Annotated in this window: 77 protein-coding genes (1 of these 77 running past the window's edge); 25 read left to right on the top strand and 52 right to left on the bottom strand. The window is 56.9% G+C overall.

Going from position 1 to position 105,309, the window contains the following annotated elements:
* Positions 1-247 precede the first annotated feature (247 nt).
* From RISK_RS21160 to RISK_RS21150, 3 genes are all read right to left on the bottom strand, one after another.
* Positions 248-1,927, bottom strand: coding sequence for a J domain-containing protein (locus tag RISK_RS21160; RefSeq protein WP_047816334.1), 1,680 nt, complete (start codon positions 1,925-1,927; stop codon positions 248-250).
* 108 nt (positions 1,928-2,035) lie between these two features.
* Positions 2,036-2,716 carry a hypothetical protein gene (locus tag RISK_RS21155; protein WP_236696536.1) on the bottom strand — a complete coding sequence of 227 codons (681 nt, stop codon included), beginning with the start codon at positions 2,714-2,716 and terminating at the stop codon, positions 2,036-2,038.
* A 67-nt stretch (positions 2,717-2,783) separates the two neighbouring features.
* The gene (locus tag RISK_RS21150; RefSeq protein WP_047816294.1) at positions 2,784-4,547 is read right to left on the bottom strand and encodes an Hsp70 family protein; all 1,764 of its coding nucleotides are present in this window, start codon (positions 4,545-4,547) and stop codon (positions 2,784-2,786) included.
* Between the two features lie 615 nt (positions 4,548-5,162).
* On the opposite strand from RISK_RS21150, the gene RISK_RS21140 reads away from it, so the two are divergent.
* Complete coding sequence (locus RISK_RS21140; protein WP_236696535.1) at positions 5,163-5,921, top strand: DUF726 domain-containing protein; 759 nt, start codon at positions 5,163-5,165, stop codon at positions 5,919-5,921.
* 73 nt (positions 5,922-5,994) lie between these two features.
* Here RISK_RS21140 and RISK_RS21135 read toward each other — a convergent pair whose 3' ends face one another.
* From RISK_RS21135 to RISK_RS21105, 5 genes are all read right to left on the bottom strand, one after another.
* Entirely contained in the window at positions 5,995-6,258 is a 264-nt protein-coding gene (locus tag RISK_RS21135; protein WP_047816292.1) for an RNA-binding S4 domain-containing protein, read from the bottom strand.
* Positions 6,255-7,301 (bottom strand): endonuclease/exonuclease/phosphatase family protein, encoded by a 1,047-nt coding sequence (locus RISK_RS21130; RefSeq protein ID WP_047816291.1) that lies wholly within the window; start codon positions 7,299-7,301, stop codon positions 6,255-6,257. Before RISK_RS21130 ends, RISK_RS21135 begins: the two co-directional genes overlap by 4 nt.
* 53 nt (positions 7,302-7,354) lie before the next feature.
* Positions 7,355-8,560, bottom strand: a complete 1,206-nt coding sequence (locus RISK_RS21125) for a hypothetical protein (protein WP_047816290.1) — start codon at positions 8,558-8,560, stop codon at positions 7,355-7,357.
* A gap of 706 nt (positions 8,561-9,266) precedes the next feature.
* Positions 9,267-13,034: a DUF4347 domain-containing protein gene (locus RISK_RS21110; protein ID WP_083435096.1), complete on the bottom strand. Its 3,768-nt coding sequence runs from the start codon at positions 13,032-13,034 to the stop codon at positions 9,267-9,269.
* Between the two features lie 517 nt (positions 13,035-13,551).
* A complete protein-coding gene (locus tag RISK_RS21105) occupies positions 13,552-16,623 on the bottom strand; it encodes a dockerin type I domain-containing protein (protein WP_047816287.1) in 3,072 nt (1,023 codons plus the stop codon).
* A 406-nt stretch (positions 16,624-17,029) separates the two neighbouring features.
* Here RISK_RS21105 and RISK_RS21095 point away from each other — a divergent pair, with 406 nt between their 5' ends.
* Together RISK_RS21095 and RISK_RS21090 are read left to right on the top strand one after the other, a co-directional pair.
* On the top strand, positions 17,030-18,817 hold the full coding sequence (locus tag RISK_RS21095) for a hypothetical protein (RefSeq protein ID WP_047816330.1): 1,788 nt from the start codon (positions 17,030-17,032) through the stop codon (positions 18,815-18,817).
* A gap of 291 nt (positions 18,818-19,108) precedes the next feature.
* Positions 19,109-19,693, top strand: a complete 585-nt coding sequence (locus tag RISK_RS21090) for a hypothetical protein (RefSeq protein ID WP_236696533.1) — start codon at positions 19,109-19,111, stop codon at positions 19,691-19,693.
* 412 nt (positions 19,694-20,105) lie between these two features.
* Here RISK_RS21090 and RISK_RS21085 read toward each other — a convergent pair whose 3' ends face one another.
* From RISK_RS21085 to RISK_RS20975, 21 genes are all read right to left on the bottom strand, one after another.
* The gene (locus RISK_RS21085) at positions 20,106-21,584 is read right to left on the bottom strand and encodes a tetratricopeptide repeat protein (RefSeq protein ID WP_047816285.1); all 1,479 of its coding nucleotides are present in this window, start codon (positions 21,582-21,584) and stop codon (positions 20,106-20,108) included.
* Positions 21,581-23,404: an exosortase U gene (gene xrtU / locus RISK_RS21080; RefSeq protein WP_047816284.1), complete on the bottom strand. Its 1,824-nt coding sequence runs from the start codon at positions 23,402-23,404 to the stop codon at positions 21,581-21,583. Before xrtU ends, RISK_RS21085 begins: the two co-directional genes overlap by 4 nt.
* Before the next feature lie 244 nt (positions 23,405-23,648).
* Complete coding sequence (locus RISK_RS21075) at positions 23,649-26,213, bottom strand: polysaccharide biosynthesis tyrosine autokinase (RefSeq protein WP_047816283.1); 2,565 nt, start codon at positions 26,211-26,213, stop codon at positions 23,649-23,651.
* Between the two features lie 571 nt (positions 26,214-26,784).
* Entirely contained in the window at positions 26,785-27,534 is a 750-nt protein-coding gene (locus tag RISK_RS21070) for a glycosyltransferase family 2 protein (protein WP_047816282.1), read from the bottom strand.
* Positions 27,531-28,064 carry a WcaF family extracellular polysaccharide biosynthesis acetyltransferase gene (locus RISK_RS21065; RefSeq protein ID WP_047816281.1) on the bottom strand — a complete coding sequence of 178 codons (534 nt, stop codon included), beginning with the start codon at positions 28,062-28,064 and terminating at the stop codon, positions 27,531-27,533. Before RISK_RS21065 ends, RISK_RS21070 begins: the two co-directional genes overlap by 4 nt.
* A gap of 111 nt (positions 28,065-28,175) precedes the next feature.
* On the bottom strand, positions 28,176-28,955 hold the full coding sequence (locus tag RISK_RS21060) for a glycosyltransferase family 2 protein (protein WP_047816280.1): 780 nt from the start codon (positions 28,953-28,955) through the stop codon (positions 28,176-28,178).
* On the bottom strand, positions 28,952-30,175 hold the full coding sequence (locus RISK_RS21055; protein ID WP_083435089.1) for a glycosyltransferase: 1,224 nt from the start codon (positions 30,173-30,175) through the stop codon (positions 28,952-28,954). Before RISK_RS21055 ends, RISK_RS21060 begins: the two co-directional genes overlap by 4 nt.
* Positions 30,176-30,234: 59 nt before the next feature.
* Entirely contained in the window at positions 30,235-31,440 is a 1,206-nt protein-coding gene (locus tag RISK_RS33410) for a glycosyltransferase family 4 protein (protein WP_083435088.1), read from the bottom strand.
* 109 nt (positions 31,441-31,549) lie between these two features.
* A complete protein-coding gene (locus tag RISK_RS21045; RefSeq protein ID WP_047816278.1) occupies positions 31,550-32,590 on the bottom strand; it encodes a polysaccharide pyruvyl transferase family protein in 1,041 nt (346 codons plus the stop codon).
* The gene (locus tag RISK_RS33685; RefSeq protein WP_053061255.1) at positions 32,587-33,174 is read right to left on the bottom strand and encodes an acyltransferase; all 588 of its coding nucleotides are present in this window, start codon (positions 33,172-33,174) and stop codon (positions 32,587-32,589) included. Before RISK_RS33685 ends, RISK_RS21045 begins: the two co-directional genes overlap by 4 nt.
* Positions 33,168-34,634 (bottom strand): hypothetical protein, encoded by a 1,467-nt coding sequence (locus RISK_RS21035; protein ID WP_047816277.1) that lies wholly within the window; start codon positions 34,632-34,634, stop codon positions 33,168-33,170. The genes RISK_RS33685 and RISK_RS21035 overlap by 7 nt, the downstream gene beginning before the upstream one ends.
* Positions 34,631-35,314 carry a phosphoadenylyl-sulfate reductase gene (locus tag RISK_RS33680; protein WP_390173958.1) on the bottom strand — a complete coding sequence of 228 codons (684 nt, stop codon included), beginning with the start codon at positions 35,312-35,314 and terminating at the stop codon, positions 34,631-34,633. Before RISK_RS33680 ends, RISK_RS21035 begins: the two co-directional genes overlap by 4 nt.
* Before the next feature lie 47 nt (positions 35,315-35,361).
* Positions 35,362-36,876, bottom strand: coding sequence for a lipopolysaccharide biosynthesis protein (locus tag RISK_RS21025; RefSeq protein ID WP_047816276.1), 1,515 nt, complete (start codon positions 36,874-36,876; stop codon positions 35,362-35,364).
* A gap of 465 nt (positions 36,877-37,341) precedes the next feature.
* On the bottom strand, positions 37,342-38,307 hold the full coding sequence (locus RISK_RS21015; RefSeq protein WP_083435087.1) for a glycosyltransferase family 2 protein: 966 nt from the start codon (positions 38,305-38,307) through the stop codon (positions 37,342-37,344).
* 96 nt (positions 38,308-38,403) lie between these two features.
* On the bottom strand, positions 38,404-39,837 hold the full coding sequence (locus RISK_RS21005; RefSeq protein WP_047816272.1) for a hypothetical protein: 1,434 nt from the start codon (positions 39,835-39,837) through the stop codon (positions 38,404-38,406).
* 393 nt (positions 39,838-40,230) lie between these two features.
* Complete coding sequence (locus tag RISK_RS21000; RefSeq protein ID WP_053061253.1) at positions 40,231-41,058, bottom strand: FkbM family methyltransferase; 828 nt, start codon at positions 41,056-41,058, stop codon at positions 40,231-40,233.
* A gap of 505 nt (positions 41,059-41,563) precedes the next feature.
* Positions 41,564-42,757 (bottom strand): glycosyltransferase, encoded by a 1,194-nt coding sequence (locus RISK_RS20995; protein ID WP_083435086.1) that lies wholly within the window; start codon positions 42,755-42,757, stop codon positions 41,564-41,566.
* Positions 42,758-42,898: 141 nt separating this feature from the next.
* Positions 42,899-43,957, bottom strand: a complete 1,059-nt coding sequence (gene rfbB / locus RISK_RS20990) for a dTDP-glucose 4,6-dehydratase (protein WP_047816325.1) — start codon at positions 43,955-43,957, stop codon at positions 42,899-42,901.
* A 249-nt stretch (positions 43,958-44,206) separates the two neighbouring features.
* Positions 44,207-45,202, bottom strand: a complete 996-nt coding sequence (locus RISK_RS20985; RefSeq protein WP_047816270.1) for a GDP-mannose 4,6-dehydratase — start codon at positions 45,200-45,202, stop codon at positions 44,207-44,209.
* 201 nt (positions 45,203-45,403) lie between these two features.
* Complete coding sequence (locus RISK_RS20980) at positions 45,404-46,729, bottom strand: nucleotide sugar dehydrogenase (RefSeq protein ID WP_173442711.1); 1,326 nt, start codon at positions 46,727-46,729, stop codon at positions 45,404-45,406.
* A 519-nt stretch (positions 46,730-47,248) separates the two neighbouring features.
* Positions 47,249-48,193 carry a GDP-L-fucose synthase family protein gene (locus RISK_RS20975; protein WP_047816323.1) on the bottom strand — a complete coding sequence of 315 codons (945 nt, stop codon included), beginning with the start codon at positions 48,191-48,193 and terminating at the stop codon, positions 47,249-47,251.
* Positions 48,194-49,023: 830 nt separating this feature from the next.
* Here RISK_RS20975 and RISK_RS20965 point away from each other — a divergent pair.
* From RISK_RS20965 to RISK_RS20950, 5 genes are all read left to right on the top strand, one after another.
* Positions 49,024-49,887, top strand: coding sequence for a hypothetical protein (locus tag RISK_RS20965; protein WP_236696532.1), 864 nt, complete (start codon positions 49,024-49,026; stop codon positions 49,885-49,887).
* Between the two features lie 148 nt (positions 49,888-50,035).
* Complete coding sequence (locus tag RISK_RS20960) at positions 50,036-51,394, top strand: HD domain-containing protein (protein WP_390173957.1); 1,359 nt, start codon at positions 50,036-50,038, stop codon at positions 51,392-51,394.
* 161 nt (positions 51,395-51,555) lie between these two features.
* Complete coding sequence (locus tag RISK_RS31810; RefSeq protein WP_150122653.1) at positions 51,556-51,774, top strand: hypothetical protein; 219 nt, start codon at positions 51,556-51,558, stop codon at positions 51,772-51,774.
* A gap of 171 nt (positions 51,775-51,945) precedes the next feature.
* Entirely contained in the window at positions 51,946-52,686 is a 741-nt protein-coding gene (nagB, locus tag RISK_RS20955) for a glucosamine-6-phosphate deaminase (RefSeq protein ID WP_047816268.1), read from the top strand.
* Positions 52,683-54,191 (top strand): DUF389 domain-containing protein, encoded by a 1,509-nt coding sequence (locus RISK_RS20950; protein ID WP_047816267.1) that lies wholly within the window; start codon positions 52,683-52,685, stop codon positions 54,189-54,191. Before nagB ends, RISK_RS20950 begins: the two co-directional genes overlap by 4 nt.
* A 228-nt stretch (positions 54,192-54,419) precedes the next feature.
* Here the strand turns inward: RISK_RS20950 and RISK_RS20945 are convergent, their stop codons facing one another.
* Positions 54,420-55,439, bottom strand: a complete 1,020-nt coding sequence (locus RISK_RS20945; protein ID WP_047816266.1) for a LacI family DNA-binding transcriptional regulator — start codon at positions 55,437-55,439, stop codon at positions 54,420-54,422.
* Between the two features lie 273 nt (positions 55,440-55,712).
* On the bottom strand, positions 55,713-55,973 hold the full coding sequence (locus RISK_RS20940; RefSeq protein ID WP_047816265.1) for a hypothetical protein: 261 nt from the start codon (positions 55,971-55,973) through the stop codon (positions 55,713-55,715).
* Positions 55,974-56,310: 337 nt separating this feature from the next.
* Between RISK_RS20940 and RISK_RS20935 the strand changes: the two genes are divergently transcribed.
* The 6 genes from RISK_RS20935 to RISK_RS20910 all read left to right on the top strand — a co-directional run bounded on the left by RISK_RS20935 (position 56,311) and on the right by RISK_RS20910 (position 64,799).
* The gene (locus tag RISK_RS20935) at positions 56,311-58,107 is read left to right on the top strand and encodes a 30S ribosomal protein S1 (protein WP_047816320.1); all 1,797 of its coding nucleotides are present in this window, start codon (positions 56,311-56,313) and stop codon (positions 58,105-58,107) included.
* Between the two features lie 306 nt (positions 58,108-58,413).
* Positions 58,414-59,697, top strand: a complete 1,284-nt coding sequence (locus RISK_RS20930; protein WP_047816264.1) for an ABC transporter substrate-binding protein — start codon at positions 58,414-58,416, stop codon at positions 59,695-59,697.
* 2 nt (positions 59,698-59,699) lie between these two features.
* Positions 59,700-61,625: a sensor histidine kinase gene (locus RISK_RS20925; protein ID WP_236696530.1), complete on the top strand. Its 1,926-nt coding sequence runs from the start codon at positions 59,700-59,702 to the stop codon at positions 61,623-61,625.
* A complete protein-coding gene (locus RISK_RS20920; RefSeq protein WP_047816262.1) occupies positions 61,622-62,086 on the top strand; it encodes a response regulator in 465 nt (154 codons plus the stop codon). The genes RISK_RS20925 and RISK_RS20920 overlap by 4 nt, the downstream gene beginning before the upstream one ends.
* A gap of 109 nt (positions 62,087-62,195) precedes the next feature.
* The gene (argC, locus tag RISK_RS20915; protein WP_047816319.1) at positions 62,196-63,236 is read left to right on the top strand and encodes an N-acetyl-gamma-glutamyl-phosphate reductase; all 1,041 of its coding nucleotides are present in this window, start codon (positions 62,196-62,198) and stop codon (positions 63,234-63,236) included.
* Positions 63,237-63,449: 213 nt separating this feature from the next.
* Positions 63,450-64,799: a DUF1015 domain-containing protein gene (locus RISK_RS20910; protein ID WP_047816318.1), complete on the top strand. Its 1,350-nt coding sequence runs from the start codon at positions 63,450-63,452 to the stop codon at positions 64,797-64,799.
* Between the two features lie 622 nt (positions 64,800-65,421).
* Here RISK_RS20910 and RISK_RS20905 read toward each other — a convergent pair.
* The 13 genes from RISK_RS20905 to RISK_RS20845 all read right to left on the bottom strand — a co-directional run bounded on the left by RISK_RS20905 (position 65,422) and on the right by RISK_RS20845 (position 75,049).
* Positions 65,422-66,357: a lactate/malate dehydrogenase family protein gene (locus RISK_RS20905; protein WP_047816261.1), complete on the bottom strand. Its 936-nt coding sequence runs from the start codon at positions 66,355-66,357 to the stop codon at positions 65,422-65,424.
* A 136-nt stretch (positions 66,358-66,493) separates the two neighbouring features.
* Positions 66,494-67,357: a class II aldolase/adducin family protein gene (locus tag RISK_RS20900; RefSeq protein WP_047816260.1), complete on the bottom strand. Its 864-nt coding sequence runs from the start codon at positions 67,355-67,357 to the stop codon at positions 66,494-66,496.
* An 87-nt stretch (positions 67,358-67,444) separates the two neighbouring features.
* Positions 67,445-67,747, bottom strand: coding sequence for a EutN/CcmL family microcompartment protein (locus RISK_RS20895; protein ID WP_047816259.1), 303 nt, complete (start codon positions 67,745-67,747; stop codon positions 67,445-67,447).
* Positions 67,744-68,478, bottom strand: a complete 735-nt coding sequence (locus RISK_RS20890; RefSeq protein ID WP_236696529.1) for a hypothetical protein — start codon at positions 68,476-68,478, stop codon at positions 67,744-67,746. The genes RISK_RS20895 and RISK_RS20890 overlap by 4 nt, the downstream gene beginning before the upstream one ends.
* 22 nt (positions 68,479-68,500) lie before the next feature.
* Entirely contained in the window at positions 68,501-68,788 is a 288-nt protein-coding gene (locus tag RISK_RS20885; protein WP_047816258.1) for a EutN/CcmL family microcompartment protein, read from the bottom strand.
* 2 nt (positions 68,789-68,790) lie between these two features.
* A complete protein-coding gene (locus RISK_RS20880) occupies positions 68,791-70,215 on the bottom strand; it encodes an aldehyde dehydrogenase family protein (protein WP_047816257.1) in 1,425 nt (474 codons plus the stop codon).
* A 53-nt stretch (positions 70,216-70,268) separates the two neighbouring features.
* On the bottom strand, positions 70,269-70,577 hold the full coding sequence (locus RISK_RS20875) for a EutN/CcmL family microcompartment protein (RefSeq protein ID WP_047816256.1): 309 nt from the start codon (positions 70,575-70,577) through the stop codon (positions 70,269-70,271).
* Between the two features lie 57 nt (positions 70,578-70,634).
* On the bottom strand, positions 70,635-71,870 hold the full coding sequence (locus RISK_RS20870) for an acetate/propionate family kinase (RefSeq protein WP_047816255.1): 1,236 nt from the start codon (positions 71,868-71,870) through the stop codon (positions 70,635-70,637).
* A gap of 84 nt (positions 71,871-71,954) precedes the next feature.
* Positions 71,955-72,224, bottom strand: a complete 270-nt coding sequence (locus RISK_RS20865; RefSeq protein ID WP_007324357.1) for a BMC domain-containing protein — start codon at positions 72,222-72,224, stop codon at positions 71,955-71,957.
* A gap of 70 nt (positions 72,225-72,294) precedes the next feature.
* The gene (locus tag RISK_RS20860) at positions 72,295-72,591 is read right to left on the bottom strand and encodes a BMC domain-containing protein (RefSeq protein ID WP_047816254.1); all 297 of its coding nucleotides are present in this window, start codon (positions 72,589-72,591) and stop codon (positions 72,295-72,297) included.
* 121 nt (positions 72,592-72,712) lie between these two features.
* Entirely contained in the window at positions 72,713-73,438 is a 726-nt protein-coding gene (pduL, locus tag RISK_RS20855) for a phosphate propanoyltransferase (protein WP_047816253.1), read from the bottom strand.
* Positions 73,435-74,295: a DeoR/GlpR family DNA-binding transcription regulator gene (locus tag RISK_RS20850; protein WP_047816316.1), complete on the bottom strand. Its 861-nt coding sequence runs from the start codon at positions 74,293-74,295 to the stop codon at positions 73,435-73,437. Before RISK_RS20850 ends, pduL begins: the two co-directional genes overlap by 4 nt.
* Before the next feature lie 172 nt (positions 74,296-74,467).
* Entirely contained in the window at positions 74,468-75,049 is a 582-nt protein-coding gene (locus tag RISK_RS20845) for a hypothetical protein (RefSeq protein WP_047816252.1), read from the bottom strand.
* Positions 75,050-75,127: 78 nt separating this feature from the next.
* Here RISK_RS20845 and RISK_RS20840 point away from each other — a divergent pair, with 78 nt between their 5' ends.
* Together RISK_RS20840 and RISK_RS20835 are read left to right on the top strand one after the other, a co-directional pair.
* A complete protein-coding gene (locus RISK_RS20840; protein ID WP_047816251.1) occupies positions 75,128-76,216 on the top strand; it encodes a DMT family transporter in 1,089 nt (362 codons plus the stop codon).
* Positions 76,217-76,325: 109 nt separating this feature from the next.
* Complete coding sequence (locus RISK_RS20835) at positions 76,326-79,055, top strand: GTPase-activating protein (protein WP_236696528.1); 2,730 nt, start codon at positions 76,326-76,328, stop codon at positions 79,053-79,055.
* Positions 79,056-79,498: 443 nt separating this feature from the next.
* Here RISK_RS20835 and RISK_RS20825 read toward each other — a convergent pair whose 3' ends face one another.
* Both RISK_RS20825 and RISK_RS20820 read right to left on the bottom strand, forming a co-directional pair.
* Entirely contained in the window at positions 79,499-84,244 is a 4,746-nt protein-coding gene (locus RISK_RS20825; RefSeq protein ID WP_236696527.1) for a PVC-type heme-binding CxxCH protein, read from the bottom strand.
* A 266-nt stretch (positions 84,245-84,510) separates the two neighbouring features.
* Positions 84,511-86,430 (bottom strand): sulfatase family protein, encoded by a 1,920-nt coding sequence (locus RISK_RS20820; protein ID WP_047816315.1) that lies wholly within the window; start codon positions 86,428-86,430, stop codon positions 84,511-84,513.
* Positions 86,431-86,862: 432 nt separating this feature from the next.
* Here RISK_RS20820 and RISK_RS20810 point away from each other — a divergent pair, with 432 nt between their 5' ends.
* From RISK_RS20810 to RISK_RS20795, 3 genes are all read left to right on the top strand, one after another.
* Positions 86,863-87,639, top strand: coding sequence for a TatD family hydrolase (locus RISK_RS20810; protein WP_047816246.1), 777 nt, complete (start codon positions 86,863-86,865; stop codon positions 87,637-87,639).
* 213 nt (positions 87,640-87,852) lie between these two features.
* A complete protein-coding gene (locus RISK_RS20800; RefSeq protein ID WP_047816244.1) occupies positions 87,853-88,542 on the top strand; it encodes a response regulator transcription factor in 690 nt (229 codons plus the stop codon).
* A 234-nt stretch (positions 88,543-88,776) separates the two neighbouring features.
* Positions 88,777-89,439 carry a PEP-CTERM sorting domain-containing protein gene (locus RISK_RS20795; RefSeq protein WP_047816243.1) on the top strand — a complete coding sequence of 221 codons (663 nt, stop codon included), beginning with the start codon at positions 88,777-88,779 and terminating at the stop codon, positions 89,437-89,439.
* Here the strand turns inward: RISK_RS20795 and RISK_RS20790 are convergent.
* On the bottom strand, positions 89,436-90,428 hold the full coding sequence (locus tag RISK_RS20790; RefSeq protein ID WP_047816242.1) for a class I SAM-dependent methyltransferase: 993 nt from the start codon (positions 90,426-90,428) through the stop codon (positions 89,436-89,438). The genes RISK_RS20795 and RISK_RS20790 overlap by 4 nt on opposite strands.
* 149 nt (positions 90,429-90,577) lie before the next feature.
* Between RISK_RS20790 and gap the strand changes: the two genes are divergently transcribed.
* From gap to glgB, 5 genes are all read left to right on the top strand, one after another.
* Complete coding sequence (gap, locus tag RISK_RS20785) at positions 90,578-91,606, top strand: type I glyceraldehyde-3-phosphate dehydrogenase (protein WP_047816241.1); 1,029 nt, start codon at positions 90,578-90,580, stop codon at positions 91,604-91,606.
* A gap of 150 nt (positions 91,607-91,756) precedes the next feature.
* The gene (gene obgE / locus RISK_RS20780; protein WP_047816240.1) at positions 91,757-92,980 is read left to right on the top strand and encodes a GTPase ObgE; all 1,224 of its coding nucleotides are present in this window, start codon (positions 91,757-91,759) and stop codon (positions 92,978-92,980) included.
* A 16-nt stretch (positions 92,981-92,996) separates the two neighbouring features.
* Positions 92,997-93,887: a type III pantothenate kinase gene (locus tag RISK_RS20775; RefSeq protein ID WP_047816239.1), complete on the top strand. Its 891-nt coding sequence runs from the start codon at positions 92,997-92,999 to the stop codon at positions 93,885-93,887.
* Positions 93,888-94,807: 920 nt separating this feature from the next.
* On the top strand, positions 94,808-95,530 hold the full coding sequence (locus tag RISK_RS20765; protein WP_047816237.1) for a ribonuclease H family protein: 723 nt from the start codon (positions 94,808-94,810) through the stop codon (positions 95,528-95,530).
* A gap of 61 nt (positions 95,531-95,591) precedes the next feature.
* On the top strand, positions 95,592-97,802 hold the full coding sequence (gene glgB, locus RISK_RS20760; RefSeq protein ID WP_047816236.1) for a 1,4-alpha-glucan branching protein GlgB: 2,211 nt from the start codon (positions 95,592-95,594) through the stop codon (positions 97,800-97,802).
* A gap of 164 nt (positions 97,803-97,966) precedes the next feature.
* Here glgB and RISK_RS20755 read toward each other — a convergent pair whose 3' ends face one another.
* Positions 97,967-98,974, bottom strand: coding sequence for a sugar phosphate isomerase/epimerase family protein (locus RISK_RS20755; protein ID WP_047816235.1), 1,008 nt, complete (start codon positions 98,972-98,974; stop codon positions 97,967-97,969).
* A 90-nt stretch (positions 98,975-99,064) separates the two neighbouring features.
* Positions 99,065-99,430 (bottom strand): preQ(1) synthase, encoded by a 366-nt coding sequence (queF, locus tag RISK_RS20750; protein ID WP_047816234.1) that lies wholly within the window; start codon positions 99,428-99,430, stop codon positions 99,065-99,067.
* Between queF and RISK_RS20745 the strand changes: the two genes are divergently transcribed.
* The gene (locus RISK_RS20745; protein ID WP_047816233.1) at positions 99,420-100,238 is read left to right on the top strand and encodes a 7-carboxy-7-deazaguanine synthase QueE; all 819 of its coding nucleotides are present in this window, start codon (positions 99,420-99,422) and stop codon (positions 100,236-100,238) included. The two genes, queF and RISK_RS20745, sit on opposite strands and share 11 nt — an antisense overlap.
* A 504-nt stretch (positions 100,239-100,742) precedes the next feature.
* On the opposite strand, the gene RISK_RS20735 is transcribed toward RISK_RS20745, so the two are convergent.
* From RISK_RS20735 to RISK_RS20725, 3 genes are all read right to left on the bottom strand, one after another.
* Positions 100,743-101,519 (bottom strand): methylamine utilization protein, encoded by a 777-nt coding sequence (locus RISK_RS20735; RefSeq protein ID WP_047816231.1) that lies wholly within the window; start codon positions 101,517-101,519, stop codon positions 100,743-100,745.
* Between the two features lie 159 nt (positions 101,520-101,678).
* Positions 101,679-103,994, bottom strand: coding sequence for a biotin/lipoyl-binding protein (locus RISK_RS20730; RefSeq protein ID WP_047816230.1), 2,316 nt, complete (start codon positions 103,992-103,994; stop codon positions 101,679-101,681).
* A protein-coding gene (locus tag RISK_RS20725) for an efflux RND transporter periplasmic adaptor subunit (RefSeq protein WP_047816229.1) crosses the window boundary here: on the bottom strand, positions 103,991-105,309 show its 3' portion. Its footprint extends 850 nt past the window's final position; the window shows 1,319 of its 2,169 coding nt (coding positions 851-2,169); the start codon falls outside the window, past its right edge; its stop codon occupies positions 103,991-103,993. The genes RISK_RS20730 and RISK_RS20725 overlap by 4 nt, the downstream gene beginning before the upstream one ends.

The raw sequence follows: 105,309 nt of genomic DNA, 5'->3' as shown, positions 1-105,309 counted from the left end.
CACATACCCGATGACACCTGCGTACCTGCTTAATGGTTCTTGGGCAAGGGATGTTTGGCTTCAAAACGCCTGTATTTACAACGCAAACGGCTCCCAGAAGATGTGGGGTACAAAAAGGCAAGAGTGCCCATCCTACATTCGTTCTAGACTCGTTGACGACTAATCGACGGACCGCCAAGCGTCGGGTTTTCGTGTCGACGGGCGTCTTCTCCTGTGGTTCTGTGGCCCTGAGTCCCTTTCACACTTCCTACCCCACAAACAACTGAGCGCGGGCGAAGATCAGCAGTCCCAGGTCACCGTGGCAAAAGCTGAGCACCAAGTTCATCCACTCAGAGTCACCGTGGAACGCGGCCGCTTCATTCAGCCGTGTCAGGGATCCGCTCGGTGATTCACCGCAGGATTGGACGTAGCGAAACAGGCGGCTTCGCCATCGCTTTTCATAGCAGGTGGCAAAGTATTTCTGGCGGGCGTTCTCGGTGCGATTGGCAAGGTACCGAGGGAAGAACCACCAGAAGTAGAACACGGGAAAAACCAGCAGGCCACCGATCAGCAAGATCACGGCGACGGCGCTCGCGCCTGGCGAAGCACCGGCTTGGTCGAACGCCATCAACAGGAGCACCCACAGCAACGAGAAAACGATTCCGAAGATCAGGTACATCCCCGCAAACGGGATCCATTTGTATTTGGATTCGATCCATGACACACGATTGACGATGTCTTGCAGCGTGCTCTTGAGGTCTCGCAAACACGAAACCGCCTGCCGGTTGTTCTTGGCATCGTCGGGGGCGGGCGCGATCATGCCGGTGGTTTCGGCCAGGTCCGATGTGGCCATCATCATCAACAGAAACAGCGAGTGATCGTCGCGATCTTGTTGGGTAGGAAACGCGTCGCGGACACCGTGGGCGTCACGCGCGATTTCGTCCAAGCAGCGAGCCATTTCTGCGGTCGCGGCAGGGCCATCGCCGGTGCAGTACGTGCGGATGAAAGACTCCATCGTCGCACGAGCTGGCAACGTCGCAACAGACGATTTGCCAGAGGACAAATAGCTGTGCAACAGCTCAATGAATTCCAGGTCGTTGTGCATGCTCTCGTCCAAGTCCGCGGCTTGGCGAGAGATCGTTTCGATGTGGGCCTGTGTCCAGTCCAGAGGAGCCTTCCAGATCGCGGTTCTGAGAATGCGAAGGAAGAACGCGAGACGAGCGCGAGGGTCACCTTTGGGAAGGTGGCTCTCGCATTCCTGGATCAGGCTTTCGAACGTTTCAAACGGATGGTCATTCAGCAGGCGTTCCCAGAGTGGTTCCGTCAACCGATAGAACAAGGGCGAACGGATCTTCGCGGCGATTTCTGGAAGCAGCGTTTCGATTTGCTGGTCAGGGACGTCACTGCGAAGGGTGCCGGCGACCAAGGACACCAGGCCCGGTTCGAGTGGATGTTCCTGCAACCCATCGAGCAGCCACTTCAGAAACTGAGTGCGTCGCTGGGGGGCGGTTTTGTCGGGTTTTTCGAGCAGGTCGCTGAGCACCGCGAGAATGTAGTACTCCAGGGGCGAACGCGACTGTTTTTGCGAGAGTCGGAGGTAGGACTCACGCGGGTTGGCGATCGCTTCGTCCACGGGCGAGAGCGCCGCGGGCGGACGTTCCTTGGTTGGCTTCGGATCGACGGTGGAGCTTGGGCCGGGAGAGTCGGTGGGTTTCCAAGCCTCCGCTGCGGATTGACTTGCCGCTTGGTTGCGTCCGTATCGTTCTGCGTTTTCGAGTTGTTCGTAGGCCGCCCGGATCCGCTGGAATTCTTGCGGGTGCGTTTCCGGCTTGAACTGCCGGATCAGTTTGCCATAAGCACGCTTCAGATCACGACGATCGAATGCCTCGGGCAATTCGAAGAACGATCGCGGGTCTTGCGGAAGATGATGCCACGCGGGGTAAGACATGAACGATGGTCGGCGAGGGGGGCGGCGGATTGCGATCGGGAATGGAGTCTTGCGGGCACCGAGCCACGCTGTGCGACCGCCATCGTTCACGAGGTCGGGCGGGCGAGATCAGTCCATCAGAAAGATCTTGACGATTTGATACGTGATCAAGGTGCCAAAGAACAGCACTCGAAAATTGAACAACGAGGATTCACCGGCGATCATCGGTCCGGAGGCCTTGGTGTTCTGCAGCGTGGTCAACCAGTCGCGTTCCAACGCGAACAGATTGGGATATGATTTTTGGATCTTCAGCGATGTGTCACGGGCTCGTTTGCGACTGTTCTTCGTCGTCAGGTTCTGGATGAATTTTTCTCGCACGTAGCCAGCGTCGGACTGCGGCAGCACGACTGATTTGCCGAGTGCGATCACAAGTTCGCGATCAAAGCGTTGATCGTCCAACATCGCAACGAAGGAGTTGCGTTCTCTCGCTGCGGTTTGCAAGCGACGAATCGTGGGTGCCAGTTCAGGGACTTCTGTTGCATTCAAACTGGTGATGCCCGATTCCAATTCCTCATCGGACAAGTGAAAGAACTGCTTTTGAAGATGGGCAACCGTCTCGCGTGCTTGAGCGCGACGTTGGTGCTTGGCAACCATGTCATCCACGGAGTCGGCGTCGACGTCGGTTTGCCGAGGGGCATGATTCGGCAATTGCAATGTCTTGCGACGCAGTTGCAACGCGGACCCGGATTGCCAGACCGGATTGATTTCCAGCATCGATCGCAAATACGTTTGGGCGGCTGATTCGGACACGTTCCGCGGTGGGGTTGGTGAGGAAAGAAATCGAGCGGAAGCCTTGGGCGCATTCCACGCCGTGGATCTATTGGTCTTCGTGATCAAGGCCGAGGGAAGAAAGAACGATCAACAACGTGTCCTTCGCCGCAGCGAAGTGTTCGCGATCGGCGCGGGCCATCGCGTCTTCGTAGATGTCCAGGGCGTCGTCGAGTTGCTGGCGTTGAGAAGGATGCAGTTCGCCCAGCATGCGTTCGGCAAAACGGGCCAGCTTTTGATTCTCGAGATCATCGCGGGGATAGAACTTCAGGGCATCGATGCGTCGTTTGGCTTCCTCGATTTGCGCCGGCGACAGTTGGTGCACGTGATTGGTGAGGACGGTCCGGAACCGCTCCCCGCCCGGTGCATAGGCTTCGACTTCCAACACACCGGACAAATCGTAGGTGAAGCGAACGTAGATGGGACTGCCGGCGGGACCGGGAGGCAGACCCTTGACCTCCAATTGACCCAGAGCGGTGTTGTCCGCCACTTTGCGGGCGTCGCCCTGGAAGACTTTCAGGGTCACGTTGGATTGGTTGGCCGCAACGGTGCTGAAGATCTCTTCGCGAGAAATCGGGATCGTGCAGTTCCGATGCAGCACGGGCTTGAAGTACCCGTCTTGCATGTGACCACCGAATTCTTTGACGACCTCCACGCCCAGCGTGAACGGGCAGACATCAGTCATCACCATGTCGTCCACGGCCGCGTCTTGCCCAATCAATGCGGCTTGGACTGCCGCGCCAAGGGCCACGACTTCATCAGGATCGTGATCCGTGATCGGTGGCTTGCCAAAGTAGTCGATCACAAAATCTCTCAGGACCGGCATCCGCGTTGACCCGCCGACCAGGATCACATCGTCGATGTCTTGGGGCGTCAGTTCCGCGTCTCGGAGGGATCGGGCAATCGGTCCCGCGATGCGTTGCATCAGGGGATCGCACAACCGTGAGAAATCGGCTCGGGTGAGTCGGAAGGTCTTGGGCGATTCGGGGAAGTTTCCATCGCGATCGGGCAGTCGGATTTTGCAGGTGTCTTCTTGGGAGAGCAGACGCTTTGCCTTTTCACATTCGCCGCGGAGCCGCGACACTCGCAAGGGTTGCTGCAGTTCGGCCAGTTCGAGCTGGGTGTCTTCACTGGCCAGCACCGCGGACACCATTCGGTCCGTGAAGTCTTCTCCGCCCAGCATGCTTTCGCCGGCAGTGGATCGGATTTCGAGCGTGCCTTCGAAGACTTCCATGACGGTCACGTCGAACGTGCCACCGCCAAGATCGATGACGCACAGATTCTTTTCATCTTCGCGAGCGTGAAAGCCGTAGACCAGAGCGGCCGCGGTGGGCTCATTGATCATCCGGCGGACTTTCAGGCCCGCCATCTCGCCAGCCAACCGGGTGGCTTGGCGTTGATGATCGTTGAAGTACGCGGGGACGGTGATCACGGCGTCGGTGATCTCGATGTTCAGGTGAGCGGCGGCGTCGTCACGCAGCGATTGCAGCACCAAACTGCTCAGCTCGTGCGGCGTGAACTCTTTGTCGCCCAGTTTGAGTTTGCGTTCTTGCCCCATGTAGCGTTTGAAAACCCAAGCACATCGTTCTGGCGCGGTGACCCGAAGTTCTCGGGCGGCGGAACCGACCACGATCTGGCCGTCTTCCAAGACGCCGATGATGGACGGCGTGAGCGTTTCACCGTGGGCGTTCGCAATCAGTTCGGGTTTGCCATTCCGGAACACGCTGACCAGCGAGTGGGTGGTTCCCAAATCGATTCCGATGCACACCGGTTCTTCGGTTGGGAAGGACGATTCGGATCCAAATTCAGGCATGAATCGAAGTGGGTGTTCGAGAGAGTGTGAGCACGGCAGTCAGAGGCGTTTCGAAGCGGTGATAGTCTAGTGAGTTTGCCGCTCGACGTGCATCCGTTGGAAGCTTCGGATTTAGCGGGAGAAGGCGGCCCGCGAAAGAGCAACCGATTGGGATCAATGAAGTTAGGAACGGTTGGGGATCAGGTCAGGTCCCTTTTGCCGGAACTGGCCGTGGAGGGAATCGCAGAAAAGGTCCCGGACACAGACCTTTCCCGCTCATCGATCACGGAGCTGATTGACAGGTTTGAATGGCAAGAGGATCGGCCGGCGACTGAGGTCGTGCAGTTTTTAAGTCTTGGATTGCCAGGCGATTGTCATCACCCTCCCCTTGGGAGGGTCGAGCGAAGCGAGGGGAGGGCTCCGCATTGGATCCAGCGCGTGACCCTGCCTGGCCCGAAGCGGTCCGACCTTCCCAAAGGGAGGGGGGAGTAGAACTGCACGACCTCGACGGAGGGGGGAGAATCGCTTTGCGTTCAGGGCCGCTGATCGGGTATTTTAGAGGGGCTGAGTTCGCGGCGAATGCGATTCCGCGATTTCATTTTCTCGTTTCAAGAGTCCTGCATGCCAGAATCCCGCGTGCCAAAACCCCGCGTCACTGTACGCATCGATGCGATCGACGAGTCGAGTCGGGGGCCGATCCATGTGGTGGTCGCAGGCTACCGTGCTCGTCCCAACGCTGATCTGATTCGTGCGGCTGATTTGAGAGGATCCACGTATCGTGTCCGCTGGGCAGCGGGATCTTGGGCCGAAGCTGGTGCGTCGGTGGGCGTGATGGCTCGCGGTGCGCGAGTCGCCTTGCCGGCTTTGCATGGCGGTCGGGCTTTGGTGGGCGTTGGAAGCTTGGCGGGGGGCTTTGGGACCGCTGCGGTGATCGGTGCAGCGAGTTTTCGGCATCGATACTACTGTGCTCGACGGGACGGCATTCGGTTGGCCGATCAAATTCTGAATCTGCCGGGCGTCGGCAAACGCCCGTTGCACTTGATTGGGCATTCGTTGGGAACCGTGGTGCTTCGATCGGCTCTTGAAAAACTGGCCGAACGAGATTGCCGCGTCGACGATCTGCTGTTGATGGGCGGGATGACGTCGCGGTTGAACTGGAATCTGCAAGCGGACGCGTTTCGCGGGCGATTGATCAACTTGTATTCCCCACGAGATCGAATCCTGAACGTGGCACCGGTGATCGACCGCGTCGTTGGAACGGGAGCAATCGTGTGTGAAAAGCTGAGCGATCGCTTGATGAATCACGATTTGTGCCGCGAATTGCCCAATCAGTTCAATTTCTTGGGCCACCACAGCGGGTATTGGAACCGGTTCGGACAATACGCAATCGGGTAGGCAACCTGGGTGCGTCACACAAAAATGCACCCGGCACATCTTGTCCGCTCATTGCGAAGGTTGCCCGCGCAAATCACATCGGCGGATCGCCGAGCGATTCGACATCGACTGGGAAGTCTTCGCCGTTGAAGGTGACCACATCGCCGTTGTGCAGTTGTTTGCGACGACGCGTGTCGACTTCGCCGTTGACGATGACTTCGCCGGCTTGGATCAGCACCTTGGCTTCGCCTCCGGTTCCGACCAATCCTTCTCGTTTGAGAAAGTCATCCAGTCGGACCATGGGAATGGGTGTGCTGGAAGGGACCGGTGCGTCGGGCTGGGGAGATGAATCGCTCATTGAATTTGAAACCTTGCGAGGACGGGATTGTGGTCGCTGATGTCACGCTGGTCATCAGGAATGTTCCAGTAGTTGTCCCAGTGTTCTTCTTGGGTGTCTTGGTCGCCGCCGAAGTTCAAATCGTTTCGAACGGTCACATCGCGAAGGGAGAGGTCAACCGCACCGGGATTGTCGATCGCCAGGTCTCGCGAAACCAAGATGCGATCGAACTGGCGACCGGGCAACAGGTGCGTCGTTCGTTTTCCGGATGGGATGTGATCGTGCAGATCGATCAAGTCGTCTGATGGATCGTCGGTGCCTCGTGACATCAGAATGCCAAGGTCCGAGTCCGCTGCGATTTGGCCCGCCAGTTCTTCGGTGTTGAAATCCCCAGTGACCAAGACATGAACCGGTTGATCGGGATCTTCTTGCGATGCCTTCACGCCAGTGACCAACCGTTCCAGCCACAAACTCAATGTCCGTGCTTGGCGTGCTCGCAGTTCTCCCTTCTCGGCCATGGCACGCAGGTGACAGTTTGCGATCACCAGCAGTTCGATTTTTCCATGAACGGGAACTTCAACGACGGCAAAAAGGTGTTTGGATACCGATGCGTAACCGCGAGACTTCATCGAGGGAGTCACGACGCCTCGGGAGATGGATCGCACACCGGTTGTTTTGGTCGCCAGCAAGGCGACGTCTTGTTCGGTGTAAAAGTCATCGCCTTTGATCACGTAGTCGTCGTACTTCCGGTTGTGATTGCGATCGATCGCGCGAGTCAGGAAGTACATCACGTTTTGACTTTCGACTTCTTGCAACGCAACGATCGTCGGTTGCACTTTCGCGATTGCAGCGGCCACCCGGTCGCGACGCCAATCCCACTGCTCGCGGCTGGGAGCACTTTTTTCGCGGCCCAGTTCACTCGGGTTGTCCGCGGTCTGATTGTCGAAGAACCATTCCAGGTTCCACGTCATGACGCTGAATTCTGTCGGTTCGGCTGAGTTCGCGGGCGAAGCGATCACAGCCAAACAGAGCACGGCCAAGGGGCACAGGAAGATCAAACGCATGCGGACTCCGCCAGAAATGAATGGATGGCTTGGGAAAGCATCATGTGCAAGGCTCAGGATTTTTCAGCCGCAATCGCCGCGACGGCGAGCAAGTCATTTCGCCCGAAGGAGAACTTTTCCAGGGCATCCAGCCCGGAGGTGTCGCCGGCTTGTTTGGCGCGTCGTGCCATCGCCAGCAATTCTGGAAGGACACGCTGGACGGGCACGTCATCCGGGAACAACTCGATCGCGGCGCGGAGTGCTTCGGCGGGACGGCCAACTCGATCGAGCAAGTCGATGTAAGTTTCGATGGCTCCTGCGCCAGCGACGTTGACGTCCACTGTGCGAGCTTTCTGTTCGAACATTCGAAGCGCTGTGTCGACACCTTGGCCGAGCAGTGCCGAGAAGAACGCGGCGTGAGCGGGGTAAAAATCAACAAACGGTTCATCGCCGGGGTACTGGAAGTCGGCGGGCAAGCGTCGGCCGTACTGGCAAAGCTGCAACGCACGATCGATCATTTCACGATCATCGATCACCGTCGCGAAACGGACTGTGGATGATAGGTGAGTTGTGTCGAGGTGATAGCCACCACCACCGAGAATCCATTTGTACTTGGCGATCAGTTCGCCGAGGTTCAGCTTCACGGAATCTTCTTCAATCGCTTCGGGTGTGACTCCGTTGTCGGGGCCGCGATTGCGAAAGTCATCGCGGACGAGCGACAGCAATTCGTTGTAGAACGAGGTCAGCAAACATTCTGCCGCGATTTGCCGATCGGTTCGTGAACGTGTCGCAATGGCTTGGTCGTAAAGAGTGATGCTGTTGCAGGTGCCTTGGTGCTGCAGCACCGCGTTGTAGCCGCGGCGAAGGTCAACGCTCTCGTGCAACAGCACTTGAGTCATCTCATCGTAGTTGTCGTCATCGATTTCGACGTCTTCGAGCAAACGCCGGGCGAGTTCCGTGTCACCGGTGGGACGCAGGTACATCCAGCCTTCCGCGATGCGGCCGTCTTGGATCAGCATCGCACCGGCTTGGCGACAGGCGTCCAGCAGATCTTCCTCAAGGCCACGCTCCCGTTGTTTTTCAGCGTCCGTCGTGCCTTGCAACAACGGTTCGTCTGGATCCGCGATCATGGGCAGCCCGTGCGCCAGGCGGCTTTTCATCTTGAGTGCTTCGAACAATTCGACTGGTTGGCGTTCACGCCGGTAGTGGGCGATGACTTCGTCAATGCGTGTGGCAGGGTCGGTGCTGAGACGAGCGAGCAGTTGAGGATCGAGAGACACGGGAAATGGGCTTTGAGGCGGGGATTTGCGAGTGTTTCGTGTCCCCGAACGTGACGCAGCAGGCCTCAAATGTCAACGGCAAGGATTTTTGAACGGCGTGTTGGACGATTGGTGAAGGACCGAGCGAATCAATTGGTACGTTGCAATCGATCTGCCGCCACAACCTTGTAGGCCAGGTGCCACCTGGCCTGACGAATCGGTGGCAAGCGGTCCAATCAAGGTGGTCGCATTTTGCTCGGGTTTCCCAGGGGCTCGCGTTCGCGAGTGAGGCCACGAAGTGGTCACAGACGGTAGCCGGTGGTCGAGCAAAGCGAAAACCACCGGACAGCGACAAAAGATCGCGGCGTCGGCCCCGAAGGGTGTCGTAGAAAACTCGGCCGTAAAAGTCTGCGACCCCTTCGGGGTCAACCGTGTGATCGGGGGGCTTCCCGGCGGTGTTCGCGTCGCTCGACCGCCGGCTACGCTCTGCATTCCCTCCGGGAAAGAAGTCGCGCAGTCGCAATCCCCACCATCCCAACTGTTTCCAGCCCAATGCTGCGAGCACCAGTGTAGAACAATTGTCTCAACTGTTCCGTCGGGCTGCCCTCAACCGCCAAACCTCCTCGCAACCAAGTCCGCTCCCAAACATTCGCGTCACGCTGCTCAACGACATCCACCAACCACGCAAACATTTGGGACAAATGTTCTACTCTGGCAGGATTGTTGTTCAGACGATTTCCCAGCGTCCGACCAGGCCATCGTCGAGGTCGACGTAGTACAGGGCTCCATCGGGGCCTTGGCTGATCGCGACCACGGCACCCGCACCGGTGGTGAAGGTTTGCACGTTGGTGATCGCTCCGCTGGCGTCGACGTCCCCGTGCCGAACGATGCCCTGGCCCAAATCGTTGAAGAACACATCGCCGGTGTAGGCGTCCCCGTACAGGCTGCCTCGATAGACGTCGCCCATCACGATCGCGTTGATTCCATCGGCTTGATGATTGAGCGCGTATTGCGACGCGGTCACGGTGATGTCTTGTGCAAAGAAGGCGATTCCTTCGGGAGTGCTCGCGTAACGGGAATTCACGAGGCTGGTTCCGCTGCCGCCTTCATAGAACGGCCATCCAAAGTTCGCACCGGCTCCGGCGGAGTTGATCTCTTCCCACTGCGTCCAACCAACGTCCCCCACGAACAGTCGCCCAGTGACGGGATCGACCGTCATTCGGAATGGGTTGCGCAGTCCCAGTTGATAAACCTTCGAACGGTTTGCCTCGGGATCGCCATTGTAGAACGGGTTGTCAGTCAGGCCTTCGCCGGTGATCGGATCGATTCGCAAGACCTTGCCTGACAAACTGTCGATGTCCTGCACACGGTCACCTCGCACATCGACTCGGTTGTAGCTGGCACCGTCGCCAATCGAAACGAACAGTTCGCCGTCCAGGCCGAACGCGAGCGAGCCGATCGTATGCGATTCGCTGTCGCTGTTGATGAAGTCGTTGATGTAAGTCCCGTCGGGATTTTCGCCGGCGGGGGCTTCGGTGAAGTTGAAGGTGCTGTTGGCAAACCCATTGAAGTTTTCCCAGGTGCTGTTCTTGCCCAGCAACACGACTTCGCTGCCCGCGACGGCCGTTTGATAGTTGTTGGCGGCATCGGCGGTGACTCGAATCAGACGACCGGCGCGGTTGCCTTTGCCGTCGGGACCTGCCAGCGTGCCAGCGGCCTGGTCGTTGACCTCTGGCGGGTCATAGGTGAACAGCAGGTAGACGTACGGGTTGTTTGCAAAGTCGGGATGGACCGCGATGTCCAGCAACCCGCGATCGCGAGTTCCGTTGACAATTCCCGAGATGTCGACGAACGGATCACCGGAGACCGCTCCATCTCGCACCGTCTTCACCATGCCGCCTTGTTCCGAAACCAGCATCGTTCCATCGGGCAACCAGTCGATTGCGGTCGGCAGGTGGAGCTGCGATGCGATCGTCGTGCTGAGAATTTCGTCGCCACCGACAACCGGCGGGTCCAGTGGCGGAGCAGTTTGATCGACCGACCAGTTCAAAATGCGATGTGAATTGTCCAACCCGCCTGTGCCCGCGGTGAAGCCCACGAATCCTGCGTCACCGACTTGCGTTTGCAGATCGACGGTGGCTTTCATCAACGCTTGCGTGGGTTTGGTCGGGTCGGCAGAAAGGTACACGGCGAGAACCTTGCTGGTGCCGTTGTACTCCACCCAGGCATAGCGTTCGCTTCCGTTGTTCAGATCGATTTCTGGGACCGCCGTGCGAAGGTTCGAGTACACCGAACCGGTGAGGATCGAAACATGGTTGTCGTTGATGTCCAAGCTGTTTCGATACGTGTCAAACTCAACTGCGACGGAATGGGTGATGTCTTGATAACCGAGTTGTTCTCCCGTCCCACCGATCGCGGTTGAGCCACGCGGGTCATTTTGGATCGTGAATGTCAGTCCATCGGCTCCGTCTGTTCCCGCACCGTTGATGGCTTCGAACGCGAACGCCGTTCGGAAGGAACCATCCTCAGCCAAGTTGACGGCAGTGGAATAGAACGCACTGCCAGCCTGATTCTTTTCGGCTTGGGTGAGCTCTAGCGTGTTGCCGGTTTGTTGTGCGGAACCATTGAGCGTCAGCCCAGAGACATCTGCGAAATTGGCGTAGTCAGGCAGGCTGACTTCGTTGTCCACGATCGAAACGGTCGCCGTTCGCGGAACGAGCAGATTGGCACCGCCTTGAACGTTGTCGATCGTGATGTTGAAGGTCTCGTTGGTTTCCAGCAAGGCGTCGTCGAGGATGGGGACGACGATCGTTTGCTCGGTGACTCCATCGGCGAATGTCAATGTTCCGGTTTGCCGCGTGTAGTCGATGCCTTCGGTAGCGGTTCCCGCGAAGGTGTCGTAGTCGACGGTCGCGATGCCGTCGCTGCCGCCGGTTCGAAGCACACGAACCAAGGCGGTCCCCGCGTCTTCGTCGATCGTGACATTGCTGGTTTCCAGCGAGATCGTGCCGGGGTTCGTGGTCGTGGTTCCGTATTGGAAGTGACCGTTCGTGTGCAGCCACTCGGATTGCTTGAACCCGGGTGTCAATCCATCCGCTTGCCAGGTGCCGGTGGAGTAAACATCTTCGGCTTCGGTCTGATACGAGGTGCCGTCCAGTTCGACCCGGTCGATTCGCACATTGCGGTCGATGACGCCATCGGCGTCATACAAATCGTTGGTGAAGCGGATCTGGATTTGAGAGATGTCAACGGTGGTGTCCGCGTCAAAGTCCAGTTGCACAAATTCGCCCGTGTCGACGTCGCCGCCGATGTTTTGCCACGTCTGGGCTCGTTCGCCAGCGATCCAAAGTTCGATCGTTTCGGTGTTCTCAGCTCCTGCCGCGAAGATTGAAATCGAACTGGTCGTTGAAGGGGCGGTGTATTGGAAGTAGCCGTTGCTGTGGATCCACTCGCTGCGGCGGAACCCTGGGGCAACGCCGTCCTCTTCTTGCCACGTTCCCGTTCCAAACGTGTTCGCATTTTCGGACTCGATCGTCACCCCGTTGGCCGTGATGGAGTCGACGACCAAATTTCGGTCGATGCCTTGCTCGGGTTGATACAAGTCGTTGGTGAAGGCGACTCGCACTTCATCGATTGCCAAATCAACTGCACCGTTGTAGGTGAAGGTTTGGAATTGTCGCGTGTCAGCGTTGCCGCCGATGTTGTTCCATGTCTGAACGACATCGCCGTTGATCTGCAACTGCATCTGTTCATCGCCCGTTGTGCCTGCCGCGCGAACGGAAATCGGCAACACCATCTCGACATGTTGCAACCGGTCAACGCTGGCCAACAGAGCACTCTCAATGTCTCCGGTTCGGACCTCCAGGTCCCAGTCACCACCCAGAGCAGCGTGCCCGGTGGCATCATTCGACGCGGCCACATCCGCAGAGGTCAAACGCGCCAGCGTCGTGATCAAGTTTTGACCCTCGGTCTTGGATGCGGCGTCGCATCCGTACAACAGAATGTCGGCGTTGTCGGTGAGTGCATGACGCCATTGATCGAGCTGAGCGGAATGCTGCTGTAGCGTCTCGGCGTCGATGCGTTGACCACTCAATTGCAGAACGCCAGCCTCGGCGTGCGAAACGACGTGAATGGTCCGGACGCTCGTGCGACTTGCCAAGACCGACGTCATTTGATCGATCGCGGGCGAGGCCTGGTCCAGCAACACGATCTCAACGCCGCTGCGCATCCACTGTGTGAGTTGTTCTGTTTCTTCCACCGCGGAGTCGATGAACGCGATTTCTGTGAACGAATCGGCTGCTTGCTCGGAACGCGAGCCCGTGTCGGTTGAATCGCGGTCCGTGGTGGCTTCGCCGGGATCGGTGGAGTTGGAAGCGGCTGCGGCGGCAACTTCGGCCCCCGCATCGCCGGCCAGCATCAGGCGGGGCTCAAGTGGTTCGACGGACCATTGAGTTTGCGCGAAAGTGGGTTTGCGTTTGGATTGAAAGCGAGTCATTGAATTGAGCCCAGGCACATTGGTTGACCAGCAACTCTCGTGCATGAACGATCGCCAGGGCGGCCCTGCAGAGGGGTGCTCTCCCAAGCATAGCTACTGGCTCAATCGATACAATCCGCGCATTGTGAAATTTGGCGGATGCCCGAATCCTTGCCGAATCCGGCTACTTGGTCGCGTGTCGTTGAATTCGCCAAGAATTCAGACGCGCGCAACGTGGTCGTCCGATCACAACCCGAACGCGTCAGCGAGGGACCACGCAGTCGCTGAATTCGCCTGGATTCAGATCTTCGAGTTGGTGGATGTCCGAATTCTGGCGAATCCGGCTACTTGGTCGCGTGTCGCTGAATTCGCGAAGAATTCAGACGCGCGCAATGTGGTCGTCCGATCACAACCCGAACGCGTCAGCGAGGGACCACGCAGCCGCTGGATTCAGATGTTCGAGTTGGTGGATGACCGAATTCTGGCGAATCCGGCTACGTTGCGTTTGGCCGTTGGCCAATATGCAACGGTGAGCCGACTACTCGTCTGCTTCGTCGGACAGCAGTTTGAGTGCCGAGTCATGATGGTTGTCATCCAGATCGCTGACACGCGAGAGCACATCGACCAATTGCTCGGTCGAAACCGCGAATGGATCGTCGGTGCTGCTGTCGATCAGCTTGCTAAGGTCGGTCAGCACCGCATCACGAGCCTGGCGTCTCAGCGTCGATTGAGCAAACCCGCGAGGTTCCAACGGGCCACTGACGTTTTGGTTGCCGGGCGCCAAGGATTCGTTGGAACCAGTTTCGCTGTTCTGGGCCAGTTGGTCGTCGGCGATTGGCTCGCCTTCGCCGGAACCTTCCGATTCTTCTTCGCCGTTGTTGACCGTGCCCGTTGGCCGAGTGATTTGATTGAGATGGTTGATCACCAGCAAGGCGTCGAGCGCGGTGACAAAGCCATCGGCGTTGACGTCGTATCCAAATCCGGGGTCGCCGAAACCGACTGGACCCGGACCGTAGATGTTCAGGTAGTTGATGATCGTCAACGCATCGAGCGCGGTGACTTCTTCATCACTGTTCACATCATGCGGTTCGATGTCGTTGTGGTACGGCGTGTCGTTCTCGATCACTTGGACCAAAAAGGTTTCGGTGACCGGTGCGACACCGGCGGATTGCGACGTGGCGGTGATGTCGATTTCAATTTCTTGTTGGTCGATCAGCGAAACGGACACGCCTTCCGCCAGCTTCAGTGTCGACCCGTCGAAGACAAAACGAGAATCGTTGACGGTGAGCGAGTGATTGTTCGCGGCAGGATTGCCAGCGATACGAAGTTCGCCCACGATCGCACCAGGCGTTTGCTCTTCGACGGTCGCCGGCGTCAAAACAAAATTGCTTGGCGATTCCGGCTGGTCGATCACTTGCAGCGTGATCGCTTTTTCGAACGAATCATCCAGGTGCGACACCGTGACATTGACCACGATGGTATCAGACTCTTCGAAATCGACTGCGATGCCCGGTTTCAGTCGCAGACTTCCGTTGACAATCAGGAAGCGGTCGTCGTCAACGAGGAAGTCATAGAACTGGTCATCGTCTTCGTCGACGACTGTGATCTCGGTGACCACGTCGCCTTCAAAATTTTCACGAACGGTGGCGTTCCCGGGCAACACGTCCTCGATCGGATCGTCTTCATCCAAGATCTGCAGCGTCGCGGTGTGAACCAGTGGTTCTTCAAAGTCAGGGTCGTGGACCGTGATGATCAATGGGATCGCCCATTCGTCTTCCCAGTTCAGGTTGTCTGGACCGACGAAGATCAGATTGCCGTTTTGGTCGACGATGAATCGATCGTCATCAATGTCGATGACGAGGTTGCCTTGCCCGTCGCCATCGATGACTTCGATTTGGCCGATTGCTGCGTTCAGCGGAATGTTTTCAGGCACCGAATCGATGTGCGGGATGACTTCGGTCGGTGCGTCCGGGACGTTTTCGACCGTGATGTTCAGCACATGTTCGGTGAAGTCACGGCCGTCATGCAGCCACACGGTGAATTGGTCGACACCAGCGAAATCTTCAATGGGAACGTAGGACAGCGACCCAGCGAGGGTCACGGTGGACACGCCGGCGCTGGTGCCTTGGATCGGCAGCAGTACAAAATCGTCTTCGTCCGCATCTGATGAATCGCCATACACCGCAGGAGCCGCGTTGGTCAGCACGGTGTCCTCGTCCATCACCCAGCTCGGCGGGGTGTCATAGTTGGGAGCGGTGTTGGCGCCGATCAACCGCATCCCAAATTCAATGGGCGAGGGATCTTCGTTGTTGGTGATTTGCACACGATGAGGGGCAGGTGTGCGAAGGCTCATCTCCGCCATCCCCGCGGCGCCCACCAAGGCGACACGACGCAATTCAGGATCCAGCGAAATGCCTTGTGCACCGGAGGTCGCTGGCAGATTCAGAGTGGAGAGGTCGATCGCCAGGTCGACAACCAAATCGCCGGAGTCCGCGTCAATCAATCGCAGTCCAGCCTCGACGGGGTCGACCGAGTCCGGAGTCAGGGTGACGATCAACCCGCGAGCCGCATCGATCGCGACAGGAGCATCCGTTGGCAGGCTGTACAGAGTTGCCAAGTCGTTTGTTTCAAGATCGTGGACCGTCAAACCGTCCGATTGCCGAACGACCAACAGGCCAGCTTCATCGCTGAAGCCCACCACTTCGACGCCGCCATCGACGATGATTGGATCGTTGGTCAGCAACGAGTGGTCGGCGTTGCTCCAAACGTGAATCTCAAGGCCGTCGCTGGTGCCGCCTTGTCCATCGTCGATTTGTGTCGCGCGAGCCAGGATGGATCGCGTGGGACCGTCAGTCGAACGCGGGCTCGAGTCGCCAATCAGTTCGGTGCCTTCAGGAACCAAGGCGCCCGTCGCATCGGCGCTCATGCTGGCTGTGTCGACTGTCCAGAGCTGGGATGAGCCGTTGTCGGCCGCTTGCAGCAACAAACCGCGGCCCACATCATCGATCGCATGACCGACGAATTGCGGTGCCAAGTCGCTGTCGGTGAAAGGTGTGGCGCTCGAAAGTGTAGCGTCCACAATGAAGGCTTTGTGCCCGACGGTGTTGTCGCCCAGCACGACCAATTCGCCTGCCGGTGAACGCCAGAGGGCTTGAATGCCGATGCCCAGATCCAACGTCGAGGCGACGGTGCCGCTGCTGGACAACGTGTGCAGCGACGTGCCCTTGGCGAAAACCGCCGGCAAGATGGCTTCGTTTTCGGTGCCCGCATCGAGAACGAAGGCGGGGGTGACGGCCGTGATCTCGGATTCCAAAAGGAACGGATTCGCGGTGATTGTCGTCGGGGTCGTCTGAATTTGAGACTGGGTGCCGTTGAAGACGCGGACGACATGCGTGCCGTCGCCGAGTCCATCCAGCGAGAATTGGCCGGACTCGTCCGTCAAACCGTATCGTTCGCCTTGGTCCAACGAGCCGTTGTCATTTTGATCGACGAACACCAAGCGGTTGGCCAAAGTTGATTCTTCGGCTTCCTTTTGCATGGAATCGTTGGCGTCGTGAAAGACGGAACCAACGATCGCGGCCAGCACGCGGCGATCATCCAGTGTTTGCATCGCCAAACGACGGCGGGTTCCGCGCGTTCGATCTCTCTTGGAGCGGCTTCGAAGGCTCGTCAGGGAAACACGCGGCATCGTGACGATTTCTCACAAGGCGGGACGGAAAGGTTGGACCGACGTTTCAACATGGACGGTGCGGGTGGGGAGAAAGTTCCCTGGTCGAGCCCGGTTCGCATCAAATTCATTCGGATTTTGACGCGACTGTTTGAAGGCTTTTCAAAAATCCGTTCCCCGACCTCCGTCGTCGTCGCTTATTATAGACGACTGTCGTTTGGCTCCGAGTAGCCATTTTCCAGTATTTTTGACGGATTCTGCCGCGATCCCGACGACGTTCCCAACAAGCTGTTTCGGTTTGGAGCCTGATCGCATGTCTGCCTTGCCCCTCTTCCGCTCGATTCTTCCAATGCTGACGAAGTCTGCTGATTTGTCGCCGCGTTTATCTTCCCCCTTGGCCGGATGGAAGCTCTGTTTGACGGCGTTTTGTTTGACCGCTGGCGTGACAACGTTTTCGTCGGTCGCGCTCGCGCAAGGTCAACAGGCTGCGATGGAGGCGGCTGAGCGGGCGGCGATGGAAGCCCAGGCGAGAGGAGACGATGTTTCTCCTGGTTATGGTGGGCCTCCCGGTTCCGGCGGACCTCCTGGCTACGGAGGAATGGAACCAGGCTACGAGGGCATGGACAGTTACGAGATGGAAATGGGGTCGGGATACGGCATGGATGACCCCTATGGAGGTTCCGGTTACGGCGGGCAATCCAATTCCGGGCGGGGAGCGAACATGCAGCCTTCGCCGATGGTGATGCTGGAGTTGTTCAACCCTGATTGGTCGCCCCTGACCGAACGGGTGCAGCAGATCTTCGCTTCCGCTGCGGCTCCGAAAACCCCTGTCGCCTTGGGCCCGGTGCTCCGCAATGAGGCTCACGTGGCCTATCGCTACGGCAACCTGCCATTGGCACTGCAGTTGTTCCACGGCTTCATCGCCCGGGGCAGTGACGCGGCCGAGCGACAAATGGATCAAATCAAGTTCAGCAAGCACTTCCGGAAACCGCTTTGGCACCTCCGGATTGGGACCAGCCTGGCTGTTCACGGCGACTCCTCCACTGCCGACCCTTCGCCCATCACAGAATCGGGATCCTCGGGCGGCATGGGCCGCGGTGGGATGAGTCCCGATGGCATGGGAATGGATTCCGGAATGATGGAAATGGCAATGGGCAGCGGCATGGACCCAGGCATGATGGGCCCCGGGATGGGCGGCCCCGGCCCGGGAGGCCCCAACGGGATGGGCATGGGGGGTGAAATGCCCATGGGCGACATGGGAATGTACGAGGGCGACATGGGAATGGGTGGCCCAGGAATGGGGATGCCGGGCATGGGCATGCCAGGAAGAGGCGGACGAAACCCTGCCGCCGGGATGGCGGTTCCTAAAGCCGAGATGACGGACGAGGAAGTCGACGCCCGCATGGAAACTTTCTTGGGGCTGGTCGCTGAAACGGTGAAGTCGGGGCTGTCCAAGCGAATCACCGAAGGCAAGTTTGGGCACGCCCTGACCGATGTGGAACCAGAGTCCACCACCCAAGGGCACACGGTCAACGGGGACTCGGTCGACCAAGCGGCCAAGTCCATGTGGATTCCCAGTGTTTTGTTCGTTGGTGAAGGCAATTCCCGCGAAACGGTCAAGACCGCTCACGAACATGGCCTCGATCTGCTGGTCCATTTCGACGTTGGTTTGAAAGAAAACCGAGTCGGTGCGGTCAGCAACATCAGTCGCGTGAAGGTCCTGGACGCTCGGACGGGAAAGACCCTGGTCAGCTCTGGCCCCATGGACAACACCGAAGTCGAACGCATGACTCGTGTTGGGCGAGGCTCGCCGTCCGCTTACGTCGACGAGCAACTGAAATCGCTATGGGCCGTGGTCGACGAGCGTTTGACGTTGTCGGACCTGCCCACGCTCAGCCCCGAAGTGGCTCGCAAACGTGTTGCCCAAGTCTTGGGGGACAGTTCCATGACGCCGCTGCGAAAACTCGCCGAGATTCGTTACTACGGCTATCGGGGATGGTTGACGACCGAAGAGGTTGAACAAGCCTTTGAGATCACGGGCGGCGTGGACGCCATGAAGGTGTTGCATGGAAGTGACACGCAGGCCATCGAGGCCATCCACAAGCTGGTCGTCCAGACAACCGCGGACGAATCCTGAGCAAACGCTGCGTGACGTAACCGGATTCGCCAGAATTCGGATGGCAGCCAGCTCAATGATCTGAATTCTGGCGAATCCAGCTACAGCGAACAAGGCTCTGCGCAACGCTAACGCTTGCAACGACTTTGTCGACCACGCAAACCGGGGACCCTGCCTCCCGTCGGTCCAAAGCAGGAGCGGGAAAACGCCGAATGAGACAAAGTATCAAGGCTCCCGTTTCGCATTTCGCGTTTGGGATCCAACGCACTGCGACTCACTTACATTCGGCCCTGCAAAAGGATTTGCCCGACCATGGCGACCACGTTCCCAACACAACGCATGTTGCTCTTCGCCGCAATCCTCGCCGCGATGGCATTGGGCGGCATTCGCACACCAACGGCTTCGGCGGACTGGGGTTCGTTGGTTCATCAAATGCACGTCGGCTATCACCGCAACGTGGCTTGGCCCGACCCGTTCAACGAAGTTGACGCGGTGCAGGTTGTGATGCCCTTCGAAGCCATGAAACGCAACGGCTGGCGGATGCACAACACCATCGGGCACGAGCTGTTCCGGGGTGGTGACGGAGCCTTGTTGGCGGCCGGCCAAAATCGAGTTCGCTGGATCGCGACGCAGGCTCCCGAAGGACGCCGCGAGATCCACGTCCTGCGTGGTGGCACCCAAGCTGAAACCGAATCCCGCCTGAAAGCGGTTCGGGAAGCCGTCACGAGCTACGTCTTGGACGGGCAGTCCCAACCTCAAGTCTTCGTGACCACGATCGAACCAGCCACCTCGCCGGGTGTTGTGGCCACCAAGATCAACCGAGAACGACTCGAGCAAATGGCCGCTCCAAAGTTGCCGACCACCAGTGCAGCCGGAACGACTGGCAACACCCAATGATCTGAGCGATCGCCAGTTCCAAACTGAAAACGAAAAAAGGCGACCGAGAGAATGGCTCTCGGTCGCCTTTTTTTCGTTGGGGTGTCAAACGTCTGGGCTCAACGCCGTGCGATCTGGTCTTCGAATCGCAACCCGAACGCGTGAGCGAGGGACCATGCTGTCGCTGGATTCGCCAGAATTCAGACGCGCGCGATTGCCGGTCGTCCAATCACAACCCGAACGCGTCAGCGAGGGATCCTGCTGTAGCTGGATTCGCCAGAATTCAGATGTTCGAGTTGGTGGATGTCCGAATTCTTGGCGAATCCGGCTACTTGGCGGAGACCGACGCGTTGATCTGCGTGGTCCCTCGCTAACGCGTTCGGGTTGTGATGGTGGGCCCAGGCGTCCGAATTCTTGGCGAATCCGGCTACGTTCACTCGTCCGTGATGGCGGCTCGGTGTTCTTCCGCCAATTCCTCTTCGCCCAAGGCCTCAAAGCAAACCGCAAGGGACTCGTGAGCCGTGTTGGCCAGGGACTCTTCCGCGAGCGCCCGCTCCAGGTCAGGGATGGCTTCCAAGTGCTTGCCAAGTTTCGTCAGGATCTGCCCGCGAGTCTCGTAGAAAAACGGATTCGGTTGGGAGACACTTTCGATCGCCTTCTCGCTGATCTGCAGTGCCTGTTCCAAATCACCATCTTCTTTCTCGGCCATGGCAACGGCCAAGTTATTCAGAATTGCTGAACTATGAGGCAGGTGTTCCGCTGCCAGTTTCAGGTGCAGCGTGGCACGATCCGGATCGCCCTTGAGAAGTGCTGCCGTGCCTCGAATGAAGTTTGCGATCCCAGGGGAGGATCCCTTGACCAGGGCGGAACGGATTTTGGAAAGTTCCTTGTCGTCGGACTCCAGCGTCTTGAGCACTTGGTCGGCCACCAAACTCAACACGCGTGGGTTGTTGGGAGCGTATTGCAACGCCACCTGCAGCATCTTGAGGACTCGCAGTCGTTCGGCGACCGTTTCGTTGGGTTCGGCTTCGATCTTGTTGATCCAGACCACAATGGTCTCACCCATGGCTTGTTGCAGCCCCGCCTGGTGCTCTTTGGTCTTCATCCGTCCGATGGATTCGTTGAGCAGCCGCACGGCGTCCGCGTGCTTTTCCAGGAACAGCAACGCCTGGACATTCGCCATCGCCAATTGTGGGCTGGCAGGTTCTTCAGCAAAGAGTTGTTGCACCTTTTCGAGCGTGGTTTCGGCGTAGCGAGTCGCGGCGTCGTCTTCGCCAGCCTGGCGAGAAATCATCGCCGCTTGCAGCCCACGCATGGGTTGCACCGACGCCAGCTGGACCAGGTAGGGGATCGCTTGGTTCTGTCGATTGGTGCGAACCAGGTAGTCCGCGTAGGCTTGCTTGATTCCCAGATCGTCTGGGGTTTCTTCGCTGAGGAACTGAAGCAATTGTCCGAACTCGCGTTGTTCAGCATCCTCCAGATCCGTCCACTTCTTTTGGTCATAGAGTTCCTGCAACAACCACCGCGCCGCCCGCGGATCACGCTGCTGTGCCACCAGACCACGCATCAACGCGAAGGCTTCCTCTGTCTCATCCTGCTGATGCCGAGCAACGGCCAAGCGATACAAAGTCTCCGCGGACTCATCACCCTCTTCAATCTGTCGCCGAATCAACAGATCGGCAGTTTTGTAGTCGTCTCTCTCAAAGGCAGACGCGAGTTGTTCCCGAATCAATTGGTTTCGCCAGGAGACACTCTCTCCCGTTGAAACAAACAGCAGAATTGCCAATGCAACCGTCAGCATCAACGCCGGAACCGCGGTTGATGCACGCTTCCACGGGATTGTGCGGAACCAAGCAACCAACCATTGCCCAAACCACTTGAACCACTGCAGAGGATTGAAGTAGCGAATCATGGCGATACCTCCGTTGAGAGCGCTTCCATCTCAGCGGCTGACTCCCCGCGACTAGCGGCCTTTACCGCCAACGCAACTTTATGCCGAAGTCCATCGAACATTTCATCAATTTGATCGATGGTGGAGGTGTCCAACTTTTTAGGGGCAACGATCCAAAGCTGCAGCATCATCATCGGCTCGATCACTTCGTTCATGTTTTCGGAGGCAGCCGCAAGTCGTCCGCCGATTTGGCCGGGACGTTCGGGTGGATAAACGAAATCTCCCGATTGAGTGATTGCGGAATACCAAAGATGACCTCGAGCCTCTGTATCACCACCGAAGAGTGCGTAGGCGAAAGGTTGGGATTCTAAAGTGTCCAAATCTAGTTGGGAGACATCGCCCTGCCCCAAAACTCGATTCAACAAACGCCAGTCTTGATTCTCGTAGCAAAGGCAGAGTTCATGCCAATCCGCATAGGTCTGGCTGATTACAAATTGACCGCGGACCTGGTTGCCACCTACTAGTGAATCGAACATCCAAGAATCTGCATTCTGACCCAAAATCGGGTTTTCACCTCCTCGAGCCAGCTGATGTTCGTTCAGCTCGAATCCATCGTTTCCCGTTTCAATCATTTCGATTGGTGGACTGAATATCAGCCCATCAAAGAAGGTGCCTTGGGCACCTTCTTCCACTCCAACCACGGCAACTTTCATCGCTGATGATGAACTCACGGAGATCAAAACAACTCCCAACACAGCCATTGCGATCGCAAAGGGTTTAGCCTGCATTCGCCCCATCCATCTTGCCAATTGCAACTGCATTCCAAGTTGCTTCGGATCAGCGATCGGTTGATTGTTTCGGTAGTACTCACCCACCGCGTCAACATTCTGACCATCGTCGACAAACCAATTCCAGAGGTGCAGAATTGGGTTGTCAGGTTGTTCGTCGGACGTCGTTCCGGTCACATGCATGAACGTCATGATCAAGCCGTCAAACGACCATAGGAAGAATGCGGAAATCGCTAGGGTTGTGTAGCCAAGAATGTCGTGTGCCCATCCCGATGCCAAGTCCAGTAACATCCATTGGTCCGCAACACCAACCATCGTCACTCGCAAAACATTGCCGGCGACTGCAAGAATTAACGCGATCACCAAGTACAACGGGGCAAGCCAAAGTTTCCTGCGATTGACAGAGACAAGCAGGGTGCTCAGAAATGCCATCGTGAACACGGATTGGATTCCGCTGCAGGCCTCGGCAACAAACAGCTCGCGACTGGGGAGTTCAATCACATTGTGGGTCACTGCGTGGGGGATGGAGAGAACATCCAGCAGCAAACTCGACATCATCGTCGTGAGGTGTTGCAGCTCGATCACCAGCAATTGGTCGTAACCAAGTGGCAATCGAATTAACAACAACAATGGCAAAGCCAAGACGAGTAGGCTTTTGTCGTTTGGGCCTCGCATGACAGCCAGGCAAGCGGCCGAAAAACAGACGAACGCGATCGACATTACCCAGGGAGATCGAAGGCTCCAGCTGCTCAGCATCGCCACCGCGCCAATCACTACCAGTGCGAGCGATGTCAGTCGGGCAGGAGCATAGAAGTAGCGGTCGCTACGTGTCCAAGCGAGCCAGGCCACAGCGCCGATGGCAAACGGAAAGTACTGGTAGTGATCCAGACGCCACATTCTCGAGAAATAGACCGCCAGCATGGGAATTCCAGCGGTCAGCAAGGCCACCCAGAACCAAGTCCAGACGGATTGCAGCACGGGGGTTCGAACGGCAGTCGGCGAAGGTGTCGCCTTCGTCCGCATCGGCGCGATGGAGGGAGAGTCTTCGGTCATGTCAATCGTTTCGGTGGGCGGGGGGGAGGGCACCCATGATAAGGTGCGTCCGAGCACAACGCCAGAAATTGCTGGTCAAAAGTGATCGCAATTCCACAGTTCGAAGTGGAATTTACCGGCGTTATCGGTCGGACGACAGTCCCGCCCTTGTCGTAGCTGGAACTGCCAGATCTCACACCGTAGCTGGATTCGCCAGAATTCAGATCATTGAGCTGGCTGCCGTCCGAATTCTTGGCGAATCCGGCTACACGTCCGACGAGCGTTCTTGCTCGACCGGCGGCATGGCCGTTGGTGGCACGGCAATCGGCCGCGCACTTCGCGGTGCGGGCCCTCGCCCCGAGACAACCACGGGCGTCCGTCGGGTGCCAGCCTTGGAACCGTTGTTGGCGGTCTTGCGGTAGTACCGGCTGGTGTGTCGGCCGTATCGGTAATAACCGTAGCCTTTGTAGCCGTCGTTGTTGCCGGCTTCGTCCGACGCGTTGATCACCACACCCAGCAACTTCGCGCCCACGTTGGCCAGGATGGAAGCGGCTTCTTTGGCGTTGGGTTTGCTCTTCCGCCGAACCTTGAGTGCCATCACGACACCATCGGTCATGCTGGCAGTGATGCTGGGGTCCGTCACTACCAGCAACGGCGGCGTGTCCAGAATGATGTAGTCGTACTCTTCCCGAAGAACGTCCAGTAATTCGCTCATTTCCGGCAACGTCAGCGCTTCTGCTGGGTTTGCTGGAATCGGTCCCGAAGGCATCATTTTCAACGTACTGAGAGGAGTGTCATGAGCCGCGTCAACATGTTCGCATTTGCCGCTCAACACATCGACCAAACCAAGTTGATCCGCTTTTGCAAAGTTGTCCGTGACCTGAGGCCGGCGAAGGTCACAGTCAATGATCAAAGTTCGTTTGCCTGACTGAGCGATGCTGCACGCCAAGTTGCCAGCGATGGTCGACTTCCCGTCACCAGGAAGCGGGCTGGTGACCTGGATGATTTTCCCACCGTGGATGCCAGCCATTTCAAAAAGAACCGAGGTTCGGCAAGACCGGATCGCCTCGGAAGCCACCGAAGAAGGAGCGTGTACCACCGCCAAGTGGGCATCCAACTGTTCAAACGGATTGCTTGTCTCACCCTTGGCCCGACGAACACGTCCTTTGAAGAATGGAACATGGGTCAAGATCGGTGCCCCAACCGCAGCCACAATTTCTTCCGGATCGCGGAAGGTGTTTGCATTTTTCTCCAGCAGCAGTGCCAGACCACATCCTATTATGAGTCCGGCTATTGTACCAATCCCTAGTGTTTTGATAATGCTCGGGCCGATAACATAGGCAGTACTCGGTGCCACTAGCTCCGTGACGCGGATACCACCTTCCTCTTCCACCAATTCGACTCGAGCCATTTGTTCCTCGAGATGATTGATTAGTTCTCTATTACGATCAATTTCGCGAAGCAAAGCCGTGTTTTCTTGTTCAAACTGAGCGAGCTTGATTGCTTCCTTCCGTTCACTTGCAATCTGCAGGTCGATTTCCCCAATTTGCTGCTCAAGGAGGTTGACTTCGGCCCTGGAGGCGATGAGGACGACATTGACCGCCTCTTCAGCTCTCTTAGCAGGGTCAATTCCCTCCACCTTGTTCTGCTCCATCAGTTCAACAATGCGTTCGGATTGCTCGGTGATCAAACGTTTTAGTTCCCTCTTCATCATCGTCAGTTCTGCGTCGAGTGCTTTTACGGTTGGGTGCTGCTCTCCGAATTCTGCGGCGAATTTATTGCGTTCAATCATCAACGGTACCAGTTGTTGGTCCAATTCAATCTGAGCAAGTTCCACGTCCCCGTCTCGCATGTCCTGGCTAATCCGTTTGGAATCCGGTATTTCAAAGTTCTTCCCGATTAGTTGCCCGATGATAGAGAGCCGAACCAAAGGATCTTTCGCCTCATTTGAAATGCTATCGATAGCAGTAAGTTCGATGGCTTTCTTCCGAAGCTCCTCAAAAAGTTCACTGCGTCGTGCAGTAAGATACAGTTGCCTTTCGCGGTGTGGATTGATCGCCTGCCCGTTTTCATCCCATACCAACGGAGCGTCTTGCCGGAACTCTCGGTATCGCGACTCAAGTTCGGCCATTTTAGGCTGCATCTGATTGGTCGCAATTGAGATGAGCTTCAACAGCTCACTGCGCGAACTTTTGTGTTTGTCCGCAAATAGCTTTTGCAGTGCAGCGCTGTACGCCTTGATGGCAGCTTCGCACAGTTCTGGGTCCGTGTTCTCGAAGGTCATCTGCGCAACCAACGAGGACGCGGAACGCTCGTCCTTCAAATCCGTCTCGAACTCCAGCATCTTGGATGCGAGAGCTGCCAGTTCAACTGGTGAACCGTGGAATTGCTCCCGAAACACATTCATGTTCCCGTCGGATAGGGCACTCCGATTGACTTCATCACTAAACAATTGTGCGCGGATTATTTCTATGGATGGGACTCCACCAATCCGATCTCCTGTCATCGTGTCAATGACCGCAGGCCGATCCGATTCAAACATCAAAAGGGTTGCGGACTGAAAGGTCTCTGGCGTTTTGATAAATACGAGGAAACCAATCATCGCACCTAGGATCGTGGGACCCATTGCGGCCCAGCGATAACGCCAGATAGCACCGAGCAAATCAGAAGCGTCGCCCTGGTCTGCGCTCCCCCAGCCCTCATTCATGGCAGGGTAGGATCCGGTCGCCGCCAATCCCATCGTTCCCGCATTCTGAGAGGGATACGACGCGAATGAATTCGGTCCGCGTTTTCCGGCGGTCGGGTCAGTTGAATTCGAGTTCGGGGTCATCCGAAATCCGTGTTGATTAGCTAAGTAGTGGGGGGGCGACGCCGCAAAGCTGCCAAGTGCGTTTGCTCGAGGAAGCAGTCAAGTGTACGGAGCGACCGGCCGTTGGGCTAGGAAATCTATTCTTGGAAAAGCAATTCCGGGGGACAGGCCACGGGCATCCGGTACTTTCGGATCGCCCGCCGGAATCGTCAAAATCGATGGAATCGACTCGAGTAGAACAGTTGTCCCCAGCTGTTCCGCATGGCTGGTTGAGGTGCCAACACCACCTGTCACCGAGAGGGGGGCTAGGGCTTCCAACCTGTGAATGAATCACGAAGGACAATATCCCCAGCACTTCGCCCCTCCACAGTGCAGAACCGACGCTCGCAACGGTTCCGCAATTCCGATCGAATCACTCTCCCAAGCGTCCCAATAGAACGCATGCGAAAACCGGATCGCCAGGGCAGACGTCCCGTCAGGCGTTCAATCGCGACGGCGTGTGGACATTGCTATTCGTTGCCTGTGAATGTGTCCCGCTTCCTTCACAGCCTGGAAGCCGATGTCACAGCTGCCGAGACCAGAAAGATGCTTTTCACCGGCGTAAGAATTGAGGCAATTTCCGAAGCGGTTTCGTGAACCGAAGCCCCATTGGTGGTCGCAGATGGTTGGTCAGCCAAGCTTGGCGATCATCGCGATTGGCGTTCAGACGGTTGGTCAAGCTGGCATTGCTCGCCCCACCGACTCGCATCTTCACGGTCACGCGAGGCAGGTATGCCATGTTCGCGCCGTGACGAACCATCATCCGGACCAGCAATTCGTAGTCCGCAGCCGTACGAAAGTCCTCGTTGAATAAGCCAAACTGTTCGTAGAATTCACGGCGGAAGTACACGGTCGGATGTGGCGGCATCCAGCCCCGTCGGAACTTTCGGACGTCGTAGACACCTGAAACCCAACGTCGATGGACGCGGTCTCGATCGCTTGCATCGACATATTCCAGGTCTGCATAAACACCATCCAGATTTGGATCAGCCATCGCTGCCGCGACATCGGCCAGCACATTCTCGTCGGCCAACCAATCGTCTGCGTGCAAGAAGCCAACGACATCTCCGGTGGCGGCACGCAGGCCCTTGTTCAAAGCGTTGTAGATCCCCGTATCGGGCTCGCGAATCGAACACGACACTTGATCGCCAAACTGAGAGATAACGTCGGTGGTGCCATCATTCGAGTTCCCATCGACGACGACCGTTTCCAGGTTCACATTTCGCTGCGAGAGCACCGAACCAAGTGCATCGCCGATCGTCTCGCGGCGATTTTGGACCGCGGTGATCACGGAGATCTTCATGATTGGACTTTGATGCGAGCCGGATTGCCGATCACGGTCGTGTTAGGAGGCACGTCCTTCAAGATGACGCTGCCTGCAGCGCACATGCTGTTCGGCCCGATCGTCACCCCCGGAGCAACGAAGCACCTCGCAGTCACCCAACAACCTTCGCGGATGACGATGGGCTTGGTGACCAAGTCAAAGGTTGGCAAGTCGAATCGGTGTGAACCAGTGCACAGATAGGCTTGCTGCGAGATGCATGTGTTCGATTCGATTTGGACGCTTGCAAGAGAAAGTATTTGCACTCCCTCACCGATCCAGACATGATCGCCTACTGTAAGCCTCCAAGGGAAACTGATTGAGACACCCGATCGAATGATCACACCTGAGCCAATCTTTGCCCCAAAGCATCTGAGGATTGTGCAGCGAATGCGCGAGGGAAAAGGAACTGGCAACAGAAATGCAACTAGCCTCGTCAGAAGCCACAACGTCTCAACGCTGCGAGAAACGCCTCGGTCCAAATTGGCACGGTAGCCTTTGAGCTGAATCATTTGGCAATACCATTGACGACACCGAATCGAAGTCGCGGTGATGCTGCTTCCGCCATCGAAGTGTTCGCAGGATCTGTCGAAAGGCAGTGTGACCGACTCGCGATTTTTGTATCACTCATTCAGCCCAATCCATTGGCGAAGTTTTCGATCGAGTAAAACAAGGGACAAAATTAACTCGGCAAAAAATCGTTGAGTCGAGTAAAATATTCCGGCCCATCCGTCAAGAATCAGGCGTTTCGCAAACAGGCAATAAAAGAGGTTGAGGAATGGTGCAAACAGGATTTTACTTCGAAGGCGGTCTTTCCAACTCAGGTTGCAGTTGGATTTGATTTTGTCTGCCTCTAAAAACGCATATTTGATCTGAGCGTTGAACCAATGTGAAAGTGGCTTGTGGTCATCATGGTCAATGACGATACCAGACGACACTACAGAGCCGTCAACAAGGGCTCGTTGTGTATGGCCGTCCTGAACGTAGTGAGCTGCTTGGCGACGGTAAAGCAAGGTCCTCGATGGATACAACGTTGCTCTCAGCGGGCGGCCGTAGACGCAATAGCGGAATGTAGCGGAGTAACCGGTGGCCTCGTCTAGGTCAGCTAGCTTTTGTTCGATGTCGAGGGGGACAAGGTAGTCTGCGTCCAGGGACAACACCCATTCTGTTCTTGCTTGTTCAAGCCCATAGTTGGCTTGATTGGAATGGCAATCAAATTTTCTCTGGACAACTTCGACATTGGGAAACCCGTTGGCGATGTCAAGCGTTGAATCGGTGCTGAAGCTATCCAGCACGACCACGCGTGGCGCCCAGCGAAGGCGTTCCAGCGTCGCTTGGATGTTCGACCCTTCATTGTACGTTAGTACGATGGGAGTAACTGACGAAGCGAGGATTCCCGTCATTGATTTAGAATCGAGAGGTAGAAGTCGGAGAGTTTGCGGGCAGTTTCCTTCCACGAAAAATGGGTCATCGCGTATTGTGACCCACGACGCCCCATTTCGCTAAGCTCCGCAGGAGATTTTGATATCGCGTTCCGAAACGCTGATGTCAACATCTCCGGAGTTGGGTCTACCCACCATCCCATGCGATGCTCTTGCAGGCACTTCCAGGGAGCCCCCGTCGTCGTTAGTACGGGGAGTCCTGACGCCATCGCTTCTGCAATCACGATCCCAAAATTTTCGCTGAATGTTGGGAGCACGAACAGGTCCGCGGCGACGTATTCTTGCCACTTTTCCGTATCGTTCCGTTCCCCTGAAATTTCGATTTCGTCTTCCAGTCCAGCCTTTCTGATCGTTGCCTCCACCTCAGCTGCATGGCCTGCTTCGTCGGGGCCGATGATCCTCATCTTCCATCCGCTCGGCTGGACCTGCTTCCAGACGTCAATCCATTGCAGCAAGCCCTTTTTGGGATGAATTCTGGAAAGGAAGAGTGCGGTCTTGGCGGCGCCGGGGTTTTGAGGGTCGGGGGCTCCGCGGGAGAGCGTTGAATTTCTCAACGTTTGGAGAGTCTCTTCTTTTATACTGAGCCCGTTGGGGGCGACGCAGACTGGTTGCTTGAAGCCGAGGCGGGCAATGTCGTCCGCCTCTGCCTCGCATGTCGCGTGGAAACCCGCTGCGGAAGTCAAATCGCGGCGTTGAAAAAGCGGCCATGCAATCTTCTTTTTCCAAGCAGAAAAATTCATCGACCATGGACTGAGCATCCCTCGTGGACTAACAATTCGCGGCACGCTCCGGCGCTGGCACAAATCCGCAACGAAATGGTTGGAGGGTAGCCAGACTCCATGGTCGTGCACGAGCCATCGTTTAGCCGAAGGCTGCGCTAGCAACGTCTTGAGCTGCCGCTTCATAGCCTTCGCTCCGTCGAGCCGCATTCGATTAGGTTTCTCTGGTGCGAGAAACCAACGCTCGCCATCTTTCGGGAGACCGCTAGGCGTTTCATGGCCGGCGGGACATGTAGAGACCAGGTACCAGTCCACACCAATCCTGCCTAAAGATTGTGCTAGCGCCGGGACACTCCGGGATGTGCCGCCATGATCAAGTCGCGTGGAGGCAACTGTTTGAACGATTGAATAGTCACTCACCCGAATGATCTCCTGCGCTCTTGATTGCTCCAGGTGCGTCATTGGTTTGACTGTGATCGCAATCTTGTCGGAACCGATTGGTTTTCAAAATTGTTTCCACGCTATGGAATGAGAAGTTCTTCGTAAAGAGAAAGGAATTTGGCTGCTGATTGTTCCCAGGAAAACAAGTTGGCGATTTCTTTCCCCTTCTTTTGGAGTGTTGAGCGTAGAACATCGTCAGCCAAGACTTTCTCGATCGCGTCCGCAATTTCCGTATTGTCAGTGCTGTCAAACAGAACTGCAGCATCACCGGCGATCTCTGTTAATGAGGAGTTCCGACTGCAGGCAACCGGTGTTCCTGCGTGAAACGCCTCGACAACCGGTATGCCAAAGCCTTCGAAATGGGAGGGGAACACCAACGCTTTCGCATGAGCATACAAGGCTTGGATTTGGTCCTGATTGATAAAGCCAAGGCAGGAAATTTGACCTGCAAGTCCCAGTTGTTCGATTTTGGGAGCAATCGTATCGTGAAAATAATCGGTCTGAGGACCAGTGAAAACTGTGTTGAACCGAATTCCTCGCGAATTCAAAATGCTCACTGCCTCAAGCAAACCAAGGTGGTTTTTGTGGGGGTAGGTTTTGGCAGGAAAAAAGATGTATGGGCGTCTGACACCGAGTCGTTCCAATTCACGCTTCTGAGAGATTGTGTCCAGGTTCGTTGTGCGCCGGAATGCACCGTTGTAGATTAGAGCAGTCTGCTCCAGTTCCACTCCTGTGTACCTGAGAGTGTCTTGCTGGCAAGATTGCGAGATGCAAATGACCCTGTCGGCGCCGCGGCAGAGTCGACGATACAGGTTTCTTCTAGCGCTGAGCTCCCGTTTGCTGAAGTAGTGCGGGAGATGTTCATGTTGGAAATCGTGAGGGGTGTAGAGGTACTTGCAATTTGTGGCAAAGGCATGCTGATGAACGAAGTGAACCAAATCGGGCGAGTATTCCTTTGCCTCAGTCGGTTCTTTCGGCACACGGACGCTTAGAGGACCTAGCAGATGACCGAGGTGGGATCGCAGAATAGCTCGCGTGGTCTGTCTGCGTGGTTGGACATTGCCGTTGTCTTTGGCCCGAACCGTCTTGATTTTGGCCCAGTTTGGGAGATGGTCTAGGATCCATTCTGTGTGCCCCTCAATGCAAAGAAAGCAGATCTCAAAGTTTGGCTCTGGGTGTTGCCGAAGGCCACTTGCAATTCCGGCAACGACCTGTTGGATACCGCCTGATCGACCGTCGATGAGCCTTGCATCAATGAGGACTCGTTTCTTTCTGGTTGCGAGCATCAAGTGGAGTGGAGTGAGCGGCGTGGGGTGGCTATGCGGGCCAATTGTTGATCTCTGTTGAGTCTAGTTATGGAGGTGGTCAGGATTTGTTCGCAAGGAGGGCCAGCGATTATAGGTTGGATAGCAACCATTCCCGCGTTTCCTTGCCTACTTGCCGAATTCTTTGCGTCACAGAGCTGTAGTTTGGGGAGAAAAGGTGGACGGCGCCTTCCTTGTCTAATTCAAGTTCATGTGCAATTCCGAAAGTGTCGAGCAATGAGGCAACACGATTGTGTGTTTTGTTGCTTGAAACGAAAAGAAACGGGCGACCAGATTTGAGTGAAAAAACAACTCCATGGAATGTGCTCGTCAGTACGGTGTGGGCCTTGGAAAACTCTTGGATGAATTCAAAAGGGCCACATGTCATATCCACGATGTCGCAATACTTCTTGGCTCGCAACGGAGGTGGATATCCGATGCACTTGATTTGCAATTGATGTGCGCTAGCGTAATCTTTGGCCAGCTGATTTGTCTCGTGTGACTGTAGAAACGAATAGACGAGCAGGGTGTTCTCTGTTCTCGCGTTTGAGACGTCGCAGTCGATGGTGAAATCGTACATCAGCGCGGGGTCCAGCGTGACCGTTGCATCAATGCTCGCAACTTCTTTTACGATCTGGAGCGTGTTTTGATCTCGGACGGAGATGGCGTCGAATTGAGTGAGGTCTTTCTGCATTTCTGGTGGGTGTTGGTCACGGGGGGTTACTGACCCGGCACTAGCTGAGAATGCGATCCGTCTTTTAGCGTTCACTCGACCGAAGAACACCGGGTCGTAGCCGAATAGCTGGTAGTTCCACACGACGTCGCTCCCTATGACGACCGTGTTATAGTGGATCTCGTCGATTTGACTGGGGGAGCAAATTTGTGGACCGAGGTTGAAGCGTCTTTGATCGCGAGCAAATGCCATTGTCTTTTGCCAGGAGCGGAACATGTTGATGGGGTTCCGCAGGCTTTTGGCTTTGAACGGCCTCTCCATTTGTTGGTGTTCAGGGTTTTTGTAGTTGATGATATGAGCGTCGTGTCCAGCACTTCGCAATGTCTGGAGCGTTGACCATGCTTGCAGGAACGCGCCATGATTTGGTCCGTCGTGGAATGTGAGGATACCAATTGTCATGTGTCTACCGAACGAATGGGTTTTGCAGGAACTCCTGCCGCAATAGTCATCTCAGGTATCGACTTGGTTACAACACTTCCGGCGCAAATGACCGAGCCTTTTCCGATTTGAACACCTTTTAGCACGACGACGCGCGGGCCTATCCAAACGTTTTCACAGATCGTAATGGGTTTTGAATCAACCACCGTCCAGTCCTTGAAATTGTTCCATCGGTTGGGGATGTCCTTTGCCCGTACCGCAGGTGAAAGCGAGTGTCCGTCCGTGTCTGTAATGTAACAGTCATGGGCAATGAGTACGTCGTTTCCAATTGAGACGTGAGATGTTGATACGATGGTAGAGCGGACCCCGACAAAACTCCGCTCGCCGATTGCGAAACCTGACTCTTGTTTCTGGCAACTGATTGTCCCGAGACAGATCGAAAAATCCCCAAAGACTAGTTGGTTTTGTCCGCTTGCGTGGATGTTCTTCCAGTTGATCTTAACGGGGTTTCCAATTTGCACAGTGTTTTCGCGACAAAGTCGACGCAGGCAGATGGTGCGTTGAACCTTTTCTTTCGTCGTATGAAAGATTTGGCGTACTAGCATTTTGTGGCCCTGTCAGCCAACCGGTAGACCAGCGTCAAATCGCGAGGGTCAGTGTCTTCTATCAGGTGTTTTGTGCTGGATGTAAGGACGCAAATCGGACTGGCACCTTTGTCTCCAGTAAATGCGGCGTGATTTACTGATCGTAGAGATTTTGGGACATCACCGTAGTTTGGGTTCTCAGCAATCAATTTTGAGACAGTCTCATCGAAAAAGATTCCTTCGCTATTCTGGAATTTTATATCGGGCAGACGGACTGATTCTGGGCCGGAGAAATGCCGTCTGTATGCGGTCGCCAAAAGGCCCTTGCGTTCTGACGTATCCAGTTGGTTGAACGTGCGGACAATTTCGTCTACTAGGCTGGGAAGTTCATTGTCATCTACCGGGCCAGAGAAACGTTGTCGGTCATTGATGAATATCCCTGGAATATAGGTGCTTCCAAATGCCAGTGTCTTCTTCCAGTCGGTGTTGGATAGGAGTGTACGCGCGGTTGGGAGTTTGCTGAGTACTTTTCCGGTGGCGGAACCGAGGCGAAGGGTGTGTTTTAGTTTGCGCAACGCATTGAGGGTTGCGCTGGTTTTCTTTGTCTGGAGGTAGTTGTGGTCTTTTAGGAAGTGCGAGATGTTCGCTCGGTACTTGTGAGGGGCGTTCCCATGATCCGCGGTGATAATGAAGTGTTCAGGATTCAGTTCCGTGTAGAGACGCTCAATTTGTTTGTCGAGCATGTAGAAGTGCTCTTGCAGTTTTTTGTGAATCCAGCTCATTTCATAGCGCGTACCCGTTGTTTCTTCGGTTGTGGGAAGCGTTGTGTAGCTTTCAATTTCGCTTCGAGCAAGGTATTCAATAATCGTTGTACCTCTATTGCAGAGGAATCCGGCAGCAAGATCGCGTTCTTTGCATATTTGTAGAAAGCAATTGGTTCTGCGTTCTTCCATGACAACGAGGTCGTCCAGCATGTCGGCTGTGTTCTCGTAATCTGCGTTTGGGATTCGTATGTCAACGATGTAGTCGTTGGCCTCTAATATCGGTATGACTGAAGGGTCTGAAACAAGTTCCGGCGGAATTCCATTGATCTTGTTCAGTCCACCGCCTGCGCTACCGATGACGATTCCGTGTTTCACAGGCGGTACCGGTGTCGTCGTCGGGACGTTCATGATCAGGTAAGGAAGTTTTCGTTCTTCGAAAATTGTCCACAGCGGACGTATGTCGTCTCGGTCCGATAGTTGTGACATTCGGAAACTTGTCGAGCAACGGTGGGTGCCATCGAGCAACGGGGCCATGTAGAAGCCTCCGGTTTCGTCGCCGGGCTTTCCAGTAAGAATTTCGACCCAGCCACGATTGATCAGATCGGAAGTCAGTTCGATGCTGTTGTTCTCCTTCAGGAACCTATGAAGGAATGGCATTTCGAATTTCTTCATAATGGCGAGATCACCGCCGTCGATTCCATAGATCAATAGTTTCATGAGTTTTCCGATCTGGAGTGAATGGGTGGCTTGGGGTCGAGGTGCAAGCCACATTCTGTTTTGGAGGTGCCTGCCCATCGGCCTGAACGAGCGTCGTTTGTGGATGGGAGCGCGGTGCACGGAGCACAGCCAATGCTAGCAAAACCTGCTTCGTGAAGCGGGTGCCTCGGGAGCGAGTGTTTCGCGATGTACGTTTCGATGTCCTCTTTCGACCAGTTCAACATCGGGCAAATTTTGACTGTTCCATTGTTCTGGGTGGATACAACTTTTGACTTGCTTCGTTGGCTCGTTTGGTCGCGGCGTATTCCGGTGATCCAAGCGTCAAAGTTTTTGAGCTCATTTTGGAGTGGTTCGACTTTGTTCAGGTGGCAGCACAGGTTTGGGTCGGAGGATGGCAACTGTTGGTTTTTGCTTTGCCCTTCGGCTTGTCCCGAAAGTGGTTTTAGGTCGACGATGTTGAGTCCGAGAACCTCTTGGATTTCGGATTTAAACGCCAATGTTTCGGCGAAATGAAAACCGGTGTCGAGGAATAGGACGGGTGTGGTGGGGCAAATCTGGCTGACCAGATGGAGTAGCGGAATGCTTTGTGTTTGAAATGAACTGGTGAGTGCCAGTCTCTCGTGGTGCCTTTTTGCCGCGATTGCAATGATCTGCTTTGAGCGTTTCTCGTTGCGGTGCATGTCAGGGGCGTGTTCTTGCGAAGGCATTGTGGAAGGGGGCGTTTCTTTTAGGCCGCCTCGGCCCCTGTTTTTGGAATCAGTTGGCTGGTTGCAATCCAGCAAATGCCACCGCAGATGAGGCCGGTGCATGTTGAGGCGATGGCCGTGGGGATGAGTGGGTAGTCCACTGGTAGGTCCACCAAGAGTAGAAAACAAGTGAGCGGTACGACCAGGAGCAAAACCGGCAAAGCCACCGTGTTGGCGCTCGCGGATCCGAAAAGTGTCTTTTCGACAAAGAAGCGATTGAATAGGATCGGGGCGAGAACTAGCAACTGTGCCGCAGCAGCACCTTCCGCTCCATAGAAGTAGGCAAGCCCTGCGCTGAAGGGGAGAATTGTCACTGTGTTGGCGGTGGCGATGATGGTCATGGCACGCGTCTTATTGGATGCCATCAGCAAGTTGCTGGTCAGTATGCTCAACGGGTAGACGGCGTAGCGAATGGCTAGCAGTTGAAAGATAGGTTGGATTTTTTCGGCGCGATCAGCTTCGATCCAGAGAGCAAGCAAAGGCCCGCATCCGATAGCAAGCGGGGGGATTGCCAGACCGCTTAGTGTGCAGAGATAGCGAGTTGCGTTCGAGTAGACCTCGTGCACCCTTTGAGTGTCGCCTGACTGGATCAATTTCGTTGCGAACGGGAATAGATAGGCGAACGCACTCGAAAGCATGAGGTGGACTTGGGTGAGCACTCTGGATGGAACTGCATAGAGGGTCAGTGCAGTTGGTCCAAGGATGGATGCAAGTATCAATATCTCACCCGAACTTCGAGCGGTAGCAACCATTGAATTGAGCCAGATGTAGACTCCGTAGGAAACGAAATTTCGAAACTCGTCCCAAGAGAATGAAGGGAGAATACTAAGCTCGGGGAGCGCCCAGCGTTTTAAAACGATCACTCCGAGGATGGCTTGTATACCTTTGAATGCAACAGCGGCAAAGACAATCGCAGCGAGTTCAAATCCTAAAAGGACAAGGGAGATTTGCGAGACCGCAGTTCCGATTCGTGCTATTGCTGAAAGCGGAACAGACAGTTCGAACCGCTCGAATCCCTTCAGTGAATTGTCGATTGTGTTGACAACGAAGACGAAGGGAAGTCCGAATGCGGCTAATCGAATGATGAAAGCGAGTTCGTTGGGAGGTGCATTCGCCGGATGTGGATACAGACGCGAAACCGCTTCAGTGCATAAGATGATTGTGGTGCAAGATGCGATCCCGAAAATCAGATTTGCTATCAGTGACGTTTCAACAACTAGTTTCAGTTTCGATTTGGATTCGTTTGAATGACGGTATTTGGCAACAAAATGCTGCGCTGCCGGTCCAAGTCCCAGCGAGAGCATTCCGTTTAGTCCCATGATGGTCGTCGCGATAACGAGCATTCCGAAGGCGCTGTCGCCTAATTCTCGCAGCAGGAGGGGGGTGAGGCATATTACGGAGGCCGCTTGTGCCCCGTAGTCAATCAGTCCCCACGCGGAATTCTTTCTGTTGGTAGCATTCTGGGAGGTTGCTTCTAGCTTCTTGATTCTATCCATGGGGTTGAAGTGGTCGCCGTAGGCTGAGAATGAAGTAACCGTAGTTACGTTTTGGCTGCTTCATGGCCAACGAAGTTCTGTCGTTCGCGTGATCTTTGCCGGTTGTGCAATGGTGCAGGGAGGAGTCTTGGGTCAGGAAAGCATGGTGGTGAGCGCTGTGGAAATTTGGGCAATGTCTGCGGAGCTTTCGGGGTTGATTTGGCTCGAGAAGCAAAGTGAAGTCCCGCATCACCAGCCAGGGTTGCTTCTCGCTTGTTCTGAGGCAATCAGGTTGACCCGTGTCGGGGGATCTGAGGAGCAAAAGTTTTTTAGCGATTGGGTTTCGGACTCAGGCGGGCAAGCTGCATAGTGCGTGTGCGAATCACATATCGGCAGACATTTGGGGAATCGTTTTTAGATATGCTGAGCGGGCAAGGCGACGGGAACCATGGTGTTCATGCAAGTAAACGTGTCTTTTCAGAGTCTTCACTTTTGCCTGTTTTCGTTGAATCCAGGGAACTGTCGGTAGTGCTTCCCTTTGTAACGATGGGAGTCGGCGAAGTTTTTAATCTTTCGTATTGGCGAAGTGGTGATCAGCCGATCGAAAAGAGTCGCACGGTCTTGACCATATCTGCTGGCGATTGTCTTGGCTTCTTCCTCTTTTTGGTTCCAGCTATGGTGTGACTCGGAGCTCATGGGGCTGCTTTCGAAATTGTGGCCACTCATTTTAGCGTCAGGGTGCAATCGCATGCCCCAGCAGTACCCTGGTACTGCTGTGTATTTGGCACCGAGTACCGTAGCAAATTTACCCCAGAGTTCTGTATCCATCATGTAGTGAAGGTCCTCGTCAATTCCACCAGAACGCAAGTAAAGTGATCTGGAGAAGAAGGAGGATGGGCCGCACACGGAGAAGAGGCCTCTTTGAACACGCCGTTGGGAGAAAGGCGATGCAGATGAGCACTTCATGATTCTCATGTCAGTGTCGAGCCAAAAACAACCAGCTGCAAACCATTCGTCGTCTGGGTTTGCGAGGATCGTCTCTTTAGTGCGTTCTAGAGCACCCGGGAACATGATGTCATCGGCATTGAGCCAAGTTAAGAATCGGCCTTTTGCTCTCGAGAATCCTTTGTTGAAAGCATGGCTTTGGCCACGGTCCGGCTCAGAACACCACCATGCTAACTTGTCACTGTTTCGACTGATGATTTCTTTGCTGTTGTCGGAGCTTCCACCGTCAACGATGATCAATTCGAAATCTTGGCACGATTGGTCTAGTACCGAGGTGATTGCTTCTTGAAGGAATCGACCGTAGTTAAAGTTGACAATTACAATCGAAAAGCACTTTTCTTTGTTATCGGTGGTCAAAGTAAATTTCGCTGTTGAGATCGGGGGTGACAGTAGCGAACGGGAGGGGCGACGGTGGGATGGAAAGGTCGGCGCGTTGATGATCGGCATCGCAATCGGCGATTCCGCCACTTTGAGTGTGCCGCAGCGTCCAGGGCGGATCTGTGAAAAGGGCGAGTTGAGAAACCAGACGCTGTTTCATGATGCTCAGAAAGCAGGGTCAGCGTGCGGTACAGGGGCTGAGGTCAGTGTGTATCGCTGCTGAGTAGGTTCCAGTCGATACCAGCCGTCTGTCGAAGCCAGTCCAAGGAAGATGCATCCCCATTCAAACATGTGCAGTGGGATCCACATTGAGAGGATGACGATGAGCATCGTTCTGATTGTCTGCTGGTCCCCTTGAGGAAGTGCCTTTCCACTTGCAATCGGCCAAAGTAGACGTCCGAATAGAAGCATTCCCACCCATCCGATTGACAGGATCACGTAAGAAAATCCTGAGTTTGGTTCGGCAAGAACATGCCGCCAGCGGGGGTGTACCAGGTGGTTGTAGTAGTAGGGTGAAACTCCAAATCCGTGTCCTAACACCGTCGACCATGGGTTGCGAATTGTGTAGGCCATCGCCGCTGCTTCTTTGTCGTCGGACTCTTCGATTGCAGCCGATGTACCCCGTGAAACCGTGATTCCGCTCTGCAATTTGTCACCGATTCGAGCGATTCGTTTTTGATAAAGGTTTTCAGCAGCACCAGGGGATACGATCGTCGCTGCGATTGCGGCCAACGTGGTTGCCACAGCAACCTTTCGCAGCATTGGAGTCACGCTTGCCCATGATGAAGCAAGAAGAACAGCCAACGCCAGGAACGCTCCGGAGGAAAATGAAATTAGAATGCCGCCTAGGGAAGCTACAATCAAGATGGTTCGTCGATTGTAGGTCCAGAGCCCTTGGTGCTCGCTCTTTAGAATGGCAAGCATTCCGATCGAAATCACCATGTTCATGCCAAAGTGTTTCGGTTCGCCACACAGGGCATTCACGCGGAGCAATGGGATCCCACCTACGTTCACCGCTGGCAAGATGGAATCGAGCCTGCCGGTACGAAGGACGCCCCAGAGCGGTCGTCCCGCCATGAAGCTGGCCTCTTGTACGATCGCTAGCAGGATGGTTGCTGCGATGCAAATTCCCCAAAAGTTGAAGAATCTGCCAATGCTCTCTCTGGTCTTGAGTCCGGTGAACACCATCCATGCTAGGGGTACGTTGAGAAGCTGTGTGACCCAAGCTGCCAAAGGACGCAGTGCCTGCGACCTTGCTCCTCCAAATGCATTCGAGATTTCAGGTGCGTTGTATGCGCCGACAATTGCAACGACGGCAGCGTATGCGAGTACAGTGTAGAATGGGAAGCCGAGACGTTGGTTGAAAAGACTCGTCCTGTCACTCTTTGATGACAGCATCAGGAATAGTCCAACTATGCCTGCTACACGGCAGGCGTTGAGCGCGATTCCGACGTCGATCCAAAGGCTGTTGAGAAAGATTCCCGCCAAGACATAGTGGGCACGCTGTTCCGGATTTGCTCTGGCAATACTGATCGCATAAGCCGCGAGGAAAATCGCAATTGCTCCAGCGAGTACCGGTGTGTACTGAATCAAAGGCATTGGTGGTTCGCATTCATGCTACTTTGTCGCACAATAGTAATCAGACACATTTTTGAGTATCAGGCATGTTGTTGTTTGATTAGTACGAAGGGGGCGGCGAATGCAATTTGATGAGTGTCATGACGCCCGTTTTCCAATTTTTAATGTGATCTGTTCGCCTGGAGCGACGCGATCAGGAAATGGACCAAGCCGTGCGACTGTAGTCGGGGATGAGAGCGGTTTGGCGTTTGTCACGATTCTTTCGCACAACCGAGGCAAACGCCCATGCAGCTCGCGAGATCAAACTCAATCATTCCTTCGATGCGGCTTGAGCCGTGATTTGTGCGAATCAGTCGAGGGGTGAACTGCTTAGTCAGTCAGGAGGGGGCTATTCTCAGGTTTAGTTGAACTCTTCTACTTCGTTGGCACCCATGGTTCAGTCAGCTGATAGTCCGGTTTTTCCGGAACATTTTTTCTGTCAAGAGGATGAGGGATGGCACACGTTTCACTGCAGGGCAGGCTTCGGTCGCGTCTTAGCAAGGTCACTTCAAGTTGCGGGGGGATTGCTGTTCCGCCCACCTTTTTGGGCTGAGTGCAATTGTTCGGGTGGAGGTGAACGATCATGAACTCAGTTTGAAGTTTGGTCAGTAGTGCTCTCAAGATCCCGAGGAATACACGGTTGGACATGCGTTCAAGGTAATGGAGTTCCAGAACTATGATTCGAAACTGTTTAAGGGTTTCCATACTTTCAGCTGCGAGTACCTCGTACTCCGAACCCTCGATATCCATTTGCAACAATAGGTTCTGAGAACTGCTCAGTCCCGTTTCGGCGATCCATTGCTTGAGGGTGATTGTTTCGTCAGAAGCTCTGGATGTCACGAATTTGGGGCGGAAGGTCGCATCTGTGAGGTAGGCAGGAGGTCCTTCAACCGAGCGGTCCGCTAGGTGGCATCGAATCCCGTATTGCTGGAGGTTTTTCTCAAAAGAAGCTTGCACGTCGACGCCAGGGGAAAAACAGTCGGTGATACCCTCAAGATCGTTTGGGATCAGATACCCGCCGTCAAATTCTCCCCCAATGCGAATCAGTTCTTTCCCCGGTGCTTCCGGTTGAAAAAGTTTGATGACATCTCGAATATCTTCGCCCCTTGCGGGGGAGCTTATCCAGCATGATAGGCCCGCCTTTTCGACGATTGATTCAACGGTGTCACGTGTGCACGTCTGTAGTTGTCTCAGGATTGTCATGTTTCTGCTGTTGATTGGCCGAGAGAAAAGGGCGGGGCGTGAGGCGAGCTAGCCTGCGGCATGCCGTTTGTTTTTGGGACTGTTGGGGTAGTGTTTCTTAGTGCGCAAGTTGGAGTCGATGCCGAGTTTCATCCATGAAAAGAAGGGCATGGGGTCGGATTGCATTCTAGGTGACTTGAAAATGACGATACAGGTGGTGCTTAGGGGAGAGGGACCCTGCCGGATCACATGTGTGTCGATCTCATCATTGGATCGCTTTGGCCAGGATATCCCTTCCCAAGGTGCGTCCCCGGAGAGCTTGCGTCCGTTCTTCCCGGTGGTTGGGAGGGGCCATGTCGAGAGTCTGTCTGCCGAATCATTGGATGCAGGAGTTGACCCCTTGAACAGTCCAACACCTTGGCGCGAGGTTGAAAGGCGGTGATCGGCTCGAAGCATGCCGCTCAATTTCTCGAAGAACCAACTGTTGAAGCGTTCCCAAGGCCGTTTGCTTGGGACAATGTTGTGTTCAACAGGACGCTTGATTCATTGATTCGATCGCTTCTAATACAATCGTTTTGAGACGCTCAGCTGCGGCGTTTGGCGATATTTGGGTTGAATAGTTTAACGCACGGCGGTGACATTCCAGACGCGATTCTTCGTTTCTCAGAAGGGTGGTAATGCATTTGGCAAGGTCTTTAGTGTCTCCTGTTGCGAAGACGAGTCCGGCCCCGCTTTCATCCACAAGCTCGGAAGCTCCGAGTCCGTTGCTGCATACCACTGGAACGCCTTTGAGGATAGACTCGTTGACCCGGATTCCCCAGGGTTCGTATCTCCCCGGGGCCACCAGGATTCGTGCGCCGCGCCAACGCCGTTCCAGTTCCTCACGCGAAACCAGGCCGCTGAAATCTATTTGCCTGTCGATCCGCAATGAGCGGGCAAGGGACTCCAGTTTTTTCTTGCGTTTCCCGTCGCCGGTGATGGTGACGTTGTAGCTGTTGCCGTCCCGCTTTGCGATCGCAACCGCTCTCAAGAGGATGTCTGCACCCTTGAAGTGGTCTTGGAGACCGAGGCAAATGATATCAGTGGGGATTGGTTCTCGTTCGTTCTGTTGGTAATCAAGCTCAGGGTAGTATCCGAAGGGATGTATTTTACTCGCGGGCCAGCCAAGTTGGGCCAAGCTGCTTTTGTCGCTCCCAGATAAATTTGCAATGAATCTGGCATGCTGAATCGTTGCTTTGACTCTTTTGGGGAGCAGTTTTGTTAAATAGAGTTCTTTGATAGGCCGCATCGGTCCGTGCAGCATGTTCAGCGGAGCCTCGCTCAACACTCCAAACGGAATGGAAGCTTCAATGCAGGAGTGAATGGATGACTCGATCGACGGCACGGCTTTTTGGTAGCTTCCGACGAGATGGAACGAATCGGTGTTGTCCTTGACGATCTCGCTGGCCTGCGCGGGGGATAAGCCGTCTTTGAACGTTACGAGTTCGGCTCGGCCCAGGTCGGGCAGGTTCCATCCCATCGATTGCCGAGAACTTGAAAGGGCGTTGCATGCGATCACCTTGATCGGAGCGTTCCAAGTTCGAGCTAGTTCCCGGAACACCGGCATGATTGCTCGGCATGGGCTTCCCCACCAAACGACGATCGGCATTGCGGATTTTCTAATTTTTTTTTCGTTCACTGTCATGAGCCACTGCTGGTGAACGGGGTTCTCCAGTTTCATAACGGGGTTTCGCACACCGACGGTTGTCGTGGGGCGAAGGAAATCGGGGCGATCCGAGTCTGAGCATTGAATGGGATGAGAGGCTGCTATTGCGGGGCCGTGCCGTGGCTCACTTTTTTGACTTGCTTGAAAGGGGGGGCACTATGGGTGGATCTCGCTGGTGGCGAGAAGTTTCGTCCACCAGGTTTGGTTGTCGAGGTACCACTGGACGGTTTTGCGGAAACCGCTTACGAGGTTTTCTTGTGGTTCCCAGCCCAATTCTTGTTTGACTTTGCTGGCGTCGATCGCGTATCGGAGGTCGTGGCCGGGACGGTCGGTGACGAAGGTGATGAGTTGCGAGTGTCTGGACGGAAGTTGCGAGTTGCTAGTAGCGAGAGGCGAGTCGGTGTGCTGCTCTTTCTCGTTGCTCGTTGCTCGTGACTCGCTGCTCTTTGCCCTTGGGCAAAGCTCGTCCATTAGGTTGCAGATAAGGTGGACGAGGTCGATGTTGCGTTGCTCGTTGTTGCCGCCGATGTTGTAGGTCTCGCCGGGTGTGCCCTTCTCAATGACTGTGAGCAGGGCTCGACAATGGTCTTCGACGTACAGCCAGTCGCGGATGTTTTCGCCTTTGCCGTAGACGGGGATCGGTTCGCCTCGCAGGCATTTGAGGATCACGACGGGAATCAGCTTTTCGGGGAACTGATACGGGCCGTAGTTGTTGCTGCAGTTGGTGACCAGGACGGGCAAACCGTACGTGTCCTGCCAGGCTCGGGCGAGGTGGTCCGAGGATGCTTTGCTGGCAGAGTAGGGCGAGTGGGGATCGTAAGGTGTGGTTTCGGTGAACAGCCCAGTCTTGCCGAGGCTGCCGTAGACTTCGTCGGTGGAGACGTGCAGGAATCGGAAACGGTCTTTGGCATCGCCTTCGAGCGATCGGTAGTGTTTGAGGCTGGATTGCAACAGGTTGAAGGTGCCGATGACGTTGGTTTGGATGAATTGGCCGGGGCCATCGATGCTGCGATCGACGTGGCTCTCGGCGGCCAAGTGCATGATCGCATCGGGCTGGTAGTCGGTGATGGCGGCGTCAACTGCAGCGGCGTCGGTGATGTCGACTTGTGTGAATTGGTAGTTGGGGTTGGATTCGATTTCTGACAACGACGCCAGGTTGCCGGCGTAGGTGAGGGCGTCGACGTTGAGGACTTGGTGGCCGCCTGCCAGGGCCATGCGGACGAGGTTGCTGCCGATGAAGCCGGCGCCGCCGGTGATGAGGAGGCGGCGGGGAGTGGAAGGGGACACAGGGGTTCAGGGCCAAAGTGAGGTTTGGTCGCAGGTTGGGGCGGTGGATTCAGGTCCGAATTCTTGGCGAATCCGGCTACGAGGGCAGTCCGGATTCTTGGCGAATCCGGCTACGGGGGGGATGCAACCGGCGCTAACGCCCAAACGGCTCACATCGTTCGTCCCGATCATTCCGGGCTAACTGCTAGCGGCCAATCGCTTCAGCGATTCAACGTCGGCGGCGGTCATTTGTTTGGCGAGGTCGAGCGCGGTTGTCGCGGGGGTCCAGCCAAGTTGTTTTTTGGCGTGGGTTGGGTCGCCGACCAAGCGGGTGACTTCTGCCGGTCGCATGTACTTGGGGTTTTGTTGGAGGTGGTCTTGGTAGTCGAGGCCGACGCTTCGGAACGCGGCGTCGAGGAACTCTTCGACGCTGTGTGTTTGCCCGGTTGCCAAGACATAGTCGTCCGGTGCGTCTTGTTGCAGCATCAGGTGCATCGCGGTGGTGTATTCGGGGGCACTGCCCCAGTCACGGCGTCCATCCAGGGAACCGAGCACGATCTCGTCGCTCAGTCCCAGAGAGATTTCCGCGGCCGCCTTGGTGATCTTGCGAGTGACAAAGGATTCGCCCCGTCGCGGTGATTCGTGGTTGTAGCAAATCGCGTTGCAGGCAAATAAGCCAAATGATTCTCGGTAGAGCTGGACCATCTGGGTCGCGAAGGTCTTGGCGACGCCGTAGGGCGTGACCGGTCGCATCGGCGTGTGTTCGTTCTGAGGGGATTCGTCGGGGCGGCCGAAGATCTCGCTGCTGCTGATGTGCAGGAACCGCGGTTGTTTCTCGAGGTCGCGAAGGATCTCGAGGATCTTGAGCGTGCCCATGGCGGTGAACTGGCACGTCGATTCGGGAATGTCAAAGCTGGCTCCGACGTGACTTTGACCTGCCAGATGGTACAGCTCGTCGGGTTGGGTTTTGACGAGGATTCGTCGGATCGTCGTGGTGTCGTCGAGGTCTGCGTAGTGCAGGAAAAGGTTCTTGTTGTAGACGTCCTTGTTATGGAACAACGGGTCGAGTCGTGATCGAACCGTGTTGCTGGTCCGCCTGACCAAGCCGTGCACCGTGTAGCCTTGGTCGAGCAGTTGCTCGGTCAGGTACGAGCCGTCTTGGCCGGTGATGCCGGTGATGAGTGCGGTGGGCATGGGGGAGGAAAAGTATCTCAGGGCCACAGGGCCACAGGGACTCAGGGGCTCAGGGGCTCAGGGGCTCAGGGGCTCAGGTCCGAATTCTTGGCGAATCCGGCTACGGGCTGGGAAAGGCCCTCACCCTAGCCCTCTCCCGGTGCGGGAGAGGGGATCGGATTCTTGACGAATCCGGCTACGGGAGAGGCCTCTCCCACGGGGCTAGGCCTTGAGGACTTTGGATTGCAGTTCGGGTGGCAGTTTTGCAGTGGCGTTGCGGGTGTCGACGATGAATTTCGACCACTGGGCGAGTTCGTGGATGTCGAGGCAATCGTGCCAGGTGGATATCAGGATGAGATCGTATTTTTGTATCGTTGCTTGGTCCCACGACACGCTGGGTTTGCCGGCCCAGTGCGAGTGTTCTCGTGAGGGGCGAATGACGGGCACGTAGGGATCGTGATAGTCGACGTCGGCGCCCTGCGCGGTCAGGCGATCCAGGAGTTCGTAGGAGGGTGATTCTCGGTCGTCGTCGACGTTGGGTTTGTAGGCCAGTCCGATCAGCAGTACTTTGCTGCCGTTGAGAGCTTTTTTGTGTTGGTTCAAGGCGTCCGCACAGCGACGGACGATGTGGGTGGGCATCGCTCGGTTGATCTCGCCGGCCAGTTCGATGAACCGCGTGTGCACCCCGAATTCGCGGGCTTTCCAGGTCAGGTAGAACGGGTCGATTGGGATGCAGTGGCCGCCCAGTCCAGGTCCGGGATAAAAGGCTTTGAAGCCAAAGGGTTTGGTGCTGGCGGCTTGGATGACTTCCCAGATATCGATGCCCATTTCATCGGCGACGAGTTTCAGTTCGTTGACCAACCCGATGTTAACGCTGCGGTAAATGTTTTCGAGGAGTTTGGTCAGTTCGGCAACTTGGGTGCTGCTGACCGGGACGACTTGGTCAAACACGCTGCCGTATAGCGAGACGCCCGCCACGAGGCACGCCGGGGTGTGGCCACCGACGACTTTGGGAATGTTGGTGGCGGCGAAATCGGGGTTGCCGGGGTCTTCCCGTTCGGGCGAGTAGACGACATAAACGTCGGTGCCAACGGTCAGCCCAGCGGCTTCAACACGGGTGACCAGTTCTTCGGCGGTGGTGCCAGGGTAAGTCGTGCTTTCGAGGCTGATCGTTTGACCTGCCCGCAGGTGCGGCGTGATCGATTCGATCGTGCTCACCACATAGGAGAGGTCGGGTTCAAAGTGTTCGTCCAGCGGCGTGGGGACACACAGGATGATCGCGTCGACTTCACGGATTTGGCTGAAGTCAGTCGTGGCGGCGAGATGGCCGGACTGGATCGCTGTGGCGATGGAGTCCGCCGAAATGTGTTTGATGTAGCTTTGGCTACCGTTGATGGACGAGGTCTTCTTGTCATCGATGTCGAAGCCAACGGTTTTGAAGCCGCCGGCGGCGTAGGCGAGTGCCAGGGGCAGGCCGACATATCCGAGTCCAATAACGCCGATCGTGGCGCTATGATTTTGAATCCGTGAAGTGAAGTCAGATGACATGAAGAGAAGGAGGGCGGCTGCAGTTGGGAAAAGTGGGAGAGGCACTTCTAGTGCCACAAGGACGAGTTGGCCTTGCTTGGTAACCCGCTGTGTGAGCGATGGGTTCGGGGCGGCTCGCTGACCGGCCCGTAGGTTTGATCCTAACCCGAAGCGTGAGCGAGGGATCGCGTGCCATTGCAACGAGCCTGAGGATCCCTCGCTCACGCGTCGGGTTGTGAACTCGAGTCAATCAACAGGCCGGAACGCGATCGCGTCCGGTTCGTCTCTGGTAACCGTGGGCTAGCGCCCGTCGGCTGATCGCTCAGTCTGCGAAACGTACTGAATCAACAGTCTGATTGGCTTCTAGTCTGTCCTGGAAAAGAGCCCAGGGACTCAGGTTGGCGAGTGCAGACCCTCACCCTAGTCCTCTCCTCAACGGGAGAGGGGACTCAGGGACTCAGTTGTTGCGGTATGGCAGGCTGCAAGCCTATCCCACAGGTAGCTGGTCCGAATTCTGGCGAATCCGGCTACGGGGGCAGACTAGACCGAGCGGACGGCGCCGGTTTGAGTGCGTTCTCGGTAGTCAGCGACGGTCTGCACGAGGCCTTCGTCGAGGTTGATGGTGGGTGCCCAGCCGGTCGTGCGGATGCGGCGGATGTCGGTGCATTTGACGGGGGTTCCGTCGGGTTTGCTGGCGTCTTGAAGAATCTGGCCTTCAAATCCCGTGGCCTGGGCGATCTTTTGAGCCAGGTCGGCGATCGTCAGGTCGACGCCGGTGCCGACGTTGACCCAGTCGGGTGGATCCGACAGCCCGATCAGGTGTTCGATGGCGGCGGCCAGGTCATCCACGTGCAAGAACTCTCGTCGTGGTTTCCCGCTGCCCCAGACGGTGACCGAGTCGGCCTTTTCTTGCGCAGCGGCATCGAAGCGACGAATCAAGCCGGGGATCACGTGCGAATTGTCGGGGTGGTAGTTGTCGCCGGGACCGTACAGGTTGGTTGGCATCGCACTGTGGAACAGTGCCCCGTGTTGTTGACGGTAGTACTGGCAGAGCTTCAAACCCAGGATCTTGGCCAGGGCGTAGGCCTCGTTGGTCGTTTCCAGGGGACTGGTCAGCAAGGAGTCTTCTTGGATGGGCTGGGGAGCCATCCGGGGGTAGATGCAGGTGCTGCCGAGAAACAGGAACCGAGACACCTTGGTTTGGAAGGCGGCGTGGATGGCGTTGGCCGCCATCATGGTGTTGTCGTAGGCAAAATCCGCCGGATAAGTGGCGTTGGCGTGGATCCCGCCGACCTTGGCGGCCGCGAAAATCACGGTGTCGGGGCGTTCGGATTGGAAGAACTCGTTGACCGCGGCTTGGTTGCAGAGGTCCAGTTCGGAACGAGTCCGCGTGATCACTTGCAGGTCTTCTCGCTCGGCGAATCGGCGGAGGATGGCCGATCCGACCATGCCTCGGTGACCAGCGACGAAGATTTTTTGGGACATGGTTGAAAAGTGAAAAGGGCCGCAGGTGCGAACGAAGGGAAACGGGGTGTCGACGGCCGGACGGTCCGCCTGGCTGACGCGGCGGGTTGATTGATTGAGCTGTTGAGGCGTTCGCCTCAGTTCCAACACCGCAGAAACCGGGGCTAACGCCCAAACGGCTCACATACGGAAACCGGGGCTAACGCCCGAACGGCTCACATACAGTAACCGGGGCTAACGCCCAAACGGCTTACGTGACGAATCGAAAGTGGACAAAGTCGCCAGTCTGTGACGCGGTGGGTTGCGATGAGCGGGTTGAGGGGCATTTGGTTGAGTCGGCGCGGACTTCGTCCACGTGGGTGACACTTGTTTCATTGTCACCGCCGGCGGGCCGGAAAGTTCAGCCAATGTGAATTCGTCCCCTAACCGGATTCATTCACAACTGGATCGTCGTCAAGTGTTCAAAGTTGCCACAGTTGGTGTGCCCTGTTCGGACTGCACGCATTGCGCGACTTCGATGGCAACTGGCTCAAGTCCATTTTAGCTTGCTGGATCAAATTCGCGTCCCCCGCTGCAACTTTTGGTGGCCCCCGAGGGGGCTTCGAAGCGGTGGCGTGGGAAGCTACTCAATCCATAGCATGCGGAGCGGGTGGAGGAGCAATTTCCCGCGGATGCGATGCAGAATAGTCTCGTCCTTGAATTGTGGATCCGCGATCCCGTGAGCGCTGGCGTAAACGGATTCATTTTCTGTTAAGCTCTCGCTACAACCCAAACCCTCCTCGAGTTCGGCCATCACAATGTGCGTTGCCGACTGATCATCCCGCTCCGATTCGACTGGTTTGCAGCCCCCCATGCCGATTCAAGTCACTTGTCCCAATTGTCTGAAACGGTTCCAGGTCAGCGACAAATTTGCTGGCAAGCAGGGGCCGTGTCCGGCGTGCAAAAAGACGATCCGGGTCCCTGACGCATCCGAAGCGGTCACGATCCACTCGCCCGAAAATGACGGGCCCAAGGATTCCAAAGGGCAGAGTGTTCTCAAGCCGATCACTCGCAAGGACACCGATTTCACGCGGCGGCACCTCTACATCGCGGCGGGGGTGATGTGTGGGATGCTGTTTCTGGCTCTCGGGTTCCGCTTCGCGATGGGCGGGGCGCCATTTTGGGCTCAGATTCTGGGCATTCTGTTGCTGGCACCGCCGATTGTGCGAACGGGATACAGCTTTGTCTACGACGCGGAATTGGAGCCATACACGGGCGTCGAACTTCGCAACCGAGTCCTGATTTGTTCCGCCGTTTTTGCCGCGATTTGGCTGGTTTACGCGTTCCTGCCCGCTTACGTGTTGGAGCTTGATCACGCGAATGAGATGTCTTGGACGACCGCCGGGATCGTGTTTTCGGTGATGTTGGTGCTGGGAGCATTTGTCTCGGTCGCGGCGTTTGAATTGGAATTCATCAACGGGTTGGCTCATTCCGGGATGTATTTTGTGCTGGTCATTTTGCTGGCTTTGGTTGCCGGGGTGAAGTTGGCTGGCGAACCCGGAAGCCGGCGCGAACTGCTTCCGGATTTCGAAGACGAAGAATTGGAGGAGGCCTTCGGCCAGATGTACTCCGCCGTGCCGATTCTGACTTGCTCGATCGAGTCCGCCGCTTGGTCGGAGTCTTCTTGCGCGGCCTGGGCGAAACCTGCCGGTTGTGCCGAATTGACCATCGTTTGATGTTTGGGTTGGCAATCGGTGCGTCGACCGGAAGGCTTGCGAACCTCGCTGCACTCTGGTCATCAGGGGAGGCCATGTTCACGAAAATCGCTGCGTTCGTGTTCCTGCGGAGGGTTTCCGCGTGATTCCGTTGCCTGAAGTTCGTCTGATGGATCGCGGCCCGTCTCGATTACGGATCCCGCCCGCGATGGATGTCCCGGTCACGCCTCGCGTGCAGCGTTTGATTGACACGGCCCCCCTGAGGAGGCTGGCCTCGATCAGCCAGTTGGGATTGGTCTCGATGGTGTATCCCGGCGCCATGCACACTCGACTCGAGCATTCATTGGGCGTTTACGCATGGTCGTTGCGAGTCCTGAATCAGGTCAACGAGTCCACTGTCGCCGAACCAACGAACGATGACTTGCGAGCGGCGGAGGCATTTATCGTGGCTTCGTTGGTGCATGACGCGGGGCACTGGCCGTTTTGCCACCCGATCGAAGACATGGGCCAGGCCGGGATGCCGCGTCATGAGGAACGCGTCGATGCGATGTTGCGGTCAGGGCCCATCGCGAAAACGTTGGCGGCGGATTGGGACTGCACCGCCGATGACGTGATGGCGATTCTGTGTCCCAAGAAGAGCGAGCAATTCACGGAGGTGGCCCCGTCTGACCAGATCGCTTTTTACGCGAGCTGTTTGAGTGGCCCGATCGACGTCGACAAATTGGATTATTTGCAGCGAGACAGTTTGCATGCTGGCGTGCCCTACGGACGCAACTTCGATCCGATGCGAATCATTGCCTCGATGGTTCGGCACCCGGATCGGCCCAAGCTCGCCATTCATGAGAAGGGACGCACGGCGGCAGAGATGATGGTGTTCGGGCGTTATGTGATGTTCAGCGAAGTCTACTGGCATCACACCGTTCGTTCCGCCACCGCGATGCTGCAGCGAGCAGTTCATGAATTGCAACAACCCACCGCGGGAGAGTCGGTCGACTTCGCCGAATGGATGGATTTGGGCGAGGCAGCTTGGGTCAGCCGATTGGTCGAGGCCGCGAATCAACGAGGTGGTGCGGTTCAGACGTTGGTCGAGGGGCTGTTCGGGGCCAATCGAACGTTGCTCAAACGAGCGGCGGAATTCAACGTCGAGTCCGGTGAGGACATGCATCAGATGCTGGCCCGCCGCCCGCATTGGTGGCTCGCATCGTGTTCGCGGCCCTTGGCAGCGTCCATTGGCGAAGCGATTGATGGCGTGGTCGAACCCGAGTTGGTTTTGATCGACGCGCCGCCCGTCAAATTGGAGGTCGACATCAACATCGACATCATGCTCCGGTCGGGAGAGGTTGCCACGTTGGGCGACGTTTCACCCGTGGCCTCTGTGTTGGCCAACCGGCAGTTTGACAATCATGTCAAACGAGTTCGTGTGTTTGTGCCCGCGTGGGTTCGTGACCGTTTGCGTGGTCTGCCGGATGACTCGATGCGGCGATGGTTGATCGACGCCGTGGCAGAAACAGAGAAGCAGTGGGTGTGAAGGCAGGGATGGTTCGTCCGTCAGTTCGCCTGGGCCAAGCGTCGCGTGGGGCATTGTTTGATTCTTTTCCATGCGAATGGAATGGGAATCACAACCCGATGCGAGACAGCCGGTTGATCTCGTCGTCAACGACGCTTGAACGCCTGTAGGATGGGGCACTCTTGCCCGTCCGAGTGGTGGATGTCGGCCAGGAGTGGCCAACCTACAACGAAGAAGTCGGCCAAGAGTGGCCAACCTACAACAGAATCAACAAGCCGGTGAGCGAGGGACCATATCGAATTCTTGGGTTCTGCGTCGGTTTGCTCATTCAGTCATCCGGTGTGTCATCGGAGGGCGGGCGTCTTTTCGTTATAAAGGGGCGTGCCGAAGTGATCTCCTAAGCAGGTCGGCAGGATTGATCGGGCACAATCATGTGAGCCGTTTTGGCGTTAGCCCCGGTTGTACCTGGGAGCAACGACGCTTACCGAAACAGTCCAAATGCCGAAAGACTCCTGCCGACCTGCTTAACGTCCCAGTTGAAGAATACCAATCGAAGAACCAGGTGAAGAAAATTGATTGAGTTAGAAATTGTTCCGGATCACGAATCGGCTTCCACTCGAGTCGCAGGCTGGATCGTTGAGCAGGTGCGTCGGAAATCGGCGAGCGTGTTGGGATTGGCCACCGGTGGGACTCCCGAGCGAGCGTATGAATTGCTGGTCGAGAAGGTTCAGGCCGGGCACCTGTCGTTCTCGGATGTGACCACGTTCAACTTGGATGAGTACGTCGGCTTGAGCCCCGAGCATCCTCAGAGCTACCACGCGTACATGCGTTCGCGGTTGTTTGATCCGGCGGGGTTCAATCTCGAGCAAACGCATTTGCCCGACGGCATGGCGGCGGACCTGCAGGAAGCAGGCCAGCAATACGAAGCCTTGATTGCAGCGTCTGGCGGCATCGATTTGCAGTTGCTGGGACTGGGGGCGAACGGGCACATCGGGTTCAACGAACCGGGCGCGACGGAAGCGAGTCGGACGCGAGTGGTCGATTTGGCCGGCGAAACCATTGATGCCAACGCGAGGTTCTTTGCCTCGGCAGAGGAAGTTCCTCGGTTGGCGCTCACGATGGGCATCGCGACGATTTTGGAAGCTCGCGCGATTGTGTTGATTGCGACCGGTGAATCGAAGGCCGAGGCGGTTGAACGGGCGGTTCGTGGGCCGGTCACGCCCGACATGCCAGCGTCGTTTTTGCAGCGTCATCCGCACGTCACGTTTGTCGTGGACGAAGCCGCCGCCAGTTTGTTGAAGCAGCGGGCATGAGCGTCACGCTGCTGGTCGGTTCGCAGAAACAGTTGGCGGATGGATTGCCATGGCTACGCCGGTTTGCGGAATCGATGAAGATGCAAGCCGACGTGTTGGTGTTGGGGATGGACCACCGCACATTGGAACTGCGCAGTCAAAAAGAGCTGGGAAGCATCCTGTCGGACGCGAGTGATTCCCCGGCGCACTGCGTGGTTGGCCGCGTCGAGCGGGTGGAGTCCGACGTCGAGGCAATTTCGGCTCGGTTGTCCAAGTGGGATTCGCGATTGTTGCTGATGGTGGACGATGTCGATGACGATCGGTTTCAGGCGACCTTGTTCGATCGGTGTCCGATCAAGTCGGTTTGGTTGAGCGTGAAGGGGCCGCCACCTGACTCGGCCAAGCATGTGTTTTCGATCGACGATGCGTCGATCAAGGTGACCCGCTGGATTTCGCGACGTTTGCTGGGCGTGGATCCCGCCTTGCAGTTGGAACACGACTGGTTGGGAGCTGAAGGCGAATCGCATGAGTCATCCGATGGCAGCAAGTCGGACTTGGCGGACCGGGAAGCTCGGGCGATCACGAAAGCGTTGGATTTGGAACGTCAGCGTTGCGACCCAGGCGATTTGATCTGGGTTCCGTTTGGTTCGAAGCCATCGGCGGAGTCGCATTACAAGGTTGCTCGTGCGTTGCTGGGCCAGGCCGGTCGGTCGTCGGTTGCTTTGGTGAGCCAGAAGGAAAGCTGGAATCAGTCGTTGTCGGCGGGGGTTCGGTACTGGGCCAGTCACGTTGCCGAGCCGATGGATCGCGAAGCGCGGTTGGAATTGGCTCGCACGCTGGAGGAAGGCTCCGAGCCGAGTTTGGAGTTTCTCGGGTTGATCTCAGCGGCAGCGATGTTGGCCGCGTTTGGATTGCTGCAGAATTCAGCGGCGGTGATCATCGGGGCGATGTTGATCGCGCCTTTGATGACCCCGATCATGGGCGCGGGGTTGTCGCTGGCTCACGGCAACCGCCCGTTGTTCCGGCGTTCGATGCTTTCGATTGGGATCGGATTCGCTGGGGCGTTTGGATCGAGCTTCCTGTTCGGGTTGTTGGTCCGTTTGGTGCATCACCCGGTTGTGACCGATGAGATGTGGGGCCGATGCAATCCGTCGCCGCTGGATTTTTGTGTGGGCTTGGTGGGCGGGATGGCGGCTTCCTACGCACGCACTCGCAGCCACCTGTCATCGGCCTTGGCGGGGGCTGCGATTGCGGCGGCGCTGGTTCCGCCGATTTCGACCGCGGGCTTGCAGGCTTCGTTCAATGTCTGGGAGTCGAGCGAGCGTGGTTGGCCGGTGTTTGGTCCGCTGATCTTGGTGTGCGTCAATGTGCTGACGATCATGATCGGAACGTCGTTTGTGCTCTACGCTCGGGGGTTGCGAGTTGAATCAGGGCACAAGTGGGCGACTCGCATGACCGTGTCGCTGGTCACGTTGTTGATGCTGGTGCTGGTGTGGATGATGCACCTGGAGAAGTGGCTGTTTTGACGGTGCTTCAGAGTAGAACACTTGTCCCCAAATGTTTGCGTGGCTGGTGGTTGTCACGACTTATTCTTAGGGGAGTCGACGAGTCCTGAACTGGCGTCAAATCCAAGGACTCGTCGCCTCGTCCACTACGGTCAACCCGAACTTTTAGCTGTGACAGACCGCTGGTGGTTGTTTTGGGGGTGCGTGACGCGAACGGTGGGGAGTGGGTTTGGTTGCGGTGACTCAGCACTACGTTTCGATTGTCAGCGCGAACGGTTGGACTGATTCGCGAAGCACGACTTCGCCGCCGAGCGTGGGCAGTTCTGGTTCGTTGCCGTTGATCATGGCGATGATGGCGGTGGCGGCGGCTTGTCCCATTTCTTTGCCGGGTTGGCGAACGGTGGTCAATGGCGGCACCGTCCATTGCGATTCGGGCTGGTCATCGACGCCGATCAGGGAGACTTGTTCTGGCACGGAGATTTGGCGACGGTGCAGGGCCAGGCGAGCCCCGAATGCCATCAGGTCGTTCGCCGCAAAGATCGCGCTGTAGGAAACGTGGCGATCTGCCAGCGTCTGAATGGCGGTCGCGGCGGATTCAGCATGGAAGTCGCCGTGAACGATGTGGTCGTCGGTCACGGTCAATCCCGCGTTTTTCATCGCCGATCGGAATCCGGCGAGTCGGCCGATCGCGTCGATGTGATCCACCGGTCCAGCGATATGAACGATCTCGCGGTGCCCGTGGTCGATCAACGTTTGCGTCGCATTGGCACCGATTTGAAAGTTGTTGGTGGCGATGATCGCGCCGGTCCACGCGGGCATTTCGCGAGCCACGACCAAAGTGGGCTTTTCCTCGCACAGTTCCTCAATCTTTTCCGATGGGATATCGCCTGCGATCAGGATCAGGCCATCGACATTGCGCCCGAGCAGTGTGTGGGCGGCGCCGAGGAACGATTCTTGTTTCAGCATCGCGTCACCCACGAGCGGTGAAAAACCGGTGCCATTGAGGCCTCGAATCACGCCTTGCACGACAGAATCGTAGAACGGTGTGCCGATGTTTTGGGTCACGATTCCGATTGTCATCGACCTGCCGCCGGCCAGCGATCGAGCGACTTGGTTGGGTTGGTACCCCAGTTCTGCCATCGTTGCCAGCACGCGTTCGCGTTTGTCGGCCTGGACGATTAGGGGGCTGTTGAGGACTCGCGAAACCGTGCTCTTGGAGACATCGGCACGGTTGGCGATGTCTTGGATCGTGATCCGTCCTGTTGACATCGGGCGTGGTCTCGCAAAGAAGAAGGCAAGAAGGATGGTTCTCCGTGAAGAACGAACATTCGGCTCTGATTCTACCCCGTTTTGCCCGGAAAGGCGCCACCGCGTGAGTCTGCCGGAGGCGTTCGGCTTGTCGCCGGTTTGCGGGTGCCAGTTTGGTTTTGCAGCTCACTCAGAAGGCTTCGCCGGCCTGGGAAGGCCAGCGTGCAACGATTTTTCAGCAGTGATGCGGCAGCGGCGAGGATTCGGCAGCAGCTGTGCCTCTCGCGGGCCAGATCACTTGGACGGCGGGTTCAATTCCTGCAGGGACTTGCCCAGACGCTTTCTTGGGGCGGCTTTGCGGCCGGTCGGGCGGGCGCCCTTTTTGGCGGGCAGGGCTTGTTTGTCCGCCGTGGGTTCTTGCAGCAACGCAGCGACTTGCGGGTTGATCTCAGACGTTTCGTCCGGCGTGCCGATTTGCTCGACCGCGTCGCTGACGCCCAAGATGACCGATTGGCGAACTCCGTCACGGAGCCAGTCGAAAAAATTCAGGTTCATATCTCAATTGGGTGGGTTGGAGTCTGTGAATTCACGTCGCCGGAGGAGCCGGGAATTCCGGTGGTGGGTGGCAGCGATCCGTTCACGGGTCTCAGTTCACGTGTCATGCCTCACGTTCGTCGCCTGTAAAACATTCGCGGGCGGGGTGTCCAGACCAACAAACGCATTGTGACCAATTTCCGACTTTGGTAGGCTTCTCGGCTAGGCGCCGCGGCAAGTCCGCTGGACGCCCTTTTCCGGCTGTAGTTTGACAATCCACTCCACCAACCCAGGTGACGGATCGACGGGTGATTTGCCGGAGCCCGATCGATACGATTTCACCATCGGTAACGTTTTTATGGTTAACCGCAACCTCATCCGCTCCCTCGAAGACGACGACATCCTCAACGATTTGGCGCTGCTTGCCCCGGAGGACGAGGCCGAAGAATGGCTTCTCGACGCGATTGCTGCTGAGCAGCAAGATTACAACTCTGGCAAAATCGTTGACGGACGAATTGTTGAACTGAACGACGAGTGGGCTCTCGTCGACGTCGGCTTCAAAAGTGAAGGCACGGTCGGACTGGATGAGTGGGGGCCTGAAGAGGACCCGCCAAAGATCGGCGACACGGTCAAAGTCCTGATTGAAGAGATGGAGGATGAGCTCGGTGCTGCCGACGATCCTTACGGCATGATTTCGCTGTCCAAGCGAAAAGCCGAGAAGATCATCGAATGGGAAGCGATGATGGAAACGGTTGCCGAGGGCCAAGTGGTCACCGGTACCGTGATTCGCAAAATCAAAGGTGGCTTGCTCGTCGACATCGGCGTCAACGTCTTCCTGCCTGGTTCGCAAGTCGACATTCGTCGTCCTGGCGACATCGGCGACTTCATCGGTCGTGTGGTCCAAGCCGAAGTGCTCAAGATCGACGACACGCGTCGCAACATCGTCATCAGCCGCCGCAGCTTGATCGAGCGTCAGCGTGAAGAAGATCGCGCTTACTTGATGCAAGAGCTGGAAGTCGGCCAGATCCGCAAGGGGATTGTCAAGAACATCGCCGACTTCGGTGCGTTCGTCGACCTCGGCGGCATCGACGGTTTGCTTCACATCACCGACATGGCGTGGGAACGAATCGGTCACCCAACCGAAATGCTGTCGATCGACCAAGAGATCGAAGTCAAGGTCCTGCACATCGACCGCGAAAAGCAAAAAATTGCTTTGGGTCTGAAGCAAAAAGACCGCAACCCTTGGGAAAACATCGAGACCAAGTACCCGGTCGAATCGGTTCATCCTGGCGAAGTCGTCAACGTGATGAGCTACGGTGCGTTCGTGAAGCTGGAGCCAGGCATCGAAGGCTTGGTTCACATCAGCGAAATGAGCTGGACCAAACGGGTCAATCACCCCAGCGAATTGGTCAACATCGGCGACAAGATCGATGTCATGATCTTGGGTGTCGATCCGGAAGGCCAGCAATTGTCACTGGGTATGAAGCAAACGCTGAAAAACCCTTGGGACGAAGTCCTCGAGCGTTATCCCGAAGGCAAAGACGTCAAGGGCAAGGTTCGCAACCTCACCAACTACGGTGCGTTCATCGAGCTGGAAGAAGGTATCGACGGTCTGTTGCACGTCAGCGACATGTCCTGGACCCGCAAGATCGCTCACCCGAGCGAAGTGCTGGAGAAGGGCCAAGAGATCGAATGCCGGATCCTCAGCGTCGACGAACAACGCCGCCGGATCGCCTTGGGGCTGAAGCAACTCGACAACGACCCTTGGGATGGCGACATTCCAGACAAGTACCAGCCCGGCCAATTGGTCAAGGGTGAAGTCACGAAGATCACCAACTTCGGTGTCTTCATCGGACTCGAAGACGGCTTGGAAGGTTTGCTGCACATCAGCGAATTGGCCGAGCACAAAGTCGAGGACCCCGAAGAAGTGGTCAAGGTTGGCGATCCGATCGAAGTCAAAGTGCTTCGTGTCGACACCGACGAACGCAAAATCGGTCTGTCGCTCAAGCGAGTCGACTGGAGCGAGGAGCAAGAGAAGACCGCTGCTGCTGCCGAAGCCGCCGAGTCGGGCATGCCGACTCCGATGGACGAAGGCGACCTGAAGGGCGGTTTGGGAGCGGCTGGTCCGTTGATCCCGACTTCCGACTCGGAATAGTTCAGGGAAATTTTGAGCGAGTTCAATCGGCTGTTCACGCATCCGATTGCTCGTTTGGAAGTGGTCAACTCCTTCGGGGGCCCCTTCGACGCCAGTGCGGCGTCGGCTTGGCCTGATTGAAGGAGCGAAGGCACGCTCATGTTGAGCGTGAGAGCATTGAACAGTTGACACATGGGACGGGCGTTTGATCTGCTTCAAACGCCCGTTTTCTTTTTGCGCCGTATGTTTGAATGCATTCACGCGGTTCAAATTTGAAGATGCCTCCCGCCGCTCCTGCCAACGCTCTTCCATCCACCGTCAGCTGTCATGAATCTCAATCGACGCGAATTGCTCGGCGCGACGTTGGCAACGGTGGCTGTCGCCGGGGCGAAGCCTGTGAAGGCATCTGATGTCTTTTCTGCACCGGCGATTCATGTGTCCGGTAAACCGGTGGTTCGGGTTCTTGGGACCCATGTGACCCTGCAGGAAGATCTTCGTGTGCGTGCGGAAGCCGACCTGGGCATCCAGTTGGAGTTCACGCCAGGAGGCAGTGCGGAAGTGCTTCACCGGGCTTCGACGCGGCCTGAATCGTTTGATCTGTATGAGCAATGGTCCAATAGCATTCGGGTGCTGTGGCAGGCTGGTGCGATCCAGCCCATCGATCGCACCCGGATTCGGTACTGGGATGAGATCAACCCGCTGACGCGTGTCGGACGGTTGACCCCTGAGGCCAAGATTGGTGCGGGCGACGCACCCAATGAACTGCTGTTCATCCAGCCCGATGGAACTCTGGGCGGCCAGTCAACCGAGCAAATCAGTTTTCTGCCGTATGTGCACAACGTTGATTCGTTTGGTTATGACGCTTCGTTCGTCCCGCGGGGGATTCCCTACGAGACAGAATCGTGGGCGTGGTTGCTTGATGACCGCTGGGCGGGAAAGGTTGCGATCGTCAATGAACCCACCATCGGTTTGTTTGACTTGGCGATGGCCGTTCAAGCCAAAGGGTTGGCTGAGTTTGGTGACATTGGCAATCTCAGCGAAGCCGAATTGGAAACCCTGTTTCAGATTTTGGAAGACTACCGACGCAGTGGGCACTTTCGTGGCGTGTGGAGCAGCGTTCCGTCCTCGGTGGGGTTGATGAGCCGTGGGGAAGTGGTGATTGAAAGCATGTTCTCACCGGCTGTGTTTGAGTTGAGGGGGCGTGGAATTGAATGCGTCAACGCATCCCCCAAGGAAGGTTATCGTGCTTGGCATGGCGTGATGTGTCTGTCGTCCAGAACCTCAGGCTCGGTCAAAGACGCCGCCTATGAATACATGAACTGGTGGTTGTCGGGGTGGCCAGGCGCCTTCATCGCTCGTCAAGGTTATTACATTTCCAACCCGCAACGGTCTCGCGAAGAACTCAGTGAAGCCGAGTGGGACTACTGGTACGAGGGGAAACCTGCCACCACGGATCTTCAGGGCACAACCGGGCGAGTGGTGGTCAAGGAAGGTCAGGCTCGAGACGGCGGCTCCTACGAAAAACGATTTTGCAACATTGCGGTCTGGAACACTGTGATGAAGTCCTACGAGGCCAGCCTTCGGCACTGGAATGAGTTCGTGTCCGGATGATCATGATGCTGACCCAACTGGGACGACAGACTCTGCGGCAACGCATCTACTTGGCAAGTGCGTGCTTGGTGGCGTTGTGCGTGCTCAGCACGTGGATCGGCGTGAGTGGTCAGTCGTCACTGTTGAAGAGTTTTGCCGAGTACCAGCGAGCGGAGAGCACTTCGGTGGTCATCGAATCGATTGACCGGAAAGTCCAGGAGCTGAAATCTCGTAGCGAGAGCTATTTGTTAACAGGAGCCTCGGCGCAGTACCGGGCCGCTCTGACGTTGCAGGAGGAACTGGCAGAGGAGATCGAACGTGCCAAGGGAGCCGATGCCTCGATCGAAGAGACCTTGGTCCAGATGGAAGGCCACCTGAACGTCTTGAGCGATCAGTTGAAATTGGCGGCGGAGGAGCGTGAGCTGCGTTCTCTATTGGTGCAGCAGGAGTTGCCAGAGAAGGCGGAGCTGGTTCGCGACGCGTTCAACCAGCTGCGTGCTTGGTGGATGAAGGATCCGGTCAAGTACGAGCAACAGATTCGCAAGCATGGCGGCGCTCGAGGAGCGTACGTGTCGGCTCATCGCTCGCTGCTGGAGTACTTCAATCATCCCAAGTCGGAGAGTTTTGACCGAGCCACGCAGGATCTCGAAATGGCTCGTTTGGCGTGCCTGGAATTGCAGGAAGCTCCCGACAATCAGCAGGAAGAAGTCCAGAGGATCCTCGCGGAGGTGTTGGCCAGCCTGTCTGAATTTCAGCGTGTCGGCACGCGCGCGTTTCAGGCCACCCGCGGCTACATGGTTTACTCCAACGTGGTGATGGCGGGGGAAATCGCCGAGTTCAGCTACCAATCGTCCAAGCTGAAGGAGTTTGTTCGGGAGCAAAAGACCCTGAACCAACGCAACCGTGAGGCGTCCTTCCGCCGTTCTCGCTACATCGCGGTGGGAGCGGCCGTGGGGGCGGTGTTGTTGGCCATGCTGCTCGCAACCAGCTTGTCGATGGCCGTCATCGGTCCGATCAGTCGTTTGACGGAAATGTTCCGGCGATTGGCCGCCGGTGAAACCATGGTGATTTCGACTGAGACCGAGCGAACCGACGAAATCGCAGAGATGGTCAAAGCAGCCCGTGTTTTCAGCGACAAAAACCAAGAAACCAAGCTGCTGTTGGATCGATCCGAGAGACTCAGTCAAGAATTGGTGAAGAAAGCGGAGGCGCTGATCGAGTCCAATCGCGAACTGGATAATTTTGCCTACATTGCTTCTCATGATCTGAAGTCGCCCCTGCGTGGCATCCAGCACTTAGCCAGTTGGGTCCAGGAGGATTGTGAAGGCATTTTGCCGGAAAGTTCGCAGGAGCATTTGAAACACATGCAAACGCGTGTCCGCAGCATGGAATGTTTGCTCGACGATTTGCTGAACTATTCACGCGTCGGGCGTGTCGATTCTCGTCCCGAGCACGTCGACACCAACGAATTGGTCACGTCGATCGTCGCAATGGCGGACAACTTGGATGGTTGCGACATTTCATGGGATACCTTGCCTGTCTTTGACACCGTGCGGACTCCACTGCAGCAAGTGCTGTTGAATTTGATCAGCAACGCCGTCAAATACAACGACAAAGGTGCGGATGGACGGATTGAAGTGCGATGCGGGGAAGATGTTGATTGGTACAATTGGGAAGTCGCCGACAACGGGATTGGGATCGAAGCCCGTTTTCACGAAAAGGTGTTTCAGATGTACCAGCGTGTCGCAACCGATGTTTCGGATGGAAGTGGCATGGGACTTGCTATCGCAAAGAAGCATGTGGAGCATTATGGTGGGGAAATTGGGCTCCATTCCTCCCCGGGAAGTGGAACCACCTTTTGGTTCACTTGGCCCAAGCAAATTGAATCAGTGAACCAGTCAGTGAAAGATCGTCCCGCTGAAGACTCCATTGTAAACGTGCGTACATGACATCGTCTCTTGTCGACAATTCAAGCTCCTGCGAAGCCAAACGTCCGACGTTTCTTCTGATTGAAGATGACGCGGTGGACGTCGAGGCATTCCGCCGCGCGGTCAAACGCAATCAGGTGGATTGCGAGTTGGTGCATGCCTCCGATGGCGGTGAAGCACTGAAGAAACTACGCAGTATCGTGAGCGAAAGCGACGATGTGGGGGTCTTGGCGTTCCTCGATCTGAACATGCCTGGTTTGAACGGGCATGAATTTTTGACGGAGGTTCGTCGCGACGATTCTCTGAAACGGTTGGCAGTGTTCGTTGTGACGACTTCGCGTCATCAACGTGACATCGCGTTGGCTTACGACAAGAACGTGGCGGGCTACTTTGAAAAAGATGATTTGAACTCGGTGCTTGAGATGGCTCGGCAGTTCGCAGGGCGCTTGGTGTTTCCCTCGTTGGGTTCCAAGAACGCGTGAGTTGAATTGGGCGTGGTTGCCGATCACGGCGGAAAAAGCGACAACACCGGTGGGAGATTGTTCGCCACTGGGTGAACCCTTTTCAATTGGAAGCCTTCTTAGTTGCATCATGTCATCATCTGATCTTCGCGTCGCTCTCATTGGATCGACCGGTTACACCGCGTTGGAAGTCGCCCGGTTGCTGCTCACGCATCCCAGTGCAGAGCTGGTGATCGCGACCAGTCGCCAAGACGAGGGCAAGCCACTTTCGGAAATTCATCCGATGCTGGCGGGACGTTGCGACGTGACCCTGCAACCGCTCGATGCCGACGTGATCGCGAAGTCGGCCGATGTGGCGATGTGCTGCTTGCCTCATGGGGCTTCTGCGGAAAGCGTGAAGCAATTGGCCGGTGCTGGGATGCGAGTCATTGACTTCAGCGCCGATTTTCGGCTGTCCAGTTTGGAAACTTACGAGCACTGGTACGGTGTCAAACACCCATGGCCGGAACGAATCGGCAACGTCGTTTACGGCATGCCGGAGTTCTTCGCCGACGAAATTCGCAGCGCTGACATCGTCGCCAACCCGGGGTGCTATCCCACCTCCGCAATCATGCCGCTGGCCCCGCTTGTGAAGGCGGGATTGATTGAAACCGAGGACATCATCGTCGACAGCAAATCCGGCGTTTCAGGAGCCGGTCGTTCGCCGAAACTCGGAACCCTTTACTGTGAGACCAACGAATCGATCTCCGCTTACGCGGTGGGAACTCACCGCCACGCACCCGAGATCGCGGACCTCGTCGAACGGATCGCGGGTGCTGCGATCGAAGTGATGTTCACACCGCACCTGACTCCGATGGATCGCGGCATTTTGTCGACCATCTATGTGAAGCCAGCGGGCAAGGCTGGCTCGGTGGAGGACGCGGTTCGTGCCATGATGAGCTTGTTGCGAGACACTTACGCAGACCAACCCTGTGTCCATGTGGTCGATCACTTGCCCGCGACGAAGTATGTCGCCGGGACCAACCAAGTTCAGATTTCGGTGCGTCCTTCGGGCAAGCGAGCTGTCATTGTCTGTGCCATCGACAACCTGACCAAGGGCGCCAGTGGTGCCGCGGTTCAAAACATGAATGTGATGTTTGGATTGCCAGAAACGGCTGGGTTGTTGATGTGATCGGAGACTTGGTGGCGTGATGTCCACGCCGCGATTGTTTGCAAATCGACTTGAACGAAGCAGGTTGGCAGGGACGATCTGGAGAAATCATGTGAGCCGTTTGGGCGTTCGCCCCGAATGTACGTGAGAACCGTGGCGTTCGCCAAAACAGTTCCAATGCCAAGTGACGCCTGCTTACCTGCTTAGAAACGTTGTTCTGCGTTGGAGCCTGACGTGCCGGAAGTCACACCCTTTGCCGCGTTGCGTTACAACCTCGATCACATTCGGTCGCTTTCCGAGGTTGTCGCACCGCCTTATGACGTCATCGATGCTGAGTACCAGGAAGTGCTCTACAAGCGGCACCCGTCCAATGTGATCCGCGTGATCTTGAATCGCGAGGAACCTGGTGATGAGATTGACGAGACTTACTCACGTGCCGCGGGTTTCGTCCAACAGTGGATCAGCGAAGGTGTGCTGAAGCAGGACGACGAACCGGGGTTCTATCTCTATCATCAAACGTTTGCGATTTCTGGCGAGAGTGGTGACCAAGAATCGGTGACGCGGCGCGGATTCATGGGGCGAGTTCGCTTGGAGCCGTTTGGCAAAGGCAACATCCATCCGCACGAGGAGACTCACCCCAAGGCGAAGGTGGATCGTCTGAAGCTGATGAAGGCAACGGAGCAGAACAACAGCCCGATCTTTGGTTTGTACCCCGACAATGACAACGCGGTCATTGAATGCTTGGAAGCTGCCAAGGCCGATGTCACGCCGATCGAAGCCACTGACGATGCGGGCGTGGTTCACACCGTTTGGCCGATTACTGATCCCGATGCTGTCACGAAGGCCAGTCAATTGCTAGCGGACAAGCCGATGTTTGTGGCGGACGGGCACCATCGCTATGAAACCGCGTGTGACTACCGAGACTTCGTGGCGGAGCAGGCCGGTGGGATCGCCCCGGATCATCCGGTGAACTTTGTGATGACGATGTTGGTTGGGATGAACGATCCGGGGCTGGTCGTGTTGCCAACTCACCGGCTGATTCGCGGCATCCGTCCGATGCGTTCCGAAGAGTTGATCAAGCGACTCGGGAATGGGTTCAATTGTGAAACGCTCAGCGGTGGTTTGTCCGCGGCAGACGACGCCTGGACACGAATTCAGTTGGCGGATCGTCAAAGCTTGATGGCGTTGTATGCCGTTGGCGATGAGACCTGGGTCATGGTCAACGCGAATGAGAACGCGATGGCTCGGATGGCGGAGATTGCCGGCGACCAGAGTGAGACCTGGCGATCGCTGGGCGTCAGCTTGTTGCACAAGTTGGTGTTGGAGGACTGCCTGGGAGAGTCTGGACATCCCAAGCCAACCTATATTCACGACGTCGCGGACGTCGTCGCTGGTTTGAAAGGTGAGTCACAAGCTGCGGAGTCAGAAGGCGATGGGGATTACACTTTCGCGGCGCTGGTCATGCCCGCCACGGTCTCTGACATCGAGCAGATCAGCCTGAATCACGAACGCATGCCGGCGAAGAGCACCTACTTCTATCCCAAGTTGCTCAGCGGATTGGCATTTCATCGGCTGACGCCCTGAGTGGTGCGTCCGTTGGAGAATAGGGCGATACGCCAAGAGCCCCGGTGTTCCGTTTCGACGGCCCCGTCCGGGGCGATCGGATGGGGTTGGTTTTGTTTTCTCGGGGCTGACACCCCGAGCTAAGAACGCGGACTCCTCCGGAGTCATGCATGCACAACCGCCCCGGACGGGGCCGCCGTCGGTAGCTCGGGGCGGAAGCCCCGAGACCGGTGGTGAAAATCAAAACGTCGCCCCGGATGGGGCCGTCGTCGGCGTTTGACGAACGATACGTTTGGGAGTGATGAACGGTTGAGTTTGGCCAACGGCCAAAATCAACCGGACCACGGAGACGCACAATGCCCCCGTCATTGCCGAGAAGGACGCTCGGTTTCGACGGCCCGGTCCGGGGCGATCGGATGGGGGTGGGTTTGTTTTCTCGGGGCTGACACCCCGAGCTAAGAACGCCGACTCCTCCGGAGTCATGCATGCACAACCGCCCCGGACGGGGCCGCCGTTGGTAGCTCGGGGCGGAAGCCCCGAGACCGGTGGTGCACATCACGATGTCGCCCCGGATGGGGCCGTCGTCGTCTTCGCCAGAATTCAGACGCTCGAGTGAGTGGACCTCCGAATTCTGGCGATCCGGCTACTTGATCCGTGGCAGGACGGTGTCGAGGGTTTTGCGGAGGGCGGCGCCGCTGGCTCGGAGTCCCTGGACTTCTTTGGGCCAGAGGTCGATCTCGAGTTGATCGACGACACCGGTGCGGCCGACCACGGTGGGGACGCTGAGTGCCACATCGTGGATGCCGTAGCAGCCCGATTGCACGCTGCTGACGGGCAGCAAGCACTTGCGGTCGAGGATCACGGCGTCGATCACATCGCGGATGGCAATGCCGACGGCAAAGCCCGCTCCGCCTTTGCGTTTGATGACTTCGGCACCGCTGCCGCGTGTCCGAGTGAACAGCTGGTTGGCGAGAGCCGGGTTCCAGCCTGGGAATTTATCGAGTGGCAAACTTCCGATCGCGGCACTGCTCCAGATGGGAACCATCGAGTCGCCGTGCTCGCCCAAGATCAACGCTTTCGTTTGCGTTGGTGGTGCCTTGAGTTCTTCCGCGATCAGCGAGCAGAATCGGATGGTGTCGAGCTGCGTTCCCAAACCGATGACTTGCTTGGTTGGCAATCCCAGCATGCCTGCGGCAACGTACGTCAGGATGTCGACGGGGTTGCTGACGACCAACACGATCGCGGATTGCTTCGGCCCGGCGGCCTTCACGTCGCGAAGGATTTGGACAAACAGGTCGGTGTTGCGGTTGATCAAGTCCAAACGTGACTCATCGGGTTTACGACGCAGGCCTGCGGTGATGCAGATGATGTCGCTGTCCGGGATGTGCTCGTAACCACCGCCCACGATCGTTTGATCCGCGACGCTTGGCGAACCGTGTTGCAAATCCAACGCGTGACCCACGGCGGTTTCAACGTTGACGTCGAGCAACGCGATTTCGCGAGCCAAGCCGCCGCACTGCAACGCGTAAGCGGCACAAGATCCGACGAGGCCGCCGGCACCAATGATGGAAACTTTCATGGGATCAGTTGAGTTGGATGTGGGGGATGGTTTGTGTGGTGTTAGCGGAGCGGCGCGAGCCGCCCGGTGCGGTACCGGAGGGCTCGCGCCCTACCGCTAGGAATCCGAATTCTGGCGAATCCGGCTACCTGGTGAGCTAGCTTGACGCTTTCATCTGACGCATGACTTCGTTGGTGATCAGCTTCACGAGCTGCTCTTCGTCCACACCAGCAGGTGCAGCCGATGCCGAACTGGATGTCTTGATCGGTGGTGGTGGTGCGAAGGCACGACGCTCGACGCCCGAGTCTTTCCATGAGTCACGGAAGATGTCGTTGGCACAGATGTCGCAGTCTTCGAACTCGGACGTGTTGCGTGGGTCTTTGAATCCCCATTTGTCCTTCAGTTCCAGCAACTCTCGTGACTTGGTTTCGTCCAAGTACGACACATTGCCCAGTTGTTTGGCGAGCAACAGCATGCGGCAGTACGAGTCCAGGATCTCAGTCCACCAGTAGGCTCGTTCCACCGATTCGCCGTACGAAACGGTGCCGTGGTTGGCCAGGATCATGACGTTCGTTTTTTCAACGAAAGGAATGATTGTGTCAGCGAAGGCTTGTCCGCCAGGTGTTTCGTACTTGGTGATCGGCACGTCGCCGAGGAAGACTTCGACCTCGGGCAAGATGCACTGTGGAATGGGCTCGCGAGCGATCGCAAACGCAGTCGCGTGCGGTGGGTGGCAGTGAACGACGGATTTGATGTCGGCACGTTGCTTGTAGATTTCCAAGTGCAACAACGCTTCGCTGCTGCGTTTCTTGCGACCAGCGATTTGCTTGCCGGTCATGTCGATCATCGAGATATCGTCCGGCGTCAAATAGCCTTTGCAGTGCATGGTCGGTGTGCAGAGGACTTCGTTGTCGCTGACGCGGACGGTGATGTTGCCGTCGTTGGCCGCCGCGAATTGACGGTTGTAGATGCGGCGACCGATGTCGCACATGTCTTGTTTGATCTTATGGATGTTTTGCATGACAAGTGGTCCAAGTCAGGAAAGGGAGGTCGAGAGATGGGAGATGAATCGGAACGGGGGGGAGCGTTCCAAATTAGGTTTTGTTCGTCACGAGGTTTGCACCTCGCAGTGATCCAGGATGGCGACGATGGAAGCGTCGGTTGGTTTGACATCGGGGCGGAACGGAGCGGCGGATTCAGGCCCTTCGGCCAACGCCACCCAGTCACCGTGTCCACTGCCAACCAAATCCCACGCGACAAGGGTGTCTCCACCAATCGGTTTCGCGTCGTCTTGGTTGACTTGGATTTGATCCGCGGACTCCACGACTTCGACGCAACGAAGTTTGTAGCCCTTCATGGACGGATGCATTCGCGAAAGCGTCACGGTTCCAATCACACGAGCGATCTTCATCGAGATGTCCCCTGTGAGGTGGAAGTGGACGGCTTTGGCAATTGAGCGATGGTGTTTGCAGCGTTGACGAGCGCGACGAGGTTGAAATGCTGCATGTCGAGCACAAATGTGTCGGCGTCAACTTCGGATGCAAATCGCGAGATGTCTTCGAGGCGAGTGATCAAGACCGCTCTTGAGCCAGACTGGATTCGAGCGATCAACGCTGCCGCGGGACGCGCGGTCACGACGACGGAACGATGGGCTTTCGGGCAATGGTCAAGGCCGCGAAGCGACAGCTGTCGTGTGAGCGAGTCGCGAATGGATTTCGACGAGGCGTCGGTGTGCAGTTGGATGAATCGTTTTCCGGTCTTGCTCGCCGGTTGGTTTGCAGCGGCACCCGTGGACTTGGATCCAGCCACAGTGATCCCGCGTGCTCGCATTTCGTCGTGTGCGGCGGGAGTCACGATGCCTCCGGACAACTGAACCTGGGTGACTCCCGAGGGGATGCTCTGAATGACGTCGACGCTGATGACTTTGTCGCTCAGGACATGTGCGGACTCTCCGCTCGTGATCGCTTTCGAGGTCGAAACGCTGGTCCCGGATTGATCTCGCAACCGGCGCAACACCTGTTCAACGATCGACGCGATGTCGACGCTGTTGGACGTTGCGGTTTGGGTTGCGGGCTGGGTCATGGGTTTGGATTGGTAGCCGGATTCGCTGGGATTCGGTTGTTGGGTTGGTGTTTGACTCACAGGCTGGAAGCCTACGCCACTTCTATTTCTTCTTAGTTTTCTTCTTCTTTGTCGGTTCGTCGATCAGTCCTTGGACGCTCCAGCGAGCGGGGCAGGTGTCCGATCCAGTCATCTCGCGGATGGGGCCGGTTTCACTGGTCAGCATCACACGGTCACCGACTCGACAGCCCAGTTCGTCCAACACGAGCAAGGGTGGTCCGTCCGGTTTCTCGTCCACGCCGGTGGGTTGAACGAGAACGAGACGTTGGCCTTGCAGCGATTCGTGCTTGACGGTCGCGCGGGTGTGACCGATGACGCGTGCGGGTTGCATGCTCAGACCACTCGCAGTTCGTCGATCATGCTGCAGCGTCGTTCGCGAGTGAACGTGTCAGGTGTCGTGACGCCTTCGCCGGTTGGTCCCGCGATGGAGAACGACAGGTAACCTTCGCCGCCCAGTCCCAGGGCAGCCATGCAAGGACCATTCTTGACGTACAGGGTCGTGTCCAGTTCCTTGCCCATCTTGGTCATGTTGTGAACGTTGCGCGAGTGAATGATCGCGGTGTGTCGGAAGCCGTGTTCGTAGTGCTTGGCCATTGCGATCGCGTGATCCACGTCACGTGCTCGGACGAATGGAATGAACGGCATCATTTGTTCGACGCTGACAAACGGGTGATGTTCATCGGTTTCGCCGAAGACCAACTCGCAGGATTCAGGAACCTTGACACCGGCGGCCGCGGCCAGAACGGAAGCGTCTTTGCCGATGTAGTCTTTCGCGGCGGCGTCGTGGTTGTCGTCACCGACTTGAGTGATTGCCACGGAAGTCAGCTTTGCGATTTGAGCTTGGTCGAGCTGAACGGCTCCGGCACGTCGCATGGCGGCCATCATGTCGTCGAAGACCGAATCCACGACGAAGACTTCCTTTTCAGCGATGCACAACAGGTTGTTGTCGTACGCACCGCCTTGGATGATGCAGCGGGCCGCGTTGTCGAGGTCAGCGGTTTCGTCGACGACGACGGGCGGGTTGCCTGGGCCAGCCACAATGGCTCGTTTGCCACTGTTCAGTGCGGCACGCCCAACGGCGGGACCACCGGTGACGCAGATCAGTGCGACGTCGCGGTGACCGAACAGTTCCGCGGCACTTTCGAGCGTTGGTTCAGCAATCACGCAGATCAAGTTGTCGATGCCGACTTCGCGAGCGATTTCTTCGTTGAAGCGACGCACACCTTCGACGGCAACCAAGCGGCCGGATGGGTGAGGGTTGACGACGACCGCGTTCCCGCCAGCGATCATGCTGACCGCGTTCCCGGTGATGGTCGGCAGGCTGTGCGTGACGGGCGTGATCGCCGCGATAACGCCGAACGGGGCGCGTTCGATGATCGCGAGACCGTGATCACCGGAGAACGCTTTGGTTTGCAGGAACTCGGTGCCGGGCGACAATTCGCCGAGGGCTCGCAGTTTTTCGATTTTGTGTTCGGGCCGACCGATGCCGGTTTCCCGCATTTCCATCAGACCGAGTTCTTCGCAGTTCTCAATGCTGATCTTGCGAATGATGTCAATCACGCGCTTGCGATCTTCCATCGGACGCTGGCGAAGTTGTTCGAACGCACGACGAGCCGCGGCGACCGCATCGGAAGCGTTGCCGAAGATGCCATGGCTGCCTTCGAAGGCGTTCGCCGAATCGGGCATGCTGGGCATCGGGCCGACTTCCGCGAGGACTTGTGCGACCACGCTGCGAATGGTGTTTTCGTCGAGTTGCATGATGAGAGATGAGTGAGGGGTGATGGAGTGGAACAGGAAAGCGATGGCACGTGTCAGGTGCTGGCTTTCACCTCTTTGGCATCCACGTGAACGGAATCGACCAAGCCGATGACGACTGCGTCGATGGGAAGTGTTTTGGTTTCGGGGGTCAGTCGAGCGCTGCTGCCTTGGCACACCAGCACCAACTCACCTTCGCCAGCGCCCAACGTGTCGACCGCGATGAAAGTGCGTCCCGTTGAAGTAAGCTTTGCACGCGTTTTCTCATCGAGCCGGTAAGGCTCGACAATCAACAACTTGTGACCGGTCATGGATGCAACCTTTTGGGTGCAAACGACCGATCCGGTGACGCGGGCTAGGAACATGGGAGTGGTGGGTTGAGGTGATGGGTTTGGGGAGATCGACGCCAGGTGGAACCTGGCCTACTGGGCGGCGAGAGCACGGAGGCTTCGCTTGGCCACGATCCATTCTTCGTCGGTGGGCAAAACCAAAATCTGAGTTTTGCTGGACTCGGTGTGCAGGCTTCCTTCTCCACGCATCCCGTCATTCTTGGAGGCATCCAGTTCGATGCCAAAACCTTCCAGCCCCGCACAAACGGCGGCCCGGACCACGTCGCTGTTTTCACCGATTCCTCCGGTGAACACGATCGCATCCAAGCGACCCAGTGCGACCATCATTCCGCCGAGGTGTCGGCGAATCTCTTCGGTGTAAACACCCAACGCCAGTTTGGCGTCAGCGTTGCCTTCGTCGGCGGCGGACTCGATGTCGCGCAAATCTGCCATGCCGCCGGAGAGACCTTTCAGTCCACCTTGGCTGGCCAGTGTTTGCAGGACTTTTTCCAGTGATTGGCCGGTTCGCTGCATGATCAACGGGATCGCGAAGGCGTCGAAGTCACCCACGCGGTTGTTCTGCGGGACGCCGGTTTGAGGTGTCATGCCCATCGAGGTCATGATGCTCTTGCCAGAATCGATCGCGGTCAGCGAACTGCTTCCGCCCAGGTGACACGAGATGATCTTGGCGTCGTCACGACCCAAGACTTCTGCGGCACGTTCGGCAATGAAGCGGTGGCTGGAACCGTGGAATCCCCACTTTTGAATTTGCATCTCACGCGTCCATTCCGCAGGGATCGCGTAGGTGCGACGCTCCGGCGAAATCGTGTCGTGAAATTCGGTTTCAAACGCGGCGACCAACGGTAGCTCCGGAAAACGTTGACGTAACAGTTTCATCGCGGCGATGTAGGGAGGGTTGTGCGCCGGCGCGGCGGCACTCATCTCGTCCATCGCTTCAAGCACTTCGTCATCGACGACGAAGGTGCCACTTTTGCGTCCACCGTGAACGGCTTTGAAACCGATCGCGGCAACTTCATTGGCCTCTTTCAAACATCCATTCTCAGGATGGGTCAGCTGGTCCAAGCAGGCTTGAACAGCAACCCCATGATCCGGCACGGGCATCTGCGTTTCTTCGCGAAACGTTTCGCCTTGATGCGATCGCGTCACAATCACTTCGCATTGACTGAGGGGTTCGCCAATGCGATCGACGGCCCCGCGAGCGAGCACGCGAGAATCCGGCGAGGCGTTCGCAGATTCAAAGTCACCGGACATGTCCAGCAGCTTGTACTTGAAACTGGTCGAGCCCAGATTGGCAACGAGGATCAACATCGAATCACGGTCCTTGTGAAAGAGGTTTCACGCAGCGTGTGTGAACCAGGTTGTGAACGTCGCAACCCGATCACACGGCGGCGATCAATTGAAGTAAGCGTTCATCAAGCCTTCGGCTGGACGAGCGATCACGTGGCTGCTGACCAATTCGCCGACTTGAGCGGCTGCGGCGGCACCGGCTTCAACGGCGGCGCGGACGCTGCCGACGTCACCGCTGACGACGGTTGTGACCATGCCACCACCGAGGTCGACGCGTTTGACAACAGCGACGTTGGCGGCTTTGGCCATCGCGTCGGTGGCTTCGACCAACGGCAAGAGGCCCTTCGTTTCAATCAAACCAATGGCATCGTTCATTTGAGATTCTCGTAAAGTTGTTTTGGTGAGGTGGGAGACAATCGGGGTGACAGACGCTGCTGTCGCTCGATCACTTTTTGCTGGTCGAAGGCAACTTCAGGATCTTTTCCAAATCGCCGTGAGGGCGTGGGATCACTTGAACGCTGACGACTTCGCCAACGCGACCGGCTGCTGCAGCACCGGCATCGGTGGCTGCTTTGACAGCAGCGACATCGCCGGTGACGAACACGGTTGCCAAGCCAGCACCGATCTTGTCCCAACCAAGGAACTGAACGTTGGCGGCTTTCATCATTGCGTCGGTTGCCTCCACTGCTGAAACGAAACCTTTGGTTTCGATCATGCCGAGGGCTTCACTGATTTTGGCCATCTTTTGAGATACCTAAAAGGAAAGGGGGAAAACGAGAGAGAGTGATTGGTTCGTGCCGGGGCGACCGGACGATGGTGGGTGTCCAGTGAGAACTGGACCTACGTTGAGCGAAGTCCATCCATCAGTGCTGGCAAGCACATCCGGACTTCTTCAGTTCGACTTCCGTCGCTGCGTCTAAGTTGCAGGCGTTGCCTTCGTCCGTGTCGATGTGAACTTCCAACTTGGCGGCTTTGTCAGCCCGAACCAAAACGTCTTCGAATGAAACGCTGCAGTCGGGACTGCGAATCGAAAGTTGCATCATGTCGCCGTTGGAAACGCCGTAGTACTCGGCGTCGGCAAAGTTCATGTGAACGTGGCGAGCGGCGCGGATGACGCCTTGTTCGAGCTGAACGCTGCCGGCGGGGCCAACCAACACGCAACCCGGCGTGCCTTCGATTTTGCCGCTGTGGCGAACCGGTGCATTGATGCCCAGTGAGATCGAATCGGTCAGTGCCAGTTCCACTTGGCTAGCGCCACGTGTGGGCCCGAGCACGCGAACGCTGGGGAGCATCCGTTTGCGAGGTCCGACGACCATGACCGTTTGCTTGGCCGCGTAAAAACCATCTTGGTAAAGGTCTTTGTCGGGTTCCAAGACACTGCCACGTCCGAACAAAATCTCGACGTGCTCGTCGGTCAGGTGACAGTGGCGGGCAGAAATGCTGACTCGCAAATTCGGTTTGCCATCGACCCAACCGAGAGGCTGTTGGCCGGCGGATGCGATCGCAGGGGCAGGAGATGCCACGCCCGATTGACGGATCGCGTTGCGAACGAGGGATTCAATGCGTGAACGATCGACAGCCAAGCTCATGTGAGATTCGCGTTGTTCAAGGAATGGGTGGGGGAGGAGTTCGATGAGGGCGCGGCCGGAGCCGGTGCCGAGGTCTTTTGTGGGGACTGGGCCAGCGGTGATTGGGCCAAGCGTAGTTGGACACCGGCAGATTCCAGCCACGCTTTCGCGTCAGAATCCAGCCCGTCGTCCGTGACAACCGTGTCGATCTGATGCAATTCGCATATTCGGCTCAAACTGGTTTTTCCGAACTTGCTGTGGTCGGCCAACACGATGCCTCGTTCAGCCGAAGCGAGCATCGCCTTTTCGCTTTCCACCAGCATCATGTCGCTGTTGAAAAGGCCGCGTGGCGAGACGCCGGCGACCGACAAGAAAGCGGTCGTGACGTGGATGGTTGCCAGTTGGGAATCGGCGAGTGGGCCGATCGTGACCGAAGTTCGGCCGCGAACGCAGCCGCCGATCATGACCAGGTCAATCGAGTCGCTGGTCGACAACAGGTGAGCGACCGGCAGTGAATTTGTGACCACTTGCAGCGGTCGGTGGACAATCAGCCGAGCCAGTTCGTAAACCGTGCTGCCGCCGTCCAGCAAAATGGTGTCGTGATCGGCAATCAGTTCGGACGCCGCCCGGCCGATGGCTTGCTTGGCTGCCCAGGAGTCATCGTTGCGGGATTCGAACACGCTGATCGTGTCGGAATCGCCAGTCCAGTAAACGCCGCCATGGGTCCGACGGGCCAATCCAGCTTCTTCCAGCATTTCCAGATCGCGACGGATCGTTGATTCGCTGACCGACAATTGCGACGCCAGTTCGCCCAAAGCCGCGAATCCGCGGTCTTTGACCAAATCACGCAATCGATCTCGACGTTCGTCGGTGGTCACGGGGGTGAACGCTGTGGGGAAGAATGTGCCGAGGACGGATTTCAATCAGCAGTTGCAAGGTTTCTTGCAGGCCGAAAGGAATCTCTCATCAGGTGGTATTATTCTTCCAAGCATACACCATTGCAAGCGTCGGAGTGTGTGGATTTAGAAAAGATGGGAAGAATGAATGTCCCTAAACATTCGACTGGGCGGCCATTTCGGGATTATCGGTGATAGAAACCAACCACCCGTGGGTGCGATCGAGCATCTTCTCCGGGGCGATCCCCACCGATTCCCATGAATATTCGGAGGTTTGGGAGTTTTGGGGTGAGTTTGTGACGATCGCGCCCGGGTCGGTGGTGACGCCGGTTGGAAGATCTCTTGCACGGGCGGATTGCAATGCGTCCAGCAGTTGCTGTCGAGTTTCGGCCCATTGCTGCAGGATGTTTTGCTGGCTTGCTGAGTCGATCGGCTGCCAGATCAGTTGGACCTTCTGAATTCGATCGTCTGTTGGGGAGGGCTCGGGGCGTTTCAACTCGCACAGCTTTCCACCCTGGGCAGCCAATTTTGAGCCTTCGAGGTAGACTCGTCGCAGTTGATTGTCCCTGTTGAATTGGTAAACCCGATCGGGGCCGTCGTAGATCGCCGGCCCTCCACCCTTCCGCCAGCCGATCACCCATTCTCGACCGCTGGCACTGTGCCGTAGCCGAGCTCGCTCGGGCAAATTGACTCCCTCCACCAGCAAGTCTTCTCGGTCGTGTGTTTCGCGTGCCATCGTGTTCCGCTTGGTCGTGGGATTGAAATTGTGTTCTGACCCGTCCCGCCGCCTCCACTTTCGTTGCTCGGATGCCTTATGAGTTCTGATTCATCGTTCGATCAGAGCGAGTTCGCAGGCAGTGAGGTGAGTGCAAAGATTCAGGCTGCTTGGTGGCGGCGTTTGGGGGAGGGGATGATATCGCCGGGAATAGGCTTCGGCATCGTGGCGGGAATCGCCTCGGCGGTGTTGTACACGTTGGCGAACATCTCGCTTCGGAACGCGATTTCGGTCGATCCGTTCATCGTTTCGACGTTCAAAGCGGCTCCGACAGTGTTGGTTCTGACGCCCTACTTGGCCGCCGTCAAAGCCAGCGGACGTCCGATCGCGACCAGTCGCCAGTGGATTCCGATTTTCATCCCGATCGCCCTGGTCGGACAAGTGATTGGCAATGGTGCGTTTCAGGTGGCGCTCGGCAGCGTCGGTTTGGCCGCGTCGGTGCCGATCACACTGGGATCGTTGTTGATCGGCAGTGCAATTTTGGGGCGGATCATGCTGAGGGAACCGGTGCGGCCACGGACATTGGTTTCCATTGGCACTCTGATCATCGCCGTGATCGTGTTGTCTCAGTCTCGCGGGGTGGATCCCGTCGATTGGACGGCCTCGTCTGCGGATCTTTCTGACGAGCCGGTGGATTGGTTGCATTCCCCGGTCATCGGTGCTTTGTGTGCGGTTTCGTCAGGATTGGCCTATGCCGTGTTCAGCACATCGATGCGTTTCACCATGAAACGCGGGATGTTGGCATCGATGGCGATGTGGATCAGCGGTGTCTCGGGCACGGTGGCTTTGGCGGGCATTGTCGCAGTCAGAACGGGATGGTCGCCGATTGCTGACATCCCTGCTGCGATGTGGCAATCGATGATCTTGGCGGGGATTTTCAATTTCACTGCGTTCGTGGCGATTTCAACGGCACTGAAGGTGTTGCCCGTCGTGGCAGTTCACTTGATCAATGCTTCCCAGGTTGCGATGGCCAGCCTCGCGGGCGTGATTGTGTTCGAGGAGCCGGTGACAAAGCTGCTCGTGATTGGCATATCGTTGACCCTGGCCGGGCTGACGATTCTTGCCACCCGGCGGAGGCCGACTCCGGTTTCACCGCCTACATTCCAGTCAACCTTTCGTTCGGAATAACCGATACACACGTTAAGACCCGTCGTGTCGTCGCAGAAGGCTTGATTTCTGCGGCTGCACTTTGGGAGGAACCCAACGTGATGTCACCGACCGCGGAAGAAAATTGACTGTGTCAGAAAAACGCCAACGTTTGGCCGCTTGGTTGCTCGCAACAAGCTTGTCGACGTCTTCGTGTCTCGCCACCGTGGCCGTTCAGGCGGACGAACTTCAGTTCGGTGCGCCCACGCTGGCTGTGCCAGCGGACTCGTTCGGGGTGATCGATGATGCGAGCGATCGCGACGCGATCGAGCCTCGCGTCGCGGGTCCCGCCGTGGTGATTCGCGAAAACAGCGACTCTTCGCGATCCCATTTGCAGTTTCGCGAACAAAACGGTTCGTGGAGCTCGCAATCCGGACCAATCGGATCCGCGATCCAGTTGTTGCCGCCGCAACTTGCTCCGCCTTCTCCGGTGGAGGAACCTGTGTTCTTGGGCAACGCGGATGCCAACGGCACCGAGCAGATCGTGCGGACGCCGCGGATGGTCACTCGGGAAGATGCTCGGCTGAACGGTGTCCGCAAGACCTGGGAACCGAAAGGTCCTCTGTTCACCCAGACCGAACCGTCGATGATCTTGCGTGGTCCCGAATCGGCCGAAGCTGAATTGGACCAGCCCACTCGGGAGCAGTTGGCCGACAACGTGCCGGATTCATTTGATCCGACCAAGATGCCGTCCGAATTTGATTCACGTCCAACGCGATCGGTCTCAGACCGAAATGCCGATTCGATGTGGGACGGGCAGCCCAATCCCAATGCGACGCAGTGGAACGCTCGGCGAAACATCAGCGAGGTTTCGCCGCTTCGAGACCCAATGCCTTCGACCACGATGGCGCCGATTGGCAGCGGAGCCTTGCCGCAACGAACCGGTCCTGCAATTCAACCACCAGCCCTTCCACCTGCGAAGGTGGAGGCTCTTCCGAGCCTGCCAGCTTTGAACGCACCGTCGTTCCTCGGATCAGAGATGGACGAGGAAGTCAGCGATCTGCCGCAAAAGGTCGATGAACTGACCAGCAAGATCGAAGAGCTGACTCAACAGCTCAACGCCTTGAAGTCCAGCAAACCGGAGTTGGTTGAACCGACAACGGTGCCTGCGAAACCGGCCCAGGAAGCTCCCGGCAATGTGATTCCACCTAGCATTCCGAAAACGCGATCGGCAATCGATTCCTTGCCGGAAATGAAGCCGTCGCAATCACCCAGTGAATTGCCATCGCTCAAGGACGCGAAATCATCGACGGCTCGCGAAACCATCGGGAGCGGGTTGCAAAACCGGGAGCTGTCGTTGGAAACGCCGCAGTCGTTGATGGCGCCGAAGTCAGCGGCGAAACCGAAGTCGCTGGAAACAGAGCTGGAGTCGGTTGAAAAGGAAAAGGAAGACACGGAACGCCGCCTGAACGAAAGCATCGCGGAACAACTTCGCCGTGAAGAGGCTCGGGATCGTTCTCAGATCAAAGAACGTGAAGACCGAATGTCGTTGGAATCCGCTTCGCCGCGACGAGCGAAAGAACGCACGGAGGGGATCTTCGATGAAAAGGATTCCGATGAGTTGTCGCGTGTTCCGCTGCAAGCGGTGGACCGCGATCGATTGACGCCACTCGAGGACGCTCCATCGGGATCGGTGAGCCTGCGAGACATTCGTGGCAACGATCTGGGCGAAGCGGATCTGGAAGACCTGTATGCGGGTGAGTTGGATCAGGACGGTGAACAACTCGACTCCTCGGAACAACCACGTTTGAGTTTGGCTCAGCTGGATGCCACGGGACGCCCCAAGACTCACAGTGGCAAGGGTGCCGGGGCGAACTTGAGCACCGGTGTGATGCGAATGCAGCAACCGATCGTTCAGTGCCTGCAGCACTACTACGGGCGTCGTGAACAGGCCGATGGACGCAGCAATTGGGGCATGATGCATGCCGTGATGGTGTTCGGACCGGACACCCGGTTGATTGCTCGCGGACGGGACTACAGCACGATCGCTTGGATGGCCGGCAACAACGTCTGCCGCGGTCAACGATTGATGGAAATCGAAGGCGGGAAGATCAAGGCTCGCGAGGGCGTGGGATTGCAAGGTCACCAAGCCCAGTGGTTGGCCGTCTTGGCCATGGTTGGCGTGCCAAGTGATTACCCTCTGTACGTGGACGGCCAGAAATTCAGCGTCGCGGACTTGGTCAAAGTCGAAGCGGCCGCCTGCAAAGAAGGCCAGGAACTGACGTTCAGCTTGATTGGATTGTCGCACTACTTGGACACCGAAACGACTTGGGTCGGTGCTGATGGCGAGCGTTGGGACTTCTCTCGTTTGATCGCAGCGGAACTGGATCAACCGGTGGTTGGATCAGCGTGTGGCGGGACTCACCGCCTGATGGGGTTTGCTCACGCGTTGCGGAAGCGACGTTTGGAAGGCCAGCCCATCGATGGCCAATGGGCTCGTGCTGAGCAGTTCCTGGATGACTTCGTCGACTACACCCTGCGATTGCAAAACCGCGATGGTTCGATGAGCACAGATTGGTTCGAGTCGCGTCAAGACAATGGCGATTTGGATCGCAAGGTCCAAACGACTGGGCACATGGTCGAGTTCTTGCTGACGCACTTGCCCGACGAAAAGTTGCTGGAACCGGAGGTGTTGCGATCGGTCACGTTCTTGCTCAATTCCATGTTGAAGGGACGCAACAACGATTGGTCGATTGGACCCAAGGGGCACGCCTTGCGATCGTTGGCACTGTTCCATCAACGCGTCTATGGCGAACCAGCACCGCTGGCGAACCCACGCAGCGTCGCTCGGCAACGACAACCAAACCGACGTTCCCGTTGAGCCTCTTGTCGGTGACGCGACGGGCGTTCACTCGTTCCCAGGCTCCTGCCTGGGAACGGGATGTCTTGCAGGCTCTGCCTGCCGAATGGGGGACCGTGAGGCAGGAGCCTCTTCAGCAGTGTGTTCCCAGGCGGAGCCTGGGGACAAGCTCTTCGTTCACTCGCTCCCCGGCTCTGCCTGGGAACGGGATGCCTTGCAGGCTCTGCCTGCTGAATGGGGGACTGTGAGGCAGGAGCCTCTTCAGCAGTGTTTACAGGCGGAGCCTGGGGACAAGCTCCTCGTCCGCTCGTTCCGCGGCTCTGCCTGGGAACGGGATGTCTTGCAGGCTCTGCCTGCTGAATGGGGGACCGTGAGGCAGGAGCCTCTTCAGCAGTGTGTTCCCAGGCGGAGCCTGGGAACAAGACTAGCGTTGGCAATGCCGCTCAGCAGGGCACCAACCGACATCACCTTTGATGGCTGAGGATGTAGTTCAGCAGCTCGAAGATCTCGTCTTCGGTGTACTGATCCAACAAAGCCTTGGGCATCATCGAAGTCGATGTCTTGACCATTTGCTCGATCTCATTCTGTTCAATCACGGTCGGCTCCTTGGCCTCCGCGTTAGCCAACAGCTTCACGACGTCGTCGGTTTCTTCGACCAACAGTCCCGAGAAGGTTTGTCCATCCACGGTGAGCACCAAGTGCATCGCGTACTTGTCGTCGATGCGATCCGACGGATGCAGGATCTCTTGGAGCACCTCTCGTGAATCGCCTTTCCACTTGTCGACGACCTCATCGAGAGCAGGGCCGATTTGCCCGCCTTTGCCAGCGACCTGGTGGCAACTCGCACAGGTGGCTTGCTCAAAGATCTTCTGGCCAATTTCGGCGGTTCGACCACGCAAACCTTCCGTCAGCTTGTCGCCAGCGAAGTCGTTGATCGTCCACGCTTGGACAAACGATCGGTTGTTCCCAATTGGGTCGGCGGGTTCAAAAGGATTCGCGTTGTAAGCGTCAAGGTCTTCGACGACCACCATCACGCCGTACATGCGGTACCAGTGTTGAGGGAACGTGCAAACGTACGGGTACTCACCGGGTTCAGTGGGAGCCGTGAAGGTCAAGGCTTCCTTTTCGTTGGAGGCAACCAGGTCAGTGCTGTGCAAAACGAGATCGGACTCAGGCACGTACTGTTTCCCTTGGAAACCGCCACGTGGACCCGCTTGCAGTCCCAAATTCGCGACCTCTTTCAGTGCTCCCGGGACAGTGAACACCAGGTTGTGAGGCATCCCGTCGTGGTTTTCCAAGACGACCTGCACCGGGCGTCCCGCTTCCACGGCGAAGTAAGGGACGTCGTAACGCATTTCTTCGTCCACCGTTTTGATGCGAACCAAACGCACCGTGATCTCACGCAGACGATCACGGAACTGCTTGGCTGCTTGGCGAGGCAATTTGGCAATCGCACGATCGGCAACCTGCATCGCATCGATGAACGCATCGCTGGTTCGGTTCTTCGCTGGTGTCCGCTCGGCAAAGTTGACGAGATGGCGTGCGAGTTTGAGAGACGTTTCCGGTTGGTAAGCGTTCTTGGGGATCGCGAGCAGCGTGGCAATGCCATCCTCGCGAAAACCGTTGCAGGCAAGGTTTCCGACTCGCTCAAAGGTGTCGTTCCAATCACCGGGGACGACCGCGAGGGTGCGGATTGCAGCAGCAACGACCTCTTTTTTGTCGCTGTCCGATAACAATTCGACCACACGCTCACGCTGCGATTCGCGACCCAGACGATCGGGGAGCATCGCGACGCCTGTCAACCAGTTCACGCGAGCAGCGTCGGACCGCTTGGCGATTTCGAATGCAGCGACGTCCTCACCGGACACGATCAATCCAGCCAATGCGACGGGAGCAATCGCGGCGTCACCCTTCTTTGCCGCCGTGACGAATCGGTCTCGCAAGGATTCCAAATTCCCGGCGGGAAGCTTCAGCAACATGTTCGACAGCCCGCGAGCCGCCTTGCGAGTGACGTCGCGTTGGTCCTTGTTCTTCCAGTCCAGGTTTTCGATGACTCCCAGCAAGACATCGCCAGGGTCGGAATCTTGCAGAGCGACCAAGGCATCCAGGGCCGCTCGTCGGTCTTGGTCGCGAACTTCCCCACGGGCGAGAATCGCGGCATGCAAAGGCAAGTACTTGGGATCATTGGAATCGCGCGGGACGGCCAGCAAGGCGGGCGTCGCCAATCGCTCGATTTGATAGCGAACGATCTCAGGCGACAGGTCAAAGAAGACTGGCAAGGCGGCGACGTAGGGAGCGACCTTGTGCCCGTGGCCATCGAACGTCGCGCCGGGGTCGGTGAGCAAGTGAACTTGATCGACCGCGTATCCGACTTGCGGTTGAATGTGACCGGCGTGAGCGTGAGCGGAAGGAGGTGTCGCGTTTGCTTCTTCTGGCAAATACGGAGCTCGGCTCGCGATGACCTGTTCAAAACGCTGCATCGATTCCTCGAGAGCGTAGTCGAGGTAGTGATCCATCGGCATTTCCATGACACGCAGGGCGGTTCGGATCAAACGATCTTGGTCGTTCAGTGCCCACGGTTCACCGACCGCGTGGGAAATGCCCCGGAGAGCTTCCATTCGAACGCGAGGATGTTCGTCGGCCACCAACGCTTCGTAACGTTGGGAGGTGTCGCCGATTCGGTCGGCCCAAAACGAGAGCACGCGTGTGGCGGCACTGCGAGCGTCATGGTCGTCGCTGCTGAGCACTGCGGTCAGCAGTTCTTCGTCAACTCGGTTGTGAGCTTGATGCAACCACAGCAGTTCTAACAAATCATGGTCGTCGTCTTCGGTTGCAACGCATGCTTCCCGTTTGGCATTCGCTGCCCCGAGGACCTCATCGTTTGGTCGAGCATGCAGTTCACGCCGCACACGGTAAGCGTGACGTTGGTTTTTACGGCCGACTTCGGAGCACAGTTGATCGATCAGATCTTCAGTGCTGGTTTCGGCGATCGCAGGCAAATTGACCAACGGACGTTCTTTGTGAGTCAAACGCCAGATGCGTCCGTGGCTGTGATCGCGACTGGGGTCACGCAAGTTGTGCTGGAGGTGACCGATCAGCGCGTTGTGCCAATCGATGATGTACAGCGAGCCGTCTGGACCGATTTCGATGTCGACAGGACGGAAGTTGCCATCGCCACCACCTACCAGCATTGGTTCCTCGGTGCCCTCGTAGCCGGAGTCCTTTTCAACCACTTTGTGACGAAGAACGGCGCGGTCACCGATGACATTGGTCACCAAGAAATTGCCTTGCATGTCCTCGGGAAAATGCTCACTGCTGAGGAATCGGCAGCCCGCCAGAGGACGGATGCGTTTGCGATAGAATGTTTGGTAATCGACCAATCCGTCGTCGTAACCTTGCTCACTCGCAACACGGCGGTGCTGGGCACCACCTGGGTGCTTGAGTGGGTAGTCCAGTCGGGTGCTGATGCCGGTTGCCCAATAGCTCTTGCCCGGCGACGCGTCACCGATGAAATCTTGGCCCCATTCGTTGAATCCAAATCCCCAAGGGTTCGCGAATGCGAAGTTGACGTGGACCCCGAATTTTTGCGTCGTCGGGTCGTATCGGAAAACGCCACCTTCCAGGTTCCGAGTCAACCCATACGGGCTTTCGATTTGGGTGAACTTGAACGTGCCTTCTTGAGCGTACAGTTGTCCGCCCGGACCAAACTCAAACGCAGCCAACCCGTGGTGTGAGTCGGCGGTGTCAAACCCGATGATTGCTCGTGTGCGTTTGTCGGCCACATCGTCGCCGTCGGTGTCTTCCAGGAAGTAGATGTCATGTTGGCCGCCGACATAAACGCCGCCACGTCCAATCTCAAAACCGGTGGGTTGGTGCAATCCGCCGGCGAAGGTTTTGCACACGTCGGCGTCGCCATCGCCATCGGTGTCTTCCAAAATCAGCAGCTTGTCATCCATTGCTGATTTGGGTTTCCAGTGGGGGTAACTGGGCATGGTTGAAACCCACAAGCGTCCCTGGGCGTCAAAGTCCAGCGCGACCGGGTTGGCCAGTTCAGGGAACTGTTGCTCGGAGGCGACCAATTGAATCTCGTAGCCATCGAGCAAAGTGAACGTCTTGAGTTGCTCGTCGGTCGTCAGGTATTCCAGTGACCCAAGCTTGCCACGTTTCGCGTTGGGATCATTGGGGCCACCCACGTTGGTTTTGGGAATGATGAACGGCAGCGTGTTGGAATCGTCGATGGGGGCGTTGACGGTCTTGCCGTCTGCGATTTCCCACAGTCGCGCGTCGCGGTTGGCGGTCATCTGGTCGAGAATCTCCAGTTCCCGGTTCATGACCGAACGGTTGTTGTAGGTCCCGTCACTGCCCGCGGTCCCGCGTTTGCCATAGATCGAGTAACCGTTGACAGCACGATAGCGATTGAACCAGTGAAAGTTCTTGTCGGCGACAGCGGCCAGCAAGGCTGGGTTGGCTTGTTCGGGCACATCCACTTCACCAAGCAATCCACGAACCAAAATCGGAGCCAACGCGGCGTAGCCGTTCGAATTCAGTTGAGCGCCATCCAGCGTCAATCGGCGGTCGTCATTATCGAACCGTTCCTTGGTAGGGGTGAACAAATTGACGAACGAGACTCCTCGTTGCTCCGCCACGGATCGCATCGTCCGGGTGATCTTGCTGAGGGCCGAGTTTCGAGGGCCAGCTTTCGGCAAATTCGGGTCACCCGTTTCTTCAAACGCGATGGGGGATATGACCGCGATCCGAGGGCTGGTTTTGCCGTTGTAGACCTGCGTCTGAGTGTGGCTGATCAATTCATCCAGTTCATTCGCGAAATCCCGCAGCACTTTTTTCTCGTCGAGTCCTTCCGCCAAACGATGAGATTCGTTGTAGCCAAAGAACATCAGAACGACGTCCGCGGAACTGTGCGTCAGGTGTTCATCGGGCGACCCGAAATCCAAACTTCGCAATCGAATTTTGGGCTCGTCACCGGGGACGCATAGGTTGCGAACGGTGAGATCGAGTTCGGGGCGAACCGCGTGCAGTTGGGTTTCGAAGTGGTTCTCGTGCTGCATTCGTTCGCCGAGTGCATTGCCGATCAGGCAAATGTGGTCACCCGGTTTGAGTTCCAAGGCAGGCGTTTTCGCCTCACTGAAACTTGGGGACGAACATACAAACAACACCGCCACGGTGGCGAGGAAAGTGTGGGGAACTGTCATGGGTTGGGGATTCACGAGACAGGAGGTGGGATGACGGCGGGACGAACCCGTGTCGATGGGGAACCAGCAGGTCGTTGCCTGAGAGGGAGTGTTACACGACTGCAACGAGCCAGTGTTGCAGGCCGTGAACCATCCACCAGAGATTACCGCGATTCGGCATTGCGGATGCCGAGGGTGGCCGGAAAAACGTCGGAATGACGTCATTCATTGCTTGTTTGGAATGATTGGCGTCATCGAACGAGAGCCTGATGGATCAGCTGTGATCGCTAAGGCAGGTCCAAGTGATCGAGGTGCTGTTGAATCAAACCTTTGGGATCGGGTTGAAAAGGCAATTGGAACATTTTCGAACCCATCGGAAAGGGCGTGCCCGGCAAGGCGTGGACGTGCCGCACCATGTTGAAAATTTGCAGAGCTTCCGTAGGCGATTGGCTGAGCTGCAGCGTGCGTTGAAAGACCGGACGCGGGTCTTCCGTTTGAAGAATCGCGGCGAGTTGTGCGGCTCGGGAGGCAACCAACGGTTCTGGATCCAAGGTTCGGCGGCGCAACAATTTGAGGAACGTGTCGTCCGCGGCCATGTCCAGATTGGCAGAGCGGTTCGATGCCGCGATGGAACTGGCCGCGACCAGGGCCCAGTATCGCTGGAGCATGTCGCCGCTGTTGATAGCGGACAGCAACGCTTTGCTGGCTTGATCCCAGGGCATGACCGCGATGTTGGCGGTGTCGATGTAGCTGGCAATCTCGTGCGACAATCGCTTTCCGTTGGCAACCGGCGCGTCCAGGATTTTCAGCATGCCGGCTTCAGTCAAGAAGCCCAGGTCGTTGGTTTGCTTCAGGTGCGCGTTCAGCTTCATTCGCAATTCAGTCAGCCGATCGCCGTGCAGGGGATCTCCGGCCAAGTTATTCACTTCATGCGGATCGTCCGCCAAGTTGAACAGCAACTCGGGTGGACGCGGTTTGAAAAACTGGCTTTGAACGTTGTTGAGTTTGCCCGTGTGATATCGGTCTCGCCACTGTTGATACGCCAGCATCTTGTAGCGGTAGTCCGCCCACATCGCGTCGGGTTGGAAGGATTCAAACGAGCGAATCAGTTTCCAGTCGCCCACGCGGATCGAGCGTACCAGATCATACTTTTCGTCCATCCGGTCGGCGTAGCCAAACGTGGTGTCTCGCGAGTCAACTTCGGCCGCATCGATTCGTTGCCCGAGGAAAGCTTTGCCGTCGATTGGCCCCGCCTTGTCCAGCGGCACGCCCGCGAGACTCAGCACAGTGGGAGCAAAGTCAATGAACGACACGAACCCCTTGGTGCGAGATCCGATCTCGCGATCGACCAGGCGGCGGTAGTTGTCGGGAATGCGAACGACCAATGGCACGTGCAGGCCTGATTCATAGATGTAGCCTTTCCCACGAGGCAGCACGCCGCCGTGGTCACCGAAGTAAAACACGAACGTGTTTTCCAGCTCGCCGGCTTGTTCCAATTGAGCGACCACGCTCGCGACTTTCTCATCGATGATGCTCATCCGATCGCGATAGAACGCGGCGGTGTGCCGGAAGACTTGCGTGTCGGGAAAGTACGGCTGCAGCGAAACGGTTTCTTGGTCGAACTTGGTTGGCTTTTGCAATGCGTCGACGTCGAAGTGCAGCCTGCCTTCGTGTGAATCAGCAAATGTGACCACGTGGAAGAACGGTGTGTCGTCGGAGGGACGGTTTTTCCAAGACGCCTTTCGCGAGGAATCATCCCACGGCTGCATCCGCTTTTTCGCGTTGTAGTCCTCTTTGGAACTATTGGTCGTGTAGTAGCCAGATTGCCGCAACCAAGCCGGGAACATTTCCACGCCTTGCGGCAGTGTGGCTGGTTCGGTGCGTCGATGGAACTGAGTCCCAATCCGAGGCCCATAGCAACCGGTGATCAAGGTCGTTCGTGCGGTGGAACAAACCGGAGCGTTGCTGAAGGCTCGATCGAACGTCACGCCATGTGCGGCCATGGCCTCGATTGCGGGTGTCTCCACGCCGGTTTCGTCAAAGTGTTTCAGGTAGTGTTTGGAATTGTCCTCCGACATGATCCAAACGATGTTCGGTCGAGCGGAAACGTTGGGATTCGTTGCCGCAGGTTGGTCTTGCGCGACCACCGGAGCGACGCAGAGGATCGCCATCGAGCAAGTGATGGCACGGAACGTCGATGGAAACATCTTGGGGAAGACCTTTGGGAACATGGGCGGGACCGATCTGGATGGACGGCGTTGTTGGGGACGGCGTGAACGAGGGAGGCGTTCGAGCATCGATTGCGACCGGATGCCCCCCAATGTATCAGTTTCGAATCGCCGTTCGGCGGATTCGTACCCGCTCATGGTCCGAAATGCTGTGCCCCAGGCTGAACAAAGCGTTGCACCGGAATGATCTGAATCACAATCAGAATTTCTCCAGCCAGTCCAGGTTCTCAGCGACGGAGCGATTGATCGACCATCTCCATGGGGTGCCGATCTTCAAACGGCAGCATTTTGAGGATCGGGAAGTCCGGGATCTGAGCTCGAGGGTGCTACCCAGTTTCGCGAAATGAAACAGAATGACTGGCACGTCTGTTTGCCAACACGTCCTCTGCCATCGATCCATCCGAGACCTGAATGAATCCCCTGTTCGACACTCATGCTCATTTGAATTCCAAGGATTTCAACGACAACGTCGCCGAAGTGGTCGAGCGTGCTCGTCAGGCCGGCGTGGTTGGCATTGGCGTGATCGGAATCGATCTGGCGACCAGCCGCCGAGCGGTTGAGTTGGCAGCCGAGTTCCCCGAGATGATTCATGCTGTTGTCGGAATCCAACCCAACTCGGTCGCAGAGTCGTCCGCGGGCGATTTTGCTGAAATTGAAAAGCTCGCGACGGCTCCAGGAGTTCGCGGGATCGGCGAAACCGGGCTGGATTGTTACTGGGACGACACACCGATTGAGCAGCAACAGGCGGCCTTTGACCAACACATCGATCTGGCTTGTCGAACCAACCTGCCGATGGTCATCCACATGCGTGAAAGCGGCGAACTGATCGCGGAACAATTGGCTCGGCAGACAAAACTTCCTGCCGCCGTGATGCATTCGTTCACTGGTGATTGGGAACTGGCCGAGCGTTGCCTGGACATGGGGCTGATGATCAGTTTCGCTGGCATGGTGACTTTCAAAAAGAGCGACGATCTTCGCGAAGTCGCCAAACGAGTGCCTGAGGATCGACTGCTGATCGAGACCGATTCACCGTATTTGTCGCCCGAACCGCTGCGGGGCAAACGGCCAAACGAGCCCGCTCGAGTCGAACACGTGCTGCGTTGCTTGGCGGATGCCAGAAACGTCCCGACTGCGAAACTGGCGGCCGCGACGACGGAGAACGCCAAGCGATTTTTTCAGCTTGCGTGAATCGATTGTCGTCGTTCGGTAAAGTGTGGGGAACGAGCCGCTACGGATTGATTTTGTGTGCCGAACCCATTGAATCTGTCTTTCCGAACGAGATCTTCATCAAACCTTCCGCGAAACGGCGGTTTGTGGGTGGTGCCAAACTTCACATCTTCAACGAAACTACTCGCGGATCGGAAGATATGAATCTCCTCTCAAAACGCAGCCTGCGGACGAATGTCAAAAACCAAAGTTCTCATCGTTGAAGATTATCGGCCGCTGGTGGAAACGCTCGAGTACCAGCTCAAGCGGGCCGGTTACGAAGTCTATCGAGCGGCGGACGGTCGAGAGGCTCTCAATCAAGCGAAGCTGTATCTGCCCGATGTTGTTGTGTTGGACGTTGACCTGCCCATTCTGAGCGGCGTGGAAGTCTGCAAGCAGTTGCGATCCGATGCAACGACCAAGGACACGCTGATTTTGATGCTCAGTGCCTTGGGGGAAGAATCCGACCAAGTCGTCGGATTCGCGGTCGGAGCGGATGATTACGTTGTCAAACCAGTCGAGAGCTACAAAGTCCTGCTGCAGCGAATCAAGGCACTTTTGCGGCGTCGCGAACCTAGTCTGGAAGACGCCGACGCGGTTTCGCGTTGCGGTGTGACGGTTGATCGCCGGCGTTTTGTCGCCACGATCGAGGGAGAAGCGGTCAAGCTGACCAAGAGCGAATTCCGGTTGCTGGACACGCTGATCCGTCAGCCTGGCCGAGCATTCGACCGCAGCGAACTGGTCGACGCGGCCCTGGGCGAAGACACGATGGTGCTGGAGCGAACCATCGACGTCCACGTCCGAGCCCTCCGCAAAAAGATGAACGAACACGCCGATTTGGTGGAAACCGTGCGAGGGATCGGGTATCGATTTCGGGAGGAATAGGACGATTCTCCGTACGAATTCCGACTTGAGACGGCACCGAGAGAGCCGTCCAGGTGGCAATTGAGGGATCTGGCGTAAATTACCTATTGCCCCAGAATTTCTTCAAAAAACCGAAGAGCCGGTTCCTTACCCCCTGCTTGTTGTGTAGCATACCTCCGTTAACTGGCGTTAGAGGAAGTTGATTAGCCAGTCGATTGGGGGCATCGCTTACGATTAGCAAGGCAGTTTGGCACGATGATTCGTTTTTATCGCACTTTTTACGTGGCAGTTTTGTTGCTCGGATTTGCTTTTGAGCAAAGAGCGGTCGCGGCAGTCACCGTCGTGCTTGATTTCAATGACTTGGCATCGAGTAGCAGCGAAGCGGAAGTGGTTGGCAACACATACTCGAACTCAGGCTTCTTGATATCGAATCCTGATAACTTGCCGACGTTCCAGGCGATGCAAATTTATGGTTCCAACCATCCTGATTACATCCTTGGGTCAGGGGCAGCGTTGCACTCAGACAATCCTGGGTCCGATTTCACGTTGACCAAGCTGGATGGAGGCGAGTTTCGTTTGGCATCCATTGATATTGGTAAATTCAAAGATAGCGTTTTAAACCCGGCCACTCTGACTGTGAACTTTCATGGCTCTTTTGCGGGAGGTGGTAGTTTTAGCGATAACTATTCAGTGAGCGTGGATGACGACGAGTTCCAGACGATCAACTTTGGAACCGATTTTGTTGGCATTAACTCGATTACTTGGGGATTCGACACTCCATTCTACCAGTTTGATAACGTGACGCTCGAAGTCAGTGCAGTTCCGGAGCCAACGACTCTGGCTTTTCTCGGAGTTGGATTGGGCGTTGCAGGAGTTCGTCGTGTCCGACGCAAGCGTTTTGAGAACGCCGTTGCTTAGCAGTTCACTTTCGCAAGCATTCCGCTGTTAAAATTTGTTGTTGCCTCCACCAAATAGCCCCCTGCGATTTGCAATCGGCTTGTGGGGCCGTCTTCGATCATTGCGGATCCATCGAGCGACAGTCGGTGGAGGTGGCTGATCTGCCAGCCGCTGCTTTTGAGATCCGCGATCAGTTCTCGTCGCGAATAGCGGTGCAGGAACATGTCGGGCAGGCCTCGGTAGGCATACGTGGCGTCGCCGAATTCATGTTCGCGGCTGGTGATTGATTGCAGCCAGCTCTTGGCGAGCAGACGTTTGCCGCCCGATTGAGCGAGCGACGCGTAGCGGTTGTGGACGTGCAGCAAGAACTTGCCGCCGGGGCGGACAATCCTCGATGCATGACACAGGACCGCTCGTCGATTCGCTCGGCCTTGGATCATGCCCAGGGTGCTGAACAGGCAGACTGCTCCCGCGGCTGAATTGTCGGCCAGGCAATCGAGCTGGACCAAGTTGGCTCGCAGGGGAACGATTGTTCCAGTCCGCTGGTCGGTTGATTCCGCCTGGGCTCGTTTCGCTCGCTCCCGGACATGGTCGAGCATGGGCTGAGAGAGGTCAATCGCGAGCACGTTCCTGCCGAGACGTGACAGTTCAGTGGCCGCTCGCCCGGTTCCGCAGCCCAAATCGAGCACCCAATCCTCGGATGCAGAAAAAAGTTTTCGCTGCGACGGATGGGGCACCCCCTTGGCTGGTCCCGCTGGCACCCGGGCCAAATCAATCGATTGGAACACTTGGTGCAGGATTGTCTGGTCCAACGTGCAGAGCGGAGTGTCTGCCACAAAGGCATCGTAGTGGCTCGCGATGGACCCTTGTTGCACGTATCGCCAGGTTCCAGCCGCGACTCCGGCCGGGCGTCGCCATTGGGATTGTTCAATTCTTGCCGATGTTTCGCCTCGATCCCGTCGCGGGGACTCGGCAGGTGAGGCGGGATTTTCGGGCCGAAGATCGGTCATCGTGGTTGGTTCGAGGTCAAGGGAGCGATTCGGGGGCTGTTTCAAATTGGGCTCGCAAACTTATAATCCGCGCCCCGCAGCGGACTGGGTGACTGTTTCGCCCGCCGCTTCTCTCCATCTTTGTTCCACGAGACAGGAATACGAAATCAGTGGCTATTAAAGTAGCAATCAACGGCTTTGGCCGAATCGGACGTTTGACTTTTCGCAACCTGATGGAGCGAAGCGACGAGTTCGAAGTGGTCGCGATCAACGATTTGACCGACAATCGCACCTTGGCAATGTTGCTCAAGTACGACAGCATCCACGGTCGTTTCGACGGCACCGTCGAGTACGACGACACCTCGTTGACCGTCAACGGCAAGAAAATTGTGGCTTTGGCTGAGCGTGATCCACGCAACTTGCCTTGGAAAGACCACAACGTCGACATCGCCATCGAGTCGACTGGCTTCTTCACCGCACGTTCGACCGCCGACAAGCCCGGCTACGACAGCCACTTGGCTGCTGGTGCAAAGAAGGTTGTGTTGTCCGCACCTGCCAAAGACGGTGCTGACCTGACCTGCGTGTTGGGCGTCAACGACGACAAGCTCACCGCCGATTTGAACTGCGTCAGCAACGCTTCCTGCACGACCAACTGCTTGGCTCCCGTTGCCAAGGTCCTGAACGATTCGTTCGGAATCGAATCGGGCCTGATGACGACCGTTCACGCGTACACGAACGATCAAAACGTCCAGGACCAGCCACACGCTGACCTGTATCGTGCTCGCGCTGCCGCTGTGAACATCATCCCAACCAGCACCGGTGCTGCCAAAGCCGTTGGATTGGTGATTCCTGAACTGCAAGGCAAGCTGACTGGCATCGCGATGCGAGTTCCAGTGCCAACGGGCAGCGTGGTCGACTTGACCGTCAACCTGAGCAAGGAAGTCACCAAGGAAGACATCAACCTGGCGATTCAGACCGCTGCAGAAGGCCCGATGAAGGGCATTCTGTTCTACGCTGTCGACCCGATCGTCAGCAGCGACATTGTGCACGACCCACACAGCAGCATCTTCGCCTCGGACTTCACCCAAGTCCTCGGCGACAAGGGCAAGATGGTCAAAGTCGTGTCTTGGTACGACAACGAATGGGGCTACTCCAGCCGTACCGCTGACCTGTGCAGCAAACTCGGCAAAATGCTCTAAGATCGCCTTTGGCGATTGCCACTAGCTTCTAGCGATTCGCGAGAAGCTTTTTGAGCGAATTCCTCGGACGTGGTGATACAATCACCGCGTCCGTTTTCATTTTACGGCTGCTGGCTGAACGCTAGGAGCCAATAGCTAGAAGCTTTCCAAATGTTTTTTGATCGCGTTGAAGTTGAGTTCCTGGCCGGCAAGGGTGGCGATGGCTGCATGAGCTTTCGCAAGGAAAAGTACGTCCCCAAAGGCGGCCCGGATGGCGGCAACGGCGGACGAGGGGCCAGCATCATCCTGGAAGCTCGTCTGGGAGTGAACTCGTTGGCCCAGTTTGCCAATCGCAAGTTCTTTCGGGCCGAAAAGGGTGGCTTTGGGATGGGCGCCCTGCGACACGGACGAAAAGGCCGTGAAATGCGGTTGTACGTGCCCTGTGGAACCAGCATCATCGACGCCAAAGACGGTTTTGTGATCAAGGATCTGACCCAAATCGGGGAGGAGTTCGTGATCTGTCGCGGCGGCAAAGGTGGCTTCGGGAACGCTCGCTTCAAAACGGCACAGAACCAGGCGCCGCGAATTCGCGAGCTGGGCGAGCCCGGCGAAGTGCGGCACGTGATCATGGAGCTGAAGTCGATCGCCGATGTGGGGCTGATCGGAAAACCCAACGCTGGCAAAAGCACGCTGCTTTCACGCATCAGCAGTGCTCGTCCAGAAATCGCGGATTACCCGTTTACGACCAAGTATCCCAACCTCGGCATCGTCGATGTCGACACAGAACGATCGTTTGTGCTGGCGGACATTCCCGGGTTGATCGAAGGAGCCAGTGAGGGCATCGGCTTGGGGCACGAGTTCCTGCGACACGTCGAACGCGCCGGTTTGCTGGTTCACCTGATCGAACCCGCGCCGGTTGATGGAAGCGATCCCATTCAAAACTACGTCGCAATTCGAGAGGAACTGCATCATTACGATGAGTCGCTCGCCGACCGTGATGAATTGGTGGTGATGACCAAGTGCGAACTCGATCCTGACGGTGAAGTCCGCGAGCAGCTTCAGGCATACTTCAACGAGAATCCAGCCAATCATTCTCGCGAACTGCGTTCGATCAGTGCTGCGACCGATGTCGGACTGAAGGAATTGGTCGGCGAAATCATGGTCCGGGTCAGCAAGCGTCGGGAAGAAATGAGGGAAGCTGGGATCACCCCCACGCTGATCCGCCAAGACGATGCACCGGCGACACCGAAAAAGGAACGTCGCGTTCCGCCTCACAAGGCTGCTGCCACGGAGTGCTTGTCCGACGAAATTCGAGCCCAGGACATTCAGGGTGCGTCCACGTTGTCCGACACCGGGAAGGTTGTCCCCGGTGAACGTCGCGACCGCCCTTCTTGAGCTCGTCGGCAGGAACATGACAGACGAACCATCCTCTTCGAATGAACCCACGCTTCCAAGCGAATCGCAGTGCGATGTCGTGATGGTGCGAGTTGGAATTGATATCGGAAACACCGCGATCAAGGTGGTCACCGAGGGAGCATCCACCGGCGAAAACGCTGGCGTGAACAGGGATCGCGGACCGCAGTTGCGATCGATCTCGTTGCGAGATCCTGAGTGGATCACGCAATGTGTCGAGCACTTGCGAACGCTTGGGAAACAACTGGCGGAATGCAAATCAAGCGACTGTGAGTCGGTTTGCTACGACGTGCGTGTTGCAAGCGTGAACCGAGGGTCCGCCGAGCCTTTGGTAACCGCTTTGGATGACGCGTTTTACGAGTGCATTCGGGTGCGTTTTGTGACCCACCAAGATGTCTCCATGACCATCGACGTGAACTATCCCGATCGAGTTGGAATCGACCGATTGTTGGGAGCGGAGGCTGCTTTCCGACGTCATGCGGCTCCCGTCATCATCGTCGATGCGGGCACCACCGTGACAGTGGATTTCGTGTCGGCAGAAGGCGTGTTCTGTGGCGGAGCGATCTTGCCTGGTTTGGAAATGCAGACCGCAGCTTTGGCGGCGGGAACGGACGCACTGCCCAAACTTGATTGGGCCTCGCATCGTTGTCGCGAGATGCCTGAGGGACCAGGCCGAGACACGGTCGCGGCAATGCGACTGGGCGTGCTCTCGTCCGTTGCGGGTGCCGTGGAGCGATTGCTTCGAATCTACGGCGGTGCAGCGACCTTGGTGGTGACCGGTGGCGATGCGGGATGCTTGGTGGACGCTTTGCCTGCGAATTACCAAGCGGTGGAAGAACCGCATTTGGTTGCCCAGGCTCTGCTGGATCTGCTGCGGCCAAACGAGTAGACGGGCGTCCCAACGACGCCCGTCTCGTGTTGCCCATGCTGGCTGAATCGCGCCGCGAATGGTCGGGTGCGCCGCGTCGGCGAATCCAACCGCGGAGCGGTGGCAATTGTCAGCCTCGGGTTTCAACCCGAGGTCTTGATCGGCAAACCTGAAACCGACAAGCCGCGAAGTGGCGACAGTTGTTCGGAACGCGTTTCCAGCTGTCGTCGCTCCGCGACTTGGTGAACACGCTGGCGCGTTGATGACCTTGGGTTGAAACCCAAGGGCTTTCGGATTTCGTCGCTCCGCGACTGGTTGTAGAAGGCCTTCAAACCTTCCGTCGAGGAGAAATGCACGGTGGTTTCAAGCCGTGGGTTTTCACCTGACTGTCTGGGCGTGCAGCGTCGGCGAATCCAACCGCGGAGCGGTGGCAGTTGTCAGCCTCGGGTTTTCAACCCGAGGTCTTGATCGGCAAACCTGAAACGGACAAGCCGCGAAGCGGCGACAGTTGTTCGGAACGCGTTTCCAGCTGTCGTCACGCCATGACTTGGTTGCATCCATCGCTTTGTGACTGGCGATGCGTGCCGGTTGCGCTGACTTCAACGGTTGCACGATCCCTTGTTAAATCGCGCAAACCTTTTTGAGCAGGAAAGCTTTTCTGGGGAGGCCTGCGGCGACGAAAGCACTCTCTGTCGCCAGGCGGTTGCCTCGAAGTTTCGGCAAGCTGAAATCGCAGCAACATTTGATAGCCGACACGAGCACCCCCTGGAGATTGGCACCGATGGATCGCGTCTCTTTGCTTTCCCCTCCCTAGCAATCGATGCGTGTAGCGATGCGGCGGCCCTCTCGTCCAAGGATCCGGGCGAGACCCAAGGGGCCGCCGCCAGACCGATCGCAACCCACGCATTGAAAGCACGTCGAACTCACTGGCGAACCCAACCATGATGGATCCTTTGCAATCACTCGAAGAATTCGCGTCGATGACGTCCGAATTTGGCGATCCCGATTTCAACCCCGCACCCGCGAAACCTCGCGGATCGTTTTTGCTGGTTGTCTCGGCCGACAGCACGTCGCTGTCCGATGGCCGTTGGCAATTTGTGATCGAGACTTCCGACGGACGACCCGTGATGGAAGCCGAAGATCGAGAGTTTGGTGATCTGAATCGCTTGTCGTTGTTGGCGGCGGTTCGGGGCTTGGAAGCGATGGACGGTCCCTCTGGCATCACCTTGCTCAGTCACAACCGATATTTGATTCGTTCGCTCACCGATTCGTTGCCGAGATGGCGACGCAGCGATTTCGTGTGGGATCACTTTGGCCGCCGGGTCGAAGTCCAGCACGCCGACCTGTGGCGACGCGTCGACCACGCGTTGGGAATCCACGAGGTCCAAGCCTGTTTGGTGACGTCCCGGTTGGTCAGTCGAAAGCCAGATCAGGTCACGCCGGATGGCGCGATCCCCGCAGCGGATGTCAATGAGTTGACTGCTCGTGCATCCACCAAACTGAATGACCCCTGGTCGCGAATCGACCAGCCTCACGCGGGGCCACCGGCTCCGAAATCCAATCAAGTGGTTCCGACAGCCAACGATCGGCTGCGGGACTGGTTGCTGAGCACCGCAGTTTCGGCTCGCGGGATTCAGCGTTCCAATCCGATCAAAACGTCCTGATTTCCGGCGTATTTCTTACTTTTTTGACCACATTTTCAATCAATTCATTCGTAGTTCAGCCATGAATTCGCAGCTTTCACTATCGACCATTCAGTCACTCGTTGATGGCAGTGTGGCGAACCCGGGTAGTTTGTTGGGCCGTCACCCTGTCAACTATCGGGGAAGAGAAGCCACGTCCGTTCGCGTGTTGGAACCCAATGCCGAGTCCGTGTGGCTGATCGATTCGGCAAGCGGTTTGCGGCGTCCCATGCGACGGCTGCATCCCGGCGGATTCTTCGAAGCGATCTGCGATGAGCCCATCTCCAAGCCCTCCACGTCCAGACTGCAAATGATCGACAAGACCGGCAAAGAAATGAAGACGACTTCTCCCTACACCGTTCCCAGCATCTTCAGTGATTTGGATCGCTACCTGATCGGTGAAGGCCGCCACCATCAACTGTACGAGTGCCTGGGCGCGCAACTTCGCGAAGTCGAAGGCGTCAAAGGCGTGAACTTCGCCGTCTGGGCGCCCAACGCTCGCTCGGTACAAGTGGTCGGCGATTTCAATGGCTGGGACGGCCGCAGTCACGTGGCGCAGCCGGTCGAGTCGACTGGCATGTGGGAATTGTTCTTGCCCGGCGCGACGGTCGGTCAGAAGTACAAATTCCGCGTCCAGACCGAGCAAGGTCACTGGATGGACAAATGCGACCCCTGGGCATTTGCCGCTGAGTTGCCACCGCTGACTGCCAACATCATCACGGACATCAGCACCTACAGCTGGAATGACACGGATTGGTTGCAACAGCGGTCGGAAGTCGACCCCATGCACGCTCCGATGAATGTCTACGAAGTCCACTTGGGCAGTTGGCAAAAAGGTCCTGGCCGAACGCACGGTTGGTTGGACTATCGTGATCTGGCAAAACGCTTGGTGGACTACTGCCGCCGCATGAATTTCACCCACGTGGAATTGATGCCGATCAGCGAGCACCCCTTCACCGGATCATGGGGATATCAAAGCGTTGGGTATTTCGCGCCGACCAGTCGTCACGGATCTCCCGAGGACTTCATGTTCTTCGTCGATCATATGCACCAAAACGGGATCGGCGTGTTGATCGATTGGGTCCCAGCTCACTTCCCGAAAGACGATCACGGGCTCCGCCAGTTCGATGGCTCGGCTTTGTATGAGCATTCGGATCCGCGGCAGGGGGAACATCCCGATTGGGGCACGATGATCTTCAACTTCGGTCGCAACGAAGTGAAGAACTTCTTGATCGCCAATGCGTTGTTCTGGTTGGACAAGTATCACATTGATGGACTGCGAGTCGACGCGGTCGCATCCATGTTGTACTTGGATTACAGCCGCGAAGCCGGTGAGTGGATTCCCAACCGTTATGGTGGTCGCGAAAACTTGGAAGCGATTGACTTCTTGCGTGACTTCAACGTCGCTGTGCATGAGAACTATCCCGGCGTTGTCACCGCGGCGGAAGAGTCGACGGCGTGGCCCGGTGTCTCACGTCCGACCTACGATGGCGGACTCGGTTTCACCTACAAGTGGAACATGGGTTGGATGAATGACACGTTGAGCTACATGCGGAACGAACCCATCCACCGTAAGTTCCACCAGAACGAGCTCACGTTCAGCTTGATCTACGCCTTCACCGAAAACTTCACGTTGCCACTGTCGCACGATGAAGTGGTTCACGGCAAAGGTTCGTTGATCAGCCAGATGCCGGGTGACATGTGGCAGAAGTTCGCGAACTTGCGACTGTTGTACAGTTACATGTGGACGCACCCTGGCAAGAAGTTGTTGTTCATGGGCGGCGAAATCGCTCAATGGACCGAGTGGAACGAGGACGACGGACCTCAGTGGGAATTGTTGGACTTCGACACGCACCGCGGGGTCCAGCAGTTGGTGTCGGACTTGAACAAGATCGTGATCGAGAATCCGGCTCTGCACTACCACGACTTCACCGACGAAGGCTTCGAATGGGTTGATGCTCAAAACGCGGAAGACAGCGTGTTGGTCTACCTGAGAAAGGGCAACGAAGGCGACGCACCGATCTTGGTTTGCAACAACTTCACCCCCGTCCCACGTCCGAATTATCGCGTGGGTGTGCCATTCAAGGGATTCTGGAAAGAGATTTTCAACAGCGATGGTGAAGCGTACGGCGGATCGAATCTGGGCAATTACCCCGGGTGTCAATCCACCGGGGTGGAGTACCAAGCTCGACCGGACAGCATCGAAGTCACGCTGCCACCACTGGGCACGACGATTCTACGATTGGAATCGTAAGCCGGCGATCGGCCAATCGGCAGGCTGAGACCATAGACGTCGGTCGGCCACTCTTGGCCGACGTTCGGGATGATCACGCCAAGAGAAGACGGGCAAGAGTGCCCGTTCTACGTGGGTTGGGTGGCGACTTTTGGGACGACGAAGACTTTGTCGTCGGTCATGGCTCAGCCCTGGGCCTTGGCAGCTTCCAGGTCTTCGAACGTTCGCAGGTGATAGTCGATGCCGACTTTGTCGAGCACGCGGCACAACCCGCGAGCGGCGATGCCGAATCCATCGGGACCGCTGAAGCCGCCGAATTGGCCTCCGCCACGAACGTGCGGTTCAAGGTCCAGGTAGATGCCTTTGACGCCCCGACGTGACATCCGGTCGGCAAGCGTTGGCAGGAACGTCTTCAGATCTTCGAAGATTCGCTCGTGAGCGCTGTCGCCTTGGTCCGCCGGCACAAAGTGGCTGGCCGATTCTTCATCCACATGCTCGACGCGGCCGTTCAGCGATGGGTCTTTGTAGTCCTTGATGTGCAACCAACCCAACGATGGCTTCATCGCTTCGTATTGGGCGTAGACCTGATCGGAGCTCAGTCCTTGCATCACCATGTTGGCACCGTCGAAGATCGTGACGAGCGCCGGGTTGTTGACCTTGGCGGCGATCGCAGCCAGCAAGTCGCCCGTTTGTCCGACCAGGTTGGCTTCGACTTCCAAACCAAACGTCAGGCCGCGTTTGTCGCAGGCTTCCGCGATTTGACCGAGTTGATCGGAGACTTGATCAATGTGATCTTCCGGTGCGGTTCCCTTGGGGTGGTAAAACGCGAAACCGCGAAGCAGTTTGCAGTCGAAGGCTTCGGCGCGATCGCAAGCGATTTGCACGTCTTCGGCGAGGTACTTTTCAAACGGGATGAACTTGTTCGACGTGCCGTCTTCGACGTCCAGCAACTTCACCTTGCCGATGGGCGAGCCGATGCTGCTGACCGACATCCCGTACTCTTTGTGCAACTCACGGAGCGTTTCAATTTCGGCTGGTTCCAGCATCATCACGTTCTTGATGCCGTTGCCGACATCGACGAAGCGGATTGAGTAGTGCTGCAGTCCGATTGCAGCGAGCGCGGCGAACTGTTCGTTGGCCTTTTTTGAGAAGGCGGATTCGTCAGCGAAACCAGACAGAATGACAGAGGACATATCGCAGGAGGGGTTGGGGGGAAGACGGGGGAAGGACCGAGCCATGAACCAAATCAGGCTCGAGATTCGGTTCAGGCCTGAGTTTCAGGATCAGGCTTCGTCGGGGTAGTTCACGATGATATTGCTGTTCAGGCCACCGCGAGGCGTCCACTTGCTTTCCACCGTGACTTTGCGAGGCTGGACGACGGCGACAAAGTCGTCCAGAATTCGGTTGGTGACTTGCTCGTAGAAAATTCCTTCGTTACGGAATTTCTGCAAGTACATTTTCAGGCTCTTGAGCTCCACGCAGACTTGGTCAGGAACGTACGTGAACACGATTGTTCCGTAATCGGGTTGTCCCGTTTTGGGGCAGACCGACGTGAATTCCGGGCAGTGATGCTCGATCGTGAAATTTCGCGTCGGGGCGGGGTTGTCAAAAACTTCGAGAGTTTCTCGGAAAGAGGCTGTGTCGCTCACGTGGTTTGGTTCACTTCTAGAAACGCGGTGTCGTTTGAAATCGGTCGATCAATCAGTCGATGTTTTACCCGCTGAGGACTCGGCGGAAACCCCCGGGGATCCGCGCGCTCGTCCGTCCACGCTGTTGATTTCAGAAACCTTTGTCAGTCGGCAAGGCGAAGGCCAATTGACCGGCACGAACAGCGTTTTCATTCGGACCAGCGGTTGCAATCTGCGGTGCTGGTTCTGCGACACGCCCTACGCGTCCTGGAAACCCGAAGGCGCCCCTCAGACAATCGAGTCATTGCTGAATCTGGTCGCCGATTCGGAGGCGAATCACGTTGTGCTGACGGGCGGCGAGCCGCTGATCGCGAAAGGGATCGTGGGTCTGACGGATCGACTTCGAGCGGCTGGAAATCACGTCACCATCGAGACCGCCGGCACAGTCGACCCCGGCGTGCGATGCGATTTGTTGTCGCTGAGCCCCAAGCTGCGGGCCAGCACCCCGGATGAGAAAGAACACCCTCGCTGGGCAAAGTTGCACAGCGAACGACGGTTGCCGATTGACACGATGAAGCAGCTGATTCGGTCGGCGGACGCGACCCAAGTGAAGTTCGTCGTGGACTCCGCGGAAGAACTGGCGGAGATTGACGAAGTGGTCGGCCAGCTCGGTGTGGACGCAGACCTGGTGTGGTTGATGCCGCAGGGAATCTCCGTCGAGCAACTCGACGCCGTCCGGCCTTGGTTGGAACCGATGGCGGAATCACGTGGCTATCGGTACTGCGACCGCATGCAAATCCGTTGGTACGGAAACCGTCGCGGAACCTGAGTGACCCGCGACGGGTGGATTTTCAACGGGAATGGTTTGCCGGATGCGTCGGTGAATCCAACCGCGGAGCGGTGGCAGTTGCCAGCCTCGGGTTTCAACCCGAGGTCTGGGGGCGGTCCTCAAAAATAGGGAAAGCCGCGGAGTGGCAACAATTGATCCCGGATGTCGTCGCTCCGCGACTGGTCGCTGTTCGACGGGAATGGTTTGCGGGTGGCGTCGGTGAATCCAACCGCGGAGCGGTGGCAGTTGTCAGCCTCGGGTTTCAACCCGAGGTCTGGGGACAGTCCTCGAAAAAAAGGCGAGCCGCGGAGTGGCGACAATTGATCCCAGATGTCGTCGCTCCGCGACTCGGTGATCGTGTTGGGGCGTTGGTGACCTTGGGTTGAAACCCAAGGCTGGCGGCTTTCGTCGCTCCGCGACGGATGATCCACGCATAAAAAAACTCGGCGTCGTTTTTGAGGACGACGCCGAGCGTTGGGTTGGAGCGAACGAGTGGGCGTTCGATCAGTCAGCTGACAACGCATCGCCGGGGACCAGGACGTCACCCAGGTCGTTCATGCCGGGTTGGATGTCCAGCTCGAAGCGGCTGCGACGCCATGATTCCTTTGAACCACCGATTTTGACTTCGTCGATTTTTCCGGCTTCATGTGAGACACGGAACATGACTTCGCCGGTTGGGATGCCTTCGATGGTCAGTGTGCCATCTTCACCGCTGACAGCAGCGTAAGGGTGTTCCAGGACGACCACGTAAGCCTTCATCCACGGGTGAATGTTGCACTCGACTGGAATCGCTGCCGGTTCGGGCTTTTCGAGAGCAACCTCTTTTTCCGCCCCTGCGGGAATCATCAAGTTCTCTGCCTTGTTGGCAAAGAAGTTCAGGTTCGCGTTGTGGCCAACGGGATCGGGGTTGGTGATTTTCAGCGTGTCACCGGTTTGGGCGATCACATAGTGAGGCTGGAAACGGCATTCGTCGTTGGCCAGTTCGTGAGTTTCGTTCTTCGCAGGAACGTCATCCAGCTTCGTTCCACCACGACCGGTGTAAACGTAGACCAAGACGTTTTTGATTCCCTTGGAGGCGGGATCAACGATCAGTTTTTCGTTGGGGATGTCGTGTTTGCCACAAAAATCAACGTCCTTGTTCGGATCGATCAGATCCAATTTGGGAGCGTTGTCCGTATCCAACACGAAACGCATTTTCAACGTTCCGGTGTCAGCCATGGCCATCGATGCGGTCAACGCACACGCAGCCGCGGTGCTGGCAATCAAGGGACGAATATTCAAGAGGTTTCTCCTAGAAGAACGATCGTTCAGTGCGGGTGGGTGATGACATGGCCACGCATTTTGCCAAGCCTATCGCTGGATGCCATCATCAGAAAGGCGGGACCACTCATTGTATCATTTCGACAACCAAAGTCCAGCAATGAGAGGAAGATACATCGATTATCGGAAACGAAATGAACTGGAGAAAAGTTCGCGAATTCTTTGCCAAAATGAGGCGGGAGAAACCGCGAATTTGACCCTGCCGGAGGCTCCGGCGACGCATTTGGAGGGGGCTGTGTCGCGATCCTCGATTGAAACCGCCACGACGTAGCTTGTTTCTGGGGCCCGAGTCGCTTGGTCCGCCCGCTGGTGGTCTCGTCGAGGAGCGTCCGTTCGCGCGTCGTACGTCTCGTCCGAAATTTGAACGACACGTCCGCGAAGGATTTGGGTTGGTGAAGCGTCGTGAATCAACCAGGCTTGGTCGCCGAGTTTGAGTCGTTGTCGCTGGATGGATTGCACGACCGCTTCGGCTCGCCAAGGAACCGGTGTGCCAACAGATGGTTCGAGCGATTCGGCAGATTCGTCACAGGCCGCAATGCTGAGCAATTCGGTGCCTGCTTCCAACAAGCAGCCTCTGTTTTCCTTCGCAGTGGGATATTCCGACCAGGACGCCAAACGCACCGCCGCCCGATCCACCGCGGGGTTGAACCCCGGACCGAGGTCCAGCGGATTGGCGTCCGCGTCGAGTGATGATTCCGACGTAGATTGGGGATTGCTTTGAGCCACCATCACGATTCCGTCGCAGGGAGCGGTGATCGTCAGTGACTGATGCCGGCGTTTTGCTGCGGCCAAGCGGTCCTGCATTTCATCCAGCAATGCTTTTGCGGCGGGCAATTGCGTGCTGGCCTCCGGCACCAATGTTTGCGAAGCACGGAGCCCTTCTAGTCTCATCGTTTGTTCGGCGACATCGCTTTCGGCATCCAAAACTTCCAGTTCAATTTCCGGGTTGGTGAGTTCGGCCAACAAATCGCCGCGAGACACTCTTTGTCCGGGTTCAACAAGGATTTGGCTCAGGACACCTGGTGACGTGAGGTGCACGCGGGCTTCGTGCTGGGGCAAGAAACGAACGGCAGAGTGGACGTGACGTGGCAACGGAATCGTGCCGGCGTAGCCGAGCACGGCAAACAGCACGCACCATCCAAACGCTCGGCGAGGACGCATCTTTCGGCGGTTCACGGGATTTCTCCAAAAACGACGCAGCGGCATCCACCCTGCCCACAGCATGGAGGTCGCTGCAAACAGAGCGAGCAATTGACCAATGATTTCCAATCCGTAGGGACGCAACGAAATCCAGATGAACCCAATGATCGTGGCCATCAAGATCCAGCGGTAAGCGAGCGATCCGACGGCATAGACCAACAACCAAGGTGACTGGTCCGCGGCTTCGTTGGGTTCCTCAGATGGCACGCCGAGAAAGAAATTTGCTAAGAACCTCCCCCATCGCCGCTGGGCTCGTTGAGCCAAATTGGGCATGTCGGTCATGTCGGACAGCAAATAATAACCGTCGTACCGAAGCAATGGATTGGCGTTGAAGACGATCGTGCTGATCCCGCAAACGACCATCACGTGGGATGCAATCGTGTGCGTCAAACCCGCCGGTGTACGCAGCCAAACCCAGGCCGCGATGGATGCGATCACAACTTCGGTGGCAATGCCAGCCATGGCGACCGCCGCGCGACGCAGACGACTGGGGATCATCCATGATCCGCTGGTGTCGCAGTAGAGCGCCGGAGTGAAGACCAGAAGCATTGGTCCGATCGATCGACACTTCGCACCGAATCGCTCTGACACCACGGCGTGACCGAGCTCATGAGCGATCTTGGTCGCTGCGATCACGCCCGCCAGGATCAACGCATTCTGCATCGTCAACCATTCGTGCGACGCGGGAAGTTCCGCGAGATAACGTGTTCGATGTACCAACATCATCATCGCCGCGGAGACCACCAGTGCGAACAGGGTGACCAAACCAAACGGAGTCAGCAGCGGACGCACGATCGGCATCAACACACGCATGACGGGTGCGGGATCGATTCCGGGAAACCGCATGAACAACCACTGTGAAGCCGCTGCCCATCGTTTTTGGCGGCGATCATTGTCGGCCCGCGCGAGCAACGGATCGCCTTGCATCGCCGCGAGGCTGGTCGTCAGCCCGCTCTCATGGAATCGAAACAGCAACGCGTTGATCTGGTTCGATCGGACTCGGCGGTTGGGATACCGATCCTGGTAGTGATCTCGCAACTCATCCAGGCTGCATTGCCCGTCCAGCAACGTCAGCAAGAAGTATTCGTCTTCGCGAAGCCGGTGATACTTGCCTGCGATTGCATCGTGAACGACGACCCAACCGGTATGTCGGTGCGAGACCCGCACCGCTTTCAAACCGACTTTGTGGTGCACGCCCAACGGACGCTGAGTCGATGAGGTGACGCCCGCGTTCATGTTCGAAACCGAAACAGCACGTTGCGATGGAACCAAGCGACCACGTCGTCGAACGCACTGGCCAGATACCGGCGGCGTCCACCAATAATCTTTGCGGTGACCTCCGCATCACCGCGAAAACCGTCCTCGGGAACCTGGTCGATCCCAGCGATGATGTCCACGACGTTGCGTCCATCGGCGCGTTTGCGAGCGACCCCGCCGATCTCCGACACGTTCGCTCGAAACGTTTCGGTTGGGCGAGTTTCAATCGCAAATCGAACTGGCAACGCCTTTCCGGCGGCATGTCGGTCGATCACTTCGCCGGCACGTGTCTCTTCGAGCTTCAGTTCTAACTCCCACGGACCATCGTGTTGAACCAAGGCGAACAAACGATCGCCTCGAGACACCGGCCGGTCGCTCAATCGTTCGTTCAATCGCCAGCCGACGACCTGCCCGTCAAACGGAGCGACGATGGACAGCATCGCCTTCATCTGGCGGTTGATCGCCAGCCGCTTGTTCAGCGAATCAATTTGGTTTTCGAGCGTTTGTTGTTCCAGCATGCTTTGGGCGGAATCATGAGCGTCGGCGGTCGCGGCCAACAACATCGCCCGGATCGAACTCAATTTTTGGGTGGCGGTCGCGAGTTGTCCTGACAATGCCTCGGCTTCGCGAGTCAATTCCGCATTGTCGAGTGTCAACAGCACGTCGCCTTGCTGCACCACGTCGCCATCTTGCACCTGCAATTCATCGACGACACCGTCGATTCCCGCGAAGATGGCTTGGCGAACCGCTGGGCGAGCCACTCCCGTCGCGACGACATGATGATCGACGTGAATGAACCACCCTGCCAGCAATCCGCCGGCGACCAATATCCCGATTGCCAAGATCCAGTGCCGGGTTGCCCGGCGAGTCGCCGCCGCGGCCGGACGTCGGACAGGCAGTGCGAACACGCTGTCGTAGCGCATCGCGTTGGTGATCGCGGTGGAGGATTCCTCGGCCACTTCCAACATTGCTGGAGTGATCGACGCCGGCGGTTCACCTGAGAAAGTTTCCAGCATCAACATGGCGACCGGCATCGATCCGCGGCGTTGTTTTTCACGAGCGTCCTCGTCCGACTCCTTGGACGAAGCAACACCGGCAGCGGCCAAGGTGTCGTCAAGGGATTCGAACAATGGGATCAACGCCACCGACAACACACCGGACTCGTCCAAGTACGTTTCCAGCGGCGAAACCAACTGAGGTGACAACGCAGCTGGATCCGTCGCATCCGAGTTTGCCAAAGGAGGCAGAATCAAGGGTCGCTTGAGAACCGAAACGGCGTCCGCCAATTGGTTCA

This window comes from Rhodopirellula islandica, from assembly GCF_001027925.1.
GTDB lineage: Bacteria > Planctomycetota > Planctomycetia > Pirellulales > Pirellulaceae > Rhodopirellula > Rhodopirellula islandica.
The sequence above is the reverse complement of the archived record's forward strand: the minus strand, read 5'-3'. Positions and strand labels throughout refer to the sequence as shown.

Coding starts and splice junctions, on each gene's coding strand:
- RISK_RS21160 (WP_047816334.1), bottom strand. CDS start 1,927: ATGTCTTACCCCGCGTGGCATCATCTTCCGCAAGACCCGCGATCGTTC.
- RISK_RS21150 (WP_047816294.1), bottom strand. CDS start 4,547: ATGCCTGAATTTGGATCCGAATCGTCCTTCCCAACCGAAGAACCGGTG.
- RISK_RS21135 (WP_047816292.1), bottom strand. CDS start 6,258: ATGAGCGATTCATCTCCCCAGCCCGACGCACCGGTCCCTTCCAGCACA.
- RISK_RS21130 (WP_047816291.1), bottom strand. CDS start 7,301: ATGCGTTTGATCTTCCTGTGCCCCTTGGCCGTGCTCTGTTTGGCTGTG.
- RISK_RS21110 (WP_083435096.1), bottom strand. CDS start 13,034: ATGACTCGCTTTCAATCCAAACGCAAACCCACTTTCGCGCAAACTCAA.
- RISK_RS21105 (WP_047816287.1), bottom strand. CDS start 16,623: ATGCAAACACTGGATGATCGCCGCGTGCTGGCCGCGATCGTTGGTTCC.
- RISK_RS21095 (WP_047816330.1), top strand. CDS start 17,030: ATGCTGACGAAGTCTGCTGATTTGTCGCCGCGTTTATCTTCCCCCTTG.
- RISK_RS21090 (WP_236696533.1), top strand. CDS start 19,109: ATGGCGACCACGTTCCCAACACAACGCATGTTGCTCTTCGCCGCAATC.
- RISK_RS21085 (WP_047816285.1), bottom strand. CDS start 21,584: ATGATTCGCTACTTCAATCCTCTGCAGTGGTTCAAGTGGTTTGGGCAA.
- xrtU (WP_047816284.1), bottom strand. CDS start 23,404: ATGACCGAAGACTCTCCCTCCATCGCGCCGATGCGGACGAAGGCGACA.
- RISK_RS21075 (WP_047816283.1), bottom strand. CDS start 26,213: ATGACCCCGAACTCGAATTCAACTGACCCGACCGCCGGAAAACGCGGA.
- RISK_RS21070 (WP_047816282.1), bottom strand. CDS start 27,534: ATGAAGATCTCCGTGATCACCGCGGTCCAAAATCGCCGCGAGACGATC.
- RISK_RS21065 (WP_047816281.1), bottom strand. CDS start 28,064: ATGATTCAGCTCAAAGGCTACCGTGCCAATTTGGACCGAGGCGTTTCT.
- RISK_RS21060 (WP_047816280.1), bottom strand. CDS start 28,955: ATGACGGGAATCCTCGCTTCGTCAGTTACTCCCATCGTACTAACGTAC.
- RISK_RS21055 (WP_083435089.1), bottom strand. CDS start 30,175: ATGACGCACCTGGAGCAATCAAGAGCGCAGGAGATCATTCGGGTGAGT.
- RISK_RS33410 (WP_083435088.1), bottom strand. CDS start 31,440: ATGCTCGCAACCAGAAAGAAACGAGTCCTCATTGATGCAAGGCTCATC.
- RISK_RS21045 (WP_047816278.1), bottom strand. CDS start 32,590: ATGACAATTGGTATCCTCACATTCCACGACGGACCAAATCATGGCGCG.
- RISK_RS33685 (WP_053061255.1), bottom strand. CDS start 33,174: ATGCTAGTACGCCAAATCTTTCATACGACGAAAGAAAAGGTTCAACGC.
- RISK_RS21035 (WP_047816277.1), bottom strand. CDS start 34,634: ATGAAACTATTGATCTATGGAATCGACGGCGGTGATCTCGCCATTATG.
- RISK_RS33680 (WP_390173958.1), bottom strand. CDS start 35,314: ATGCACCGCAACGAGAAACGCTCAAAGCAGATCATTGCAATCGCGGCA.
- RISK_RS21025 (WP_047816276.1), bottom strand. CDS start 36,876: ATGGATAGAATCAAGAAGCTAGAAGCAACCTCCCAGAATGCTACCAAC.
- RISK_RS21015 (WP_083435087.1), bottom strand. CDS start 38,307: ATGCCGATCATCAACGCGCCGACCTTTCCATCCCACCGTCGCCCCTCC.
- RISK_RS21005 (WP_047816272.1), bottom strand. CDS start 39,837: ATGCCTTTGATTCAGTACACACCGGTACTCGCTGGAGCAATTGCGATT.
- RISK_RS21000 (WP_053061253.1), bottom strand. CDS start 41,058: ATGACAATCCTGAGACAACTACAGACGTGCACACGTGACACCGTTGAA.
- RISK_RS20995 (WP_083435086.1), bottom strand. CDS start 42,757: ATGAAACTGGAGAACCCCGTTCACCAGCAGTGGCTCATGACAGTGAAC.
- rfbB (WP_047816325.1), bottom strand. CDS start 43,957: ATGGCCCTGGCAGGCGGCCACCAAGTCCTCAACGTCGACGCCCTCACC.
- RISK_RS20985 (WP_047816270.1), bottom strand. CDS start 45,202: ATGCCCACCGCACTCATCACCGGCATCACCGGCCAAGACGGCTCGTAC.
- RISK_RS20980 (WP_173442711.1), bottom strand. CDS start 46,729: ATGTCATCTGACTTCACTTCACGGATTCAAAATCATAGCGCCACGATC.
- RISK_RS20975 (WP_047816323.1), bottom strand. CDS start 48,193: ATGTCCCAAAAAATCTTCGTCGCTGGTCACCGAGGCATGGTCGGATCG.
- RISK_RS20965 (WP_236696532.1), top strand. CDS start 49,024: ATGCCGATTCAAGTCACTTGTCCCAATTGTCTGAAACGGTTCCAGGTC.
- RISK_RS20960 (WP_390173957.1), top strand. CDS start 50,036: ATGGATCGCGGCCCGTCTCGATTACGGATCCCGCCCGCGATGGATGTC.
- RISK_RS20950 (WP_047816267.1), top strand. CDS start 52,683: ATGAGCGTCACGCTGCTGGTCGGTTCGCAGAAACAGTTGGCGGATGGA.
- RISK_RS20945 (WP_047816266.1), bottom strand. CDS start 55,439: ATGTCAACAGGACGGATCACGATCCAAGACATCGCCAACCGTGCCGAT.
- RISK_RS20940 (WP_047816265.1), bottom strand. CDS start 55,973: ATGAACCTGAATTTTTTCGACTGGCTCCGTGACGGAGTTCGCCAATCG.
- RISK_RS20935 (WP_047816320.1), top strand. CDS start 56,311: ATGGTTAACCGCAACCTCATCCGCTCCCTCGAAGACGACGACATCCTC.
- RISK_RS20930 (WP_047816264.1), top strand. CDS start 58,414: ATGAATCTCAATCGACGCGAATTGCTCGGCGCGACGTTGGCAACGGTG.
- RISK_RS20925 (WP_236696530.1), top strand. CDS start 59,700: ATGATGCTGACCCAACTGGGACGACAGACTCTGCGGCAACGCATCTAC.
- RISK_RS20920 (WP_047816262.1), top strand. CDS start 61,622: ATGACATCGTCTCTTGTCGACAATTCAAGCTCCTGCGAAGCCAAACGT.
- argC (WP_047816319.1), top strand. CDS start 62,196: ATGTCATCATCTGATCTTCGCGTCGCTCTCATTGGATCGACCGGTTAC.
- RISK_RS20905 (WP_047816261.1), bottom strand. CDS start 66,357: ATGAAAGTTTCCATCATTGGTGCCGGCGGCCTCGTCGGATCTTGTGCC.
- RISK_RS20900 (WP_047816260.1), bottom strand. CDS start 67,357: ATGCAAAACATCCATAAGATCAAACAAGACATGTGCGACATCGGTCGC.
- RISK_RS20895 (WP_047816259.1), bottom strand. CDS start 67,747: ATGAAGATCGCTCGTGTGATTGGAACCGTGACGCTTTCGCGAATGCAT.
- RISK_RS20885 (WP_047816258.1), bottom strand. CDS start 68,788: ATGCAACCCGCACGCGTCATCGGTCACACCCGCGCGACCGTCAAGCAC.
- RISK_RS20880 (WP_047816257.1), bottom strand. CDS start 70,215: ATGCAACTCGACGAAAACACCATTCGCAGCGTGGTCGCACAAGTCCTC.
- RISK_RS20875 (WP_047816256.1), bottom strand. CDS start 70,577: ATGTTCCTAGCCCGCGTCACCGGATCGGTCGTTTGCACCCAAAAGGTT.
- RISK_RS20870 (WP_047816255.1), bottom strand. CDS start 71,870: ATGTTGATCCTCGTTGCCAATCTGGGCTCGACCAGTTTCAAGTACAAG.
- RISK_RS20865 (WP_007324357.1), bottom strand. CDS start 72,224: ATGAACGATGCCATTGGTTTGATTGAAACGAAGGGCCTCTTGCCGTTG.
- RISK_RS20860 (WP_047816254.1), bottom strand. CDS start 72,591: ATGGCCAAAATCAGTGAAGCCCTCGGCATGATCGAAACCAAAGGTTTC.
- pduL (WP_047816253.1), bottom strand. CDS start 73,438: ATGAGCTTGGCTGTCGATCGTTCACGCATTGAATCCCTCGTTCGCAAC.
- RISK_RS20845 (WP_047816252.1), bottom strand. CDS start 75,049: ATGGCACGCGAAACACACGACCGAGAAGACTTGCTGGTGGAGGGAGTC.
- RISK_RS20840 (WP_047816251.1), top strand. CDS start 75,128: ATGAGTTCTGATTCATCGTTCGATCAGAGCGAGTTCGCAGGCAGTGAG.
- RISK_RS20825 (WP_236696527.1), bottom strand. CDS start 84,244: ATGACAGTTCCCCACACTTTCCTCGCCACCGTGGCGGTGTTGTTTGTA.
- RISK_RS20820 (WP_047816315.1), bottom strand. CDS start 86,430: ATGTTTCCATCGACGTTCCGTGCCATCACTTGCTCGATGGCGATCCTC.
- RISK_RS20810 (WP_047816246.1), top strand. CDS start 86,863: ATGAATCCCCTGTTCGACACTCATGCTCATTTGAATTCCAAGGATTTC.
- RISK_RS20800 (WP_047816244.1), top strand. CDS start 87,853: ATGTCAAAAACCAAAGTTCTCATCGTTGAAGATTATCGGCCGCTGGTG.
- RISK_RS20795 (WP_047816243.1), top strand. CDS start 88,777: ATGATTCGTTTTTATCGCACTTTTTACGTGGCAGTTTTGTTGCTCGGA.
- RISK_RS20790 (WP_047816242.1), bottom strand. CDS start 90,428: ATGACCGATCTTCGGCCCGAAAATCCCGCCTCACCTGCCGAGTCCCCG.
- obgE (WP_047816240.1), top strand. CDS start 91,757: ATGTTTTTTGATCGCGTTGAAGTTGAGTTCCTGGCCGGCAAGGGTGGC.
- RISK_RS20775 (WP_047816239.1), top strand. CDS start 92,997: ATGACAGACGAACCATCCTCTTCGAATGAACCCACGCTTCCAAGCGAA.
- RISK_RS20765 (WP_047816237.1), top strand. CDS start 94,808: ATGATGGATCCTTTGCAATCACTCGAAGAATTCGCGTCGATGACGTCC.
- glgB (WP_047816236.1), top strand. CDS start 95,592: ATGAATTCGCAGCTTTCACTATCGACCATTCAGTCACTCGTTGATGGC.
- RISK_RS20755 (WP_047816235.1), bottom strand. CDS start 98,974: ATGTCCTCTGTCATTCTGTCTGGTTTCGCTGACGAATCCGCCTTCTCA.
- RISK_RS20730 (WP_047816230.1), bottom strand. CDS start 103,994: ATGAACGCGGGCGTCACCTCATCGACTCAGCGTCCGTTGGGCGTGCAC.